This window comes from Arthrobacter sp. AD-310 (assembly GCF_054656615.1).
Genome location: NZ_BAAHNO010000022.1, coordinates 1 through 113,105, shown reverse-complemented (window position 1 = coordinate 113,105; position 113,105 = coordinate 1). Strand labels below are relative to the sequence as shown.

110 protein-coding genes, 1 tRNA gene and 2 pseudogenes (1 of these 113 running past the window's edge) are annotated in these 113,105 nt (G+C 61.3%); 48 read left to right on the top strand and 65 right to left on the bottom strand.

Translation table 11 applies throughout. From position 1 onward, the window contains the following. The 16 genes from ACYQ1Z_RS14225 to ACYQ1Z_RS14150 all read right to left on the bottom strand — a co-directional run. On the bottom strand, positions 1-1,821 hold the 5' portion of the coding sequence (locus tag ACYQ1Z_RS14225; RefSeq protein ID WP_459793182.1) for a hypothetical protein. Its footprint begins 321 nt before the window's first position; 1,821 of the gene's 2,142 nt are visible here — the first part of the coding sequence; its start codon is at positions 1,819-1,821; its stop codon lies beyond the left edge, outside the window. Between the two features lie 114 nt (positions 1,822-1,935). Next, positions 1,936-3,702: an AAA family ATPase gene (locus ACYQ1Z_RS14220; RefSeq protein WP_459793181.1), complete on the bottom strand. Its 1,767-nt coding sequence runs from the start codon at positions 3,700-3,702 to the stop codon at positions 1,936-1,938. A gap of 140 nt (positions 3,703-3,842) precedes the next feature. Beyond that, positions 3,843-4,334, bottom strand: coding sequence for a hypothetical protein (locus ACYQ1Z_RS14215; protein ID WP_459793180.1), 492 nt, complete (start codon positions 4,332-4,334; stop codon positions 3,843-3,845). Positions 4,335-4,436: 102 nt separating this feature from the next. Beyond that, positions 4,437-4,979, bottom strand: coding sequence for a hypothetical protein (locus ACYQ1Z_RS14210; protein ID WP_459793179.1), 543 nt, complete (start codon positions 4,977-4,979; stop codon positions 4,437-4,439). Between the two features lie 168 nt (positions 4,980-5,147). Beyond that, positions 5,148-7,388: a relaxase MobL gene (mobL, locus tag ACYQ1Z_RS14205; protein ID WP_459793178.1), complete on the bottom strand. Its 2,241-nt coding sequence runs from the start codon at positions 7,386-7,388 to the stop codon at positions 5,148-5,150. A 120-nt stretch (positions 7,389-7,508) separates the two neighbouring features. After that, positions 7,509-8,660 carry a hypothetical protein gene (locus ACYQ1Z_RS14200; protein WP_459793177.1) on the bottom strand — a complete coding sequence of 384 codons (1,152 nt, stop codon included), beginning with the start codon at positions 8,658-8,660 and terminating at the stop codon, positions 7,509-7,511. Between the two features lie 39 nt (positions 8,661-8,699). Next, positions 8,700-9,194: a hypothetical protein gene (locus tag ACYQ1Z_RS14195; RefSeq protein ID WP_459793176.1), complete on the bottom strand. Its 495-nt coding sequence runs from the start codon at positions 9,192-9,194 to the stop codon at positions 8,700-8,702. Positions 9,195-9,365: 171 nt separating this feature from the next. Further along, complete coding sequence (locus ACYQ1Z_RS14190) at positions 9,366-10,013, bottom strand: hypothetical protein (protein WP_459793174.1); 648 nt, start codon at positions 10,011-10,013, stop codon at positions 9,366-9,368. Continuing rightward, positions 10,013-11,026, bottom strand: a complete 1,014-nt coding sequence (locus ACYQ1Z_RS14185) for a hypothetical protein (protein ID WP_459793173.1) — start codon at positions 11,024-11,026, stop codon at positions 10,013-10,015. The genes ACYQ1Z_RS14190 and ACYQ1Z_RS14185 overlap by 1 nt, the downstream gene beginning before the upstream one ends. A 48-nt stretch (positions 11,027-11,074) precedes the next feature. After that, on the bottom strand, positions 11,075-13,009 hold the full coding sequence (locus tag ACYQ1Z_RS14180) for a phage tail tip lysozyme (RefSeq protein WP_459793171.1): 1,935 nt from the start codon (positions 13,007-13,009) through the stop codon (positions 11,075-11,077). 92 nt (positions 13,010-13,101) lie between these two features. After that, on the bottom strand, positions 13,102-14,397 hold the full coding sequence (locus ACYQ1Z_RS14175; RefSeq protein WP_459793170.1) for a hypothetical protein: 1,296 nt from the start codon (positions 14,395-14,397) through the stop codon (positions 13,102-13,104). Positions 14,398-14,595: 198 nt separating this feature from the next. Beyond that, positions 14,596-14,988: a hypothetical protein gene (locus ACYQ1Z_RS14170; protein WP_459793169.1), complete on the bottom strand. Its 393-nt coding sequence runs from the start codon at positions 14,986-14,988 to the stop codon at positions 14,596-14,598. Positions 14,989-15,217: 229 nt separating this feature from the next. Beyond that, on the bottom strand, positions 15,218-18,631 hold the full coding sequence (locus ACYQ1Z_RS14165; protein WP_459793168.1) for a hypothetical protein: 3,414 nt from the start codon (positions 18,629-18,631) through the stop codon (positions 15,218-15,220). 35 nt (positions 18,632-18,666) lie between these two features. Beyond that, positions 18,667-20,943, bottom strand: a complete 2,277-nt coding sequence (locus ACYQ1Z_RS14160; RefSeq protein ID WP_459793167.1) for a hypothetical protein — start codon at positions 20,941-20,943, stop codon at positions 18,667-18,669. Between the two features lie 277 nt (positions 20,944-21,220). Beyond that, complete coding sequence (locus ACYQ1Z_RS14155; protein ID WP_459793166.1) at positions 21,221-22,090, bottom strand: hypothetical protein; 870 nt, start codon at positions 22,088-22,090, stop codon at positions 21,221-21,223. 109 nt (positions 22,091-22,199) lie between these two features. Next, complete coding sequence (locus ACYQ1Z_RS14150; protein ID WP_459793165.1) at positions 22,200-24,431, bottom strand: DNA topoisomerase; 2,232 nt, start codon at positions 24,429-24,431, stop codon at positions 22,200-22,202. Between the two features lie 163 nt (positions 24,432-24,594). On the opposite strand from ACYQ1Z_RS14150, the gene ACYQ1Z_RS14145 reads away from it, so the two are divergent. Further along, entirely contained in the window at positions 24,595-24,780 is a 186-nt protein-coding gene (locus ACYQ1Z_RS14145) for a hypothetical protein (RefSeq protein WP_459793164.1), read from the top strand. Next, a complete protein-coding gene (locus tag ACYQ1Z_RS14140) occupies positions 24,777-24,947 on the top strand; it encodes a hypothetical protein (protein ID WP_459793163.1) in 171 nt (56 codons plus the stop codon). Before ACYQ1Z_RS14145 ends, ACYQ1Z_RS14140 begins: the two co-directional genes overlap by 4 nt. Before the next feature lie 13 nt (positions 24,948-24,960). Here the strand turns inward: ACYQ1Z_RS14140 and ACYQ1Z_RS14135 are convergent, their stop codons facing one another. From ACYQ1Z_RS14135 to ACYQ1Z_RS14110, 6 genes are all read right to left on the bottom strand, one after another. Continuing rightward, positions 24,961-25,518: a hypothetical protein gene (locus tag ACYQ1Z_RS14135; protein ID WP_459793162.1), complete on the bottom strand. Its 558-nt coding sequence runs from the start codon at positions 25,516-25,518 to the stop codon at positions 24,961-24,963. Then, positions 25,509-25,769: a hypothetical protein gene (locus tag ACYQ1Z_RS14130; protein WP_459793161.1), complete on the bottom strand. Its 261-nt coding sequence runs from the start codon at positions 25,767-25,769 to the stop codon at positions 25,509-25,511. The genes ACYQ1Z_RS14135 and ACYQ1Z_RS14130 overlap by 10 nt, the downstream gene beginning before the upstream one ends. A gap of 113 nt (positions 25,770-25,882) precedes the next feature. Continuing rightward, entirely contained in the window at positions 25,883-27,181 is a 1,299-nt protein-coding gene (locus ACYQ1Z_RS14125) for a Y-family DNA polymerase (RefSeq protein WP_459793160.1), read from the bottom strand. A 9-nt stretch (positions 27,182-27,190) separates the two neighbouring features. Then, entirely contained in the window at positions 27,191-27,622 is a 432-nt protein-coding gene (locus ACYQ1Z_RS14120; protein ID WP_459793159.1) for a LexA family protein, read from the bottom strand. A 433-nt stretch (positions 27,623-28,055) separates the two neighbouring features. Next, positions 28,056-28,484, bottom strand: a complete 429-nt coding sequence (locus ACYQ1Z_RS14115; protein ID WP_459793158.1) for a hypothetical protein — start codon at positions 28,482-28,484, stop codon at positions 28,056-28,058. Further along, the gene (locus ACYQ1Z_RS14110; RefSeq protein ID WP_459793157.1) at positions 28,456-28,755 is read right to left on the bottom strand and encodes a DUF4193 domain-containing protein; all 300 of its coding nucleotides are present in this window, start codon (positions 28,753-28,755) and stop codon (positions 28,456-28,458) included. Before ACYQ1Z_RS14110 ends, ACYQ1Z_RS14115 begins: the two co-directional genes overlap by 29 nt. A gap of 206 nt (positions 28,756-28,961) precedes the next feature. On the opposite strand from ACYQ1Z_RS14110, the gene ACYQ1Z_RS14105 reads away from it, so the two are divergent. Then, positions 28,962-29,354: a DUF6994 family protein gene (locus ACYQ1Z_RS14105; protein WP_459793156.1), complete on the top strand. Its 393-nt coding sequence runs from the start codon at positions 28,962-28,964 to the stop codon at positions 29,352-29,354. A 92-nt stretch (positions 29,355-29,446) separates the two neighbouring features. Here ACYQ1Z_RS14105 and ACYQ1Z_RS14100 read toward each other — a convergent pair whose 3' ends face one another. The 3 genes from ACYQ1Z_RS14100 to ACYQ1Z_RS14090 all read right to left on the bottom strand — a co-directional run bounded on the left by ACYQ1Z_RS14100 (position 29,447) and on the right by ACYQ1Z_RS14090 (position 31,793). Beyond that, positions 29,447-30,166 carry a hypothetical protein gene (locus ACYQ1Z_RS14100; RefSeq protein ID WP_459793155.1) on the bottom strand — a complete coding sequence of 240 codons (720 nt, stop codon included), beginning with the start codon at positions 30,164-30,166 and terminating at the stop codon, positions 29,447-29,449. 213 nt (positions 30,167-30,379) lie between these two features. Then, positions 30,380-31,063, bottom strand: a complete 684-nt coding sequence (locus tag ACYQ1Z_RS14095) for a DUF4352 domain-containing protein (protein WP_459793154.1) — start codon at positions 31,061-31,063, stop codon at positions 30,380-30,382. A 55-nt stretch (positions 31,064-31,118) separates the two neighbouring features. Beyond that, on the bottom strand, positions 31,119-31,793 hold the full coding sequence (locus tag ACYQ1Z_RS14090; RefSeq protein ID WP_459793153.1) for a coiled-coil domain-containing protein: 675 nt from the start codon (positions 31,791-31,793) through the stop codon (positions 31,119-31,121). Between the two features lie 270 nt (positions 31,794-32,063). Here ACYQ1Z_RS14090 and ACYQ1Z_RS14085 point away from each other — a divergent pair, with 270 nt between their 5' ends. The 6 genes from ACYQ1Z_RS14085 (at position 32,064) to ACYQ1Z_RS14060 (ending at position 41,852) form a co-directional block, all read left to right on the top strand. Further along, a complete protein-coding gene (locus ACYQ1Z_RS14085) occupies positions 32,064-34,103 on the top strand; it encodes a hypothetical protein (RefSeq protein WP_459793152.1) in 2,040 nt (679 codons plus the stop codon). Next, the gene (locus ACYQ1Z_RS14080) at positions 34,103-35,731 is read left to right on the top strand and encodes a class I SAM-dependent DNA methyltransferase (RefSeq protein ID WP_459793151.1); all 1,629 of its coding nucleotides are present in this window, start codon (positions 34,103-34,105) and stop codon (positions 35,729-35,731) included. Before ACYQ1Z_RS14085 ends, ACYQ1Z_RS14080 begins: the two co-directional genes overlap by 1 nt. 119 nt (positions 35,732-35,850) lie before the next feature. Continuing rightward, the gene (locus ACYQ1Z_RS14075; RefSeq protein WP_459793245.1) at positions 35,851-36,945 is read left to right on the top strand and encodes a restriction endonuclease subunit S; all 1,095 of its coding nucleotides are present in this window, start codon (positions 35,851-35,853) and stop codon (positions 36,943-36,945) included. Beyond that, positions 36,942-38,048, top strand: a complete 1,107-nt coding sequence (locus ACYQ1Z_RS14070) for a PDDEXK nuclease domain-containing protein (protein ID WP_459793150.1) — start codon at positions 36,942-36,944, stop codon at positions 38,046-38,048. Before ACYQ1Z_RS14075 ends, ACYQ1Z_RS14070 begins: the two co-directional genes overlap by 4 nt. After that, complete coding sequence (locus ACYQ1Z_RS14065) at positions 38,045-41,269, top strand: type I restriction endonuclease subunit R (RefSeq protein WP_459793149.1); 3,225 nt, start codon at positions 38,045-38,047, stop codon at positions 41,267-41,269. Before ACYQ1Z_RS14070 ends, ACYQ1Z_RS14065 begins: the two co-directional genes overlap by 4 nt. A 160-nt stretch (positions 41,270-41,429) precedes the next feature. Further along, positions 41,430-41,852, top strand: a complete 423-nt coding sequence (locus ACYQ1Z_RS14060) for a GNAT family acetyltransferase (RefSeq protein WP_459793148.1) — start codon at positions 41,430-41,432, stop codon at positions 41,850-41,852. 262 nt (positions 41,853-42,114) lie between these two features. Here ACYQ1Z_RS14060 and ACYQ1Z_RS14055 read toward each other — a convergent pair whose 3' ends face one another. Beyond that, positions 42,115-43,464 carry an MFS transporter gene (locus tag ACYQ1Z_RS14055; RefSeq protein WP_459793147.1) on the bottom strand — a complete coding sequence of 450 codons (1,350 nt, stop codon included), beginning with the start codon at positions 43,462-43,464 and terminating at the stop codon, positions 42,115-42,117. A gap of 220 nt (positions 43,465-43,684) precedes the next feature. After that, positions 43,685-43,990 (bottom strand): heavy-metal-associated domain-containing protein, encoded by a 306-nt coding sequence (locus ACYQ1Z_RS14050; RefSeq protein ID WP_459793146.1) that lies wholly within the window; start codon positions 43,988-43,990, stop codon positions 43,685-43,687. A 281-nt stretch (positions 43,991-44,271) separates the two neighbouring features. On the opposite strand from ACYQ1Z_RS14050, the gene ACYQ1Z_RS14045 reads away from it, so the two are divergent. Continuing rightward, entirely contained in the window at positions 44,272-44,664 is a 393-nt protein-coding gene (locus ACYQ1Z_RS14045) for a cupin domain-containing protein (RefSeq protein ID WP_459793145.1), read from the top strand. A 241-nt stretch (positions 44,665-44,905) separates the two neighbouring features. On the opposite strand, the gene ACYQ1Z_RS14040 is transcribed toward ACYQ1Z_RS14045, so the two are convergent. The 5 genes from ACYQ1Z_RS14040 to ACYQ1Z_RS14020 form a co-directional block, all read right to left on the bottom strand. Continuing rightward, positions 44,906-47,062 (bottom strand): amylo-alpha-1,6-glucosidase, encoded by a 2,157-nt coding sequence (locus ACYQ1Z_RS14040; protein WP_459793144.1) that lies wholly within the window; start codon positions 47,060-47,062, stop codon positions 44,906-44,908. A gap of 233 nt (positions 47,063-47,295) precedes the next feature. Continuing rightward, complete coding sequence (locus ACYQ1Z_RS14035; protein ID WP_459793143.1) at positions 47,296-48,021, bottom strand: winged helix-turn-helix transcriptional regulator; 726 nt, start codon at positions 48,019-48,021, stop codon at positions 47,296-47,298. A gap of 189 nt (positions 48,022-48,210) precedes the next feature. Then, the gene (locus ACYQ1Z_RS14030; protein ID WP_459793142.1) at positions 48,211-48,990 is read right to left on the bottom strand and encodes an MBL fold metallo-hydrolase; all 780 of its coding nucleotides are present in this window, start codon (positions 48,988-48,990) and stop codon (positions 48,211-48,213) included. A gap of 44 nt (positions 48,991-49,034) precedes the next feature. Then, positions 49,035-49,457, bottom strand: coding sequence for a PAS domain-containing protein (locus tag ACYQ1Z_RS14025; protein ID WP_021470771.1), 423 nt, complete (start codon positions 49,455-49,457; stop codon positions 49,035-49,037). Between the two features lie 204 nt (positions 49,458-49,661). Next, a complete protein-coding gene (locus ACYQ1Z_RS14020) occupies positions 49,662-50,144 on the bottom strand; it encodes an Lrp/AsnC family transcriptional regulator (protein WP_459793141.1) in 483 nt (160 codons plus the stop codon). A gap of 137 nt (positions 50,145-50,281) precedes the next feature. Here ACYQ1Z_RS14020 and ald point away from each other — a divergent pair, with 137 nt between their 5' ends. From ald to ACYQ1Z_RS14005, 3 genes are all read left to right on the top strand, one after another. After that, positions 50,282-51,397, top strand: coding sequence for an alanine dehydrogenase (gene ald, locus ACYQ1Z_RS14015; RefSeq protein ID WP_459793140.1), 1,116 nt, complete (start codon positions 50,282-50,284; stop codon positions 51,395-51,397). Between the two features lie 66 nt (positions 51,398-51,463). Next, positions 51,464-51,721 carry a hypothetical protein gene (locus ACYQ1Z_RS14010; RefSeq protein WP_459793139.1) on the top strand — a complete coding sequence of 86 codons (258 nt, stop codon included), beginning with the start codon at positions 51,464-51,466 and terminating at the stop codon, positions 51,719-51,721. A 490-nt stretch (positions 51,722-52,211) separates the two neighbouring features. After that, a complete protein-coding gene (locus ACYQ1Z_RS14005) occupies positions 52,212-52,706 on the top strand; it encodes an HtaA domain-containing protein (RefSeq protein WP_459793138.1) in 495 nt (164 codons plus the stop codon). Positions 52,707-52,949: 243 nt separating this feature from the next. Here the strand turns inward: ACYQ1Z_RS14005 and ACYQ1Z_RS14000 are convergent, their stop codons facing one another. From ACYQ1Z_RS14000 to ACYQ1Z_RS13955, 10 genes are all read right to left on the bottom strand, one after another. Continuing rightward, positions 52,950-53,714, bottom strand: coding sequence for a type 1 glutamine amidotransferase (locus ACYQ1Z_RS14000; protein WP_459793137.1), 765 nt, complete (start codon positions 53,712-53,714; stop codon positions 52,950-52,952). A gap of 207 nt (positions 53,715-53,921) precedes the next feature. Further along, entirely contained in the window at positions 53,922-55,706 is a 1,785-nt protein-coding gene (locus ACYQ1Z_RS13995) for a helix-turn-helix domain-containing protein (RefSeq protein WP_459793136.1), read from the bottom strand. Positions 55,707-55,710: 4 nt separating this feature from the next. Then, entirely contained in the window at positions 55,711-56,871 is a 1,161-nt protein-coding gene (locus ACYQ1Z_RS13990) for an NAD(P)/FAD-dependent oxidoreductase (protein WP_459793135.1), read from the bottom strand. Further along, positions 56,868-57,104, bottom strand: coding sequence for a ferredoxin (locus ACYQ1Z_RS13985; RefSeq protein ID WP_243542971.1), 237 nt, complete (start codon positions 57,102-57,104; stop codon positions 56,868-56,870). The genes ACYQ1Z_RS13990 and ACYQ1Z_RS13985 overlap by 4 nt, the downstream gene beginning before the upstream one ends. Positions 57,105-57,109: 5 nt before the next feature. Further along, positions 57,110-58,303, bottom strand: a complete 1,194-nt coding sequence (locus ACYQ1Z_RS13980; protein ID WP_459793134.1) for a cytochrome P450 — start codon at positions 58,301-58,303, stop codon at positions 57,110-57,112. Then, a complete protein-coding gene (locus ACYQ1Z_RS13975) occupies positions 58,300-59,040 on the bottom strand; it encodes a gamma-glutamyl-gamma-aminobutyrate hydrolase family protein (protein WP_459793133.1) in 741 nt (246 codons plus the stop codon). Before ACYQ1Z_RS13975 ends, ACYQ1Z_RS13980 begins: the two co-directional genes overlap by 4 nt. Before the next feature lies 1 nt (position 59,041). Further along, a complete protein-coding gene (locus ACYQ1Z_RS13970; protein ID WP_459793132.1) occupies positions 59,042-59,815 on the bottom strand; it encodes an SDR family NAD(P)-dependent oxidoreductase in 774 nt (257 codons plus the stop codon). 66 nt (positions 59,816-59,881) lie between these two features. Then, positions 59,882-61,327, bottom strand: coding sequence for a glutamine synthetase family protein (locus tag ACYQ1Z_RS13965; protein WP_459793131.1), 1,446 nt, complete (start codon positions 61,325-61,327; stop codon positions 59,882-59,884). A gap of 220 nt (positions 61,328-61,547) precedes the next feature. Then, the gene (locus tag ACYQ1Z_RS13960) at positions 61,548-63,254 is read right to left on the bottom strand and encodes a diflavin oxidoreductase (RefSeq protein ID WP_459793130.1); all 1,707 of its coding nucleotides are present in this window, start codon (positions 63,252-63,254) and stop codon (positions 61,548-61,550) included. Beyond that, on the bottom strand, positions 63,244-64,617 hold the full coding sequence (locus ACYQ1Z_RS13955; RefSeq protein WP_459793129.1) for an aldehyde dehydrogenase family protein: 1,374 nt from the start codon (positions 64,615-64,617) through the stop codon (positions 63,244-63,246). The genes ACYQ1Z_RS13960 and ACYQ1Z_RS13955 overlap by 11 nt, the downstream gene beginning before the upstream one ends. Positions 64,618-64,999: 382 nt before the next feature. On the opposite strand from ACYQ1Z_RS13955, the gene ACYQ1Z_RS13950 reads away from it, so the two are divergent. The 5 genes from ACYQ1Z_RS13950 to ACYQ1Z_RS13930 all read left to right on the top strand — a co-directional run bounded on the left by ACYQ1Z_RS13950 (position 65,000) and on the right by ACYQ1Z_RS13930 (position 72,396). Then, positions 65,000-66,514: an APC family permease gene (locus ACYQ1Z_RS13950; RefSeq protein ID WP_459793128.1), complete on the top strand. Its 1,515-nt coding sequence runs from the start codon at positions 65,000-65,002 to the stop codon at positions 66,512-66,514. A 150-nt stretch (positions 66,515-66,664) separates the two neighbouring features. Further along, positions 66,665-68,041 carry an aminotransferase family protein gene (locus ACYQ1Z_RS13945; RefSeq protein ID WP_459793127.1) on the top strand — a complete coding sequence of 459 codons (1,377 nt, stop codon included), beginning with the start codon at positions 66,665-66,667 and terminating at the stop codon, positions 68,039-68,041. Positions 68,042-68,201: 160 nt separating this feature from the next. After that, entirely contained in the window at positions 68,202-69,308 is a 1,107-nt protein-coding gene (locus ACYQ1Z_RS13940) for a Zn-dependent alcohol dehydrogenase (RefSeq protein ID WP_459793126.1), read from the top strand. Positions 69,309-69,482: 174 nt separating this feature from the next. Next, positions 69,483-70,976 (top strand): aldehyde dehydrogenase family protein, encoded by a 1,494-nt coding sequence (locus ACYQ1Z_RS13935; protein WP_459793125.1) that lies wholly within the window; start codon positions 69,483-69,485, stop codon positions 70,974-70,976. Positions 70,977-71,124: 148 nt separating this feature from the next. After that, positions 71,125-72,396: a M20 metallopeptidase family protein gene (locus tag ACYQ1Z_RS13930; RefSeq protein WP_459793124.1), complete on the top strand. Its 1,272-nt coding sequence runs from the start codon at positions 71,125-71,127 to the stop codon at positions 72,394-72,396. A gap of 322 nt (positions 72,397-72,718) precedes the next feature. Here the strand turns inward: ACYQ1Z_RS13930 and ACYQ1Z_RS13925 are convergent, their stop codons facing one another. Further along, complete coding sequence (locus ACYQ1Z_RS13925) at positions 72,719-73,633, bottom strand: tyrosine-type recombinase/integrase (protein ID WP_459793123.1); 915 nt, start codon at positions 73,631-73,633, stop codon at positions 72,719-72,721. Positions 73,634-73,858: 225 nt separating this feature from the next. On the opposite strand from ACYQ1Z_RS13925, the gene ACYQ1Z_RS13920 reads away from it, so the two are divergent. Next, positions 73,859-74,878: an ATP-dependent DNA ligase gene (locus ACYQ1Z_RS13920; protein WP_459793122.1), complete on the top strand. Its 1,020-nt coding sequence runs from the start codon at positions 73,859-73,861 to the stop codon at positions 74,876-74,878. On the opposite strand, the gene ACYQ1Z_RS13915 is transcribed toward ACYQ1Z_RS13920, so the two are convergent. Both ACYQ1Z_RS13915 and ACYQ1Z_RS13910 read right to left on the bottom strand, forming a co-directional pair. Further along, complete coding sequence (locus ACYQ1Z_RS13915) at positions 74,864-75,247, bottom strand: hypothetical protein (RefSeq protein ID WP_459793121.1); 384 nt, start codon at positions 75,245-75,247, stop codon at positions 74,864-74,866. The two genes, ACYQ1Z_RS13920 and ACYQ1Z_RS13915, sit on opposite strands and share 15 nt — an antisense overlap. Positions 75,248-75,439: 192 nt before the next feature. Continuing rightward, positions 75,440-75,772, bottom strand: coding sequence for a histone-like nucleoid-structuring protein Lsr2 (locus tag ACYQ1Z_RS13910; protein WP_459793120.1), 333 nt, complete (start codon positions 75,770-75,772; stop codon positions 75,440-75,442). 278 nt (positions 75,773-76,050) lie between these two features. On the opposite strand from ACYQ1Z_RS13910, the gene ACYQ1Z_RS13905 reads away from it, so the two are divergent. Further along, positions 76,051-76,182, top strand: coding sequence for a hypothetical protein (locus tag ACYQ1Z_RS13905; RefSeq protein ID WP_459793119.1), 132 nt, complete (start codon positions 76,051-76,053; stop codon positions 76,180-76,182). Between the two features lie 104 nt (positions 76,183-76,286). Here the strand turns inward: ACYQ1Z_RS13905 and ACYQ1Z_RS13900 are convergent, their stop codons facing one another. From ACYQ1Z_RS13900 to ACYQ1Z_RS13890, 3 genes are all read right to left on the bottom strand, one after another. Next, positions 76,287-76,571 carry a hypothetical protein gene (locus tag ACYQ1Z_RS13900; protein WP_459793118.1) on the bottom strand — a complete coding sequence of 95 codons (285 nt, stop codon included), beginning with the start codon at positions 76,569-76,571 and terminating at the stop codon, positions 76,287-76,289. Positions 76,572-76,774: 203 nt separating this feature from the next. Beyond that, positions 76,775-77,722, bottom strand: coding sequence for a hypothetical protein (locus ACYQ1Z_RS13895; protein WP_459793117.1), 948 nt, complete (start codon positions 77,720-77,722; stop codon positions 76,775-76,777). A gap of 3 nt (positions 77,723-77,725) precedes the next feature. Next, on the bottom strand, positions 77,726-78,046 hold the full coding sequence (locus tag ACYQ1Z_RS13890; RefSeq protein ID WP_459793116.1) for a hypothetical protein: 321 nt from the start codon (positions 78,044-78,046) through the stop codon (positions 77,726-77,728). A gap of 295 nt (positions 78,047-78,341) precedes the next feature. Between ACYQ1Z_RS13890 and ACYQ1Z_RS13885 the strand changes: the two genes are divergently transcribed. The 18 genes from ACYQ1Z_RS13885 (at position 78,342) to ACYQ1Z_RS13800 (ending at position 88,772) form a co-directional block, all read left to right on the top strand. After that, positions 78,342-78,860, top strand: coding sequence for a hypothetical protein (locus tag ACYQ1Z_RS13885; RefSeq protein ID WP_459793115.1), 519 nt, complete (start codon positions 78,342-78,344; stop codon positions 78,858-78,860). A gap of 104 nt (positions 78,861-78,964) precedes the next feature. Then, positions 78,965-79,522 (top strand): SLOG family protein, encoded by a 558-nt coding sequence (locus tag ACYQ1Z_RS13880; protein ID WP_459793114.1) that lies wholly within the window; start codon positions 78,965-78,967, stop codon positions 79,520-79,522. A 142-nt stretch (positions 79,523-79,664) separates the two neighbouring features. Further along, on the top strand, positions 79,665-80,078 hold the full coding sequence (locus ACYQ1Z_RS13875) for a hypothetical protein (protein WP_459793113.1): 414 nt from the start codon (positions 79,665-79,667) through the stop codon (positions 80,076-80,078). 177 nt (positions 80,079-80,255) lie between these two features. After that, the gene (locus ACYQ1Z_RS13870; RefSeq protein ID WP_459793112.1) at positions 80,256-80,621 is read left to right on the top strand and encodes a hypothetical protein; all 366 of its coding nucleotides are present in this window, start codon (positions 80,256-80,258) and stop codon (positions 80,619-80,621) included. Between the two features lie 213 nt (positions 80,622-80,834). Further along, the gene (locus ACYQ1Z_RS13865) at positions 80,835-81,104 is read left to right on the top strand and encodes a hypothetical protein (protein ID WP_459793111.1); all 270 of its coding nucleotides are present in this window, start codon (positions 80,835-80,837) and stop codon (positions 81,102-81,104) included. Positions 81,105-81,143: 39 nt separating this feature from the next. Beyond that, positions 81,144-81,521, top strand: coding sequence for a hypothetical protein (locus tag ACYQ1Z_RS13860; RefSeq protein ID WP_459793110.1), 378 nt, complete (start codon positions 81,144-81,146; stop codon positions 81,519-81,521). A 169-nt stretch (positions 81,522-81,690) separates the two neighbouring features. Further along, positions 81,691-81,918 carry a hypothetical protein gene (locus ACYQ1Z_RS13855; RefSeq protein ID WP_459793109.1) on the top strand — a complete coding sequence of 76 codons (228 nt, stop codon included), beginning with the start codon at positions 81,691-81,693 and terminating at the stop codon, positions 81,916-81,918. A gap of 62 nt (positions 81,919-81,980) precedes the next feature. After that, the gene (dprA, locus tag ACYQ1Z_RS13850; RefSeq protein WP_459793108.1) at positions 81,981-83,129 is read left to right on the top strand and encodes a DNA-processing protein DprA; all 1,149 of its coding nucleotides are present in this window, start codon (positions 81,981-81,983) and stop codon (positions 83,127-83,129) included. 86 nt (positions 83,130-83,215) lie between these two features. Further along, positions 83,216-84,109 carry a hypothetical protein gene (locus tag ACYQ1Z_RS13845; protein WP_459793107.1) on the top strand — a complete coding sequence of 298 codons (894 nt, stop codon included), beginning with the start codon at positions 83,216-83,218 and terminating at the stop codon, positions 84,107-84,109. A gap of 25 nt (positions 84,110-84,134) precedes the next feature. Continuing rightward, positions 84,135-84,395: a hypothetical protein gene (locus tag ACYQ1Z_RS13840; RefSeq protein WP_459793106.1), complete on the top strand. Its 261-nt coding sequence runs from the start codon at positions 84,135-84,137 to the stop codon at positions 84,393-84,395. A 15-nt stretch (positions 84,396-84,410) separates the two neighbouring features. Further along, entirely contained in the window at positions 84,411-85,052 is a 642-nt protein-coding gene (locus tag ACYQ1Z_RS13835; protein WP_459793105.1) for a hypothetical protein, read from the top strand. Positions 85,053-85,205: 153 nt separating this feature from the next. After that, positions 85,206-85,520 (top strand): hypothetical protein, encoded by a 315-nt coding sequence (locus ACYQ1Z_RS13830; RefSeq protein ID WP_459793104.1) that lies wholly within the window; start codon positions 85,206-85,208, stop codon positions 85,518-85,520. Positions 85,521-85,680: 160 nt separating this feature from the next. Beyond that, positions 85,681-85,820 (top strand) — tRNA-OTHER (locus ACYQ1Z_RS13825). 52 nt (positions 85,821-85,872) lie between these two features. Next, positions 85,873-86,223 carry a hypothetical protein gene (locus tag ACYQ1Z_RS13820; RefSeq protein ID WP_459793103.1) on the top strand — a complete coding sequence of 117 codons (351 nt, stop codon included), beginning with the start codon at positions 85,873-85,875 and terminating at the stop codon, positions 86,221-86,223. Between the two features lie 214 nt (positions 86,224-86,437). Continuing rightward, the gene (locus ACYQ1Z_RS13815) at positions 86,438-86,920 is read left to right on the top strand and encodes a single-stranded DNA-binding protein (RefSeq protein ID WP_459793102.1); all 483 of its coding nucleotides are present in this window, start codon (positions 86,438-86,440) and stop codon (positions 86,918-86,920) included. A gap of 142 nt (positions 86,921-87,062) precedes the next feature. Next, positions 87,063-87,407, top strand: coding sequence for a hypothetical protein (locus ACYQ1Z_RS13810; protein ID WP_459793101.1), 345 nt, complete (start codon positions 87,063-87,065; stop codon positions 87,405-87,407). A gap of 34 nt (positions 87,408-87,441) precedes the next feature. Further along, on the top strand, positions 87,442-87,690 hold the full coding sequence (locus ACYQ1Z_RS13805) for a hypothetical protein (RefSeq protein WP_459793100.1): 249 nt from the start codon (positions 87,442-87,444) through the stop codon (positions 87,688-87,690). 284 nt (positions 87,691-87,974) lie between these two features. Next, complete coding sequence (locus ACYQ1Z_RS13800) at positions 87,975-88,772, top strand: hypothetical protein (RefSeq protein ID WP_459793099.1); 798 nt, start codon at positions 87,975-87,977, stop codon at positions 88,770-88,772. 59 nt (positions 88,773-88,831) lie between these two features. On the opposite strand, the gene ACYQ1Z_RS13795 is transcribed toward ACYQ1Z_RS13800, so the two are convergent. Then, positions 88,832-90,145, bottom strand: coding sequence for a ParM/StbA family protein (locus tag ACYQ1Z_RS13795; RefSeq protein WP_459793098.1), 1,314 nt, complete (start codon positions 90,143-90,145; stop codon positions 88,832-88,834). Positions 90,146-90,205: 60 nt separating this feature from the next. Then, the gene (locus tag ACYQ1Z_RS13790) at positions 90,206-90,703 is read right to left on the bottom strand and encodes a hypothetical protein (protein ID WP_459793097.1); all 498 of its coding nucleotides are present in this window, start codon (positions 90,701-90,703) and stop codon (positions 90,206-90,208) included. Positions 90,704-91,127: 424 nt separating this feature from the next. On the opposite strand from ACYQ1Z_RS13790, the gene ACYQ1Z_RS13785 reads away from it, so the two are divergent. From ACYQ1Z_RS13785 to ACYQ1Z_RS13765, 5 genes and pseudogenes are all read left to right on the top strand, one after another. Continuing rightward, positions 91,128-92,291 carry a hypothetical protein gene (locus ACYQ1Z_RS13785; RefSeq protein WP_459793096.1) on the top strand — a complete coding sequence of 388 codons (1,164 nt, stop codon included), beginning with the start codon at positions 91,128-91,130 and terminating at the stop codon, positions 92,289-92,291. 178 nt (positions 92,292-92,469) lie between these two features. Continuing rightward, a pseudogene (locus ACYQ1Z_RS13780) lies at positions 92,470-93,207 on the top strand (hypothetical protein); the annotation flags it as partial. Positions 93,208-93,415: 208 nt separating this feature from the next. Then, positions 93,416-93,805, top strand: a pseudogene (locus ACYQ1Z_RS13775) (zinc-ribbon domain-containing protein); the annotation flags it as partial. A 180-nt stretch (positions 93,806-93,985) separates the two neighbouring features. Next, entirely contained in the window at positions 93,986-94,288 is a 303-nt protein-coding gene (locus tag ACYQ1Z_RS13770) for a hypothetical protein (protein ID WP_459793246.1), read from the top strand. A gap of 408 nt (positions 94,289-94,696) precedes the next feature. Then, complete coding sequence (locus ACYQ1Z_RS13765; protein WP_459793095.1) at positions 94,697-95,554, top strand: hypothetical protein; 858 nt, start codon at positions 94,697-94,699, stop codon at positions 95,552-95,554. Here the strand turns inward: ACYQ1Z_RS13765 and ACYQ1Z_RS13760 are convergent. The 3 genes from ACYQ1Z_RS13760 to ACYQ1Z_RS13750 all read right to left on the bottom strand — a co-directional run bounded on the left by ACYQ1Z_RS13760 (position 95,534) and on the right by ACYQ1Z_RS13750 (position 97,586). Then, positions 95,534-95,656, bottom strand: coding sequence for a hypothetical protein (locus ACYQ1Z_RS13760; RefSeq protein WP_459793094.1), 123 nt, complete (start codon positions 95,654-95,656; stop codon positions 95,534-95,536). The two genes, ACYQ1Z_RS13765 and ACYQ1Z_RS13760, sit on opposite strands and share 21 nt — an antisense overlap. Positions 95,657-95,874: 218 nt before the next feature. Beyond that, positions 95,875-96,618 (bottom strand): hypothetical protein, encoded by a 744-nt coding sequence (locus ACYQ1Z_RS13755; protein ID WP_459793093.1) that lies wholly within the window; start codon positions 96,616-96,618, stop codon positions 95,875-95,877. Further along, positions 96,615-97,586, bottom strand: coding sequence for a ParA family protein (locus tag ACYQ1Z_RS13750; RefSeq protein WP_459793092.1), 972 nt, complete (start codon positions 97,584-97,586; stop codon positions 96,615-96,617). Before ACYQ1Z_RS13750 ends, ACYQ1Z_RS13755 begins: the two co-directional genes overlap by 4 nt. A 766-nt stretch (positions 97,587-98,352) precedes the next feature. Here ACYQ1Z_RS13750 and ACYQ1Z_RS13745 point away from each other — a divergent pair. Continuing rightward, entirely contained in the window at positions 98,353-98,859 is a 507-nt protein-coding gene (locus ACYQ1Z_RS13745) for a hypothetical protein (protein ID WP_459793091.1), read from the top strand. A 295-nt stretch (positions 98,860-99,154) separates the two neighbouring features. On the opposite strand, the gene ACYQ1Z_RS13740 is transcribed toward ACYQ1Z_RS13745, so the two are convergent. The 7 genes from ACYQ1Z_RS13740 to ACYQ1Z_RS13710 form a co-directional block, all read right to left on the bottom strand. After that, the gene (locus tag ACYQ1Z_RS13740; RefSeq protein WP_459793090.1) at positions 99,155-99,373 is read right to left on the bottom strand and encodes a hypothetical protein; all 219 of its coding nucleotides are present in this window, start codon (positions 99,371-99,373) and stop codon (positions 99,155-99,157) included. Beyond that, positions 99,366-99,875 (bottom strand): hypothetical protein, encoded by a 510-nt coding sequence (locus tag ACYQ1Z_RS13735; protein WP_459793089.1) that lies wholly within the window; start codon positions 99,873-99,875, stop codon positions 99,366-99,368. The genes ACYQ1Z_RS13740 and ACYQ1Z_RS13735 overlap by 8 nt, the downstream gene beginning before the upstream one ends. Positions 99,876-99,879: 4 nt before the next feature. Then, positions 99,880-100,317 carry a hypothetical protein gene (locus tag ACYQ1Z_RS13730; RefSeq protein WP_459793088.1) on the bottom strand — a complete coding sequence of 146 codons (438 nt, stop codon included), beginning with the start codon at positions 100,315-100,317 and terminating at the stop codon, positions 99,880-99,882. Continuing rightward, a complete protein-coding gene (locus tag ACYQ1Z_RS13725; RefSeq protein ID WP_459793087.1) occupies positions 100,314-100,901 on the bottom strand; it encodes a hypothetical protein in 588 nt (195 codons plus the stop codon). Before ACYQ1Z_RS13725 ends, ACYQ1Z_RS13730 begins: the two co-directional genes overlap by 4 nt. After that, positions 100,846-101,850 carry a hypothetical protein gene (locus ACYQ1Z_RS13720; protein ID WP_459793086.1) on the bottom strand — a complete coding sequence of 335 codons (1,005 nt, stop codon included), beginning with the start codon at positions 101,848-101,850 and terminating at the stop codon, positions 100,846-100,848. Before ACYQ1Z_RS13720 ends, ACYQ1Z_RS13725 begins: the two co-directional genes overlap by 56 nt. Further along, on the bottom strand, positions 101,847-102,290 hold the full coding sequence (locus ACYQ1Z_RS13715) for a hypothetical protein (protein WP_459793085.1): 444 nt from the start codon (positions 102,288-102,290) through the stop codon (positions 101,847-101,849). The genes ACYQ1Z_RS13720 and ACYQ1Z_RS13715 overlap by 4 nt, the downstream gene beginning before the upstream one ends. A 291-nt stretch (positions 102,291-102,581) precedes the next feature. Further along, positions 102,582-102,872 carry a DUF6504 family protein gene (locus ACYQ1Z_RS13710; RefSeq protein WP_459793084.1) on the bottom strand — a complete coding sequence of 97 codons (291 nt, stop codon included), beginning with the start codon at positions 102,870-102,872 and terminating at the stop codon, positions 102,582-102,584. A 115-nt stretch (positions 102,873-102,987) separates the two neighbouring features. Between ACYQ1Z_RS13710 and ACYQ1Z_RS13705 the strand changes: the two genes are divergently transcribed. Then, the gene (locus ACYQ1Z_RS13705; protein WP_459793083.1) at positions 102,988-103,152 is read left to right on the top strand and encodes a hypothetical protein; all 165 of its coding nucleotides are present in this window, start codon (positions 102,988-102,990) and stop codon (positions 103,150-103,152) included. A gap of 269 nt (positions 103,153-103,421) precedes the next feature. Next, on the top strand, positions 103,422-104,090 hold the full coding sequence (locus tag ACYQ1Z_RS13700) for an 8-oxoguanine DNA glycosylase OGG fold protein (protein ID WP_459793082.1): 669 nt from the start codon (positions 103,422-103,424) through the stop codon (positions 104,088-104,090). A 32-nt stretch (positions 104,091-104,122) separates the two neighbouring features. Here ACYQ1Z_RS13700 and ACYQ1Z_RS13695 read toward each other — a convergent pair whose 3' ends face one another. Both ACYQ1Z_RS13695 and ACYQ1Z_RS13690 read right to left on the bottom strand, forming a co-directional pair. Further along, positions 104,123-104,674 (bottom strand): DUF7255 family protein, encoded by a 552-nt coding sequence (locus tag ACYQ1Z_RS13695; protein WP_459793081.1) that lies wholly within the window; start codon positions 104,672-104,674, stop codon positions 104,123-104,125. Between the two features lie 165 nt (positions 104,675-104,839). Next, entirely contained in the window at positions 104,840-106,351 is a 1,512-nt protein-coding gene (locus tag ACYQ1Z_RS13690; RefSeq protein ID WP_459793080.1) for a competence protein CoiA, read from the bottom strand. Between the two features lie 100 nt (positions 106,352-106,451). Here ACYQ1Z_RS13690 and ACYQ1Z_RS13685 point away from each other — a divergent pair, with 100 nt between their 5' ends. Next, complete coding sequence (locus ACYQ1Z_RS13685; protein ID WP_459793079.1) at positions 106,452-107,528, top strand: hypothetical protein; 1,077 nt, start codon at positions 106,452-106,454, stop codon at positions 107,526-107,528. 55 nt (positions 107,529-107,583) lie between these two features. Here the strand turns inward: ACYQ1Z_RS13685 and ACYQ1Z_RS13680 are convergent, their stop codons facing one another. The 3 genes from ACYQ1Z_RS13680 to ACYQ1Z_RS13670 all read right to left on the bottom strand — a co-directional run bounded on the left by ACYQ1Z_RS13680 (position 107,584) and on the right by ACYQ1Z_RS13670 (position 110,366). Further along, positions 107,584-108,369 carry a GIY-YIG nuclease family protein gene (locus ACYQ1Z_RS13680; protein ID WP_459793078.1) on the bottom strand — a complete coding sequence of 262 codons (786 nt, stop codon included), beginning with the start codon at positions 108,367-108,369 and terminating at the stop codon, positions 107,584-107,586. Between the two features lie 19 nt (positions 108,370-108,388). Further along, positions 108,389-109,186 (bottom strand): hypothetical protein, encoded by a 798-nt coding sequence (locus tag ACYQ1Z_RS13675; protein WP_459793077.1) that lies wholly within the window; start codon positions 109,184-109,186, stop codon positions 108,389-108,391. A gap of 121 nt (positions 109,187-109,307) precedes the next feature. Beyond that, a complete protein-coding gene (locus ACYQ1Z_RS13670) occupies positions 109,308-110,366 on the bottom strand; it encodes a hypothetical protein (protein ID WP_459793076.1) in 1,059 nt (352 codons plus the stop codon). 2,191 nt (positions 110,367-112,557) lie between these two features. Here ACYQ1Z_RS13670 and ACYQ1Z_RS13665 point away from each other — a divergent pair. After that, positions 112,558-113,079: a hypothetical protein gene (locus ACYQ1Z_RS13665; RefSeq protein ID WP_459793075.1), complete on the top strand. Its 522-nt coding sequence runs from the start codon at positions 112,558-112,560 to the stop codon at positions 113,077-113,079. Positions 113,080-113,105 lie beyond the last annotated feature (26 nt).

Genomic DNA, 113,105 nt, shown 5'->3' with positions numbered 1-113,105 from the left:
CTGCTGTTCCAGGGACAGCGAGTGGTTCCAGGTCGACTCCCGCGCATTGAGCTCGGCCACGGCATCCTCGCGGAACTTCTGCATCTCGGCGTTGAGCTCCCGGACCCGGGCTTCCTGCTCGGCCTTGAGTTCCTGCACCCGGGCCGCGTGTTCGGCCCTGAGCGCCTCGACCTGGTTCTCGCGGGAAAGCTGCTCAGCCAGAGCCTCGCTGCGGGCGAGGTCGCCCTTGCGGTTCTCGTCGAGGAAGGTCATCATCTGGGCGCTCCAGGTGCGCAGCAGTTCCTCTTCAGCCTCACGGTGCTCCTGCTGGCGCTCCATGAGCACGTCCAGGATCTTGGTCTTGCCCAAGTCCAGGCGTGCCTGCGCGTCCTTACGGCGCGTATCCAGGATGATCTGCTGGGCGCCGTCGAAGAACTCCTCCGAAGCTCGCTCAGCCGTCAATCCAATCTCGGCCAGTTCACGCTCGTGGCGGGGACGGTTCTGCTCCTTGTAGCGCAGAATGGCCTGCTCCGCGGCCTGGCGGCCGCGTGCCTGAGCCTCGTTCTCGTACCGCTCGTTCAGTTCGCGGCGCAGCGCGGAAACTTCTTCAGGAGTCGACCTCTGCCGTTCGGCCAGATCGTCCTTGGCTGCCTTCATCAGCCGGTGGTAATAGGAACCCTCACGGTCCGGGGAGACATCAACGATGACCCGTTCGATGTGCTGGGACATCAGGGAGACGTACAGCTCACGCAGCGCGTTCTGGTTGTCTACGTGCAGCTGCTCCAGCTCAGTGTTGGCCTGGCGTGCCAGCTGGTTGATCTGGCGGCCCAGCCAGTCGGAGGCGTCCTCTTCGAGGGGGAAGGAAACGATCGGCGATCCCGTATTGAAGTTGGTCTCAAAAGTCTCAAAATCAACTTCAAGGTCAAGGTCGGAGCTGAGGAACCGGCGGGCGATCGAGGAACGGACCTCCGCCTCGTCGATCACCCGGTCGTCGCGGTAATCCTGCTTGTCAGCCGCTTGGTCTGCTTCGTCCCCGGAGTCGGCGAATTCATGCTCGTACTCACTGAGATCCGGCGCAATGTCCGGGACCTCGTCGGAACCGGCCAGCTCGTTGTAGTCGATGGGCTCGTCGTCACCAATGGAAGCGTCCCCGAACGGGCTGTCGTCTTCGGGAAAGTCCGGGCTGTCACCGACCAACGGCTCATCCGTGGGGATGCCGTCGGGGACGGCGGCGACGGCGGCCGTGGGGGTGTTGTCCGTGGAAGCAGCGGCTTCTCCCATCTTGCCCCCGCCCCAGTTCCAGACATCGGGAAGGATCTGCTCCAGGGTCGAATGACCTTCCGAAACAGCAACGGCCTGGGCATAGGATGCCTGCGCCACTGGGTCGGCCAGAAGCGCTCCGGCAGCGTTCTGGGTCAGAACCACCCACAGGTACTCAGCGTTCTTGAGGAGGCTGAACTCGTCCATGCGGCCGAGTGTCTTCGCGGAGGGAATGATCCCGAAGATCTCCGACTCCAGCATGTCGGCGGTGGCGACGGTGGCAATCTCGTCGGCCGTGATCAGTTCGATGAGCGAGCCCTTGGCCTCGTCATTCTTCTGCTTCATGCTTAGGCCGCCGATGTTTTTCACCGGCAGCGCGAGCACTACCCAGGACTTTCCGCTGGGAAGGGCAAAGCGCTCGTTCTCCCGCAGCAGGGCAACGGCTGCCCCGACGGTGGACTCCTTTACGACGCTCGACAGCAGCTCCTGTGGCTTGCGCTTCTTGGTTGCGACGGCAACGCCGCCGCCTTCAGGCTCGGTCCCGCCGGCCTCCGCGTCCCGGGTTTTCTTCCTAAGCAACATGGTCGTCCCTTCCCTCTTTTTTGGCTGGTAGTCCGCTGGACCGGCTATGTGAATAATATGTGGCCCGACTCGGTCCAAAGGACTACGTTTCGGCTCGTTTATCAGACTAACGCATCACCGATAGGCTGTCACTTCAATATTGGCATCGGTTTTGAGTATTTGCTTGTTGTCACTAACCAGGTCACCCCGGACGTCGACGCGGATTGACCGCTCCCCGGGATGCGCATTGATGAACGCGGCAACCTCGGTGAAAACCTCGTCGGTCAGCTTGCCGATCGCCGCACGCGCGCCGCCGGCATCAGACTCGGTGTCCCCCTTGTCGTCGATGAGGTACTGGAGCACCTTGTCGTCGATCTGGACCTTCACGCTGTGCTTGGTGAGAACCTCTTTGGCCAGCTGGCGCATCTTGCTCAACACAATCGCGCGCTGAGTCTCACGGGAAAGCGGCTGGAACGGCACAATGGCGTCGATACGCCCCAGCAGTTCGGGCGGGAACCGGTTCTCGCCCTGGGTGCTGGTGATCGAACGGCGGATCTGCTTCGTGTAGTCCTTGAGCTTCTCGCCTGATCCGGTGTCATCCTCCTCGTACTGCGCGATGGTCTTGTAGATCTCCGCGCCGGCGTTGGTGGTCAGAATGATGTAGGTGTTCAGGAAGGAAACCTCGCGGCTGTTGTCGTCGGTGAGACGGCCGTCGTCAAGGACTTGCAACAGCAGCCTGATCACGGTCGGGGCTGCCTTCTCGACCTCGTCGAACAGGATCACCGCGTGACCGAGCTGCCACACCCGGGATGAAAGTTCGGACTTGAATGCTGCCAGGGATGAATCCGCGGCGTACTCAGTCATGTCGAAGCGGATCAGACGGCGGTGGTCATCGCCGAACAACAGGCGGCCAAGCTGTTTGCTCAGCTCGGACTTGCCGACACCGGTGGAACCTGTGAACAGGAATGACGCCATCGGCTTGGTCTTGTCATGGAGGTCCGCCACGCACAGCTGGAGCCTGCGTGCCACCGCGCTGGTGGCGTACTGCTGGCTGAAGACCTTGGAATCCAGCTGTGCCTTGATGTTGACCGCGTCTACCCGGAAGGCGACGTTGACATTGATCGACTCCAGAAGCACATCGGCCAGCAGCGAGCGGTCCATTGGGCGCATGGTGTGCCGGTGCCAGCCCACCATTGAATCCAGGACCAGAATCGACTTGCGAGGCTGGGAGGAGGCCGGAACAAACCGCTCCGTGTAGTCGTAAATCTGCTCAAAAAGGTGGTCATCGTAAAACTGTTCGGCTACTCCGTACCGTTCAGCCATGCCGCGCAGAATTTTGATCGTCGTCGCCTTATCGGTCGGCGTGAGGTTGATGCGTTGGAGACGCTCCACCAAAGGCTGGTTGGGCGCAATGTGGGTTTTGAACTCGTCGTACGTCGTAGCGGCAATAATCCTGATGCCCCGCGCGCCGGAGGCAGCCAGAATTGGCTTCAGGGCCTCCACGGCAGCCGGTGACAGCTGAACAACTTGGTGGAACTCATCCATGAAGAGGACCAGTTCCTGATCCTCGTTCTGCGCGTAGCGCTCGGCCTCGTCGAAGAAGCGCTTGAGAAGGCCGGCCAGCTCTTCCAGGTTGGTCAGTCCAGACACCATGCTGGCCACATCGACCTCCCGGTACACCCGATGAGTGTCAGTGGACATGGTGGCCTGCACCAGGGCCGACTTACCCGCGCCGGCTGGTGCCAGCAGCAGCGCGTTGCACAGCTCAGGGCGGCTCATCGACGCCATGAGCTGGGAAATCTCCTGGTCACGGCCCACGATGGGCCGTTCTGCCGCCTTCAAGCGGTGTGAGTACGCCATCAGGATCGTGTACTGGGTCGTGAGCGTATCGTTGTCGATCATGGCACCTGCTTAGTCTCGGTTATAAAAACTAGAATATGCTTGATTATCAGCATACTCGCAGTAATACGGTTATGCTCAAAGTCGCCAGGGCGGCTGCTCCAATTTCGTTGAGCAGCCGCCCGTGGACTGACGCAGATAGATCAGCGGCCGTAGTCGCGACCGGATCCGGAAAGCCCCTCTTCTGAGCGGGCATCGAGGGCAGCCAGGGACGCAACGTGCGCAGGATTCATGACCACCTTGGGCCGTCCGGGCACGGCGGGTGTCTTCTTCTGGACGATGTCAAGGGCGTCAACAACAGGTCCTGCCACCCCCGGCAGCGGGCCATCGAGAACTGCTTCGAAACCCCGTCCCGCTTGGTCCAATGCCTGCCCCTGGACCCCGGCGGCTACGCCTCTACCAAAGCCCTTGGCCGCAACCTCGGTCACGCCGGGGCCGTCCCCGTGCTGATCCTGTCCGCCGGGATTGAGGATCTCCGGGGGAACGCTCTGGATCGGGGCTGGCACTCCGACGTCGAGGGACTTCCTCGGAACGATCCTCGCCGGTGCTCTCCGGGCCCCAATAAAGGAACCCAGGCCCGCCTGTGAGGAAAAGCCGCGCTTTTTTTGACCGTTGTTCTGTTCGTTAGCCTCCATGGCCGGTGTCTCCCTGCTCTGTTGTGGATGTTCTGGTTCTGAAAGCACGAAAGCCCGCGCTGAGAAATGACTCCCAGCACGGGCTTCCGGTGTTGTTGACGGTTAGGCGAGGGCCGGCTCATCAACCTTTGCCTCGGCGGCGACAGCTTGAGGAGCCTCCGCCTGCGCTTCGGCCGCCTGCGGGGCTTCGGTGGCCTTTGCTTCCTTGGCTGCTTCCTTTGCGGACTTCACCGACGCGAACTGGGTGTCCAGCACTTTTGCGTCGATAGCGAATTCGGATGGCTCGATCGTCTTGGTGTTGAGTACCAGGCCCGACTTGCGGCTGGACGGCATGAGGTCCGCCTTCACCGCGTAGACTTCCGCGCCGTTGGGGAGCGTGACGACGTTGCTGCCGGCTGCTTCCTTGATGGCGTCGAACTGGGCGGTCGAGTAAGGAGCGCCGTTGTTGATGCGGTCCTTGCCTTCCTTGTCCTTCACCCGTTCTGTGACCAGGTGGAGGTTTGTCTGGGCGGGACCACGCTGATCCTGGGCGTTGATCTGGACATCCAGGTAACGAGACTTCCCGTCCTTGGTGACGCTGTTGGGGAAGGTTACTGCGATCAGGTTGACCGCCTTCATTGAACCCGGACCCTTGAGATTTGCCACGATATGTCTCCTTAGAATTCGATCCGCGCGTCTGGTCGCCCGGTGCCGTCGATGGCTGTCCGTGTCCGCAAAGAATGAAGCTTTTTGGACGGGACATTCACAGAGTAGTACACACATGTGTGAATGCACCAGTACCAAGCTGGGAACACTCGAAAACAAGTAGAAAATTCACTCTAAACCGTCATTTATACGTGACTGCCCCGGGTAGAGTGCAAGTAGCTGGCTTTCCTGCCGGTGGACCTCCGGCACCCCGGAAATAATGATCTGGTCCACTTGAGACTCCACCTGCTTCACCAAGTCCGACCCGAGCCGAACTGTGCGGGAGCGCCGCAGCAGCTCTCGTTCCCGGGAGATCGCAGCCACTTCAGATAGCAGCACCGCTCGAGGGTCCCGTTCCAGCCTGCTGGCCAGGGCGTTCATGGCGTCGATGTCGGCCATCGGCAGGTTCTCGATGGCCTCCGTCTGGCCGGTCGCCCGCAGGTACTCCGCAGCCCTGTCCCGATGGTCCCGGCGGGACTTGGCCCATTGCACGAATTGGGAACGGGCACGCCGGCCCACCTGCACATCCGAGGAGAAGTCGTACCGCATGTGATGCAGATCCAGACCTTTGACATCCTCGAAGTCGTACTCGGCGCCCGGGGAAATCTCAGCCGTGTCCGGGACTTTGCCCTCGGGGTCCGCGATGATCTTTAGTTGCAGGCCATGGGCGGCGAGCTCGGTGCGCAGCTCGTCCACCCGGCTGGTGTAGTTTGCCCGCATCCTTGCGATCCGGTCATCGAGCACGGCTGTGCCTGCGGTGCCTTTGAGGGTGAGCAGATGGGCGCCGGGCTGACCGTATATGTCCCGCCCCAGTTTCTCGGCCTCGTTGCCATCCCGCATCTTGCGCAACGAAGCATCCCTGCGCATGGATTCCAGTGACAGAAGGCGTTCCCCGTATTCCGCGACTTTCTCCCACTGCTGGTACCAGTCCTCCGCCGGCGAGGCGAAGGCCAGGAACTTCTGGTACTTGGCCGCACACCGGGCGTGGTACTCCTCCTCCTCCAGGTAGAAGTCGTACAACACCCGTGACGACACGGAGGCAATGCCCGCGTCATCAGCCTTTTCCCAGATCCTGGCGTTCTCGTGATAGGCGGTGCGCTCCTCCCGGTGGTGCTCCAACCGGGAGGAATAACTACGCAGCCTGAATCCGAAGCCGAGCAGGTCGTCCTGTTGCCCCTGTTTGGAGTTCTCACCTGCCCGTGCGGCCAGTTCCTCGTAGTCCAGACCCATGGCGTCCAGCATTGGAGTACGGACGCGCAGGGCATCATCTGGCAGTGACCTCAGCAGACCGTAGACCCCGTTGACGCCGCGTTCGATGATCTTCTCCCGGCCGTTCTCGATCAGCCGACGCCATTGGGGCTCGCTGAGACCCTCAGCCTTACGGCGGTGGTTGACATACTCGTGGACCTGCCCCATTGCATGGGGCAGCGGGGACTCGGGCCGGGCCAGGACTTCTTCGACCAGCTGGCGGACGATCCTGTTCGGCTTCTTCATCGACTCGTGGTTAGTGCTGGAGCGCCAGAGTCGCCGGTCCTCGGGCAGGCACGCGATCAGAAACTGCGGCAGCGATTCGCGCAACATCTGCTGGTGCGCCCAGCGCTTGACGAACGTGGCCACGTTGCGGCGTTCGTAGCCCACAGCCGAACTCATGTGCCTGACGGTCTGTTTTTCGTCCAGCCAGGCGTCCATGCTGCGCCGCAGCAGGCTCTTGGCCGGGGCATGGATCTTGCCGCGTTGAGTGCCGTCATCGGTCACCACGCCCTTTCCGGCGTCAACCATGGCCAGGTGGCAGTGGACGTGCTCGGTGTCGACCTGAATGACTCCGACGTAGCGCAGGTCGTCATAGAAGGACTTTTCCATCCGCTCCAAGCCGCGCATCACGGCCATCCGCAGCTTCATTTGGTCCAGGTGGCCGCGGTAGTCACCCTTCTTTGCGCACACGAAGTCTTCCGGGATGATCTTGTGCCTGCGCAGATACTCCTGGTCAAAGCTCAAGACCGTTTTCATGACGGTATGGCCCTTGTCGAACCAGTCCTGGATGTCGCTGCTGGCGGCCTTGAGTTGGTCATCGGAGAGGCTGACCTGTCCGTATCCGAAGGCAACCCCGCCGGCGCCCTGGGACCGTTTCATCCGGGCCTTCACCTCCGGCTTGCTGTCGGCTGCCTCAGTGGCGTTCTCGCGTGCCATGTAGCGCAGGATGAAGTCGTCGGTGCGCTGTCGCCTGATGGGCGCCAGCGGCTCGGTGGCCAGCTCCCGGGCCATATAGCGGGTGACATAGTCCCCAGGTGTGCCGCCCCGGCTGGCCTTACCCGACGTCCGTGACTTCACCGTGTATTCGTTGACGACAACGATCGACTGCTTCAGGTTCATGGCGTGCTCTTCCCGGGGGATCAGCCCCGTGCTGCTGTGTTGCTTCGGGAAAATGAAGAGGCTGTGCTGCCTGGGCAAACACAGCCTCTCCATCCGGGCGGAACATCTGTCCCTGCCGGGCTAACCCAGTTCGGGTCCGTCATCCACCTTGCCGTGGTCCAGTTCCAATGCCTTCTCGTGCCCCAGCGTCCGCTGCACGCGCCGGGTGCGCTGTTCGGTAGTGCTGGTTCCGGTGTCGGTCTCGGGGGTGATGGCAACGGGAAGCACATCCAGTTCCTCGTCCGGTTCCTCCAGGTTCAAATCCAGCAGGCCCTCGTCCTTTTCAGGAGCCTTCAGCTCTGCTTCCACGGCGTCTGCGACCTGGACGAAACCCTCCGGCGCGTCGAAGGCAACCGCGTCCTCGCTGGGCATGGTGAGTGCCTTGGTCACGCCCGGAGCGATGCGGTGGTGGTAAACGCCCTCGACGGTGTCCGGATCGTACTCGACGGGACGGGCCGCAAGGGCCGCCGCTTCGGCATTGCGCTGTTCCTCAAACTCGGCCATCAGTTCCTCGAAGATGCTGGCGCGTACTACCGGGAATTCTCCTGACTGTTTTGCCAGGCCCTGGAACCGCTGGGCGCCGCCCTTGGCCAGGACAGCATGGGGAAGGATGAACTCGTCAACTGCCAGGAGGTCATTGATCTCCCCGGACCTGGTGGGCACGCCCTGCTGTGGACGGCTCAGGGCCCGCTCCTCCTCGGCTTCGGGAGTGAGCCTGTTCTCGAAGTACTCCGCCAGGTCGTAGCCGCTATTCGCTACATCCAGGGCCAGTTCGGTCTGTCCATGGATGGTCACGAACACCACCGGAGCGTCGTCCTCGTGATCCGGTGCCAGGATCAGCGCGTCGATGGTGGTCGGAAGCTCCCAGGGGATTCCTGCCATGTTGGCCGGAGGCTCGAACCCTTCGGTGAAGTAACCCTTGCTGACCAGCTCGGTGAGCTGGGCATCGTCGAACTCGTAGAAGGCATCCACGATCGGACCCAGGCCGGAACGGAATGTCACCTCCTCAATGCCAAAGGGCAGCGACTCATTGGGCAGGATTGAGCGCAGCTCACCGGTGAGGTGCAGCAGCGGGCGGTAGTTCCGCTCGGGCCCGTGGTGTTCAAAGGAAACCTGTTCCATCTGCACCACGGTCTCCACGGGGGCACTGGCAACCCTTTCGGTCCGGACTCCCCTGCTGCGCAGTATCCGCGATGCCCACGGGTCTGTCATCTTGATCCCTGCAACCTTCATGGCCGTACTTCCTTGTCTGTTGTCGCTGACTTGTTGGGTTTAGGAGGCCGCTGCGGCCTTGGGCTCACGGGTCCTCAGCTTCGTGTTGCCGGCGGCCGGTGACGCCTGCTTCTGAACGTCGGCCAGGCGGAACAGCGACCGCCGCAGACGACGGCTCACATCAGTGGCGGAGCGCCAGAGCTTACGCATCAGGAAGATCTCCGCGACGAGTACCGCCGCGGCAATGAACAGCACCGGAATCAGCCAGCCTGCGATGACGGCGTCCATTCGGGCCTCCAGCGTCACCCCAGTGCCGTGCTGGATCAGCACTGCAATGTTGGGCAGCACGTTGACGGCCGTGAACAGCACAATCAGGTAGTCCGCGAAGAGCACCAAACCCAGTAGAGCCGCCGATACAAGGCGATGAATCACCGTCGTTCCGAGCTTTCCGAACCTGAGGTAGATCCGGTCACCGAACGTAGAGGGTGCGGCCGATGAGGCAAGTGCGAGGGTCCTGTCCGGGACGGTTCCAGTCTTACCGGTCGTGCGGCTCATGAGTGCAATCCTTTCGGAAGGGCAAAACGATAATTTGTGCGGGAGCGTTCTGCACGTAATCTACTGGTTTATGTGCATAACCATACCGTAAGAACAAAGTAACCGCACCCCGTTTGAACAGGATGCGGCTGCTTATTGGCGGTGTTCCGATGGCCGGCGCGGTGTCGGAACCTAGCGCGACATCCGCTCCCCTGACACGGAGGCGAATCCCGAGACGTTGGTCATGGCACCCTCCCCGTCGATGGTCAGGTAGATCACCGAGGTCTTGTCGGCGCTGGCTTTGCCGTCATTCGATGAGGAACCGAGGTCGGCCAGGACCATGTACCGGTACTCGGTGCCCGAAACACCGAGCGGGACCACCTCCATCGAGGTGAGCGAAGAGTTCAGGCCTTGGGTGTCCACGTAGTAGATCCGGTTCCCGGAAGAGTCGGTGTTGAACACCGGTTCCTGGAAGTACGTCTTCAGGAACTGTGAGTCCTCCTTCAGCTTGTACTTGCGGATCACCGACTCGCGGGCCGCGGCGTACTCCTCCCCCGTCCGCCAGGTTGCCACCGTCTTGACGAAGTCCCGGATTACCGCGGTGTCGCTGTTGATCCTCTGGGCGCTCGTGCCCAAGGCGGCGTCCACCACGGCCTGCTGTTCGTCCCTGGCGCTTTTCAGGCGTGCCTGCATCTGCTGGTCGAGCTCGGTGATCTGCTTGTCCTGTGCTGCCACCTGTTCCTGCTGGGAACCGGTCACGACGAAGTACGAGACGCCCGCGATGATAAAGACTCCTGCCAGGAGGATGAGCAGTGCGTTGCGATAGAAAAAGGTGCGCATTACGCATTCCCTCCTGTGGCCGTGCCTGATCCGGTCCCAGGGCTGGTACTGCCAACCTTCAGCCCGAAGCTGTCGCCCCGCGTGGTCGTTCCCACACTCAGGCCCCGGAAGGTGTTGGTTTTCACCGAATACCGCGCGGTGGCCCATGCCAGAAGATCACCGGTGGTGGTGTCGCTGTTTGTCCAGACCACACTCATGACCCCGGGGGTGCCGGACAGGGTGACCGACGCCGTTCTCCAGGTGTATCCGGCAGGATCCATGGCCTTCCGGGCTGTGCCGGCGGCCGTCTGGCTGTCGGTACCGCTCGAATTGTCAGTCACTGGCTCGTATCTGGTGAACCATGGCTGGCGCGGATCAATCCGACCGGGTCCGAGAAGGTCCTCGGTCCGGAAGGTGTACGCCTGGTCATCGCTGAGGATCAGGGACCCCGGGTCAAAGAACGGGGTGATCGCCTTGCGATGATCGAGCGACTTGAGTACAGCCGGCTTCGGCCGTCCGTCGTTGGAACCGGGATCGTCATTGCCTGCGTAGGCGATCGAGGCGAACTGCTGCTGCGCGGCCGCGAGCTCATCGCTGCGCTTCTGCGCAGCTGCGAGACCATCCACCAGCTCCTGCCTGGTGTTTTTGCCGTTGGCCGGGGTCAGTTCCTCCAGCGCCCCTGTGATGGCCGCTTCCTTGTCCTCGTTGGCCTTGACCGCCACAGTGTGTTGTTCGCCGGCATTGTTGATGCCCAGGCTGAAGCCGACGATGCCGACACCCAGGGCGGAGGCGAGTACGATGCGGGCCACTTTGCCCATGTCCCGCGGCGTCTTGCCGGCTTTCTGCGCCTTACGGCTGGCGAGGGCTGCTGTGAACCTGGCTTCGAGCTCTTCAGGAGTGACCTTTGTGCGCGGTACCGCCTTCGGTTTTGCTGCCAAGACCCGCGATGCAGGCTTCTCGGCGGCCCCGGTATCAGCGGGCTTCACCCGCCGCACCACCGGCTCACTGCCGGGGGTTCCGTTCTTCTCAACCATGCTGTTCCTCTTCGTTTTTACTCGTAGGCCGGGAAGTATGGTCACTTTTCACGATGACATTGCTTCATCGGTCAACAGATCAGATACGTCCGTGAACACCCAGTCCTGCACTTCGCTGATCGGACGGGCATATGCTCTCGTGCCTGCATGATTGGTGCCGCAGCTCGCCTCGCCGATGATCACCTGATCACCCTGGATGCCCAGGATGACGCCGGTGTGTCCCTCGGGCTGGTCGGTCTGCATCGAGAACACTGAGTACGGGGTCGGGGTGTGGCTGGTCTCTTTGTCGGTCATCTTCGCCAGTGAAGCCGCGGTGTCGATGCCGTTGCCCCGGGCGTACTCCTTGAAGGAGGTGAACTTCCACAGGAAGTACGAGGAGAACCCGACACAGTTATCGGCCTTTCCATAACCGCAGTCACCGGGGCCGCCGCCGCCGAAGGCCTCGGCCAGGACAGCCTCACCCTCGGACTTGTACGTCTCCATGAAATCCTGGGCCTCTTCGAGCGTCAGACCACCTTCTTTCAGGCCGGCCGTGCGCATCTTGTTGTCCGTCTTGCAGTTCGCCTGGGCGGTGCTCACGCGGTTGTTGTTGGCATCGCCCAGAGTCGAACCGGACTGGGCGAGGATCGAGTCAGCCAGCGACTGGTTCTTTTCCCAGGCGCCCATCTGCGCGAACCATTTGTTGGCGGCTGCCTCGCGCTTGTCCATCGAACTGTCGGCCGACTTCTCCCACTTGTGGTGGAAGTACACAGCCGCTTCCTTGGCCGAACCGATGGGCGTGGAGATCATGTGCTTGATCACCGGGGCGCCGGAGTCCTTGGAAATCATGAACCCCAGCTGGGTCTCCAGCGTCGACCAGGGCTGGCCGGCGCCCGCGGCGTAGTTACGCAGCAGGGTGTTGCGGCCATTGGACCACTGGCCCAGCCCAATACCGAGCAGATCCACACCGGGGAACTTCGCGCCATACGCCGGATCAACCTGGTCCACGTCGAAGTTCTTGGACTCGGCATCCTTCTTCTTCGGGCCCAGGGTGAACGGCTCACCGGTAACCGTTTCCACGCCTGTCGGGTCGATTCCGGACTCCGCGTCCCAGTTGCCCAGGATGCCTGCCACGTTCTCGTCGGACATGCCCCAGGCGCTCAGCACACCAAAGACAAGTTTGGCGTTGGCGAGGGTCTTCGCGGGGCTGGAATCCACCGGATCCTTGTCCGCAGAGTCAACAGCTGCCACAACGTCGATCGAGCAGTCAAAGAGCCGGCCGTCACGCTGTGCGACCTCGTTGCCCATGCCGACGGCAGCGATCGAGGCCACCCCGATGCCGGCGACCAGGGATCCGGTGACAGCGACAGAGACCGCGGCGGTTGCAGCCGACACCGCTCCGCCCAGAAAGCTGGAGACGGCGGCCCCGGCTGCCATCGCACCACCGAAGATCGCCTTTCCGACCGTGACGGCCACCGCGATAATCGTGTTGAGCAGATTCACCGCCAGGGCCAGTGCGGAGAAGAACATGCTCTTGAGCCAGTTGAGCAGCATCATGGCAAACATCAGCTGCCCGGCAGTGCTGGCAGCTGGGACAGCCGCCCCGGCCGCCGCTGCCCGGCTCAGGCCACTGCCGCTGGCTTTGTCCACGGTCCCGTCGTGCTCATTTGGTTCGCGTGCCTCCGAGGTGCCGCCGGCGCCTCTTTTGACCGTGTCCACGACTGCATCCTTTGCGAGCGAACCTGCCGCACCTGCCGGTGACGTTGCTGCGGCAGGAAGCTTGTTCAGGCCATCGGCCGCTGCGCGGTCCGTGCTGCCCCCGGGGTTGATACCGGCCTTCTTTGCCATGTCGTTTCCCGCCGCAGCGGCGGTGCTTGCCTCCCCTGCTGCATTGCCCTTGGCCGCCCCTGCTGCGGCAGCCCCGGCCTTTGCAACCCCTGCATTGGACGCACTGGAGCCAGCCCCCTTGGCAAGGCCACCAGCCCCGCCTGTCGGAATAGACATGTGCTACTTCCCTCTCTTATGTGTGCCGAATCAGCTGCGGCCCTCTGTATGTACCGGTGCTGGTGATTCAGTGCGGACGATGCCCGTGCGGCCTAGTAGGACCGGACGACGTCCTTGCCCTGGTTGACCGTGAAGTTGGATTCGACGTTGCGCAGGCTCACCTCAAGGTCGAGGAGCTTGGTGTGCAGGTCCACCTGGTAGGTCTTCTTGTCGTTGTAGTAGTCCTGGTAGGCCTGGCTGAGACGGTTCACGATGTCGAACAGGGGCTTCACCGTGATATTGCTGCTTTGGTAGTCGCGCTTGAGATTCGTACCGTCGTTCAGCATCCAGGTCAGCTCGTTGACCCGGAACTCCGCCGGTGTTTCCTTGGAGCGGCCGGCCAGGTAGCTCACGTAGTTCGAGCCCTCGGGTATCAGACCCTTGAGGTAGCCGGCCTTCACGTTGCCGCTGCGCCAGTCGAAGTCGTAACCCATCGGCATGACGTAGTCCGTCTTCAGATCCAGCGTCGAGGGGCTCTGTCCGACCTGGGCTTTGCCGGTGACCTCATCCCCTGCAATCTGCTTCGGAACTGCCGGGGGTACCAGGCGCAGCGTCCCGCCGTCCGCCGTTGTGCGCTCCAGCTCCGCCGTTGCGTCCTTGATGCGGTTCAAGTCCGTCTGCATCAAGGCGAGCTGGGCGTCGAGGGAATCCCGGATCTTCTGTTCCTCGGCAGAGGTCACGACCTCGTTGAAGATTGCCCCCACGTCGATCTTGTCGCCGTCGAGTGCCGTGCTGACGGTGGCTTCGGAACCGCCCGGATTGAAGAAAACGCGCCACTGGTCGTACTTCCGGAAGGAAGCGTCCGTTGCCCCCTCGTCATCCCTGGACGTGGTGGTGTCGTCCTTCTTGTAGACCAGCTCTGAGTTCGAGCGCATGGTGAGATTGATGACCTGCGGGGTGAACGGCTGGTCGCTGTCGAGCATCACACCCATGTAGCCGGTTGAGCCGAACACGTACACGGATCCTTCGACCTTTGTTTTCAAGCTCTCCCGGTTCAGGTCCATCGTCGAACCGGTCAGGAACGCCTGGTAGTCCTGTGCGCTTACGCTGACCTGGCTCGGGTCTTTGAACTGCATGAGGACCATGGCACGGGTCCGGTCCCCACTGACGAAGAGGCCCGGTACGCTCCCGCTGATGTTGGTCTTCGACGTGAGGAAGGTTGGTGTGTACAGCGCCGTGCTGCTGAGTGCAGTCTGGCTGTTGGAGTAGGCGGAGGTGGCCGCCGCGCCGAAGATGAACACAAAGCTCAGGACGATCACGCCGAAGAACACTCCAAAGCGTTCAATCGCGTGATGTGAATCGAGCTTGAACCGGCTGCCGAGTGCCTTTACTGAGTCTTTGATGGCCATGGGATGAGGGCCTTTCGTAAGAGGGGCTGGCGCTCACAGGCCGGGCTGCCGGGCCGTGCGCCGAAATCAAGTGGGTGTGTGTGGTGGGGCTGCTCACAGGCCCGGCACCGAGACGAAAAACGGGCCGGCGGTCTTATGGCCGCCGACCCGTCAATCCTTCACCGATGATGTACTGGACGAAGGTGCTGCTTTGTGGACTTATGCCAAGCCCAGCAGCGAACCGGCACTCCAGAAGATGGTGGCTCCACCCAGATCCTCAATGGTGGTCTTACCGCCGGAACCGATGGTGAAGACGAGGCCGAAACCACCAACGGCGACGGCGCCGCCGACGATGATCAGGGCGATGATCTTCATCCAGTTGTCCTGATTCTGCTGGCCACTCATCAGCTTTCTGAGGCCCAGGAAGGCGCCCCACACCAGCGCAGCAATGCCCACCGCAATCAGGAAGCCGCCACCGGCGGTCTTGATGAATTCTGCGGCGTTCTCGAAGAACGAAACGACGTCCCAGGCTGCTGTCGGAAGTGCGGGGACCGGGGCTGTGCTGGCGGCTGGTGCCACGGCGTTGGCGGCCAGACTGATGAAGGTGTTCATGGATGTCCTCACTATCGGTTTGAATACGAGCAGTTTTGTCGGGCTGAAGACACCCTCCACGAAAGATACTATCTGGAGTGCCATTTATCAGCAACCTGCTTCCTGCCCTTATCTTCTCGAATACGTGCATAAAACGCAACCGTTGAACATAACAGCAAAGGCCGGATGGGCGTTTTCGCCCATCCGGCCTTTGCATCTCTATCGCGACCTCACAACATCAGTCCTGTGATTAGGCATCACCGTCCTTCCCGGGCCGGCGGAGCTTGGGTTTCGGGATTGAAGCTGCGGGCTGGTTGCCCCGCGGCCGCTGTGAAGGGGCCGACTTGGAAACCGGAGTGACCGTGGCAGGTGCCTGACGGGGAGCTGCCTGCTGTGGTCTGGAAGCGACCCGTGATGCTCCGGGCGCCTGCTGGCGTACCGGAACCTGGGCCGGTCGCGAGACGGGAGCGGCAGGGGTGCCCTGCCTTGCCTGAGCAGCGGCGCGGCGACCGGAGGAAGGCGCGGGAGCAGCCTTGCCGGGTGCTGCGTGGGACGGGCGGGGAGCCTGTGTGCCCGTTGCCGCTGCGCGGCGTCCTGCGGCGGCAGGGGCTGCCTTGCTTGCACCGGCTCGGAGGGTCTTACCCGCACCCTTAGCGCTGGTCGAGGTTGCGGGGGCGTTGATCTCCTTCTGGATCGCCTGTGCCTGCTGGGCGCTGCCTTGGACCTTTTTGGCATGGCCGAGCGCGTCCGTACCGGCAGCTGCGGCACCAACGGCATCTCCGGCCATCCCGCGTCCGGCTGCTTCGGCGCCCTTGGCAACGGCCTTGCCGCCGGCCACGGCACCCTCTGCAAGAGCCTTGTCCTTTGCGCCGTATTGGGACTGAGTCTTGTTGATGGAACCTGCCATCGTGTCGAGAACGTCGCCGCTGCCCTTGCTGCCCGGTTCAGACAATCCACCTTGGGCCTGGACGGCCTTCGCCACGGACTGGTCATCGGCCGCGGCACCGCGCATCCCGAGTGCACCGCTGGTTGAGGAACCGGCGCCCAGCGCCAAGGGTCCGCCGGACTGCCCGTTTCGGCCAGGATCTCCGCCGGAACCGTCAGGTCCACCGGATCCGGGGCCGCCGGCCTCACCGGAGATGTCCATGTCTGTGCCGCCGCCGACAGTAAGGGAACCAGCCGGAGCGCCGTCTGCACCAGGCCCGCTGCCGGGACCTCCCACCGTGGGGATCCCGCCTGCCTGGATACCCCCGGGACCCGCACCGGGACCACCGGGCTTGCGCGCACCGCCACCGATGCCACCACCACCCATGGCCTTGCTCGCCGCCGCCATGCCGGCACCAGAGGCCAGGCCGCCGGCCAGCGCCGGCATCATGCCACCCTTGCCACCGGGAGGAGCGATATTGGTATCCATGAACTTGTCGATCAGCTTGGTCACGACCTCGTTGATCGACTTGACGAGAGTCTTGCGGACCCGCAGCGCGAGCACGGTGAAAGCGATCAAGGCGATGATCGAGAGCACCGTCATCACCATCGAAACCGTTCCACCGCTGAGCAGGTTGATGGCTGCCGTGTCGCCGGGAGCAACACCATTGAGTACAGCCGAGAACGGCATCTCCACGATCTGCGGGATCGAGATCAGGAACACCTGGATGAACCGGTAGATAAACAGGGTCACGATTACTTCCAGAATCATCGCCGTGGCGTAGATGATGACCTTCGCGATGCCGGGCACTGCCCCGACCGTTGCGAACGGGATCGCCGTGATCAGCTGGAAGCCGCGCCGAATGTTGGAGAACAGCATCGCCAGGGCATAACCCAGGCCGATGATGACGAAGCTGCCCAGCAGCACCATCGCGTTCAACCAGTACAGGCCGCTCATGACTCCGGTGCCGACCTGTGTCACCGAGTTATGCATCTCGCGGGTAGCCCCGGACGTGGACTTGTTCGAGGAGTACATCGTCATGGAATCCTCGCCAAACGACGTGTTCAGGTAGTTGTACATCGACAGCGTGGACATGTTGCAGTTCAGCGGCCCGCCGTCGCCCGTGGAAACCCACGACTGGCATCCCCACTGGCTCGGGCTGGTGAACTTCTTGGTGCCAAAGGTTGCCCCGGGATTGCTCGACTGAAGGCCCGTGCCGGCGGCGACGGACATGACCGGGTTCCCGGAGACCTTGCCGGGGTCCTCGATCTCGGGAAGACCCTTTTTGGGATCGCTGAAGTCGATGAACCACTCACTGACCTGTTGCTTGCCGTCAGATCCGTTCGTGTAGGGGCGTGAGGTGGAAATGTCGCCCTTGATCGCGGTCTCGTACGAAGCAGCGTCGATCTTGGAGCCGCTCATGTACCGGCCAAGCAGGTCGATGGTGCTCATATAGCCATTCAGGCCGCCGGAGTTGCTTTCGCTGTCGTTGAGGGCGGCGTCCGTCCAGCTCTTGTCCTGGCCCACGTTGAGGCTGGAGGCAATGGTGGCCCAGCTTGGGTTGGTCGCCTTGTTGATCTCCAGTGCCGTGTTGCGCACATTGGCGAGAGCGGCCGCCGTGGGCTTGTTCTTGCCTGCCTCCCATTCGATAACTGCACCCTCGGGCACGTAGAGCCGGTTCTTGAAGGCCCAGCTCTGGAAGTCGACGTAGGTGCTCAGCACAACCTGCGTGGAACCGGCGGAGCCGGACTCGGAGGCGTCCCCCATGGAGTTCAGAACTCCGGTGTACATCGAACCGATCAGGGGCAGGCCCAGGCCGATGAACGTCACCCGGATCACCATCTTCTTGATGGCCGAGCCGCGGTTCATGTTCTTGAACAGCAGCAGGCTCAGCAGCAGGACGCCGATGAACAGCGGGACGAGCACCGTCCAGGCCATGTTGTTCAGTACCTGGTACCACTGGCCGATCCATGCTGACAGGCCTCCGAGGAATCCTGGAGGCGCCTGACCTCCGGTCATCCCTTCGGCGAAGGTGGGGCTAACCAGTTTCACGCCCTCGTAGAACAGCGTGAACGGATTCAAGGCCTTCAAGGTCGAGATGATGCCGACGAAAAGCAGGTCCACGACACCGGTGAAGATGTACAGCAGCAGCATCAGCCCACCGGCGACGGGCTCGACGAATCCGAGGGACAGGCCGGTGCCCATAGAGTCCAGCCCCATGGCGTTGAGCGTGGCGCCGAAGTGGGCGTAGTCGAGCATGCCGGGGGTTGCCGTATCGCCGCCTCCGCCGCCGTTGGTGCTCGACGTCAGCGTGTCGTAGCCCACTGCCGAGGAAGAGCCGGAAATCTGCGAGTTCAGGAACTCCATGGAGAAGCTGAAATCGGGATCCACATAGCCCAGCATCGATCCGGCGCTGCCGGGTTCATTGAGCACCGAGCCCCAGACGGCAGGATCAATCGGTGCGGCATTCTCGTCCGGTGACTGCGCATTGGAGAAGAACGCCGCCAGTGAGCTGGAGAGCTTATAAAAGGAGTAGTTGGCTGTGTCTTCGGCCGATTGGGCGGGAGTGCTGAGCACCAGTGCGGCAACGCCGCTCAGCAGAGCCATCACCACCAAAGCGATGATCCGCCGGATGAGCGTCGGGCGCCCCGTGCGAACACCGGATGTCCCGTCCGTGACAGTGCTGCGGGTCGAACCGATGCTTCGGTGTGAACGCATATGCGAGATCACGGTCTTCATGATTCGTTGTCCTTTCTTCGTCGTTTGATCTCGCATTACCTGGAAGGTCCGGTTCCCAGGACCTTTTTGGACCCCGCCGGCTGTCGGACCGGAAGTCCAGATCGGGCCTGGGCGCCCTGTTTGTTGATGCGTTTTTCGCGCTCCTCGGTCTGGCGTTCTTTGACCAGGGATGCCTTGCCTCCCGGCTTCGCCGTCCCTGGGAGCCTGACCCGCTTGCCGGTCCTTGCCGGGTTGATGCCCAGGGCCAGGTCCATGAAGAAGACCACGTTCGTCACGCCCCGGCGCAGGTAGCTGAGGTTCTCGCCCCGCTGCGTCACCAGGCCCTCAAGGTCCGGCGGGATGTCCTGGTGCAGCTTCTTCTGGTAGGCCGCGACCGTGGCGTCACGCATGGGCCCAAGGATCGTGTAATCGGCGGCGTCGAACCGGTTGAAGGCTGCGTCGGCGAGCATCTTGTCCACGTCGTTGTACAGGTACGCCACCCGGCCTCCCCTGCTGTGCAGGTGTTCAAGCTGGCTTTCGATGTACGGCTTCACGGCCTTGTCGACGTGCTCGACACCGTGGATGACCAGGGTGTCGTTCAGTCCCAGGTTGCCCACCGCGAAACTGACGATGTTCACCAGCTGGGCCATGGCGATGCCCTTGCCGCGCCGCATCAGCTTGGAGAAGTCGTAAATGACCCGGCGTGAGTCCCGCACTCCGTCGATAGCTGAGCTCGTATGCGTATTGAAGAGGTCCCCGTTGTTGTTGAGGAGATTCTGGAACACCGACGAGAGGATCGAGTACGCCTGGATCATGCCCTGATCGCTGGTCGAGCCGTTGGCAAGGGCCTTGTACTGGGTGTCCAGGTACGTTACGAAGAGCTGTAGCCGGGGCACTTGGGCGTGCGGAATGTCCACGATGCGCAGCCGACCCCGATTGTGCTTGGCGTTGAACGCCCACATGCCCTGGTCGACGTAGAACCGGGTGGCGGTCTTCTCCAGCTCGCCCCGGATGATCGAGCGATCATTCTCAGTGGGCTCGTAGGCTTGCTCGGCCATGAGAACCAGCTTCTGCATGTGCGCGGAGAAGATGCTCAGTTCATCCTCACGGTCACCGAACATCTCGAACATGTTCACGTCACCCTGGCTCATATCCACCCGCGAGGTGAGCCCATTGAATTCAGGGCCGAGCTTGTCCAGGTTGGCACCGTTGAGCACCAGATGGACGGTCTTGCCGTTGTTCAGCATCGCTGACTGGGAAATCTTGGAGCCCCACATATCTGCGACGTAGGAGCGCTCCAGGAAGTCATTCATCGCCGCGTCAGCCACCACCACATGGTGCTTGTATTGGTTCACGTCGAACAGCACGGCGCTGTTGTTCACATCGCCCACCATGTACCCCACGTACTCCCCTGAGGCATCATTCAGCCCGTTGGTGACCAGGGAGTGCGAACCGGCGAACTCGATTGAGGTGAAGTGGAAACCGTTGCCGCGCTTCTTCTCGTTCTTGGCAAACAGCTTGCTGAGCTCCTGGCGCTGCTCACCGGGATAGGCGGCAACCGTCAGGGTTCCGAAGCGGTCGATGAACAGCCGGCTGATCTTGTCGATGCTGGCGTCGAGCGTCTCCAGGTTCGGGGCCTTGATCAACAGGCGGTTATGGACGTGCAGGTAGCTCGCACCATCCTGGACCTCACCGGCGATGATCTCCATGTCGTCGGCCACCTTTGCAGCCTTGCGCCGGGAGCGCATGGTGCCCGACTGGGCCTGCTCACCCTCTTCAAGCTTGTCCAGTTTCTCCGACACCTTCATGTGCTCGTCGATCCACTTTTCGCCCATGCGGCGGACCTGCTCCAGGACCACGACGGTGACGCCGTCCTCAAGTCCGTTGGGAATCCTGTTGATGCCCCAGAACGCCCCGAAGTCGTCGCGTGCTGCCTCGTCGTGGAAGAAGCCCATGATGCAGGCCACGTAGTTTTCGTCCACCTCGAAGTAGTCGGAACGGAAGACGTACTTTTCCTTTGGTTTGAGTGCCAGCAGGTGCGGATAGGTCTCAAAGGAGCCCTTCAGCTGGCGGGCATCCTTGCGGGCCCTACGCTCCGCACGCTTGTCAGCACGCGTCCTGGGTGCTTCTGCGGTTTCATCGGGCGCGGCGCTTTCCTCGGCTTTCAGTGCTGCCAGGGACGCCGCAAAGCCGCCCCGTGTGCTGTCAGCCGAGATCTCCGCGTCGTTGTCCTGCTGCCGGTCCATCAGGACAGCAAGATCCCCGGGCTGATTGGAGGCATCGTGGTCCACACTGCTGTCGTGCGGCGGTACGCCCGTGGTTTGCACGCTCATGCCCACCACGCTCCCTTCGTGTCATTCTGACTGGTTTATGAGGTGATAGAGGTCAAGCCTCATCCTACACGAGAGCAACACGGCTGTAAGTTGGTTTTGCCCATTTATGAGCATAAACGGAGCCGTTATACATGACTGAGTTGCATCTTATGTGCGTGTATGGCTTTGCTGTGGGAGCGCGCCCATGGGCGCCGGCGGCGTCGTTTTGCCTGTCTCCGGCACGCAGAAGCCCCGCCACACACAAGGTGCGACGGGGCTTTTGTACTGCGGGGGCCGGCTACGCCTGCTTGCCCTTGTAGATAACTGTGAGCATCTCTGTGACGTCGGCGCCGTTGAGCATCGTGCAGCCCTTGATCATCAGGGCCGAGCTTTCAACCTCAGACTGGAGGATAGTGTGTGCGCGCCGCAGGGCCTCCAGGTTGTCGGCCTTGAGCAGCAGGTACTGGTGGATGGACTTGAACTGGTTGCCGACATAGTCGTGGAGGATGTCGTACTGCTCATCCATCAGCTCCTTGAGCTCCGGATCCCGGACCTCCAGTGCCAGGTTGCGCCGCTCCAGGTTGGCGATCTGGTGGTAGACCCGCTGGGGTTCCTTTGTGGTCACAAAGGTGTACTCGCAGGTGGTGTCCACCTTGCGCCAGAACGAATCCACCCGGTTCAAGATGGCTTTCCGGTCCTCCTCGAACAGGAGGATTGAGGCTGAGCCAACGACCAGGTAGCCCTGACCGTAGGTGCCGTCGGCATATTTGATCAGGCCGGACTCGTCGATGTTGTCGATGCCAACCACCGAATAGAAAGCGCTGGGGTTGGTCGACTTGCGGGTCAGCACCCTCCGGGCCGCAGTAGGCACGTATGCCAGAAGGGCCGGCACAGACATGTACTTCATTTCCTTGGTCTTGGAGTACTGACCCAGGAATGCCGTAGCCACCAACCACCAGATGACTACCAGGGCGATGATCCACCAGTCGGCGGTTGCCACGAAGGTGCTGCTCACCACCCAGAACAGAGACAGGATCGACGCGGCCCAGAACAGCAGCACCTTCATTGGCAGTGGCTTTGACTGCATTCCGCCGCCGGACAGCGTGATCTCGTGGTTGAGGAAGGACCGGTTGAGGCTGGCCGGGACCTTGTAGACCGATTTCGGCACTTTGTGCTCCTACTTGCTCGTTGTCTTGCTCAAAATTGGAACTCCCGGCACTGTCGGCCGACCGGCGCTGCCCGTCATGGACAGCGCCGGCCAGCCCCTCAGTTGCCGGTTATTTGCCGAAATCGAAGATCAGGCTTTCGCGGGTTTCGCCGTCCTTGACGCCCACGTACAGGGTGGATCCGAAGATGTTCCCCTTTTTGGACTTCATTCCGTCGACGAAGACTTTCTCGCCGGCCTCCAGGCGCTTGCGTTCATCGGCGGTGAACGTGTGGCCCAGCAGCACCTTGGGTACCGGCGAGGCGGTGGCGTCCTTCTTGTCGAAGTCCGGCTTGAAGCCAACAAACTTCCTGCCGTTGAACTCCCCTTCCTCCAGGCTTCCCACCGCGGTGTAGTTCTTCTTCGCCTTCGAGACGGCATCAAAGGAAATAACGTCACCCTTGAGCAGCCTGGCGCACTCCTCGTCCGTGAAGCGGTGGCCCTTCCAATGCGGGTTGGTGCCCCACACACGGTTGAAGCTGACCTGCTGACCGGTCCTGGTCCAGGTGCCCTCGAACTTTTCCCTGGTCTGAACTGCGGTCACCCCGAGCTCCTGCTTCATCGTTACTGCGTTGGTCTGCATGGTCTTGATGTCGCTGGTCACCCATTGCGCGACGACGGACAGTGCCTCGTCGGCCGACTTCTTGCCGGCAGCGACAGCCTTCATCTCGGACTGCACATATTCGGTGACCGTGAGGTCCCCGATGTGGGTGCCGGGCAGCAGCAGGTAGCCCATATCGCCGTACTCGCTCATGGTGATCTTGCCCCGCTTCTCACTGAGCAGCGGGAACTTGGCCTTGTCGTTGGTGACCTCAGCGTAGGTGCTGGTACGGGTGGCGCCGGTGCCCACGTCGCGCTTCTCCAGCTGCTTCATGAGCCACTTCATGGACGGGTGCGCAGGGCGCTTCGGGAAGCCCTCGTGGACGAACGGATCAGCGCTGGTGCCCAGTCCTGTGGCGTTCTCGTCGTCGTCCATGTCGTCGGCGTCATCCTTGGAGGCATCCGCATCGAACACGGCCTTGTAGCCCAGAGACTTGGGCACATTCGCCGCGCCTTTGAATGCGGGGTACTTCTCCAGGTGCCCTTCCTGCCGCTCATAGAGGTAGTCCTCCGCGAGCATCGCCAGGTAGTTCTTCGCCAACAGCTCATAAATCAATGGGGCGACCGGCCCAAACTTGGTCTTGAGCTCATCCATCGACGCGGGTACCTCAGGTCCCGGACGGTTGGCACCGTGGGCAACGCCGGTGTCCTTGACGTGGGTCTTGCGGGGCGTCCGCTGGGTGAGCAGCTGCGTGTCCGTGCCAACTACCGCGGCGATCTTATCGATACGCGGCAGCAGTTCATTGAACTGCTCCGTCGTGATGCACTTGTCGTCAGTTCGCGGGTAGCTGACGATCTGGGATTCATAGAGTTTCTGGTAGACGGAGAGCACCGTCTCAGCCTTCACACCCTTGGCGGAAAGCACTGCTGACAAGCCCGCCAGGTCCATCAGCCTCGGGGGCGACTGGCGTTTATCTGCCTTGCCGTCCAAGACCACAGGGGAGGTCATGTACTGATTGGGGACGTCCTTCTTGTCAGGAAAACTGGGCTCGTCCTCGCTGGTGTAGACAACCCCGTTTTCGTCCTTGAAGCGGTTCTCGTAGAACGGGATCTTCTTGTAGTCGTTGTGCGCCTTCAGCTGATCCCCGACCAGCTTCACCATGGCCGACTTCAGCCGTCCCTGCCGCAGGACGGCGCGCTGGCCGGCGCTCTTGGAGGCAATGCGGGTCCACTGCATCGACAGCAGGTCGAACTTAGTGCGGTAGTTCGCCATCAGGTAGTCGCTGTCCTGAAGCGGGTCCGGGACCGGCACGCGGGCCGTGAACGCCTTCTGGAGCGAGGCAGGAGCTTCATCGGTGAAGTACATCCGGGTGGTCTTCTTGCCGGTCAGCTTCAACTCATCGAGGATGTTGACCGCGATCGCGGTGCCCTCCCCCGAAGGGTCCACATCGGTGGCGATGACGATCTCGTCGCAGGCGCTGAGGGCAGTTTTGATCTCCTTGAGCGTGGCCTGGGCTCCTGGCTTCATCACGCGTTCCCAGGTGAAATCGTCCGGGTTCCAAGGGAGATGCTCCAACTCCCAAGACTTGTACTGCTCCGACAGCCCGGCGGCAACCATCTGAGCCGGATCCGCGAACTCGTACAAGTGGCCCCGGGCCGCCGTGATCACGTACTTCTCACCCTTGTAGGTCCCCGTCATCCCACCCAGTGCAGCAGCAAAATGACGGGCGGCACTGGGCTTTTCCGTCAAGATTCCGATTGTCATGTTTACCAGCACTTCCTGTGTCTGTGGGGCGGTCTTAATTGTCGGGTTTGTGCTGCCCAGTATAGTCGCAGATTTACTCATCTACCAACAGAAAACAGACAAATAGACGTAACAGCAACTGAGGCAATGCCTGATTTACGTCGCCGTCCCTTAGGCTGGGACCGTGAACAACACCAGAAGAGCAACGCTCATTTGGTCGCTGGGGGCAGTTGTTTTCTCTCTCATCGGCATCTACATCGCACTGACCGCCAATGGAGCCTGGTACTCCACCGTCTCAGCCATCATTCTGTTTCTCGCCGGCGCCGCCTTCGCTGCAAGGGCCGTTCTGACTCTGCGGGCCAGCTCATGAACGCGCGACAGAAGAAGCTGACCGCCGAGGTCATGCTTGAGGTGCGGAACAAACCCGGCTTTATGCCGCTGAAGATCGCGGACGTTCTCTGGCCTAAGGCGGTAATGCGTGTTCAGGACAGTTGGACACAGCTGAAGGTCCGCTTTTTCAAGACGTTCTCGCGATAAGACCAGGCGCTCCTCAGGCTTTTTTGGACCAGGGCGGTGCCGCAGTCGCGTCCCGGTGCAGGACCCGCAACGTCTCAAGATTCTCGACACCCGTGATCAGAAAGGCGCCGAGCATGGTCATCCGCGACGTGAGGCGGAACATCTTGCCGTTTTCCACGTCGCCGGCAAACTTGCGTTCCAGGATGTGCGGGATTACCGCGCCGTTGGCGTGGGCCAGGCCGCTGCAAGATTTCCACACTTGGAGCCCTGAGAAGGTCTCCCTCTTGGGTACTGCCTTGTCAGCATTCGAGATGACATCGGTTGTCGTTGGATGCGCTGAAAGATCATGGTTCCTGTAGGCAGGGATGGCTTGCTGAAGCTCCCGGAGTCGTTTCCGGACGCTGTCGTCGCCAGATTCCTGCCCGGGTACGAAGACCTTTCCCAGGTTGGCGAGATCTTCATTGTTCTCGTAGGAGATCCGCAGGGACAGGAAGGCTTGCTTATTCACCTTCCCGGCGTGCAGCAGCCAGAGCCCATAGGACGTTGCTTCCACTGCCGACCGAATCATCGAATATAAGGCGATCATGGGCACGTCGTTGGCCTTCTGTACTTCACCGCTGCGCGCAGGTTATCGACCGCAACCATGTCGAAGATGGACAGCTGATTGGACATGGGCTGGTAGGGCGTCAACGCATCCACAGCAGCAAGCCGGCTGCCCTTTTCCGGATCCCGCAGTCCCGGTTCCTCCAGCAGCACTTCGATACGATGGCCGGCCTTCCGGATCAGCCATAATCCAGCCTGTACTTCCTTTTCGGATTCGGTTGTATCCAGCGAATAGACCATGGTCAGAACGCTACAACCCGGTGTGAGCACAGGACCTCCATGGGGAACCTTCGTGGGAAAGTGTCACTCCTTGGCGTAGAAGTCCAACAGCTTGTTGGACTGTCCAGTGCAGATCACGCTGCCTTAACGACCAGCAGCTCATCCCATTCCGTGGTGTAGCGCGGCGACAAAGCCTGGCGCTTCATTCCCCAGTCCGGCGGTTCGACCATCCCAGCGCGACCCAAACCGATGGACCCTGTCCCAAACCGGTCCATGATGTCCCCGAGCAGGGAGCCGATGTGTTTCTCCTCGTGGGCTGTAGCAAACGCTGGCAATTGTGGGGCGGCTCCGGCCGGCGACAGTTCCATCAGCATCACCCCTGCCCTGGCATAGGGGACGCCATCCAGAATGCGTCCCTCCAGGGCTGAGACTGCCGCCTTGGTCAGGATCACCGGATCGGCCGTCGGAGCAGGCAGTTTCACCGTCGCTGACGGAAACGCGGATACCTTTTCGTTGAAGTGCGATGTCCCGGCGAAGCAGGACATCAGCTTGGCCTGCTGCCCGTCCTTGGCCAGGCGTATGGCTGCCTGCTGTGCGTAAATGGCCATCACTTCGTGCATCCTCGCGGTGGTGGTTACAGGCTTGGAAAATGACCTGGAAAAGATCAGCTGCTTCTTGCTGGCAATCTCAGTCTCCAAAGGAATGCACGGAATCTCATTGAGCTCCATGATCGTTCGCTGCATCAGCACCGAGAACTTCTTCCGCATGGCGACCGGGTCCGCTGCCTTCAAATCGGCGATGGTGAAGATGCCCAGGGCGTTGAGCCGCTTGCCGAGCCGGCTAGCGATTCCCCAGATTCCTGTCACCGGGACCCGGGACATGATGTGATCGCGATGCGCCGCGGGAAGGATGTCGTAGCTGCAAACTCCTTCCATCGCAGGGTTCTGTTTGGCGACCCTGTTGGAGAACTTAGCCAGGGTTTTTGTCGGTGCGATGCCCACGCAGACGGGCAGGCCCACATGCTTCGCCACGGCGGCTTTCATGTCTCTGCCGACTTTCACGAGCTCCTCTGGGGTGCCCCGGAGGGTGACGAAGGCTTCGTCAATCGAGTAGACCTCTTCGAGGAAACTAAACCTGCCGAGGAGTTCCATGACGCGGCTTGAAAGGTCGCCGTAGAGCTCGTAATTGGAACTCCTGGCGATGAGGCCGGTCCGTTTGGCGTCGGCCTTCAGCTTGAACCAAGGGTCACCGTTTTCAATGCCCAGCGCCTTGGCCTCGTTGGACCGGGCGACGACGCAGCCATCATTGTTGGACAGCACAACGACGGGTTTTGCCTCCAACTTTGGGTCAAACGCCCTTTCGCAGGAGACGTAGAACGAGTTCACGTCAATAAGGGCGGTTCGCTCCACGCGTCCTCCCGGCAACTCACGCATGACGGCCTGCTAAAGCCGGTGCAGGCAACGGGTAACTACGCCCCAGATGGTCAGCTCCGCCAGTTCCGGCACAACCACGTCGGGATAGTCCGGGTTCTCAGCGGCGAGCCGAACCCTGCCGTGCTCAAGACGGAGCCGCTTGATGGTCAGCTCGTCGTCAATGATGGCCACGACAACGCTCCCGTCCACAGGCGTAATGGATCTGTCCACCACCAGCTCGTCGCCATCGGCGATACCCGCGCCGGCCATCGAGTGGCCTGAGACCCGCACGAGGAAGGTGCTGGTGATGTCCTTGATCAGATGCTTGTTCAGGTCGATGCGGCCCGTGAAATAGTCCTGGGCGGGAGAGGGAAACCCTGCCGGCACAGACACTGGAGACAACAGTGGCCCTGGTATCGGGGAGCTGTGCACATCGAGGACGGCGACAACAACAGCGCTCATCGGCCAGTACCTCCTGGGGCAATCGAAACTATGTTCTCCACAGAGTTATGAACATGTGAATATGTCTTCGAACCTTAACTATACGGCGCCTCGCTGTACGTAGCGCCCCCGCTTCCATTGGTTTCTGAGCTACAAGACGAAAGCTACTGCTTCGCTACTGCATCCCTAACGCGCCTCGACTGCTCATCTCAAAACAACAGGATTGAGGGGTTAACGGAACCTCTGCATCGGTGTACCCTGCCGATGAGAAGGGGCCGCCGTGGACACACGGTCGATGGAGAGGATTCAGTTCCGACCGCATCGTATGGGCTCCTTCTCTTCATGTGAGGACCTACCGTTCCTGGCCTGTTGGCGTGTTTCCTGCTGGAGCTGATAGTCCGCGAGCAGAAATTGCTACTAGAACCCTGCTGCCTGTTCGACTCCGGCCGAGCCTCTAGCGCCGCTTCTCGACCGGCCGGTACCGGTTAGCAAAAACAGCCAGCGCATCTCGAAGTTGTGGCAGGTTGTTCAGCCGGTCCACGGGCCGGATACCAGAGCCAGCACCTGCTGCCCCAGGAAGTGCAGAGACCATCCAGGCGGCGAAGACGTTATGCGGGACCTTCAACGTCAGGGCATCCTCAAAGAGCCACAGCACCGGTTCGTGGAGAAGCCCGTCCCTCAGCTGGAAGCCCGGGCAGAAAGTACCCTCGTCGATAAACACCCGCACTGCCCGCCGCATTGCCTCGGGATCTCCTGCAACCTGGAAGTGGCTCTCCAGCTCTGTAGCTGTCGGCAGGGTGAATTCCTCCCGGATGCTGTCCCAGATGTGATCCGGGACAGCCGGCCAGAAGCGCTCAGCCAACACACTCGACGCAGTAGGCATGGCCGTCCTTCTCGCTGGCTTTCTGCGAACGGTGACGAACCAGGAAGCAGGAGTAGCAGGTGAACTCGTCCTCGGCCTGGGGAATGACCTGCACAACGAGCTCTTCGGCAATGAACTCCCCGCCGGGAGTCAGGCCGTCCAGTGTGTCAGCCTCATCGAGCTCCAGCACAACAGCCTTGGCGTCGGGCGCTTTGGCTGACTTCAAGGCCTCCAGCGAGTTCTCCTGGGATTCCTTGACGTCGGTGCGCAGTTCATCGTAATCAGTTGCCACGAAGGTTGCATCTCAATTCTGTTGATGGGTTTGTCGGCGACTGCAACGTACAGGACATAGGAAGAATTCCCTAAAAGAGCCGCGCTGCATGGGCACACAATCTGAACCACAGGGAACATGGACATTGCCGAGAGTCAGTCGGCCACTTGGGGTTTCAATATCAGGAAGTGACACCTAGTCTGGGACACAGCCGATGGCCGCGACATTTGCGGCTGACCCTCGAGTGCATCCGGCGTCATTACGCAGGAGAACCGGAGAGCCCTCTGGCCGATGTCATCAACGCGTACGCGGACTTCTTTGCGCTCTTCGACGGGTTCAAGGAGTTTGTGGAGTTCTTCCACTTTCAAGACCTCGTGACACCCGACTACGAAGAGGTTCGGTTCTACCTGCCCTTCGACAACTTCAAGCGTTCCGGGATGCCGGCCACAAAAGACGAGTACGTAACGTACCGGGAGGCAACGCTGGAGTTCATCGCAGGACGGGGGCGGCGGATGGCCGAGTGGGTCACGGAGCACCACCCCGAAATTGAAGTTCGTAACCCTTGTTGGCAGCCCACGCCAACGACAATGACACCTGATCTGATAACTGTGTTTGAATGACCCGGACCAGACACACCGCCCCGACCCGGAGTGTTGACATAGGCACCCCACGCCGAGAATCGCAACGGGCGTGGATACTATCGCCACCGAGCTCAGACCATCTCGGGCAAGGTATTGCTCCAGTGGTCCCGCCAATTGCCGTGGAGCTCAATCGCCGGCACTGCCGTTGACGGTTTAGCCAATCGGACACTCCTGCCGTCCCGGGCCATAGCACTTCGTCCTGACCTGGAGGCGGTTGGCTTTTTAATGTCCACTCGTTTCCCCACAACTGAGGTACAAGTTGGCCTGGGACGCGGTTCATACAGCTTCAACAGATCCAGGAGCACGCCCACGTACTTGAAATTATGCAGGCCGGGCCGGAGCTTTGTGAGGTCCAGGCGGCGGCGTTCGGCCCCATAAGCCGCCACCATTCCGGGCAGTCCCGGGAACCCGCTGTACCGCAATGCTTCGATGGCTTCAGCCCAGTCGGTCAGCATCTTCAGCCGGTCCATCTCCCGGTTCCCGAAATCCGCTGCTCCGTACACGTGAGCAAGCCCTCGCCATGTATCGATAAGGACGCGGCGGACATCTCCTGCTGGAAACCGTCCGTAAGAAGACTGCGCCAGCCCCAGAATCTCGTGAACCAGGGAAGCCGGCAGTGGCTCGGCCCTGAGGTGCCCGGATTCCAGGTAGTTGTGGACCTGGCCGGCAACCTTGCCGAAGGACCACACCCAACTTGCCGCGATCGTGGATGCGCCGCCGTTGAGTTTTGCGCTCCTGAGGAAACGCTGGTGTGCCCACTGAATGCAGGTGTATGAGTGCTGATCTTTCATGGTTCTTCCTTCCTAAAGGGTTGCAATGGGTGCGGGTGCAGGCTTCCAACCGGTAGTTGCGCCAAAAAAGGAAGACCCCGCACGGCCGTTGCCGTGCGGGGGTCTTCCTTTGCCTTAATTCTGGCTGCTCTTGCGTGACACATTCAAACTCGCCCGCTAAACAGCTTTATGAGCCCAACTTCCGTTACATGCGCAAGCTGAGGTCCGGCGCGGCTACCCCGCGATCTGGATGCGCGCGGCTTCCTGCATCAGCGGATCGGAAATCATCACCGTCACCGGTCCGAGTGCCACGTCGAAGGCGATGAAGCCGCGGGACTTGTCGCCGGGCAGGATCTTGCCGGACCCGAGCTGGTCGTCTACGAACAGGTTCTGGTCGGCCTTCCGGCCATTGGCATCTTTGGCCGAGAAATAGAACGGGTTCGAGCTGGTCTCCCCCGACGTCGTCTCCCAGAGGACGTCCAGGAGCAGGTACGTGCCGTTCTTGGCGGGCGACGAAAACTGCGTATTCACAGATGTCTTGCGGACGGCCGACAGAATCGTAATCCTGGCGACGTCGCCGTTGCCGAGATCCATTGTGAAGGGCTTGCCCACGGTGGGAGCGGCGGGTGCCTTTGGTGCCTCTGCGGCGGGCGCAGGACTGGCAGCTGCTGCCTCCGCAGGAGCGGCACCGGTGGACTCCGGCCCGGCGGCAGTCGGAGATGACGAGCTGGTGGCAGCAGGCGCCGGCGCCGGAGCATCACTGTCTGACTTGCCTCCACCGCCGCAGGAGCCAAGAACGATGCTCAGCAGGAGAAGCCCTCCAGGAATCACAAAGCGCTTCTTCTTGTAGAAGGGGCGCTTTGCCGCAGCGGGTGCTGCCGCGGCCGGCGAGATGGGATCGAAGCTCTGGTGTGTCATGGGATGCCTTTCGTAGGTGATGAATCAAGAGGTTGGTGAGGCCCGGCAGTGCGGGTTATTGCTTTGTCCAGGTGCCGCATCGGCTGGACTTGAAATCCTGGCCGGCGGAGAGAGCCACGGAAGGTCGGCCCCCGCCCGGGAGATCGTTTTCGATGATGTTGCCGCCGTTGCTTCCGGTCTCGTAGATGCCCCAGTAACAGCTGGATCCCACGTCGGCTGTGGCCCGGTAGGTTCCGGCGGCGACGTCCTTGCCGACGGTCCATGTCCCGTCGGATACCGTGTTGGCGGCTTTCTGCTTTTCTGCAGCTGTCACTGCTTCTTCGCGTTTCTTGACGGCTGCCTCGGCGGACTTCACCGCGGACTCTGCCTTGCCGACTTCGGTCTCGCGGGCCTGGACCTTCGCTTCCTTGTCGGCGATACCGGCCTGAAGGGTAACGTAGTCGGATTTGAGCGAGTCATAGTCGGACCGGAGTGAGTCCCGCTCGGATTCGGCCCCCGCCTTGGCGTCTGCCACGCTACGGTACGCCTCACTGGTCGTGGGATCCGGAAGCGTCGTGCCAAATGCGGTTCCGCCAGCCAGCAGGACGCCGACAAGGAGTCCGCCCAAAGCCCGCTTCCCGCGGCGCCGACTGCGAGGCACTGCGTTCGATTCGGCCGGCTCAGCCTCAGGAGCCGGGACTGTTCCGGCCAGATTGGTGCCGGGCGCCGGCGTGGTGTTTTCGGTCTTCATGGTTTTTCCCCAAGGTCGCAATCGAAAAAGGACCGGCGGCGGGATACCGATCCCCCAATGCGTGGTTCCCCGCCGCCGCCACAGCTCCGAAAGGTTGCTTCCTGGGCTGCAGGAATGAACTTAGGGCGACATGGTGTGCAACATGCTCATAAAGGCTGATAACCCCTCTTATCAGCAGTTCGATTGCACTGGGTGATAAGCCAACTAAGCTGGGCAAACGACCACGACCGATTGGGGGCAGGCATGGAAACATCCACGGGATCATTGCGTATGACGCTGGCTGATGTTGCCGCCCTGGCGCGGGTCCAGCGGCCCGTGGTTTCCATGTGGCGAAAGCGGAGCAGCGACAGCCACCTGCCGTTCCCGGTACCATCCGGCCAGCTGAACGGCAGCGAGCTGTTCGACGCCGGCGACATCACAGCCTGGCTCGAGGCAACAGGCCGGGGCAACAACCCCGAGGCGCGTAACGACGTCGCGGCCTTCGCCAGGATGTTGGTTCCTGCTAATGCGGAGGTCCAGGATGGCCGCCGGATGTTCAACGGTCTGACCTCGCTGCTTGCGCTGAAAGTCATCACCGGCCAGGACCTCAGCCCGCGCACCACGGACGAACTGCTTGACGCCGCCGATGAAGCGGACCCGGATGACCTCTTCCTCTATGCCGAGCTTGAAGCCCTGGGCCCTGAGCTGTCCGCACTGGCCGGCTTCGCCGAGAGGCTCGCGGACAGCTCGTTCAGTGCACCGGCTGCTTTCGAAAAATTGCTGTCCCGGCGGTTCCGGGAGGGCCTTCGCGAACAATCCGACACAGCCCTGACGCACCCGGCACTGGATCTCGTGGCATCGACTGCCATGGAACTGGCACAAACGCTGGATGCGCCACCGTTCGTCGATGCGACTCCGGGCGGCAGTGATGTGATGCTCCGGATCGTCCAGAAATTTGGGGAGTCCCGGCCGCTGTCTGTGCTTATTGGGGACCATCGCGGTGGCCCGTCACGCCTTGCCCGACGGCGCCTTATGGTGCATGGCGCCGACAGTGAACACGTGGAAATCGACGCCGAGGGAGCTTTCTCGGTCAACGGGCCAGCCGTCCTTGTGGCTCAGTATCCCTCCCCCGGCGAACCAGGACTTGATGCCACGGAAATTCTTGCGGCTATCGAAAACACGGTCCTTCAGATGGACGACAGCCAACGCGCTGTGGTGATAGCACCGGCCCGGCTGCTGTGCGACCCAATCAGCGACGACCAGGCGGGCCAGCTCCGCTCGGACCTTCTTCGCTTTGGCAGGATCCGAGCCGTGGTCAGGCTCCAGGCCGGCCTCCTGCCAGCCAAGCCACGGGAGCCGCAGGCCCTCTGGGTGCTGGGACCGTCCCACGCCGAGGTGCCGATTGCCGAACGCTGGACCATGGTGGCGGACCTGAGCTCGACATCGCTGACCCCGGATGTACGGCAGGACCTGATCAGCGACATCGTCGCCTCGATTGGCACCCGCGCCACAATCCGTGCGCACTCCTTCAGGTTTGCCAAGCTGCTGCAGACCCGCGTCCTTCTCGCCAGCAAGGGCTCGCTCGTTGAAGCCCCGCCGGCCAACAAGCGTCCGACGGCAGCCGACGGAGCAGAGATAGCGCTCCGGATCGAGGAACTCATCCGTCTCCTGTCGCAGGAGCAGCCTGGGCTGCCGGCAATTCCCGACGTTCAGGCGGACGTACAGGGCAACCGGCCAGGCACCGCTCCTGTCCACGAACTGATCACCGCAGGAAACCTTCGCTACGTCCAGGGCAACCGGCTCGCCGAGAGCAGGTTCAACTCCAGGGAAGGCAAAAAGGTCCTTGGACGGCGGGAGCTGCAGGAGCCCCACACCGCGGAACCACGGTTTATCAGCCTCCTGGACTTCGCCGCCGCCTGCCCCAACGGACGACTCACCGAGCCCGGTGACGTCGTCTTCTGCACCAGTCCGCGGCCCGCCGCGAGGGTCGACCATGAGGGCGGCAACATCGTCGTCTTCCCCGCCCGGATCCTGAGGATCGATGACGGCGATCCCGGTGGCCTGGTACCCGACGTCGTGGCTGCGGACATTATCAGTCTGCCTGCGGCCGATAAAACCTGGAGCAGTTGGCGCCTGCGCAGAACACCGGACGCCCAACGGCGGCCGCTCGTGCAGGTCCTTGCCGGTTTTCAACACGAGCAGCGCGAGGGCCGGCGGCGCCTCGAACGGCTGGAAGAACTCGCTACCCTGTTTACGGACGGCGTAGCGGGCGGAAGCCTCACCCTGACACACCTATCCCCAAACGCCGCACCAACAGAAGGAACTGCATAATGCCCCCGAAATTGAAGGTGGACCTCGCCCCGTCCACCATGAAGGAACTCAAGGACACGCTCTGGAAGGCCGCGGATAAGCTGCGCGGCTCCATGGATGCCTCCCAGTACAAGGACGTGATCCTCGGGCTGGTGTTCCTAAAGTACGTCTCGGATGCTTTCGACGAACGCCGGGAGCAGATCCAAGCAGAGCTGGAGGCTGACGGGCTCAACGAGGAGCAGATCGCCCAGCTGATCGACGACGTCGACGAATACACCGGCCGCGGTGTCTTCTGGGTTTCCGAGAAGGCCAGGTGGAGCTACCTGGCGGAGAACGCCAAGGGCCTGCCTGCGATGGACGGCGCCGCCCCCAAATCGATCGGACTGCTCATTGATGAGGCCATGGACCACATCATGACGGACAACAAGTCACTGGCCGCGACGCTCCCCCGCATCTACAACCGGGACAATGTGGACCAGCGCCGCCTCGGCGAACTGCTGGACCTGTTCAACTCTGCGCGGTTCACGGGCCAGGGCGCCAGCAAGGCCCGCGACCTGCTCGGCGAGGTTTACGAGTACTTCCTGGAGAAGTTCGCCAAGGCCGAAGGCAAGCGCGGCGGCGAGTTCTACACCCCCGCCGGCGTGGTTCGCGTCCTCGTGGAGGTCCTGGAACCGCACCGCGGCCGCGTCTACGACCCCTGCTGCGGCTCCGGCGGCATGTTCGTCCAGGCGGAGAAGTTCCTGGAGGCCCACAACATGGAGGGCTCGGACATCTCCGTATACGGCCAGGAGCTCAACGAGCGCACCTGGCGGATGGCCAAGATGAACCTCGCCATCCATGGCCTCAACGCCAACCTCGCCTCCCGTTGGGGGGACACCTTCGCCCGGGACCAGCACCCCGAGCTGACCGGGAACAACGGCGCGGACTTCATCATGGCCAACCCGCCCTTCAACATCAAAGACTGGACCCGCTCGGAATCCGACCCCCGCTGGAAGTACGGGGTGCCGCCGGCCGGCAACGCCAACTACGCCTGGATCCAGCACATTATCTCCAAGCTCGCACCGGGCGGCAGCGCCGGCGTGGTCATGGCCAACGGCTCCATGTCCTCCAACTCCGGCGGCGAAGGTGAGATCCGCGCCCAGCTCGTCGAGGCTGATCTCGTCTCCTGCATGGTGGCGCTGCCCACGCAGCTGTTCCGCAGCACCGGCATCCCGGTGTGCACCTGGTTCTTCGCCAAAGACAAGACGGCCGGCAATAAGGGTTCAGTGGACCGGACCGGACAGGTGCTCTTCATCGACGCCCGGAACCTTGGCCACATGGTGGACCGTGCTGAGCGTGCGCTGTCCGATGAGGACATCGCCAAGATCGCCAACACTTATCACGCGTGGCGCGGCACTGCGTCGGCGGCCGAGGCAGGCCTGACGTACGAGGACGAGGCCGGCTTCTGCTATTCGGCGAGCCTCGCGGAGATCAAGGCAGCAGACTACGTGCTGACTCCGGGTCGGTTCGTCGGAGCAGCGGAAGTCGAGGATGACGGAGAGCCGATCGAGGAGAAGATCAACCGTCTCTCAAAGGAACTGCTGGAGCAGTTCGACGAATCCGAGCGGTTCGCGGCTGTTGTGCGCGAGCAGTTGGGGCGAGTTCTGTGACGTGGCGCGAGACGACCCTTGGAGCCCTCTGCCTCGAAGGTGGCGGAAGCATCCAGACAGGCCCATTCGGGAGCCAACTTCACGCTTCAGACTACGTTCTTGAAGGCGTTCCCAGCGTGATGCCGCAGAACATTGGCGACAACGTCATCCACTCCGACGGCATCGCGCGGATCCAAGAGTCAGACGCTCAAAGGCTTAGTAAATACCGTATGAGGAAAGGCGACATCGTCTATTCTCGTCGCGGCGACGTTGAGAAGCGCGCTCTTGTCCGTGATGCCAATGAGGGATGGCTATGTGGCACTGGGTGCCTTCGAGTACGACTTGGTGACACCTCCACACATGACCCGGCGTTCATTTCGTATCTTCTTGGGACCGAGGAATCCCGGGCTTGGATCGTTCGCCATGCTGTCGGTGCAACCATGCCGAACCTCAACACGTCGATTCTTTCGGCGGTCCCACTGGAAGTGCCAGAACCGGCCGTACAGCGCGCGATTGCCGAAGTGCTGGGGGCGTTCGATGACAAGATCGCCGTCAACACCAAAGTCACTGCCTCGACAGCAGAACTAGCGACGTCACTCTTCTCTCACGCATATCAGAATGCGGATCGGACCTTCTCGCTGTCCGATTTGGTTTCAACACAGTACGGGGTCACGACGTCGGCTCATGGTGAACCAGGTCCGAAGTTTCTGCGAGTCACCGACATCAATAAGAAGCCATGGATCGAGTGGGATACTACTCCTAACTGCACCGTTAGCGACTTGGAGCTGAGCAAGTACAGGGTTTCCGCAGGGGATATTCTGGTGGCTCGCATGGCGGATCCGGGCAAGGCTGCCTTCATCGATCCCGGTGACCCTGAAGCGGTCTTCGCGTCTTACCTCGTCCGCCTCAAGCCGCACGATCCCGCTCAAGCACTTTATCTCTACTACTTTCTTCGGTCGCCGCAGTATCTGGAGTATGCCGAAGGCGCAATGAGCGGATCCGTCCAGAAGAACATGAATGCAAAAGTCATCGTTGCGGCCGACATCGCGCTTCCGGGATCAGCCCTCATCAACCGATTCAGTGAAGCCGTCCGCCCGCTGCGTAGCCTGATCCAGTCTTACCTCAATGAAAATCGAACACTGGTCGCCACGCGTGATGCCCTGCTGCCGCAGCTTATGTCCGGCAAGCTGCGTGTCAAGGACGCCGAGAAAGTCCTGGAGGAGGCCGGGGTATGAGCCGGGTCGGAGGTGAGATCCAGCCCGGAGCGCGGAAGCACGCCGCGGACGCATCGTTTCCGGCCACGCCGGCGGTCAGCTCGATGCCGAAGTGGTACCCCGAGCTGCTTGCCTCCGTCACCCGGCAGGTCAGCACCGGCCGGTCCAAGGCCATCAGCGCTGCGAACCGCGAGCTGCTGGCATCGTACTGGGCCATCGGCCGTGAGCTTGCCCAGCGCGAAACACAGGAAGGTTGGGGCGCCAAGGTCGTCACCAGGTTGTCCGCGGACGTCCGCTCCGCCTTTCCTGATGCGACGGGTTTCTCCCCGCGGAACCTCCGCTACATGAAGTCCTTCGCCCAGTCATGGCCTGACCCCGCAATGTTGCAACAGGCTGTTGCAACATTGCCTTGGAGCCATCAGATCATGCTGATGGAGAAGCTCAACGACCCGGCCACACGTCTGTGGTACGCAGCTGCCGCCGTCGAACACGGCTGGTCGCGCAATGTCCTGGCCCACCAGATCGGGACCAAGCTCCACGAGCGCTCAGGCCAGGCAGTCACCAACTTCTCGTCGACCATGCCGGCGACGGAATCCGACCTTGCGCAGCAGTCCCTCAAAGACCCGTACGTCTTTGATTTCCTGGCACTGACGGACCGCCGCAACGAGCGTGAACTCGAACACCAGCTGATCCAGCATGTCGAGAAGTTCCTGCTGGAGCTGGGTCAGGGTTTCGCCTTTGTCGGCGAACAGGTCCGGCTTGAAATCAATGGCGAGGAGTTCTTCGCTGATCTCCTGTTTTACCACCTTAGGCTTCGCTGCTACGTGGTCATTGAACTCAAAGCGACCAAGTTTGAACCCGGCTTCCTCGGGCAGCTGGGCATGTACATGGCAGCCGTTGACGACCTCTTGGCCCACGCCGACGACAAGCCCACCATCGGTCTTCTGCTCTGCAAGGAGAAGAACAACGTGGTCGCCGAGTACGCGCTCCGTGGGTACAAAACACCGATCGGCGTTGCCGAATGGACAGACACCGTGGTCAAGTCGCTGCCCGAGGAATTCAGCGCCAGCCTGCCCAGCATCCGCGAACTCGAAGCCGAACTTTCGCAGGACATTCCAGAATGACATCCGGTCCAATAGGGGGAACCGCCGTGACATCAGCACCAGCCGTAGCCTTTTCCGAAGCCGAATGGGAGGGCATGGCCGTTGAGCTCCTGGCCGAGCCGCTCGGGTGGCGGCCCATGTCGGGGCAGGCCATCGCCCCCGGCACAGACGAACGCGACACCTGGGATGAGCTGCTGATCCGGTCGCGCCTGCTTGTCGCGCTGCAGAAGTTCAACCCGACGGTTCCCGCCGAGTACCTGCAGCAGGCCCTGGCTGAAATCAGCTCGCCCAAGTCCAATGACGCCATTGCCGAGAACCACCGCATCCACGACTACCTTGTGGACGGCTACAGGCTCAGCTACATCGACTCGGACGGCAACGAGGCCAACCCCACAATTCACCTGCTGAGCCAGGATCCCGACCAGAACGACTGGCTCGCCGTCAATCAGGTGACCCTGGTGCAGGGCGACTACAAGCGCCGCTTCGACGTCGTGCTGTACTGCAACGGCATGCCGGTGAGCGTCATCGAGCTGAAGAAGGCCGGCAGTGCCACCGCCGATGTAGCGTCAGCGCATGCCCAGCTGCAGACGTACCTGCGGGAGTTCCCCATGGCCTTCAGATTCTGTGTGTTCACGCTGGCTTCCGACGGGATCCAAGCCAAGTACGGTACGCCGTTCACTCCCCTTAACCACTTCTCGCCCTGGAACGTGGATGATGACGGTGTGCCGGTCGCTCCCGGGTTCATGGAGGACGGCGTGGCCGTCACGGCGCTGGAAACAGCCCTCAGCGGCCTGTACAACCAGGAGCGCTTCCTGCAGCTGACGCGCAACTTCACGGCGTTCGACGGAGGCTCCGACGGGCTCGTGAAGCGCATCGCCAAGCCGCACCAGTACTTCGCCGTAACCAAGGCCGTGGGCAGCACCGTCCAGGCGGTGGAAAGTAACGGCAAGGCCGGCGTCGTCTGGCATACCCAGGGCTCGGGCAAGTCCATGGAGATGGAGCTCTATGCCAACCTGGTTGCCCGGCACCGCAAGCTGAAGAACCCGACGATCGTCGTGATCACGGACCGCAACGAGCTCGACGGCCAGCTGTTCGAGGGCTTTGACCGGAGCCTGCTCCTGGCGGAGTCGCCCAAACAGATCCGCAAGCGCTCCGAGCTGCGGGAGGAACTGAGCAACCGCACCACCGGCGGCATCTACTTCACCACGCTGCAGAAGTTCGGACGCAGCAAGGCGGAGAAAGATGCCGGCTCGGAGCACCCGCTGCTGTCAGACCGGCGGAACATCATCGTGGTCGTGGACGAAGCACACAGGTCCCACTACGACGACCTTGACGGGTATGCCCGGCACCTGCGGGACGCCCTGCCGAACGCGACCTTGATCGCGTTCACCGGCACGCCCATCTCGTTCGATGACCGGAACACGCGGGAGGTGTTCGGCGACTACATCGACGTGTACGACCTCACGCGAGCGGTCGCGGACGGCGCCACGGTGCCCGTGTACTTCGAGCCGCGGCTGATCAAAGTCGGCCTGGCGTCCGAGGTCACAGAGGAGATCCTGGACCAGGCGGCCGACGAGGCCACCCTGGGCCTGGACGACACCGAGCGGGCACGCCTCGAGGCGAGCGTCGCAGTGGTGAACGCCGTGTACGGCGCCCCGCAGCGCATCGCCGCGCTGGCCGAAGACCTGGTCGCGCACTGGGAGAGCCGGCGCGCCCAAATGGGCAAGTTCATCGAATCGCCGGGCAAGGCGATGATCGTCGGCGGCACGCGGGAGATCTGCGCGAAGCTGTACACGGCGATCGTCGAGCTGCGGCCCGACTGGCATTCGGACGACCTCGCAAAGGGCAGGATCAAGGTGGTCTACTCGGGCGACGCCACCGACGTTCCGCCGGTAATCCAGCATGTGCGCCGGGATTCGTTGAACGCACAGGTGAAAGAACGCCTGAAGGATGCCGACGATGAGCTGGAGCTCGTGATCGTCAAAGACATGATGCTTACTGGCTACGACTCGCCCCCGCTGCACACCCTGTACCTGGACCGGCCGCTGAAGGGCGCGCTGCTGATGCAGACCCTTGCCCGAGTGAACCGCACTTTCCGCGGCAAGAAGGACGGGTTGCTGGTGGCCTACGCCCCGCTGGCGGAGAACCTGGCAAAGGCCTTGGGCGAGTACACGAAGGACGACCAGGCAAACAAGCCCGTCGGCCGGAACGTGGATGAGGCCATCGGGCTGACCGTGTCTTTGGTGGAAACGCTCCGCGGGCTGCTCGCCGGGTACGACTGGAAAGCGGTGCTGATGCGGGGCGGCCCCAAGGCCTTCGTCAGCGCGGCCACCGGCGCAGCCAACTATCTGCGGAGCCCTGAAACACCCGGTAACCGGCCTGCTGAGGGCGAGGAGACGCTGGCGTCCAAATACCGCCGGCACTCAGGCCAGCTGGCGCGGGCCTGGGCGCTGTGTTCCGGCTCCGAGACACTGGCGGAACTGCGGCCGGATATCCAGGTCTACGAGGAGACCCGGGTGTACATGGCCAAGTTCGACGCCGCAGACCGCCAGGCAAGCGGCGAGCCGGTGCCGGAGGAGATCCAGCGGTTGCTCGGCAACCTGATCGCATCAGCAACGTCTTCCGGCGAGGTGCTGGACATCTACGAGGCAGCCGGCATGCCGAAGCCTTCGCTGGATGATCTGACGCCGGAGTTCATTGCCAAGACCCAGAAGGCCAGCAATCCTCAACTGGCGATCGAGGCGCTGCGGAAGCTCATCGCTGATGAGTCTGCTGCTTCGACACGGAACAACGTGATCCGCCAGCGGGCGTTCTCCGAGCGCATCACAGAGTTGATGAGGAAGTACACCAACCAGCAGCTGACGTCGGCCGAAGTCATTGCCGAGCTGGTGGAGCTGGCGCGCGAAGTGGCTGCCGAAGGCAACCGCGGGGCACACTTCACTCCCCCGCTGAACTCTGACGAGCTGGCGTTCTACGATGCTGTGGCTTCGAATGAGTCCGCCGTGGAGATCCAAGGGGAGGGCATACTCGCTGACATTGCCCGTGAGCTGGTGTCCGTCATGCGCCGGGACATCCGGACAGACTGGACGGTGCGCGACGACGTTCGGGCCAAGCTGCGGTCCTCGATCAAGCGGCTCCTGGTCCGGTTCGGTTACCCGCCGGACAAGCAGCCTGAGGCGATCAAGCTGGTCATGGAGCAGATGGAGTCCATGGCACCCAGGTTCGCAGAGGCGCGACTGTAAGGAACGCGTAACCCACTTCTATAGCTATGTCCTGAAACCCTCAACGGCGGCCCGGCGTGTAGCGGAAAATACGCTTGCCCGGAGCCTGGACGGACCTCTCGCCCCTTGGAAGTCCAGTTGTCCACCATGTATTGCCCACAGCAGTCCCGAGGACGGAATAGTGCCTGTTACTTTTCGGAGCTTTATCGCTCAAGACGCGGATTCGGTGGTGGATCTTTGGAATGTTTGTGGACTTGTGCGTCCTTGGAATAACCCTCGAAAGGATATCGAGCGGAAGCTCCTGGTGCAGCCGGAGCTTTTCGTGGTGGCACATGACGACAAGCGTTTGGTCGGAACGGCCATGGCCGGATATGACGGTCATCGAGGTTGGATCCATTACTTCGCGATCCATCCTGAATTCCAAGGGCGCGGGCTGGGACGCGGCCTTGTACAGGATGTTGAGCGGCGACTCAGCGCCCTAGGTTGTCCCAAGATCCATCTCAACGTTCGCAGCACAAATGCAGCTGCTGCGGATTTTTGGCGTGCCGTCGGATTCGAACCCAGCGATTCCCTGACGTTCGCCAGACGTCTCATTACCGATTGATCGCCCACCAGACGTCCTCGAGGTTCTGGTGTGGGAGAGCAGCCTCGGGCAGGCGCCCCGATGGGTAACTTAGCACCACTTAATCCTGAAGGCCTTGGGGGCGTCGTGCACAAATAGCATGCGCGCCCGGTACCGGGCGCGCATGCTGTACCTTTTCATCCATAGCCCACGGGATCCGGCTAAAGTGCCCCAGCAGCGGCGGGGGCTTCTGCTTCCGCAGTAGTTCGGGAAGGCAAGGTAGCTGCAGCCAGTATTCCTGCAGTCACCAGAAGCCCAGCCGCGACGGCAAGTGCGCTGCCGTAACCGGTGACCAATTGGCCTGCCTCGGTGGCGGCCGAATGCTGGCTGCTGTTGCTGACGTTGCAGCAATGCCCGCCAAAACGGCCAGTCCGAGGGCAACGCCGATTTGCTGGGCTGAGTTCAGCAGGGCGGAGGCAATTCCAGCCTCAGTTTCCTTCGTGTGATAGACCGCTGCCTGGGTCAGGGCAATAATTCCGAGGCCGAACCCAAGGGCGAGGATGAACATGGCCGGTGCCAGGTGCAGCCAGTAGTTCGTGTCTACCTGGATGAAGGAGAACCAGAAGGCAGCCCCGGCACTGAGCAGTGCCCCCGCTGCTGCGATGAGGCGCGTGGCCATCTTCAGCAGCAGCTTAGGCGCGGCCCCTGCCCCGAGCACCAGCCCTGCGGCGAACGGCAGCCAGCTGGCACCGGTCTGCAGTGGGCTGTAATGCTGAACCTGCTGGAGATAAAGGGTGATTACGTAGAAGCTGCCCATGGGACCAATGGCCAGCAGCAGCATGGAGGCGTATGCGCCGGCGCGGCCCCGGTCCCGGAACAGCCCCAGTGGGACCAGTGGCATGCTGCTGCGGGATTGCAGGGCGATAAAGGCAGCCAGCAGCAGGGCTGCAGCGGCTACCAGGCCAAGGCCCAGAGAGTCAGCGAAGCCCTCCTCGCCAAAGCGGGTAATTGCGTACACCAGGGCGACCATGCCGCTGGTTCCCAACATGGCGCCTCTGACATCGAGGTTCCCGGCGTGCCGTCCTGCGCTCACCAAGGTCCGGCTGCCCAGGAGCACGAGGACGCCGATAGGTACGTTGATGAAGAAGACCCACCGCCAGCCGAGGGTGTCGGTCAGGACGCCGCCAAGAAGCAATCCCACCACAATTCCGAGTGCGGACATCGCGCCGTACAGCGACAGGGCTGCATCACGGGTCTTGCGTTCGGAGAAGGTTGTGGCAATAAGGGCCAAGGCGTTGGGCGCAACCAGTGCTGCTCCCAGCCCTTGCACCGCTCGGGCTGCGATGAGCGTCTCGCTGTTGGGGCCAAGACCCCCGGCCAGCGATGCGATGACGAAGAGCGCGAGACCGGCCTGCAACGCATGCCGCCGTCCGTAGAGATCTCCAAGCCGACCGCCCAGGAGCAGCAGAGACCCGAACGTGAGGATATAGGCATTCACAATCCAGGGCAGATGCACGGCGCTCACCCCGAGTTCCTGCTGGATGCTCGGCAACGCGATGTTCACGATGGAGTCATCGAGCACCAGAATCAGCTGTGCAGTCGCGATCACCAGCAACGGCACCAATCCGCGCCGCTGTCCTGTTTTTCCGGTCATAGCATGTCCTCTACAAATTGGCGGGCAGCAGAGCCCGCAGAAAGTTCAGGGGTTCCCGGGTCGGGTGTTTTTTTGGGTTGCACGGCCTGCTGGGGTTCGGGTGTACCCCGCTGGCCAGTTGTGGAGGGATTCATTCGCCCGCGGGCGCGCTTCGACGCCTCCTGTTTCGGGAGGGGCGCCAACTTCTCGGCCGTTTTGCCGCGCGTGAAGTTCCAGGGAATTACTTGCCGACAACCGCGTAACCGGCGGCAAGGACGGCCTGGCGCACAGCGGCCGCGGCGGCTTTACCGCCCACCAGGACGCGGGAAAGGCCACCAGGAACGAGCTCAATAGCCACAGAATCCACTCCCTCAAGGGCCAGGACGGCCTTCTCGACTGTCCGGGCACAATGCCGGCAGGTTAGGCCCTCGAGAGTGAACTCAGCAGCGGAGGAGGTGGGCTGCGGTAAGACGTTGGCTGTGCAGCAACTGCATCCCGCACTCGACGGGGCGAGGGAAAGCTCAGTGCGATTTCCAGATTCAAACATGTCAGTTTCCATTCCTTGATGGAGCATCAATGGGCGCTGGGGTTGACGGGCTGTGAAAGCGGGTGCGGGCACCGGCCGGGACAAACCTTGTCACTGACAACGCAACTAATATACCCCCCAGGGGTATATGGCACAAAGTCGGTAGGTGTGAGCGCCTTTCCGGCGTGCCCGGGTGGGGTCAGTACAGATTTCGTACTTGTCCTGAATAGAGAGCAGGTCGCTGAATTGAAACAAGGCGTCAATGCGGACGCTTTACACGACGAAGGAGCAGAGGAAGAACTATGGCTGTAGACCTCACACGTATGCAGAAGGCCAATTTTGTCGACGAGGACAAGTACGAACTCATTACTATCGGGCGGATTACGAAGAGGATGGTGACCCTTGACGCCAGCGCCCTTCTCGTCCGTTTCCCGGTGGGAGCATCAGTGACGGAGGACGCGGTTAGGACCGGAATTCTCGACACGGATATGTGTCCTATGCCGCATGTCGCCTACATCCTGGAAGGCAGTTTGGGTGTGCGCCAGCGCACCGGATCAGAGGAGGAATTCTCAGCCGGAGATCTTATGATGCTTCCTCCTGAGCATGAAGCATGGACCGTCGGGGACGAGGACTGCGTGTTTATCGAATTCATGCGCGGGACCAGTGACGTCTACAACTACTGGCCGGAGCACTGAGACTGGCCAGCAGCACGATGTGATCTGCGGACACGGTGAGCGCGGGAGATAGGCATCATGGCATGCTTCCCGTTGGGCAAGTCGCTGCACCTGACGGGAGGCATGCCGGGCATCAGACCTCGAATGGCATCCGACGTTCTTGCTGGCGCATGCCCGAAGTCATCATCTAACTGCTTGGCGGCTTCGGCCCAGAAGGGGATGAGGGCCCTGCGAGCTCGATGCGTGACGACAGCCTAGTTAATTACTTCTGTCGCCGGCGGTCTGCCATTTCGACCAGTTCCGTAATCCAAGGCCGATGTCCGCGTCGAAATTCTATCCACTCAGGCAGGCCCTGAATGGCGGGGCCCGACTTGTTGATGTCGATGGTGATTCGGCCGCCGCCCACAGGTGCGTTGGTGATGTGCAGATCCCCATAGGCTTCCGGGAGTACAGGATCCATCCATAGTCCCCGACGGGAGACGTGAACGTCGTATCGCATCAGATTCGTCAGCAGGAGGATCGGTGCGGTCGCTGACCAGGCTTGGGGCGAGCACGCCGTTGGATAGGGTACGGGTTCGGCGAACTGGTCACGGCTGAAGCCGCAGAAGAGCTCGGGCAAGCGCCCACCCGACCATTCGGCGGCCTCCAATATTGCAGTCGTAATCCGCTGTGCTTCCGCTACGAAGCCATACCGCAACAGACCGGCAGCGATGATTGCATTGTCATGCGGCCATACTGAACCGTTGTGATAGCTGGCCGGGTTGTAGGCACCCATATCGCTGGCCAAGGTCCGTACGCCCCAGCCGCTGAACATCTCTGGAGACATCAGGCGCTCGGCGACCAGGGGAGACTTGTCCTGGTCTACGAGGCCGTAGACCAGACAGTGGCCCATGTTGGACGCACACGCGTCCACCTGTCGCTTTCTGCCGTCGAGTGCGATTGCATAGTACCCCCGGTCCGGCATCCAGAATTGCTCGTTAAATTTTCGCTTCAGCTCCGCCGCCCGATCGGCGAGTTCATCTCCGCGTGCTGTGTCCCCTGCGTCGTATGCCATCCAGGCGCGGGCAGTATAAGCGGCATAGACGTACGCTTGGACTTCACAGAGCGCGATTGGTGGCTCGGCAAGCGTTCCATCGGCAAAATTGATGCCGTCCCAGGAGTCCTTCCAGCCCTGGTTTATGAGGCCCTGGTCGTTGAGACGTTCATATTCGACGAAACCGTCGCCGTCCTTGTCCCCGTAATGACTTATCCATTCCAGGGCGCGGTCCGCGTGGGGCAGCAGATTGGCGATAATATCTGCTCCGAATCCCCACCGGCTGACGGCGCCGAGCACATCAACAAACAGCGGAGTCGCGTCCACGCTTCCGTAGTACGCCGTTTTGCCCCCAAGGGCCAAACCGGCATTGAGGCTAAGCCTTACTTCGTGCAGGATCTTGCCGGGCTCCTCCTCGGTCACCGGGTCCACTACGCTTCCTTGCCGGTCCGCCAGCGTCTGCAGCGTCCCCAGAGCCAGCGAGGGATCCACCGGTAACGCCATTTCCGAGGCCCACAAGGAATCCCGGCCAAAGAGCGTCATGAACCAGGGTGCACCTGCCGCGACCACAACGCGTTCGGGATGATTTGGGTCCTCGATCCGGAGGGCACCCAGGTCGTCGTAGCTCCGCCGTAGCGTCCGTTCGATGGATCGGTTACTCATTCGGACGACCGGGATCCTGGTAACCCATTCTTTGCGGCGCCGCTCACTGGGGGACAAGCCTTCCCCATCAATGTGGACAAATGCCGCGCTCCGGGCGGAACCTTCGACATCAGCCATGGCGCTGACAACGGTGCTCCAGTGCCCGCGCGGCGGGACAGACACCAGATAGGTGACTCCCTCCGGCTTCACGTCTGCCCCCGGAGCCTGAATGACGACCCGTTTTCGCAGGCCTTGCCAAACGCCGGCAATGGTCAGCTGGTCCCCATCGACGTACCTGGTTGCGTCCCACGCACGCTGGATCCGGGCTTCCTTCACTTCGAAAAGGTCCGCGAAGTCCGCTTCAACCTCGAGGAAAATCACGCATTCGACAGGCTTTGTTGAGTAATTGCGGACCGTAAGTTGCTCTTGAATACCCGCGCCGACGTCCCGCAGGCGCTCCACGATCAGCGGGCTGTCGGCATATCCGTCGGAACGGGGAACGCGACCTGCAAACAGGGCCCGAAATGGCTCGCGCGTCTCGGCAGCCAGGGACTCAAGCGCGTGACTGTTGACAGTCAGGTTCCAGCGGGACAGGAAACGGGTGTCCTGCACGAACAGGCCATGCGGATGCCCGGAATGGATGTCCCCGTTTGACAAGGAGATACAGAACGAAGTTTCCTCGACCAGCGTAACTGTCCCTGCCCCCACTGGGCCGGCAGCCGTGTCAGCATTCCATCCAGCCATCCTGCTTCCTCCAAGAAAGCAGCGCCGGCACCGTGGTCTCTTAATCACCCCTGCGCGACGGCACCTTTGTTTGATTTACCCTACTCTTCCCGGGCGAAGGGGTGTAGTCCTGGTTGCCGTCCTCTCAGTTGTCTCCAGAAACAGGACCCAGTGCAACGTACCTCTGTAGCAGGAAACCGGGAAAAGGCGGGCCTGACAACGCGCGGGGCACTGTATGGCGGTCGCGCTGATTGTTAGGAAGCTGCCCGAGGGGCGAACCAGCCTGAAAAGTCCGCAGCCCACTCCTGCGGGCCAACAAACCCGATGGATCCCAGCTGCCGCGCCTCCTCGCAGCGGCGCAGACCCCACCAGAGGTCGTAGAGGACCCGCGGGGCGACATGAACCTGAAGGTCCGGGACACGCTCCGAGCGGCCGATGCTTGCGGTTGTCTTGCTGTTCTCTGTGCAGATCCAGCCTTGAAAAGGAGCTCCCCTGACGTTGTCGAACTCGAAGCCCAAGACAATCGACTTCCGGGGCAGGGAATCTGGCACAAGGCTGCGGCCCATATGTTCGAGCAGCGTGCCAAGCCCTATCCGCAAGTCATTCTCAAAGGGCGCCTGCCATTGACTCGCCCAGAGGCCCAGCGACTCCAAGGTCTGCCGCAGTGCGTAGCCGACCGGCGTCAGTCTGTAGCGGCGTGAGCCGCGGGGGCCGGCTTCATCGTTGCGAATGACAAGCTCCAGCTGGACCAGGCGCTTGAGCCGCTGGGAAAGCAGCGTCCGGGAAAGATCAGGAAGCGCCCGGGAGATATCGTTGAACCCCATTTCGCCGCCGAGGAGTTCACGCACGATCAATAGGGACCAGCGGTCGCCCAGCAGCCGCAGCCCTTGTGATATCGACCAATAATCGGCACTAGGGCACCCTGCTGTCTTCGCCGGGTTGTCCTGTTCCCGGGTGAACTGCTCCGCAGTGGTCGTCATCGTCCCTGAGCTCCAAGCGATCCGTGAGTTGTTCTGCCGCCATTCTTCCCGACCCTTGGAGGTGCTGTGTGTGCGCCACGCACATAAGTTATTGTCGCCCTGTCCGTGGCAGGCCTTCACCGTTTCTGCCTTTAAAGCAAGAATCGAAGGTTGGCCGATAACCGTCCAACCTTCGATTCCGTCCCTTTGTTAGAGCCGGATGTCCGCAGACTCCCCCGGTTTCAAAGCAATGAGGAGGTCGTTGAGCCCCGCATCGGCGAAGAGCTTGCTGATCTGGTCTGCATCCTGGCTGAAATGTGCCCACGAATCCTCGTGCACCGGAACGACCTTCTTGACGCCCATGATCTTGGCCGCCTCCAGGGCCCGGTCGTTGCTGAGCGTGATGTATGCGCCGTCTGCAATCACATCGAATTTGGCACCGCCGACGAAGAGCACAGCGATGTCAATTGCTGGAAAACGATCCGCGATTTCACGGACAATATCCAGCTCGGAGTTGTCGCCGCTGATATAGACGGTCGGCATGCCCTCTGCCTCGAGGACAAAGCCGATAACGGGCCCGAGCGCGTCCCACACGCCCTCCGGGCCATGATGCGCCGGCACAGCCGTGATCTTCATCTGCCTTCCATCGGGAAGTACAACGGTACGAGTCTCGTAGTCGCTGATACCCAGGACGTTGGGACCGAAGCTCTCCGCCGCCTCCGTCGTGGTGAGGGCAAGTGGCACCATCGTCAGGAAACCGCGGCCAGCCACGTCCAGGTTGTCGATGTGCTCGTGGGAGGCGAGAGCCAGGTCAACCTGGCCAAGCTCCTCAGGGGTGGAGCTGGGGACGAGTTCCTTGGTGACGGGACCAGCGATGGGGTGGTGATAGACCTGGGGGGAATCGAAGGTGGGGTCAGTGATCATCCGGTAGCCCGCGATCTCGAGGAGCAGGGTCGGCCCTCCGATGAGGGTCACTTTGACGTCGTCCATGATTTCAGTCCTTTATCGGGTTGGTGTCGGCTGATTCCGAGAGCTCAGCTTTTGCTTGTCATTTGAGCCGTGATGTCTTCCGCTCCGTGCAGGACATAGACGAGCTTCCCGTCATCGTCGAAAGCCGGAGCGTTCAGGGGCTGGAACCACCGGGGCTCGAAAATTCCGTCAGCGTTCTCAATGTCATAGCGAACAGGCGGAAGAATATCGATCTTGCCCGTCTCGACAACACGCTCGATGGAGCCGCGCAGGATCTCTGTCCCCTTGGCATCCGGGTTGTCGGGGTTGTCTGGAAACGCGTCAAGGATGTCCATGCCGACGATAGCCTCACGGCTCTTCCCTGTAGATGCAAGGAAGGTGTCCGTAGCAGCAACAATCGTTCTGTCCGGGGTGACGATGATGTACTGGTTCGGCAGACTTTCAAAGATTTTCTGGAAGTCGGGGTTACGTGCATCTGAGGATGACACTTTTGCGTTCCTTTCCCTGATAAGCGGCGCTTTCGCGCCTCGTAATGTCATTGGAGCACTTGGCGGCGTGCCTCACTAGTGCAAGACATGGACCGGAGCGAGTCAGCGTCACTGCCGTGTCGATGACTGGGCCCGGCCCCAGATGCGGGAAAAACGGGGGATGCCCATTGGCTTGGGCCATCGGTGGCAGTTTGTCCCAGGTTCCTAGAGCCCGAAGGCGCTTCCGTGGCCATGTTCGAACACGAGGTTGGTCTGGGTACCTGCGACGGCGGGATTCGATGACAGATGGTCCAGTACGAATTGACGGATGTGCTCGGTGTTCCTGGCCGTGATGTGGATCAGGAAATCGTCTGCACCGCCAAGAACGAAGAACTGCTTGATCTCGGGCAGGTCCCGCAACTCGCTTCCGAAGGCATTCATCAGGTGCCGGGCACCGGGCCTGAGCCGCACGCTGACCAGGGCCTGGAGTGCCAGGCCCATCGCTTCGGGTGCGACTTCGACGGTGAACCGCTTGATTACCCCCGACTCTTTGAGCGCCTTGAGGCGGGCAAGACAGGTTGACGGCGCAAGTCCGAGAGCTTCCGACAATGACTGGTTGGTACGCCTTGAATTGTTGGAAAGCAGGCGCAGAAGCTTCTGGTCGACTTCGTCCAATGTCACCTGTTGCAGTTTCTGCGAGTCCGACACTCTGTAACGCTCCTCACATTGTGTGAATTGTGCAGTTTCTTCTATTTTGCCGCAGATCCTGCGAGTTGGACTCCCGTTTCCGCATTTTCTGTCATTCTTTTGCCCACAAGCCTCAATCCCCTCAGAAAGCATCAGCCATGATCATCTCCGTCCCCAAGGAAATCAAGAACAACGAGTTCCGCGTCGCCATCACTGCCGCCGGCGTGCACGAATTCAAAGCAAACGGCCACGACGTGCTCGTGGAAACCGGCGCCGGCGCCGGTTCCGGCATCAGTGATCAGGAATACGCCCTTGCCGGAGCCGAGATCGTCCAGACCGCAGATGAGGCCTGGGCGCGGGCCGACATGGTGATGAAGGTCAAGGAACCCGTAGCATCCGAATACCGGCACTTCCGCGAGGGCCTGCTGCTTTTCACCTACCTGCACCTTGCAGCGGAACCCGCACTGACCCAGGCGCTTGTCGACTCCGGTGTCACAGCCATCGCCTACGAGACCGTCCAGGAGGGCCGGGCACTGCCGCTGCTCGCCCCGATGTCCGAGGTGGCCGGCCGGCTCTCCGTTCAGGTCGGTGCGACCTCGCTCATGGCGCCGGCAGGCGGCAAGGGTGTGCTGCTCGGTGGCGTTCCGGGCGTCCGTCCCGCCAAGGTTGTCGTCCTCGGTGCAGGCGTCGCCGGCACCAATGCCGCGGCCATGGCGCTCGGCCTCGGCGCCGACGTCACCATCCTGGACATCAACATCAACCGGCTGCGCGAGCTGGACGCCCAGTACCAGGGCCGCCTGAAGACCATAGCGTCCAACTCATACGAGATCGAAAAGTCCGTTATCGATGCTGATCTCGTCATCGGCTCCGTCCTGATCCCGGGAGCGAAGGCACCCAAGCTTGTCACCAACGACCTCGTGGCTCGGATGAAGCCCGGCTCGGTGCTCGTTGACATCGCCGTGGACCAGGGTGGCTGCTTTGAAGATACCCACCCCACCACGCACCAGGAACCCACGTACAAGGTCCACGACACCATTTTCTACTGCGTGGCAAACATGCCGGGCGCCGTCCCGAACACGTCCACTTACGCGCTGACCAACGTCACGCTCCGCTACGCGGTAGCCCTTGCAAACCACGGCGTCAAAGGCGCTTTCGACCGTCTTCCAGCCCTCGCCGGCGGTCTGAACGTGGCGGCAGGCAAGGTCACCCACAAGTCTGTCAGCGACGCCCACGGGCATGACCTCGCCGACTGGCAGGACCTGGTAACGGTTTAAGGCATCGGCCGTGTCTGCCCGATAGAAGGCAGACACGGCCCGCTTCACAGGAAGGGAAAGCATCGAATGGCATTTCACCTGCAACCCAAGTGGCAGCCGCTGATTGGCCAGCTGGTCATTATTAAACTTCAGGATGAGGAGATCCGGCGCGGAGTTGTCGATGCAGTCACCGATGATGATCAAATCCTGTGGCTCGACAGTGACGGCGCTGAGCCCCGCCGGCTCTTTCACCGGGCAGACGGTTTCAACGTGTGGGTCGACTACAAATGGGAAACCGATGGGCTCAGCCGTTGCCCTGATGCCCAGTGGGAGACCGCATCATGAGGGGCGGGCAGTCCAAGGCAGCTGGATACGTACAGCATCGGGAAAGGGTTCACAGTGATAATGAATTGTCAGCAGCCATCACCGTGTTGCGTTCCCAACGGGGCCATACTGTAGCGTCAGGTGTTCTTGTCACCTGGCACGGCCCCTGGTCCTACACCCTGGAGCTCTGCCACCAGATTCCTCCCGGGATCGTCTACGAGTGCATCGCGTCTGAACGACTGAACATGGCCCTCTAATTCCCGCCAGGGCCTGATCGGCCGCGCCCATCAGCGCTCCCCCCGTCATGCTCTTAACCTCTACGACCGTCCTTTCCGATGGGCGCCAGGCACACGGTCTCCGCGAATGATGTGCCCGCAGTACATGTCGATCATCTGAGCCGCCACGAAAATGGTCGAAGATGAACAGCCGGCAAGGCCCTCCCCTACCTGGTGTGTCAGAGAGCGGGGAGCGCCGCCGGCCTGTGCAACCTGGCAACGACGAAGGAATCCTGATGTCCGAACTCACTGTTGAAAGAGCAGATCTCGGCATGGCATGGGCGGTCAAAGACAGCTTTGTCCGCTACGTGCAGTCCATGCATGACGGACGCATACTCCTGCGTGAGGGTGCTGCCGTGACCAATACCCGGCAGTTCTATTTCCCGTTCAAGAGCCTGGATCGGTCTGACGGTGATCATTTTGTGCTCCAGTTCGGTGGGGAGGCGCGCTTCCTTGCCCATCACGGGCTCATGTCGGTCGCAATTTGCAACCCCAAAATTGAGGTCGGGCCGGACGGGGCACGCCTGTCCATCGAGCAAGGAAGCGAGACGGTGCAGCTCGCAGATCTCCGTTTGCCACCGGTGTCGGTGGAAGACGGCGTAACCATGTGGGCGGATGTCCAGGTAGCGTTGACCAGCGCAGGAGCGGCTGTCTTCGCAGACAGCTACTCAGCCGGAGAGACCCTGGCTCCGCTGACCATGAGAGCACCGTCCTTCGTGAAAGTACCGTGACGTCGTCTCCTGAGGGAAGCTGTTCGGCACCGCTTGGGCCGGTGCTCTAAGCACCTGAAGAAACGGGTGCCTCTGTCTACTGCGAGGAGCCCAAGACACTTAGGCGCTTCAACATACCTGGCGCATCCGATCACGACGGACATGGGGTGTTCCCGCCCCCGTGAATAACCGGTGCCGGGGGCGCGGCGCTGGGTGTCCAGGACACTTCCAAGCCGCAACGTCAGCGCCGCCACACCGCTTGGTCTACTGGGAAGCCACTGTGGCGGTCGCTCGGACCAGGTGGGCGAAGCGTCGTGCCATTGCCTCAGTATGCTCCCTCACAATCTGGTCTTGAGTCTCGAACGCCTGCATTCCGCGCCCTGCCCGCTCCATGGCAACGGCGTCATTCTCGTCGACCAGGGACAGCCACTGACGGTAGACCGTCGGCGACAGCTCAGGGTGAAACTGAACTCCCCACGACATCTCGCCTACCCGGAAAGCCTGATGCGGATACTGGGCGGTCATTCCGAGCCAGACCGCCGAAGGTGGCAGGTGATCGATCATGTCCCCATGCATGGCCCCGGCGTGGAAAGGGCCCGGTAACCCTGCCATCAGGGGATCCTCGGCGGCCTCGGCCCGTAATGCTACCTCTACGACTCCCGCTTCGAGGCCCTGGTCGCCTCTGGTCACCGTTCCGCCGAAAGTCTGTGCCATCAGCTGAGCTCCGAGGCAAATCCCAAGTGTGGGCTTCCTGTGACCGGCAGCAGCTGCCATAAGGCTGCGGATGTGGGCAAGCCAGTGATAGACATGGTCGTCCAGCGAACTCATGTCACCGCCCAGGACCACCAGGGCGTCCTCCTGAAGTATTTCCGGGATCACGTCGTCATTAAAGGGTTGGACAATTCGGGTGGTTATACCCTCGTCGTGCAGCCATAGCCCGAGACGGTCGATCGGGCAATAGGGATCCGGCTGTATGACGAGAGCCTGCAAAGTGCCGGCGCCTCGGGAAAGATCTGGCTGGTAGGTCATGCTCGAATTCCTTATCGGGCGATCTGAGTTTCCAATACTTCAAGGTAGCGAACAGCATCGCCGCGGCCGCAGTGCCATTTGCACATTGAGATCCGAATGTGTGTGCTTGCAGAGCCGAGGCTTTGGCGCTTCGGATGGCTGGGGTCGACTCTATTCACACCAGGTGACGGTCCTTGAACAGGAACTTAGTTTGGGCGGCCGTTGCCGTCACTGAAGAACCGCGCGCTGGCCTTCCCGCACCGCCAATCGTGCGGCAATGCCCGTGGGGAGCCAGTCACCGGCTTCTTCGAAGGAATGACCGATAAGCTGCTCCACGCGCTGGAGGCGTTGCCGGAGCGTGTTGCGGTGGATGTGCAACTTGGAAACCGTGTCAGCAATGGATCCCTTGTTGGATAGCAGCATGGCAACTGTTTCGGCCAACTGGGTTCCATTTTCTGCGTCGTAGCGCATAAGGGACCTTAGTTCAGCGAGCACGTCCTTGATCTCCGCAGACATCCCTTCCCCTACGAGCGGCATGTCCTGCAGATGTTCTATTTCACTGAAAGAGGTGACCCGTCTCCCGGACGTCCTGGCAACCAGTTCTGTCCATGCCAGTGCGGTCTCGGCGTCGGAAAGTGCAGGTTGCAGGGAAGCGACGTCACGGGCCACCGGACCGAGGCCAGCGAAGGCTGAGACGCCGCGGTGTTCGTCGAGCTCAGAAAGAGTTGTCTCCAGCTTCGCTTTGATCTCCTCTCCGGTACCGGAGGGGGCATCGATAAAGAGCAGGCTAAGGGGTCCCTCCGTGAAGACGAGGGACCGTGGACCGGCCAGTTCCTGCAGGTAGGGGGCGATGCGCCTGGATACCGCATCCGAGTCGAATTTCAGCCGTTTCACCCGTACCAGGACAGGCAATGTGCGGCCTTTTGACCAGCCTGACTCCTCGAGAATGCGGGCGAATGTGCTCGTGCCGACGCTTCGGAGCAGGCGTGAAGCATGGGAGGAACCTACCGATTCCAGTTCTACTGCTTCAAACAGGGCGGCCAGTTGCGAGCAGATGGCGCTGAGCCGGTCAAGTTCCCTGGCGGAATAGCGGCGTGGACGGTAGCAGGTGACGATGCCGCGGGTGCTCGTCAGGCCAAAGGAAACAGATATCCGCTCATGCCCGGCGAAGTTGGATTCGATAAATTCGGAGGTTGCTGTCCGTGAGTGAGTAGTTCGGACCACTGTTCCGCTTCGCTCGCCCTTGTCCATTGCGATGGCAGTGGGCGGGGATGTGGCTGGACCACGGCCGAAATATTCGATGACACAACCGTCGGAGCTCATGTGCTTGAGGATCGACTGGGCGGCCACTTGAGCGCATTGCAGAACGGAAGTGGCGGAGTTGATCGGGAAATCTACAAGGAAATGCGCTGCTGCAGACTGACGCCGCAAATCATCGACAGTCTCGGCCTGCAGCAGGCCGCTGGCAAGCAGCATGCCCACCTCGTCAGCAATCAGCTTTGACTCCCAGGTGAAGGTTTCCTCGGCATACGACCAGAGGCTGAATACACCCAGGAGCGTCCCGGTCGCAGCGACGATCGGGACTACCAGCATCGAGTTGAAATCTTCTTCCTGGAGTTCGCTGATGCTGACGAACCGCGGATCCTGCTGAATGTTTTTGTTAAGGACAACTGACTGCCGGGTAAGCCCCACCCAGCCGGTTACCCCCTCGCCGAGGCGAAGGGTGACCCTTCCAACTTGCTGGCTCTGCACTCCAGCGGTACCTGCACGCATAACAAGAACTTGTTCCTGTTCATCCCACAGGTAGACGAAAACCCCTGCTGAGTTTGTTGCCCTGGCAACCAGGTCCACCGCCCGTTGGGCAAGCGCGAGCGGATCGGGTCCTTCCATCATTAGCTGCGTGAGCTCGGACAGGGTATCTGCCCGGAGCTCTGCTATTTGGAGTTTCTGGCGATAGTCAGCCGGCATGACCTCATTCGGTTGCGGGGCCGCGGGCTCAGCAGGGGTATTCATCTTGTCAGCTTAGGAGGCTCATGCCCATGGAGGCCCGGCTGAACTGCCTTGGCGCGTTGACGCCGATCCAGGCCGCCTCCTCCTCCGCGGATCCGATCCGGTACAAGGCGGCGTTGCGTTCCTCGGCAGCGTAGACCTGCACAAGTTCGCCTGCCGGCGGAAGCATGCCGTGTACCTGGACCTTTCGACCGAACTGTTCCGTCCATCCGTACGGAGCCTGTTCCAGTTCCGTGGATTCGAAGCCGGCGAAGTATTCAGCCAGGGCTGCACCGTGCCGTTGGGCCTGGGTCCAACTCTCGAACCGCCGAAACGTTCCGTCCTCGGCCTGCCGTGCCGAAACGTCTCCGATAGCGAAGATCCCGTTAGCGATTTCACCGCTGGTTAGCAGTGCCTTCCCGTCGGCAGTGCAACGGACTCCGTTGGAAATGTCGAGGTCGCTGTAGGTCAGCCATTCGGTATTGGGCCGGGCGCCGACAGCGCTGATAACAAGGTCGGCGTGCAGGTCCAGGCCACTGACCTGGAGTGTCCATTCGGCATCCGTTTTCTCAATGGACTCCACAGCCACCCCAAAGTGGGTTACAACGCCTGCCTGGTGCATCCATGCCTTTGCTTCTTCCCCCAGATGTCCTGAAAAAAAGCGCTGCATTGGCTGCGGAGCCAGATCCACCACGGTGACGGCAAGCCCACGCTGGGCCAGTGTAGATGCGAGTTCCGCACCAATGGTTCCGGCGCCAATGATGATCGCACTGGCGGCTCCTGCATCCACGGCGTTGCGCAGGGCCAGGGCGTCCTCGGCGGTTCTAAGGCTGAGAACGCCTGCGGGCTCATTCGGCAGCCTGATGGAACCGGCTCCGGTTGCGATGACGACCGCATCAGCCGCAACTTCTCCCAGCCTGTCCAGCAGCACAGTCCGCTTGTCAGGGAGCAGCCCGATCGCCTTTGCGTTGAGGATCGGCGTAGCCTCCGGCCACCACTCGGCCGGTTCAACGGAACCAGTGCCCAGAAGAAACTGCTTGGACAGCGGAGGCCGGTCGTAAGGCGCGTTCGGGTCTGAATCCATGACGATAAATTCGCCTGCGAAGCCGAGCTCACGGCTGCGTTCAATCAGCCTCGCCGATGCAACCGAAGCGCCAATGATCGCGACCCGGTCTGGCAGGTGTGTCACGACGCCGAAACCTCTGAGGCTTTCTCGCCGGCCTCGGTCGATTCCCGTTCAAGGATTGCCCGTTCAGGGCAATTCCGGATGGCTTTGCGCACGTTCGGTTCGTCGCCGCTGTTTTCGCGGCCAGGAATGACGTGGGCGTAGCCTTCCTCGTCGATCTCAAATGTTTCGGGTGCCAGCGCCCAGCACCGGGCGTGGCCCTGGCAACGACCTCCGTCGACCCAAAGTTCTCCCATAGTGATCAAGCTCCAATCTTGAGGGTAAGCGGGCCGACACCGTGCCACGGCTCGTTGTCATTCGCCCGTTCAAAGTGAGGGACAGCCTTCAGGAATTCCTCCATGGCAATAACCATCTCGGCGCGGCCAAGGTTCGATCCAAGGCACCGGTGGATACCTCCGCCGAAGGCCAGATGGCGGTTGTCTTCACGGTCAATCTTGATTTCATTCGGTTCTTCGTAGACCTCAGGGTCACGGTTGCCCGCACCGAAGACAAGCACAACGCGTTCGCCGGCCTTGATCTCCTGGCCACGGACAACTGTGTCTGCTTTTGCCGTGCGGGCCATGGCCTGAACCGGAGAAAGCGTCCGCAGAAACTCCTCTGCAGCCGTGGGAATCAGGTCCGGGTCTTCACGCAACTGCTGCTGGGCCTGCTGGTTGCCCGCAAGGTACCAAAGGGCGGAACGAATCGCCCAGGCGGTCGTGTCCAGCCCGGCCAGGAAGAGCAGGTAGCAGTACGACAGGAGCTCTTCACGCGTGAGCTTCCGTCCCTTCACCTCCGCCTTTAGAAGCTGAGTGATCAGATCATTGCTGGCCTCTGCTTCCGGTCCGGCCTTTTCCCGTTCGTCGAGAAGGCGGTCGAAGTAGTCGTTGAGCTCGCGTCCGGCCGCGTACGCCGTTTCCGGATGGGCCGTGCGCTCATAGATGATCTCATCGATCCACCGGTCGAAAATCGGCCAGTCCTGCTCCGGATATCCGGCCAGGCGGCTGAAGATGATTGTCGGCATCGGACGGGCGAGCTTGGCCGAAACGTCCACGACGTCGCCTGCCTCAAGGACCTCCTGGCACAGCTGCCTGGCGGTCTCCCGCATTCCCGGGCCAAGCTTTGAAACATTCATGGGAGTGAACATCGGCAGCAGGATCTTGCGGAAATCAGCGTGGGTCGGCGGATCGATGTCGATCGGAATCAGGGGGACGTCGGTGCCGAAGGCAGGAAGGAGCATGGAGGGACCGACAGCGAAAGTGTCAGGATCCTGCTCTGCATTGAAGATGTCTTCGCTCTTGGTGATGTACCAAAAGCCCCCGTACTTGTCGCTGTGACCGACGGGACCGTTGGCGAGCATGTCCTGGTAGTCGTCGAAAATGTTGTCGAGTGCCCGTCCATGGAAGTCAAAGTCTGACTTGTTGTGGCTGAGCCCGCGCTCGGTTTCTGTGCTCATGAGAATTGCTCCTGAAGTAGTTGCTCTGACTGTGTGTGCGCCGCGGCCTTCTCCACGAGATCCACGAAGAGAGCCTTCTGGGCTTCGTCATAATCGACCATGTGTTCGGGATGCCACTGCACCCCGATCAGGCTGGCATCATCGGCTTCGATTGCCTCGATGACGTCGCCTTCCCGTCCCACAATGCGAAGGCCCTTTCCGAGCCTTCCCAGGCCCTGGTGGTGGTAGCTGTTCACCGGGATGCTCAGGCCTTTGGCGATCCGGGCAAGCTCGGAACCCGGTTCCAGCTGCACCCTGTGCCATGGTTGGTGTGAAGGGTTGTCCTGCCAGTGGCCTCGGTCCGGGCTTACTTCCTGCACCAGGGTGCCGCCGCGAATGACGTTGATCAGCTGCATTCCCCGGCAGGTTGCCAGGACGGGTATGCCACGGAGCATGGCTTCGTTGTAAAGCTCGATCTCGAAATCGTCCCGGATATCGCACACGTCATAGACCGTGTCGATCGGGTCCTCGCCATACAGCCGGGGGCTGATGTCGCCGCCGCCGGTGAGGATAAGCCCGTCGAACCCTTCAAGCAGCGCATCGGGGATTGTTGCCGTGGACGGAAGAATGGCAGGACGGCCGCCCGCGGCAAGGACGCCGTTGGCGTAGGCCATGTTCTGGACCGTTGAAGGCATCGGGCCAAAGGCGGTATCGACGGTTTGCCGAGCCGCTGAAATGGCAATAAGGGGCGCCCGCATGTCAGTAAACCAGCCAACCACCGTCGACGTGGATGGTGGTACCGGTCACCCAGCTGGCCTCGTCGCTGGCCAGGAACGCGACGGCGTTGGCAACGTCGGACGGGCGGCCGATACGTCCGAGCGGCGTACGGTCGAGGAGGAACTTTACGGCCTCCTGATTCTCCAGCACGGACTTGGTGAACGGGGTCTCGATGAAGCCTGGGGCAACAGCATTGACGCGGATCTTGGAAGCCGCAGTTTCGATGGCCAAAGCCTTCGTGAACATCAGGAGTGCACCCTTGGAAGCGTTGTAGTGCACCTGGGGGTGCCCGCTGCTGGCGATGACGATGTGGGCCTCAACTGAGGTGATGTTGACGATGGCGCTGGTTGAATCTTCGCCTCGGGCGGCGGCGCCCTTCTCCAGCAGCGGACGTGCAGCCTGGCTGACCAGGAACGGGCCTGTGGAGTTCACCGCGAAGACCTGGTCCCATTCGGCAACGCCGAGGTCATCGAAGTTGCTGCCCTTGACGATGCCTGCGTTGTTGACGAGGGTGTCGAGCCGGCCGAACTTGGCGTCGATCTCGGCCATGCCGCTGCGGACCGAGGCTTCGTCGGCGACGTCCATAACAACAGGAACCATTTCCGGGTGCTGGCCAACCAGGCGCTCGAGCGCGGCTTCGTCACGGTCGAGGGCTACGACGGTGGCGCCCTCCTTGAGCAGCTTTTCTGCGATGGCAAGGCCGTTTCCGGATGCGGCTCCGGTGACTGCAGCGATCTTTCCGGGGTGAGTAGTCATTGGGTGTTTCTTCTTTCTTGGTAAGGAAAACGGTGGATTGAACGCTTCTCAGCGCTGAACTGGGCGCTAGATCCGTTCCAGGTAACGTGCGATTTCGAAGTCGGTGACACTGGTCTGAAGCTTGCGGAGCTCCCAGCGCCTCGTCTGGACGTAGTGCGTGACGAAGGTTTCACCGAAGTACTCCTTGGCGACCTCGCTCTTCTCGAACTGTTCGATGGCCTGGCCGAGTGTTGCGGGGAGCTCCTTTACCTGGTGTCCCTCCTCCAGGGCGTAAGCGTTGCCTACCACCCGCTTGGGAGCGGTCATCTTTGTGTCCACGCCGTGCAGGCCGGCGGCGATGCTGGCGGCGATGACCAGGTAAGGATTGGCGTCAGCGCCAGGTACCCGGTTTTCGATGCGCGCAGCACTGCCCGTTGACGGGATGGACCTGATGGCCACGGTACGGTTGTCCAGGCCCCAGGTGGCGCTGGATCCGGCCCATTGCCCGCCTTCGGTCCGCTTATAGGAATTGATGGTGGGAAGGTAGAGGGCGGTGAGCTCCGGCGCCGTCTCGACGACGCCCGCCAGGTAGTTGTACCCGATGGCGCTCAGCTCATCGGGATCCTCGGCATTGGCGAAGGCTGACTTGCCGGATTCCGGATCCCAGAGACTCTGGTGCATGTGCCCGGAGGAGCCGGCCCAGTCGGGGTTGATCTTGGCCATGAACGATGCCGTATAGCCGGCTTCGGCTGCGACCTCCTTGACGGTGGCCTTAAGCCGGAGGGCGTTGTCCGCGGCTGCGAGAGCATCCGAGTAATGGATGTTCATCTCGAACTGGCCCGGACCGTTTTCACTGTTGCTGGCCTCGATGAAAATTCCCTGCTCTGACAGGCGGCGGCGGATCTCGCCGATGAGGAACTCGGTGCCTGTGTCCCTGACGAGGCTGTAGGTGTGGCTGCCTGCCGTGATCGGGGTCAGGTCGCGCCAGCCGTTGGCAGCCAGCTCGGTTGGAGTCCCCTTGAACAGGTAAAACTCGAACTCGTAGGCGCAGACCGGCGAGTAACCGAGGTCTTCGGCCTTCTTCACGACCCGCTTGAGAATACTCCGGGGACAGATCGCCGCCGGCTCGCCTGACATTTCGTAGGTATCGCAAATGACGGACGCGACCCCAGGTTCCCCCGGAACGACCTTCAGTGTGTTGAGATCCGGCAGCAGGGTCACGTCAGGGTAGCCCGAGTCCCACCCCGTGTAGCTGAGATCAGAAATGATCTCATCCTGGATGTCCCAGCCGAAAATGATGTTGCAGATGTTTGTGCCGCGCTCAGCGACACTTTCCAGGAAATACCGGGCGGGGATGCGCTTACCGCGCCACACACCGTCCAGGTCCACGACGCCCACTTTGAAGGTTTTGATGTCGTTTTCGGAGACGAACTTCTGCAGTTCGTCGTGGGCTGACGCTGCGGCGGTTTTATCCTGCATGTCGATTGCCTCGAGTTCTTGGAGGTCCTCCGGGACCTGTGTGATGGGATTCACTGTGTACCTCTTTATCCTCATTGATATCGGTTACTAAAGACACTAAATGCGGGGCCTCGCGGGCGTATGTGCAAGGTGCACATCATGGTTGCCAGTTACATGCATCAGGTAAGCCGGGTCACATTCGAGACCGCGTTCCCGCACTTAGGCCAAGGCTTTGCTGTGTTCCTGCCCGGTTCCAGGGACGCGAAAATCCACGGAACCGGGCAGGGCGGGCAGCTTAGTAGACGTCCTTGACGTAACGTCCTTGGCTTTTCATGGACTGCAAGTAGTCGTGCGCTCTTTCGGACGTCATTGCACCGTGGCTGATGAGCACCGCCAACAGGGCTTCGTCGATGTCAGGTGCTATCTGTTTGCCACCGCACACGTAGACCGAAGCTCCGCCCGACAGCCAGGCAAAGACGTCTTTACCTTCTTCGCGGATCCGGTCCTGGACGTAGACCTTGCCCTGTTGATCCCGGGAGAAGGCCAAGCTGAGGCGGTCCAGCACTCCATTGGTCTGCAGTTCTTCCATTTCATCCTGATAGAGCCAGGACGGCTTCTCATGGCGGTCCCCGAAGAGCAGCCAGTTTCGTCCCCGGGCCTGTGAGACTTCACGCTCACGAAGGAAGCCTCGGAACGGGGCAATTCCGACGCCCGGGCCGATCATGATCACATCAGCTGAGCTGTCGTCGGGCAGGTGGAACTCGTGAGCCGGCAGTGGGAACACTTTCATGGCCGTCTTGGTCTCCGCGGCGGACTGGAGGAAACCGCTGCACGCGCCCGAATGCCGGCGACCGGCAGCCTCGTACCGTACGGAAGAGACCGTCAAGTGGACACGGTCACCGTCAGCAAGGGGACTTGATGCGATGGAGTAAGACCGGTGCTGCAAAGGCCGCAGCATTGAGATGAACTCGTGCGGATCAACATCTGTTGATCTCGTTTCCTGCAGGACGTCCAGCATGTCCCGTCCCCACAGCCAATTCTCCAACGCCAGGCGATCACCGGACTCGACGAGGTTCCGCACGGGATGATCGGGCGCGAGGTCTTCAACCAGCCAGGCCACGATGCCCAGATGGGGCAGCCGAAGCTCATAGTCGTTTTGAAGGGACTCGCGTACCGTCTTGCCGTCGTCACCGAACACCTCGCTTCCCTCGAGGCCCAGGAATGCGAGGAGGTCATCGACGAGCTCGCCGGAGTTGGCCGGGATTACGGCGAGTGAGTCACCCGGCCGGTAGTTGCGGCTGTCGCCGCTAACCTCCAGCTCATAGTGCCAGACCTCTTTTTCGGACTCCGGAGCGCTCAGGAGGCGGGCCTCAACCACAGTGGCCGTATCAGGTTCCCTGCGGGTGGTTTTCGGCTGCTCAGCGGGCCTTGTCTCCGGGGCGGAGGAGCCTTCCGGGGTTTTGCCTGGCTTCCTGGGAACAATTGTCTTGAAGGTCTCAAGCATGCCCTTGACCCACTTGCCCGACGTCAGGTCATAGTCGACATCGCAGTCAAGGCGGTCAAGGATCCGCTTGCCGCCGAGTTCACCAAGACGTGTGTCAAGGTCGATACCGGCCTTGCAGAAGTCTTCGTACATCGAGTCGCCAATGGCAAGGACCGCGAAGGGAACATCCTCAAAGAGGTCTGGGCCGACGCTTTGAAGCTGGTCCCAAAACGGTTGCGCGTTGTCCGGCATGTGGCCGTTGTCGTGTGTGGCTGTAACGATCAGCAGCCGGTCCTTGCGTGCTGCTTCTTCAGGGGTGAGCATGTCGAGGCTCATCAGTTCGGCTGCATAGCCCTGGCCGTTTGCCTTGTCCACGATCTTGGATGCCAGGAATTCTGCGTTCCCGGTCTGGCTGCCGTAAAGCACGCTGAGGGTCTGCACAGCACTGTCTGTTGCACCCGAAACTTCGGAAGAGATGCCCTGGTCGGTGCGGACCAGTTCCCCTGTCTCAGTTGTCACGATCAGTCCTTACAAAGACGGTTTTGAGTTCGGTGTAGGCCTCGATGGCTGCCTGGCCCAGTCCGCGCCCGATGCCGGACTGCTTGAAGCCGCCGAAGGGCGTTTGCATCCGGATCGAAGAGTTGGAGTTGACGGACAGAGCTCCGGACTCCACGCCCCGTGCTGTCCTGAGTGCCTGGCCTACATCGTTTGTCCAGATGGAACCGCTGAGTCCGTAGATGGAGCTGTTCGCCAGGGCGATGGCTTCTTCCTCGGTGTCAAAGGGGATGACGGAGGCGATGGGGCCGAAGATCTCATCAGTTGCCACCCGGCTCTTGGGGTCCGGCGCAATGACGATCCGCGGTGCCATCCAGAAGCCGGGACCCTCCGGTGCCTCGCCCGCGGTGACAACGTTCAGTCCGTCACCGAGGAAGCTGGACACGGATTCGCGGTGGCTGGCCGATACCAGGGGGCCGAGATTTGTTGTGGCATCGAGCGGGTTACCGATCTTCAGGGCGCGGGTCGATTCGATGAACCCTTCAACGAACTCGTCGAAGACTCCCCGCTGCACGAGAAAACGGCTGCGGGCGCAGCAGTCCTGACCGGTGTTGTCGAAGACGGACATAGGCGCCGCCTGGATGCACTTGGCAAGGTCAACGTCGTTGTACACGATGCTGGCGGACTTGCCGCCGAGTTCCAGGGTGACCCGTTTCATCGTCTTCGACGCTGCCTGGATAATCGACCGGCCGGTTTCGGTGGAACCGGTGAAACTGACCTTGTTAACGCCGGGGTGTTCTGCAAGGGCGTTACCGACGCGTGCCCCCGAGCCGGTGAGGATCTGCAACGCGTCGCCGACAACACCCAGTTCGTTCACGATTTGGCCGAGACGGACTGTGGACAGCGGGGTGAGGGCAGCCGGCTTGACGATCACGGCGTTGCCGCAGGCGAGGGCAGGGGCGATCCCCCATGACGCGATCGGCAGAGGGAAGTTCCACGGGGAGATCACCGCTACGACGCCCATCGGCTCGCGGAAGGTCATGCTGATGCCACCGTCGACGGGAATGGTATCGCCGAGGATCTTGTCGATAATGCCCGCGTAGTACTTGAAGCACTCGGCTACTCCGAGCACTTCCTGCCGGGCGGCGGCCAGCGGTTTGCCGACGTCGGTTGACTCGAGCAAAGCCAGCTCATCGCTGTGGGCGATGACAGCGTCCGCGATGGCCCAGAGGGCATCACGGCGTTCGGCGATAGGCTTCCGCGCCCAGATGCTTTGTGCCCTCCGGGCACGTTCGACGGCGACGTCGACTTCTGCCAGGTCGTGCGAGGGTACTTCGCCGATCAGTTCCTCTGTGGCGGGGTTGTAAACGGAAATGGTGCTGCTCATACTCGGGTGCTCCTTCAGGAGAGTGGTCTTCGTCGGAAGATTCCTAGTTCCTATGTGAAGTCTGGGAAGCTCCGTTATTACCGAGCATGCCCGGCACTCGGTCAGATGAGCGAGTGCGACGGGCACCACATCAAGGAGAGGCATGTGCAATCTGCACACCGTCAGGCTCCGCAGGGGAACTGTGCATTGCGACCATTTGTAGTGGAGATAGTGTGCAGGGCCGACACAATGGCGGATCATGCGGCACTCTAGGCTGTAACGCAGTTCACAGAAGGTGTGGCAAGGGGGCCACGCCTGAGAGTGGATCTCAGTGATGCTGTGCGTTTCATGCCCTGTCGAAAGCATCGCGGGTAACTAGCTTCTAACGTCCGGGAGGGACGAATTGGCAACTAAGAATGTTGAATTTGAGCCGGTGGATGCGGGACCCAATGGAATCCTGAGCCCGGATAAGCTATTGGGCCGCGGGCTCGGCGTCGGATCCATCGTATTCATGGTCATCGCGGGTGCCGCGCCGATGACAGCTGTCGTGGCGGGCTGGCCTGTGGTGGTCTCTGCTTCGGAAGGTACCGGCGGCCCGCTGTTTTTCCTGATCGCCACAGCGATCCTGTTTCTGTTCGCCGTGGGTTTCACGCGAATGACACCCTACGTGAAGAACGCGGGGGCCTTCTACTCGTACATTCAGACAGGCCTCGGCCGCGGCATGGGGCTGGGTGCATCAACCTTTGCCCTGGGCACGTACCTGCTGCTGTTTCTCGCGCTGTGTTCGTACCTGGGATCGGCGGCCCAGACCACTGTCCATGATCTGGGTGGTCCGGATCTTCCCTGGTGGCTGTGCAGTTTGGTGCTGATGGCAACCTGCGGTGCCCTTGCTTACCGGGACGTGGAGCTCTCCGCCAAGGTGCTGGGCGTGGTCCTGGTCATCGAAACGGCCGTTCTGTTGACAGTAAATATTGGGGTGGTGGTGCATGGCGGCGCAGAGGGCTTGAGCGCCGACTCACTGTCGCCCGCGCGCCTGGGTGAAGGTGTACCCCCACTGGGCGTAATGTTCGCCTTCTTCTCATTTATCGGCTTTGAAGCGACCGCTGTATTCCGTAACGAAGCGCGGGACCCCGACCGGACCATTCCCCGTGCAACATACATCGCTGTTCTCGGTGTCGGCATCTTTTACACCTTCACTGCATGGGCCATGCAGGCGGGCGTTGGCGACAGCCAGATCGTCGAAGTGGCAACGGACGATCCCACGAGCATCGTGGTCGGTCTGGCTGGCAAGTACGTCTCCCCTATCCTTGCCACGCTTCTTCAGGTTTTCCTGATCAGCAGCCTCTTCGCGTGCATTCTGACATTCCAGAACGTACTCACCCGCTACCTGTTCACCTTGGGATCGCAGGGTGTGCTGCCCGCAACGCTTGGCACCGTCCATCCCCGCCACCGCGCTCCGTCAAAGGCTTCCCTAACTGTTTCGATTGTGGCGATTGCCCTGCTTGGGATCGAGGCGCTCATTGGCCTTGACCCGGTGACGGAGGCCTACACCTGGTTCTCGGGTTCAGCAACACTTGGTGTGGTGGTTTTGATGGCTCTTACGTCATTTTCCGTGCTGGTGTTCTTCAGGAGGAAGGCGAGGGGAAAGCTTTGGGCCACGCTGTTCGCCCCGGCGCTTGCGGTGACCGGTCTCGGTGGGATCGTCTTCCTGGTCCTGCAGAACTTCGGTCTGCTTGTCGGCGGTGACCTCGCTGCAGGCATCCTGCTGTCGGTGATGGGAGCCCTGTTCGTCGGAGGTTTGGTGACCGCCCTGCTTATGCGTTCGAGGCGGCCTGATGCCTACGCCGCGCTTGTGCCGGCCGTCGCCGACCACGAGCACGAACCGGCAGAAAGTCCGAACTCCGCCACCGCGGAATAGGAGCTGAACATATCCCGCCTCCGGTGCGTGTGTTGTCGCCAATGACGACGACGCTCGCACCGGAGGCTCTGCCGCGGTGAGCCCGTTCAGGCCATCGCGGCAGCGCCACAAAAAGATCCCGCCGCCACGCCTGAGGAGTTTTCCATTCCCATGAGCGCTCTGTTGAAGCAGACGATTGACCGGAAGTACCCCGTGGCCGCGCATGGCCGGGGAGTTTATTTGTATGACTCAGACGGCCGGCAGTACCTGGACGGTTGCAGCGGAGCCATGACTGCGAATATCGGTCACGGGGTGGAAGACGTCGCAGAGGCAATGGAAGAGCAGTGCCGCCGAGTGGCCTTTACGTACCGGACCCAGTTCACTAATCTGCCCGCCGAGGCCTTGGCGCGGCGTCTCACCGACCTCGCCCCCGGCGACCTTGACTGGGCCTTCTTCGTCAACTCTGGATCAGAGGCGTCCGAGTTCGCCATCCGGACAGCGGTCAGCTACTGGCGGGACCGAGGCATGCCGGGCAAAGTCAAAGTCCTCGGCAGGAACATCAGCTACCACGGCATGACCATGGGGGCCCTCTCCATGTCCGGACACGCAGCACGCCGCCCCGACTACGGGCCCTTGTTGCATGCGCTCTCCTTCGCCCCGCCCGCCTACGCGTATCGCTTCGGGCAGCCGGGCGAAAACGAAGAAGCGTACGCGCAGCGGGCTGCGACAGCCTTCGAAGATGCCATTCGGGATGAGGATCCGGACACAGTCGCAGCAGTCATCGTCGAACCAATCGTAGGAGCCGCAGGCGGAGTGCTGATGCCTCCGGCCGGCTATCTCGCCCGGCTGCGCGAAATCTGTGACCGGTTGAACGTGCTGCTGATCATTGATGAGGTCATCACGGGAATCGGGCGGACGGGAGACTGGTTCGCGAGTTCCTACGAGAACGTCGTGCCGGACCTTCTCCTCATCGGCAAAGGACTGAGTGCCGGTTATTACCCTGTTGCCGGTGTCCTGCTGCGAAGCCATATCGTCGCGGCGCTCAGGGAGGGCAGCGGCGTCGCTCCTTTCGGGCACACCTTTTCAGGGAACCCACTGGGGGCAGCCACATGTCTGGCGGTTCTGGACTTTATGGAACGCAGGGACGTCCTCGCGAACGTACGGCGGCGTGGGAAGCAGCTGGAAGCCGGGCTGCTATCCCTGGCAGCAAGGCACCCCTGTATGGGAGATGTCCGGGGCCGCGGCCTGCTGTGGGGCTTCGAGTTCGTGATGGACCGGGAAAGCAGGCGGGCACCCGATCCTGCCCTCGAAGCGGCCACCACCTTTGTGCAGGAATGCCTGGCCCAAGGACTCATTGTCTATCCTGCCGGGATCGCTCCGCTGAACAACGCCGCAATACTGTCGCCGCCCTTGGTGATCACCGAAGAAGAGACCCGGATACTGCTAACAAAGCTGGAAGAAGCCCTCCGCGCCATGGAACGTCACCTTCGGCAGTGGTCGGCTGTGGCGGAGAACCGGAGCGGATCCCGGGTCGGAATCGGACACTGACCTTTTTCCCGGCCAGCCTGCTGGTCATCATGGGCCGGGGCTGGTCACCTTGCACATAGTGGTCGTAAAGGCTGTTCCCTCCACACACTGTTGAAACTCAGCCAGGGCTGAAGATGGTCGAAGCGACCGTCTGCAAGGGCCTCACCATCAAGGAAGCCAAATGACTACACCGATTCTTGCCGCCGTGCTGGAAAAGCCCGGAACCCCTCTCCGGATCCGCGAGCTCCTGCTGGATGATCCGGAGGACCATGAGGTCCTCATCCGGACGGAGCGCGTGGGCCTTTGCCATAGCGATCTGCACTACCTGAAGGGGTCATTGGATATCTCGCTGCCGGCTGTCCTCGGGCATGAAGTCGCAGGCATTGTCGAGCGCGTCGGCTCCGCCGTCACGAGAGTTAAGATCGGTGATCGGGTCGTCGCAACGGTCACGCCATCCTGTGGGGTATGCCGCAGCTGCATCAGCGGCCGGCCGACCCAGTGCGAACGAGTCGACTCGATGCGCGAGCGGCGCCGGCCCAGGCTCCTCTCACCTGATGGATCAAGCGTTGAGTCGCTTGGTGGTATCGGGGCATTTGCACAGGCCTTCCTCGTGAAAGAGGCATCGGTCGCGGTTGTCGGCTCGGATCTGCCTGCCCACGTTGCGTGTCTTCTCGGTTGCTGCGTCAGCACAGGAGTTGGCGCGGTCATTCACGGGGCAAAGTTAGGCCCAGAGGACACTGTTGCCGTGATCGGTTGCGGCGGTGTAGGAATAGCGGCCATTCAAGGTGCCCGACTGGCCGGCGCACGACGAATCATTGCCATCGACGCCGTGCCGGCGAAGCTGGAACTCGCCCGCAAATTCGGTGCCACGGACGCCGTTGCCTCGTCAACTGATTCGACGGAAACTCTCAGCCAGGTCCGGTCGCTTCTTCCCCAGGGTGTTAGCCATGCGATCGAAGCCGTGGGCCGCAGCCAGACAGCGGAACTTGCCTTTTCGCTCCTGAGCCCGGGCGGAACCGCCACCATCCTCGGTCTCATGCCCACGGGGTCGGAACTAAAGATCCCCGCGGATGCTCTTGTCTACGGTGACCGGCACCTGCAAGGCGCCTATATGGGGGCGAACCGGTTCCTCAGTGATGTCGACATGTTCACGGACCACTACCTAAACAACCGGCTGGACCTCGATGCAATGGTTACAAAGCAACTCCCCTTCGAACAAATCAATGAGGGATTCGAAGCTATGGCGGAAGCGTCGACCATCCGCGTTGTGCTGACCATGCCGGATTAAATCCTTGACCCGGACAACTCGTGGATCGTCGCGGCGGCAGCCCGGTCCGGCAACCATTTCATGACCTTGCGCCCCGCGAGGACCGGAACGAAAGCTGTGCAGTGTGGCGCTGTAGATACTCCCGGACATCAACCGCGAATACCGCAAAAACGAAAACCAGAGGAACCAGCCAAAATGACTGCTGAAGGACTAGCACAACTGACCGATATTGCCCCCGACCTTGTCGAGCAACGCGCCTTTGTTGATGGCACTTGGCAGCAGCTCGAGGAGAGCGGCCGCTACCTCACAAACCCGAATACCGGCGAAGCCCGGCAGCCGATGCGCAAGACCGCCAAAGTTGATGTTGAGCGCGCCCTCGCGGCAGCGGCGACACTGCACTGGTCCGGGAAGCTTGAAGACATCAAACTCCGGGAACGTCTTGAGATCCTGACGAAGGTAGCTGCAGCTCTCGATGCCCAGAGCGAAGAAATTGCGCTCCAGGACAGCATCAATACTGGAGTCCCTATCCGGACCACCCGCCTGATTGCTGGTGCACTGGGAGACAGAGTCCGTGGAACTATTGCTGAAGCGGAACAGCTTGGGGAATCGGAGACGCTTGACCAAGAAAGGTCTGTGGTCATCCTGCGCAAGCCCCTCGGCCCGGCCCTCATCGTAGGTCCCTGGAATGCCCCAACGTTTACCGTGGTGGGCAAGGTGGCGGCAGCCATGGCGGCTGGGTGCCCCGTCATCCTTAAACCCTCCGAAAACGCCCCCAGCGGTTGCCAGCTCTTCGCCGAGGCGATCGTGTCTGCCATGACCGAACTGAACTACCCGAGCGCCGCGTTTCAGCTGGTGCACGGAAATTCGGAGACGGGGTCACTGCTGACGTCGGACCCCAGGATCGAGGCTCTGTCGTTCACTGGCGGCGATTCCGCAGGCCGGACGGTCGCGCAGGCTGCGGCGTCCAATCTGGCGGTCATGCAGATGGAGCTCGGATCCAACAATCCCGTGATCATACTGGACGATGCCGATGTCAGCTCAGCGGCACAGTCCATCGTGCAAGGCATGACCCGTCTCAATGGCCAGTGGTGTGAGGCGCCCGGCAAGATACTGGTTGACCAATCGATTCATGATCGTTTCGTCGAAGCTATGAAGCTTGAGCTTAGTAAGCTTCGGGTCGGAAATGCCTTGGACGAGGCAACGCAGGTGGGTCCCCTGGCGTTTGAACGGCAGCGTGACGGCTTGAAATCCTCCGTGAATCGACTCCTCGGGCTGGGGGGAAAGCTCGTCACGGGCGGCGACCTTCCTGATCTTGACGGATGGTTCATGGTGCCGGGGGTGATCGTCGGGTGCGCCGCCGAGGCTGCAACGGAGGAGCTATTCGGGCCCCTGGTCACGGTACATGCCGTGCACTCGGTGGAGGAGGCCCTTAGCCACGCAAACGGTCCCGCAACCGGTCTGGATGCCTATGTATTCGGTGGCAACGAATCTAGGGCGGTGGAAGTGGCCTCCCGTATTCGTGCCGGTGAGGTCCGCATCAACGGCACCTTCATGAGCGACTTGGCCAGCAATTCCCGCCAAAGCTTCTGGGGTACGAGCGGTATTGGAGGCCACGGTCCCCAGTACGGTGTGCGCTTCTTCACCGGCGACCGGGTCGTTGGCGTGGACAAAGCAGACCTCCCGCTCTAAAGGCTTCCGACTACAGCAAACAAAAGCCAGCCCCGGCGGGGCTTCCAGCAAAAGAATCCGGAACCGTGACCCGCAGCCAAGAAGCGGGTCTTCCCAGACTCCAGGAATGTGAGCGAGTCGGGGACGGTCGACACGAGAGAGTCCTTTAATGACAGATACTTCAACGACAGATGCGGGGCGTTTTTCATCGCTGAGTTCCCTTGAGGGCGCTTCAGCAGCGATCCCATCCTTCGGAAGCGACCTGGTTGATTTCCGCAGGGAAATGCATGCAGACCCTGAGGTTGGCCTGCACTTGCCCCGCACCCAGGCCCGGGTCCTTGAAGCGCTCAAGGCTCTCGACCTCGAAGTAACCCTCGGAGAAGCAGCCTCCTCCGTGGTTGCGGTACTGCGCGGTGGTGCCACCGAGGCCCCCCTCGGGGCCCGCCCAGCTGTACTGCTCAGAGGTGACATGGACGCACTTCCCGTCGCAGAAAAGACAGGATTATCCTTTGCCTCGACCAATGGAGCGATGCATGCCTGCGGCCATGACCTGCATACAGCCGGTCTGGTTGGCGCTGCCCGCTTGCTCTCGTCCGTACGTGAGAGCCTGACGGGTGACGTCATTTTCATGTTCCAACCGGGGGAAGAAGGGCATGACGGGGCGCGCATTATGCTAGAGGAAGGCGTTCTTGGCGCAGCAGGCAGGCGACCGGATGCGGCCTACGCCCTGCATGTCGTTTCGGACGTCCCGTCAGGCGTGTTCACAACCCGTGCCGGCTCCTACATGGCTGCCTTTGGAGATCTGACTGTCAAAGTTATCGGGCGTGGTGGGCACGGTTCTCGTCCTTTCCAGGCTCTGGATCCCATCCAGGTTGCTGCCGAAATGCTGGGCGCGCTACAGACCTACATCACGCGGCGATTCAACGTTTTTGATCCCGTTGTACTGTCCGTGGGTCAATTCCATGGCGGTTCCGCCTCTAATGTCATACCTGAATCGGCCGAATTCAGAGCCAGCGTCCGGTCTTTCAGCCAAAGTGTGGAAGCGCGACTCGCACAGGAGTTGCCGGATCTTATCCGGCAACTTGCGGCAGCTCATCGACTGACAGCCGAGGCAACGTTCACTCCAATAATGCCGGCGACCGTTAATCACGACAGTGACGCGGAACTCTGGGGCAAGATTGCACGCACGTTCTTTGGAGAGCAGCGGTTTGTACAGAGTCCGTCCCCTAGGACCGGCTCTGACGATTTCTCCCGAGTCCTTGCGGAGGTCCCCGGAGCATACGGGCACCTCGGAGCAGGGTCTCCGGATATTGACCCCACAGAGTGGGCTCCCATGCATTCGCCCCGGGCAGTGTTTGACGACGGTGTCCTGGTCGACCACGCACAATTCCTTGCCGGCGTGGCGCTTGCAAAGCTCAAGGAGCTCGAGGTCATGGGGTAGCGTCGGGCGCAGCTTCAGGGAAGGGTACGGGACGTGCCCGGCGAGCATCAAAGAAGGCATAGGTCTGCTTGCACTGCCAACGCACAGGCGACATCGTCGTCAACTTGTGCCCTGATTTCTCGTGCATTTGCTCTACACCCCAATCTGACGTCGACTCCCGTGCTGAATCCCGTCAGGATAGAGTCCGATTTCGAGGTAGACGCCGCAGATCACGCTGCTCACAGACCTCAACCGGACACTTCCTCGCTGCTGTGGTGGTCTCGCAGACATCAGCCCGGCTACGGCTTGCCAAACTCCTGTATATAGGGAGCGAAAACCAGCTCTAAGCCAGTGCCCTAGCGACGTCGTAGCCAGCTGATTTCAGTAGGTTGTTCCGGGCCCGGTCGTACCTTCTGGTGGTCCGGGGATCGGCGTGGCCCATGCTGTCCTGCAACGCATGCAGCGAGGTACCGCTGTCCAGGGCAATCGTGGCGAACGTATGCCGCAAACTATGCGGGCTGATCTGGCCTTCCACGCCGGCCGTGCGTGCCAGGCGCTGAATTGTCCTGAACGCCTCCGAGCGGTGCCAGGGCCTGCCCGTGGATGTCGTGAAGAGTGGAAGGCTCTGTGGTTGGCCAAAGACCAGATCAGCACCATTGGTGCCCAGATAGCTGTTCAGCGCCACCACCGCCGGCGCCGGCACCGCGACTTTGGCGCTCCTGCCTCCCTTGCGCCGGATGTTCAGTGTCCGGTGCCCGGCGTCGTGGCCGTAGTCGGCAGTGCTCGCCTGGAGCGCTTCGCTGATCCGGATGCCGGTGAACATCAGCAGGCTCACCAGGGCGTAGGAGCGCAGGCTGTCTCGCATGGCGACAGCCAGCAGCGCCTTCGCCTGCTCCCGGTTCAGCCCCTGCGTCGAAGAATGATCAGCATCGACAGCGGGCCGGTTCACCGTGCTTACCGGATTGCGGTCAGCCACTCCCTCGGCGATCGCGTACCGGTAGAAGCTCGATAGCGCGGCAAGAGTCCTCGCTACCGTCGAGGGCGCCCCCGCCAGGGTGTGCCGGAAACCATCAACATGCACCCGGCGGACGGTCAGCAGATCAAGCCCCAGCCCATCGAGCCAGGTGCAGTAAGCCTTCAGATTTCGAGTGTAAGCGGCGAGCGTGTGACGCGAATTCTGCGCCAATTGCCAGGCGGCAATAATACTGGCGTGTCGTTCTGCATTTCCGGTAGGAGCAGTGTTATAAGCAAGGTCCATTACCCAAGCCTCTCACGCCACCCACAACATAACCGACATTATGATGTGCTTTCTGAGCGTGTCCTGTGAATTCTGAAAAGTCGCTGTTTTCACTGCTCTACCTATTGACGCAACGCGTTCGTCTTTAGTAGGAACTTTTACGAACAGAAAAAAGTAGTCGGTAAGTGTGGACTACTTCACGACTACTTGTTAATATCCAGCGGCACTGACGCCTATGCTGATGGCATGGCCGAGCCAGAGATATTTCCTCCTGAGCTCCGTCCACCTCTGGACGTTGTGCTCGCGCAGCCGGTAACTTCGCTGCCGGGGAGCGGCGCACTCCCCGGCGGCAGCTGGTATGAACCAAAGTTCGATGGCTTCCGCTGCCTCATCATCGTGGGCGACACCGTCTCGGTGTGGTCTCGCCAGCGCAAGGACCTCACGCGCATGTTCCCCGACCTCGAAGCTGCTGCGAGGAACCAGGTGCCTGGGGGCTGCATCATCGACGGTGAAGTGGTCATCTGGAACAACGGCCGGCTGGACTTCGACGCGCTGCAACAGAGAATGGTCACCGCCAGGGCAGCCCTGCCAGCCCTGGTACGGGAGATGCCTGCGTCCTTTGCCGCGTTCGATGTGCTCGCCGTTGCCGGCCAGGACACCAGACGCGTGCCCTTGACCGGCCGGCGTGCTCTGCTGGAGGAACTCGCCAGGGACTGGGCGCCGCCGCTAAACCTCTCCCCCGGCACCACGGATCCTGACGTCGCCGCCCAATGGCTGGAGGACCTGCCGGCCACCGGAGTGGAAGGGCTGGTCATCAAAGGAAAAGCGCAGCTATACGACGGCGGAACCAGGGCTTGGTGGAAGCTCAAGCATTATGACGTTGTGGACGTGGTGTGTGCCGCAGTGATCGGCCCGGTGTCTCAGCCACAGGCTGTCGTGGTGGGGCTTCCCGTCAACGGCAGGCTGCGCATTGTCGGCAGGTCGACCACTCTCCCCGCACGGACAGGACGATTGCTGGGGAGCCAGATTGAGCCAGCCCGGACCGGGCACCCGTGGCCTGAAGAGATCACCGAGACCACGCTGAACAGGTTCAGCAAGGAACGGGGTCGAATAAGGCTGACGCTGATCGAATCGGTCGTGGTCGAGATCTCGGCCGATGTCGCCTGGTCAGGAACATCGTTCCGCCACCCGGTTCGTTTCCTGCGGACCCGTCCGGAGTTTGATCCCTCCGACGTTGAAGTTCCGGAACTCCTACAGGGCCGATGATCGGCGGCTATCAGTATGTTCCCCGGCAAACCGATTCCTCAGCGGCGGCACGGTGAAAGCACCGACGCTAAGCAGCGCAAAGCCGACGATTGCAGGGTTCATCCAAAAGGGAACCATGTCGTAGCTGGCATTGCACTTATTGCTCAACGGGAAAAGGTTCCTATTCGCATATTCGGCGTGCGCCATTCTGTATTCCTGGTCATAGACCTGATGATGATTAAGCTCGCAGGACTCCGCATCATCAAGACCCCCGACAAAGATTCCGAAAAACAAAAGGACAGAAACCATGAACGCGGAAAAGATCCCGAGCGCAATCCAGCCGGGAGTGATCCGATGCCCCGCAGACGACTTCGCGGTTCTTTTCCCCATAACGCCCTTTTGTGATTTCTCTACGGCCGACGGACCGAGAGCAGCTGGTCATCTTCGCTAAGCAGCTCCCGGACTTTAGCGAAGGCAGCATCGTAATCAGGGGCTTCGACAGTGACGGCTCGATACTCAGCCTTAGGGTCGCTCTTTGAGTTGATCAGTGCGATAAGTTCCACCCGTCAACCCTAAACCCTGCTACTTCTGCGCCTCGTTATAGGCATCGACGATGGCCTGGTTGAGCCTGCCCCGCGCGTTGGGCTTGTACCCATTCTCCTGTGCCCAGTGGCGGATCAAGGAAGTCTGGCCGCCGCGGGACGCCGGTGCTGACTGCCGAGCACCCTGACTGCGGCGGGCGCTGACCTTGCGCCCCTTGGCTATGTAGTCGGAAAGACATGACCGCAACTTCCCGGCATTCTCCGTGGTCAAATCAATTTCATAATCTGTGCCATCGACACTGAAGTGCATGGTTTCCTGGGCCGTTTCGCCAGTAATGTCATCAACCAGTTCAATTTGGACTCGCTGCGCCATATGGTGTTACCCCGTGATATTCGAATAGGAATCAATCAGTCTGAGGGATCAACTATATCGGATTCGTGGCACTTCCCCAGCCGTGGGCAACACAGTACAAATGCAGTATCTGGGTGGCTGGTTTTGTCTGTGCGGCTGGGCTTTTGCAATTGCTGGCAGTGTTCCCGATGTTTGCAGTGGTGCTGCGAGGCAGCACCGGGAACACTGCTGAAACAAACTATCTCAACGAAATGGAGTGAATCCCTATGTTCTCAAATTACAGACTTCAGCAGTTATTGGTGCTTGTCGGTTTGTACGCCACCATCGGCATCGTGGTCTCGAACGCGGTCGGTGATGTGTTCCTCGGCTTCGGCCTGGCGACCATCGGCTGCATCATGCTGTACGCCGCTGCCGTCGAGCTCACTAAGTGATGCCCAACAAGCCCGGAGAGCCCGAGGTGCCCTAAAAGCACTTCGGGCTCTTTCGTTTTTCTCAGGAGAATCAATCCTGGAGAACTCCGGCCCCCAATAAACCACTAACCCAGGGCTGGAATCCACGCTCCCAGTGGCGGCTTGAGGAAGATCAGCAGCGCCACGAGTAGTGCCAGCACACAGACCACCGCAAGGAACAGGATTGAGATCGGCGCCATATGCTGGCGCGGAGACACGGGCAATCCGAGCGGAGAAAGACCCATCGCTGCGCGACGGGCATTGAGATCCACCATGCTCTCCCCTGCGGCAAACCGGGTGTGCGCCCGGTCCTGTTCCGTTTCACTGACCCGGAATTCGCTGGACTCGGCATCTATCACTGCATCACCCACAGCCGCCGCCGCCGGCCACGCTCCCCTGTTGAACTGGCTGGGCGGAGGGACATGGCCTCCCGCCGCGGACACGGCGGCTTCCGCCAGGCGCAGCTGTTTGCGCCTAACCCTCGGGGCCTGATCTGTCTCAGATGCCGCCATCACTGATTCGTTTCCCTCATTGCTGTCTCTACGTTCCGCCGCATCGTGCCTGGGCTGTACCGCTAGCGGATCGGCCGGCCGGACCTGATCTTCTCTTCGGCCTGGTGCTTCTTTACCCGTGCCCGGATGTTGTCCCGGGAGGCAACAGCGCGCTTCTGCGTCACGTCGATCGTCTCGGGCAGAACACCGTCGGTGTCCAGGAGCGCGGTGCGTTCGGCAAGCGCGTACGCCTGCCCCATCTCCAGTACGGTGGCAGTCTCAGCCACAGCACCGAGCTTGTCGGCAATCTTTTTCAGCGAGCCTTCGAGCCTGGCCTGCTGTTCGAGCAGGGCCGCGGTCCGCTTCTCGATCACATCAGCCTTGGGATCGTTGGCCCGGAATGCCTTCACAGCGTGTGCGGTGTACTCGTCGGTGGCGAGCTCCGTACCCAGCGCCGCAATGGCAAAGGCTGTCACCAGGCTGAACTGTGAGAGGTCCCTGGCGAAGTCTTCCCCAAGATGAGGCTTGAGCATCTCGCGCATCTGCTCGATCAGGACACGGGGGAAATATTTGAGATTGACGCTCGGACCTTCGAACGTCAGGCCGCCACCCTTGCGCGGAATTACCGGGTGCGCAGCTGCCTGGTGAACAGGAGCGCGGTCCGGCTCTGCAAAAGCCTCTGCATCGTCGAACTCTTCGACCTCGTCTGCATCATTATCAGCATCAGCGGCTGCGGCCTCTGCTTCTGGCCGATGCGCTGCCTTTTGTGAGTCCTGCTCCACCTGGGACTGTTCATCGGTAACTGCATCATTGTCGTCGCTGCCCTCGGGGAGCTGGGGTGCGGGCTCCGGTGCGGTCCCGGCAGGATGTGAATCCGCCGGAGTGCCGGGCGATGTCACCGGCGCCGGCGCGGCCGCAGCGTTGCTGCCGCCCTTGTTTCCGGCAGCACCCACCCTCCCGGGTAACACAATGTCGTAGTCGGTAGTAGGTGCCTCGTACTGGTCCAGCAGATCGTCGAATGAGCTTCCCATGATTTAGGCCCTGGCCTCTCCAAGTTCGCCGTCTTCGGGATCGAGCAGGTAGTTGTCACCGCGGGTCAGGCCCATCAGCGAATCAAAGCCGGTGACAGTCACCCGTTCCAGATTCGCGACGTTGGTGGAAAGTGATGCCACATGGTCAATCAGCTGGGCGAGCCTGGCGATCTCCAGTGTGGGCAGATCGTAGTCACCATTTTCACGGCGGATCTTCTCCTCGACGGCCTGTTCGATATACGCGTTCTCCGAGATGCCGTGCTTATCAGCCCAGTACTGAGCGCGCTGGTCCGTGTCCGGATGAAGCCTGACAGGACGCCTCACCCGCGAGACCTTGTCTTTTGCGGGCTCTTTGACCGCGCTGGGTTTCTGCCTCGAACCTGGGCCGCCTCTGTCTCGCTCTGGACCGCCGGCATCTCCGAGACCAAACGGAACAGCGGGCAGCGCATCGATCCCAGTAAGGCTGGAAATATCAGTCACGGTCACACCCACTTTTCTAGTTTGTACTCATTTCTAAGCAAATTCTAACAGAGGCAAAAACGCCATGGGCAAGCCATGGCCGGGGGAACCACTAGCACTCATGCAAGCCATCCCTTCTCCCTGGAAAAGAGCTGTCACCATGTCCCTGACCCTCAACATCACCAATGCCGATACCTTCCGCAGCCGCGTGGCTGCTGTCCTGGAGGCACTGTCCAAGCAGGGCGTCAGCGCCGATGCCATCCACGCTGAGTTCGTCGGCGCCTGCGCTGACACCGCCAGCGCTGAAGCTGCCTGGAACCGGCTGCACGAGCTGGACAACCCCACGGCGGCCGAGCTGGGGCTTTACGCCAAGGTTTTGCGGGTGAACACCACATGGCTGCTGACCGGCGACGTACGCTTCATCAACCCGGCACTTATGGCCGGCACCTGCCTGTGCCCGATGGTGCCCGAGAAGTACCACTTCGTGCACTACGGAGCTACCGAGCCGGGATCCATGTACGAGTACAACCCGGACTGCCTGGTGCACGGAACAGCAGTGTCTCCTGAGCTCCTTGAGCGCAGTGCCCTGTTGGATCTGATCCTTGGTCGAAAGTTGCCCAAGCCGGCCATCGACCTGTCGGTGCCGGCTCCCCGCGGCAGCGGGCTCTCGGTGCTTTAAAACAGCGGGCCCTCGAAGAGCAGAGTATCGCAGTGAACGCCCTTACAACTCCGGCACCTGCACCCGCTTCTGAGACGCAGCAACATGTGTACCCGGAGCGCAGGGTGCTGGTCACCGGATCACGAGACTGGGCCGGGAAAAGACAGATTGATCAAGCCTTGGACACCGCACTGGCCCTGTTGCAGGTGCCCCTGACGCTGGAGAACACAGTGCGGCTGGTTCATGGGGATGCCAAGGGCCTGGATACTCTGGCAGCGCAGGTCGCGGCCGCCCGCGGCTGGGCAATCGAAAATCACCCTGCGCAGTGGGATCAGCACACGGATGCCTGTCCAGCCTGGCATGTCACTCCGGTTCCCCAGCCGACCTGCAAGATGGCGGGCCACCGCCGGAACCACGAGATGATTTCGCTCGGCGCCGACCTGGTGATTGCCTTCCCGACCGGGGACGAAGCATCGGGCCGGTCACGGGGAACCTGGGGCTGTGCCCGCGCTGCCATGAATGCCCAGCTGTCGACGGTCGTCCTGTGGAAGGAAAGCCTCCACCCCTGGGGACCAAAGGCAACTCAGCTGCTCCTCGCCGAACGCGTTGCCGCATTCATTGATCCAGCACTTCACACCACGGACCCGGTGAGGCTCGGAACCCTGTCACCAATTCCGTTCTAACGACCCGTCCTGGGCACAAAACACCCCGTGGGCTCCCGTGAGCCTACGGGGTGTTCTTTTTCCGGTGCAAAGGCCGCAGCACAGCTGCGGCCGGGAATTGGCGTGATCAAGCAAGCCAACCACACCCGAAATGAGACCAGTCATGACTACCGGATCTGCACCAGTTCCCGGGCAGCAGAACACCACAGGTGGAACGCGGTATGCGGAACCCACGACACAGCAGGCCGAGGAAGCTGCTGCCTTGGTGTTCCTGGCGGCAACCAAGAAGGCACTGCGCACCCATGAGCACATCTGGGATGTCCAGCTGGAGCTGGAGGTCTCCTACACAGTTCACAACCAGCGCCTGTACCGCGTGCACGCCACCACCAGGACCGGCGAGAACATCACCGGCAGCGCCGGACACTATGTCCACCCGGCCAACGGCACACCCGAGACAGCCGCATGGAGCATCGCCCGCGACGCCCGCAGTGCAGCCGCCAAACGCCGGGAAACACCAGCGGCCCTGGTGCCCGCCATCGGGACAAATACGACGGAGCATTCCCAGAAATCCGCCTAACCAAAGGGCAAACACCGACGTCCAAGACCAGTCCTCGAACCCCGTGGCGCTCATCTGAGCTCCACGGGGTTCGTTTTTGCGGCCAAGGGTCACAGCACAGCTGCGACCGGGTGTCGGACTAAGGAACACCGCCCGTTGCGCTATCCCCATTCATTTCCCAAGAAGGAGATCCCGATCATGTTCAAGACCCTGATTGAAGCCCCCGAAGCTGAAGTAGCCCGCCTGGCGCAGGCGCCTGTCGGCTCTACCAGTCATGCGCTGAGCCTGATGCCCGTGAACATCCGCGGCAATGTCCAGGACCTGCTGATCGAGCTTCCGTCGCTGCCTGGCGATCCGCAGCACACCATCGTCGTAGTCCCCACAGAGAGCCACCGCTACGCCAGAGGTGCAGAGTCCGAGACGATGCCCAGGCGCCGCTACGACTGCACCTGGACGTGCATCGTGGTCGCTTCCGACCACCCCAGCTACCCCGTGCAGGGCTACCGGATCTCGGTACCCGAGCACCAGCTGGTGCGCGGCACGCTGCGTACCCTCGCGCCCTAAGGGCATGCCCGCCTCACCACGACCATCAACAGAAAGCGAGCACCTCCCCATGAGCATCCAAAGCGAAGGCCGGCAGCTCGTGATCGGGATTCTCGGCAGGAGGCGTGCAAGGTGCGTCAGCGCCGGAGTCCACACGGCCGCTCACTGCAAGGCATGCGGAATTCACGACAACACAACCCCACAAAACACGGCGCCCAAAGGAGACCCGAAACCATGACCACCACCAGCAAAAGCGAAAATGCGACTCAGGAAGCTTCCGCCAGGACTGCCTCCGTGACGCTGTTCAGGAAGAGCGGCAAGTACTACACGATCGAAGACTGGCGGGTGCCGGAGGGTGCCATAGGGCCCGAGGACATGCGTCGAAGCCCTGATTTCCGTCGGATCGACGGTGGGCTGGTGCTCGTGGATGCCGACGCCGCCAACGAGTTCCCGGATGCCGAGAACTGGGGCTTCCCGCACCTGTTTCCGGCCGAAGGGGAGTGACGGACCATGAGCGCAAGTTCAATCAGAAGATGCAATGAAATGCTCGCCCTGGCCAGGGCCGGCGCGATCATCTGGTGGCGTCGTGATGGCTTCCACGAGGAGCCTTTCCGGGACGTCGAACCCAAGTGGCATGTGCTCACCGGAAGGCTCTCGCACCACAACACCCCCGAAATGCTGCCCATCGAGGATCCGGTCTGGCTGGCCCTGTGCGGCTACAAGAAGGGTTTCGACGAGCGGATTTTCGAGGAATTCCCGAGGCTGACCAAGAGAGCCCCAAAGAAAGACACCAGATGCCGCAGGTGCGCTGGCGATCTGCCCGCCCACCGCGAGCAGATCGCTGCAAACAGGCTGAAGCAGGATGAGGATCAGGACCCACAATCCGGAACAAGGGAGGCGGCCGATGGACTACCCGGTTGAGCCTTCATCCCCTCCTTTCCATCCCTATGATGCCCTGCTGGTTCGCCGGTGGGGCATCTTTTTCTAAGAACGTGCGGCTGAGCGCCCCAGCCGTCCCAGCAAAGCTGGGATCGGGATTTTCGGTGACAAGGAAAACTACCCGCCTTCACCGGAAAGCCGAGGATCCGCCATGAGCACTGCCACCCTCTCCCCCGACACCATGACCGCTGCGCTGCCGTTTGATTTTGATGGATTCAGCGCCGCCATGGCGGAAGAACAAGCCCGGGACGCCGACCGGAAGCTGTGCCAGGAATACCTGGGCAACTGGGCGAACAACTTCGGCAAGTCGGACGGACAAAAATCCGTCAAATTCGAGGCCTTCACGAAGGCCGCGGCACGCCTCGCCAGTACGAACTGACACAAACGCCACCCAGCCGCACACCCAATCCCTGAACACGACTACAGAACAGGAACACAACCATGAACGTCACCGAAGACCGCCTGGCCCGGGCAGCACTTACCCGCCTTTTCGAGCCCAATGACCGCACCGGCCGTGCCCTGGTTGGCCACCATGGCGCTCCTGTAGCGCTCAGTATTGCCACCGGCGCAACCCCAGCGCTTCCGTTCATCGGGGTTACAGCCGAGGAACTAGCTGACGGCCTGAAGCGCTGGGCCTCCCGCATACCCGACCTGCGGCCTGAGCAAGACCTGGCCAACATCCAGCGGCTGGACGGAGGATTCCTCACCCCTGATGACGAGCAATGGCCCGCCGCCCTCAACGACCTTGCAGACGCACCTCTGGGGCTCTGGTACCGCGGCCAGATCGAGCCGGGAATCCCGGACATCGACAAGTCTGTGGCGCTGACCGGGTCCAGGGACAGCACGAGCTATGGAGCATCCGTCGCCGGCGACATGGCCTACAGCCTGGCCCAGCGTGAAATCTGCATAATTTCCGGTCTTGCCTACGGCATCGACGCAAATTCTCACCGAGCCGCGCTTGCTGGAAGCACTGGAAAGCTCCCGGCTACCATCGCGGTTCTGGCCGGCGGTCTGGATCGGGACTACCCGGCCGGCAATACTGACCTCGCGGCGGCGATCCGTTCCAAGGGCGGACTGACGGTCTCGGAATTGCCTCCCGGATCGGCTCCAACCCGGTATCGCTTTTTGCAGAGAAATCGCATCATCGCTGCCTTGGCCGGAGTGACCTGCGTCGTGGAGGCCCGGTGGCGTTCGGGCGCGTTGAACACAGCCCATCACGCCAAGACTCTCGGAAGGGCCGTGGCCGCAATACCGGGTTCCATTCACAGCGCTAATTCCGCAGGCTGCCACCGTCTTATAAGAGAAGATGCCGCAGTGCTGGTCACCGGAGCAGAAGAAGTGGTGGAGCTGCTTACGTCCCGCAGCACCACAAAGCCCGAACCAGTGCAGGAAGGGCTGACTTTGGAAGACCTGATCCTCCTTGACGCCCTGCCCCATCGCTCCACCGCCACGGTGGAGAAGCTTTCGGCCGTTGCCGGCCTAAGCCATGAATCAGTCCGCGGCGGACTGGGCAGGCTCGCGTTGCTGGGACTCGCAGCAGCGGAGCGGGACGGCTGGAAGCGGAGGAAGCATGACGTGCTGAGCAGCTAAAACGCACCTGCGGTGGCCTCTTCCCTATGACAAGAGGCCACCGCAGGCAGCAAGTATCGTGACAGACATCTAGAAAGCGAGAACCAATGGACCCCCTCGAAAGCACATGCCGTGCAATCCAGGCCCGTGACGGACATACCCGAAGCCTTGAAAAGGCAGAAAAATTCATCAGGGCGCTGCCCTGGTACCGCTTCCTGGAACACAACCGCCGACGGGACGAAATAGCGTCATTGCGCAGCTTGATTGCGGACTGTGAAGCTCAAATCAGTTCTGACGGTCTGCTGGCCCTGGCGAACAAAGCCGGGTCTCTGCTGTGGCATGAAGCGGCCGGGAAGGTCATTCCTAACAAGAACCCTTACGGACCCGCCAGTGAGCAGCATTTCGAGGAAATCCTCCGGCTCGTCCTGGAAAACCGCGAGGACTACGACCTGCGGGTCGGCGGACGTACCTTTAGGCTTGCCACCTTGAACGATGTTCTGGCCAAACTGGATGAATCATTCATCAGGTCGAACGTACGGGCAATGATCGCCGAGCGCGCCGCAATTGCTGCCTCCACAGACTTCCTCCATAAGCGCTTCACCGACTTCGAGGGCAACCCGGCAGTGCTCGTCCAGCATGTCGCATCAGGGCTACGGGCCCAGTTCGTGATCACACAACCCGGCTTCGGCAGCGTGAACTCCAAGCCATACGCCATCCAGTCCATCGACCCCAACAGGCCCGGCGAATCCTCTGACTGGATGGAGTATGTGGGGCTGGGCATTGGTGTGAAGCTCTACCAGGAAGGCCACCGCCTGATGCCCGGCGTGCGCTGGATGTCTTCGGCCTACAGCGCCTACTCGCCACCGCTTCGGAAGAAGCTCCACGCCTCCGATCCCTACACCTGGAGCGGCTCCTGCACCTGGTGCGACCAAAAACTCAAGGCGCTGGGCATCTACTCCTGGCAGGACACGAACCAGCAGTTCTTCACCAACCATCCATGAACTTCGGACAGAAATAAGAGCAATCATGACTACCCAGAACACTGCCCAAGCCATCGTCTTCCTCGAAGCCCTTGCCAACATCGTTGAGAAGTCCCCGGCAACCTACAGCACCGACGCCGCCAAGGAGCTCGCCAAGAGCATCCGCAGCATGGCCCAGGAAGTGACCATGGACGCCCGCGTCGATCCTGCATTGCTGGATGTCACCCGCCAGTACGCCACCCTGGACTGGCACAACGAGATCGCCGCGGTACTGATCGACGCCAAGTATCGCGACCAGGTCCATTAGGAAGATCGCAGCAGCATGGACACGACCTGGGAAATGAAGAAGGTCACTCTGGCTGATACATGGGCGCTTGCCTGGACCGGTGCGCTGGCCTTTGCCGACGAATCTAAAAAGCCCTATCTGAAGTTCCGTGCCGCTCTCAGCTATCCGCGTCATTTTGCGTACATTCTTCCCGCGGCTTTGGAGGGCAGCCTCTGGCACAGCAACCGGCGCGTGATGGTCGGCATCTCGGGGACGGGGGAACCGCGCAACGGATACAGCCAATGGATTCTGGCCGGCATGCTCGGAATACTCATGGGACCACTGGGGATCGACCTCAGGTTCCTGATAGCCGTGTTTGTGATCCTCTTCGTGGCCCTCGTGCGCGGGCGGCCGCTCCGGAGATTTAGGGCCTGGTCAGCCATTCGCGCCTGGAAGAAAGAGCTGCATCCTGAGCAGGTGTACGAGATCGTGTATCTGGCCAAGCACCCTGATGAGCCGATCGGTGATGGATTTCGTTTCGCCAAGGCGGCTATATCGAAACTGGTTCCTCCTGGCAGCCCGATCTGCACCATTGCCAGGTCGGAGAATCACGTCGATTTCTACAGGCTCAGTAAGTTCCGTCAACTCCCCTACCGAGGGAAACAAACAGCCGGAATGGCGGCAGTAGCGCCTGCCTAAAGACACACCACCACTACCCCAATGAAGCCCCGCCGGTACGCCGGCGGGGCTTCCCTTTTTTGCACTGCGGAACCGCAAGAACAGATCCCAGCGGAGCTGTGATCGGGGAAACCCCTGAATCGAACATTTTTCGACTACGGAAACGAGAGTGTCATGAATTCCACCATTGTCCGCAAGGATGCGTCCGTCGCTTTCTCCGCACTGACCGTCCACGGCGACGTTGTCTACTTCGAGGACCAGAACGCGCTGGTGATCGTCGACCGGGAAACCGGCCTGCCTGAGCGCCTCAGCGTGAATCTCGCCGCTTATGACCTCACTCCCCGCCCTGGCCATGTGTTCATCAAGGACTGGAGTGAAGGCTCCGGAGTGGCTTCATCGCTGGAGAACGAAGGTGTCATCGAGGTCATCGGCGCCTACCTGGTGGGTCCGCACGCCTCCACCGCCTACGAGGCACGGGTGATCGTCTAAAAACTTCCTGATTCCAGCACAGCTGGGAATCGGGAGGAAATCTGCGAGGGATCTCAGGGAGATTCCGCTCGATGGGTCATTGGCCTTCGGGGTGTTTGGTTTGGTCAGTCATCACGCGACCATAAACGCCCCGCCGTAGCCGGCTTCCCACCGACGCACTGCCGTCATAGCTCAACTGGTAGAGCCCCCCGTGCCTGCTCCTCTGTCTGCCTGGTTCCGGGAATGTCCCAGAACCCGCGGTCTCAGCCGGCAGGAACAACACGGGATGCGTATGGGTGGTTCGAGTCCCCCCTGACGGTTCTGTTTCGGTACCAAACCCCTCCCCTAATCGGCCTGTCGAAAGGAACCCACCATGTCCAGCACCGCACTGAACGAACTTCAGCCCGGCGACAAGGTCACCATCAAGCGCAACCTGGATCATCCTGCGTGGATGATTCAGGGGCCTTACGACCCCTACGAGGGCGCGCACCGTCTGGTGCGCAACCCGGCGATCGCCGAAGAGATCGGCGTCGGCACTGTCACCGAACGCCGCACCCGGACCCAGCACGGCTGGATCACGTCCCGTGACGAGGACGGGCGAATCGTGAGCCACCCCACCAGCTGCGAAAAGACTCTCGTCCGCGTGAGCAACAGCTTCTGGTACGACTGCGCCAACGGATCCCAGGAAGGCTCGGGATCCACTCTCATCGAACCGGTCCGGTAAAGCCACAGCAAAAGATCAAAAGCCTCGAGCAGCACAGCTGCTTCGGAAGAAGAACTGAGAGGACAAGCGGGCACTACACCGCCGCTCCGCTCACACAGATCCAAAAAACTCCCAGCCAGCACAGCTGTCCCGGGACAAATTCTGAAGAACACCAAATCACTGGCCGCCTGGACCCCCAGGACAGCCGACGTCACTCACCTCAAGGAGAAACATCATGTCGAACGCAGCCAACAACGGTACCCTCATCGGCCGCCTCGCAGCAGACCCCAAGATCTTCGGCAACAGCGACGGTTCCAAGAAGGTCCTGTTCACCCTCTACGTGGACCGCGCCTACCGCACCGCCGATGGCAAGACCATCTCCGACCAGATCTCCACGGAAGCCTTCGTGAGCTCCAAAGTCGACGGCATCGGCCCGTTCTCCTACGCACACCAGGGTGACCTCGTGGCACTGGGAACCCACATCGAGCAGCTGCCGTACACGGCCAAGAACGGCGAGATCGCCTACCCGGCGGCCAAGGTCGTCGTGGACAGCATCACGTTCCTCGAGTCCCGGGGAGCAACCCAGGCACGCCTGGCCAAGCGCGCCGTCGCTGCCCAGGGGACCACCACACAGCCTGCTGAGACCCAGACCCAGGCTGTTGAAGAAGGCGCCAACGCCTACGACAACGAATCCCCGTTCGCCGGCGCTGCCAACTAAGCCATCCGGCTCAGCACAGGGCTGCCCTAGACAACCCCGAAGACGGCATTCCCCCGCCGTCTTCGGGGTTTTCCTTTTCCCGCCACAGCACCACTTCCACCAACAAACCCGACAGGGGTCGGAAACACAGAAAGGCAACACCATGGCCCGCTACAGCGAACCGACGAACCGACAGGTTGAGATGGCCCGTGCCCTCCTGTTCCTGTCTGAAACGAAAAAGGCACTGCACAGCCTCAACATCCGAGATGCCGTCCTGAAGCTGGACGTCGACAGCAATATCCGCAACCAGGATCCGGGCCGGTCCGTTTATCACGTCCACGCCACGCGAGGGCTGCTGAGAATCACCGCCCCGGAAGGACGGGCAGTCCACCCCATCACAGACACGCCGTACACCCTCGCCCGCCTGCTGGCATCCGACGCACGAAAGGCCGCGCAGCAGCAACAGGAGACAGAAGCCGCAGCTACCCAGAAACCTGCCGCTGCATAAACAGAACCCAACCACCGCACCTCAAGGAAGAGAAATGACCATCACCCCAGCCCCTTTCCCAGATGACCTCACCACCCGCCTTGAACCGGCCGGCGACCAAACCCAGGCCAGTACCCCGCAACTTTCTGCTGAAGGAGTGGCGCTGACGTGGGAATCGCTGCACAGCGCCATCGCCGCCGCCCTGCGTCGAGTGGACCTTGGAGCACCGCTGTATGTGGCGGCCGACGTGCTCACCGACGAACTCCTCCCATCACTCAAGGGTGTCGGGCGTCCCGCGGCATAAACGCACGAATGAACTGAGAGAGCCAATGCCATGTGTACTCACGCAGCCCCATCACTCCGCCTCGAAATCGAGGCGGAGTGGGGAACAAGAGACAAGAGCCCCTGGGACAACAGACCGAGCTACAGGTTCACACTGCAACAGGAAACCTCGTGGGGATGGACATCGCTGCAATCAGCCGGCGACTTCGACAGCACATTTCATGCCGTCATCGCAGCAGCAGATGCCCTTCGCCAGCTGACAACAGGCTCAGGACCTGAAGCGGCCCCGACGAAAGCGAAACCCTCATGACAACGACCATGGAAGGTGAGGTCCGTTGGCGTAAGCAATGGACAATCGAGCGAAGTCGGGGGCTCAAGCGCACGACGTCCCCACAGCGCGCCCAGGTCCATGTGCAGGCGCTGACTGCCCAGCACGGTTTCAGCGTGCGGGCCATCGCGGATGCCTCCGGTGTAGCTGCCGGGACCATCAGCGAGCTGAATCGCGGCGTCTGTTCAGGCCTAAAAGTATCAACGGAACAGCTGATCCTGGCAGTAACTGCCGACCAGATTCTCAACCGTCCCAACCGTGAAGGATTCGTCCCCAATATCGGAGCTCGTCGCCGCCTCCAGGCTCTCATGGTCATCGGGTACAGACACCGGGACCTCAGCCCGAAGCTGGGCTTCAATAGTGCGCTCGTTCTCAGCCAAGCCGGGAGTTGGATTTCCCAGCGCAAGCACCACAAGGTCAAGGAGGTCTACGAGCTGCTGTGGGCCACGCCTGGTCCAGCACCCCTAACCTCCCGGGTACGAGTAGCCAATCGCGGGTACCTTCCACCCCTGGCCTGGGACGACGAGAGCATCGACGACCCTTCTGCTGAACCGGAAACCGGTGATACTACGAAGAAGGGTGAGGCGCTGGTTGAGGACGTTGATTTCCTTGTCAGGACGGGCGCGACCGCAGAAGAGATCGAGCAGCGTACCGGCACGGAGTGGCCATCCATAGAACGTCAGCTGTACCGCTATGGCCGCAATGACCTCGTCGCAGCAGCCAAGAACGACCAGCGGGACAACGCCCGTCATGGCCGTAAAGGAACCACAGCGTGAGCCGCACACCAAGAAGCCCTTCCCGGTGAACCCGGGAAGGGCTTCTTTTTTGGATTGGCCTACACTGCCGCCAGCGCCGCGTCTTGGCTCGAAGTCCTGCGGTTGCTGCGCTTGCCGGCGGTCGAAGCTCCGGCTTTGCGTTCCACCGTCTCGGCCGCGATGTAGAGGCCCTCCCGGTTCAGATGCCTGGAATAGCTGGAATCCAGGTACAGCGTCGGGAACGAGTCTTCCGAGTTCATCTCGGTAGCCTTGGCCAGCAGCGCCGGGTACAAGGCATCCTTCACAGGGCCCGCTCCCCCGCCGTAGACGTACGCCACTTCAGTGGTGGCACCGACAACCGCCAGAACGCGGCCGAACTGTTCGGCGACCTCCTTGGCGAAGAACGACACCTCTTCCTCCACGAATGAGGCGACCTTGTTGTAGAAATTGCGCTTGAGCGGCGAGGGTCCGGCCTGCAAGTACTCGGCGAGCTGCTTGCGGGAGGTGAAACCGGAGGAGAAACCCCTGTCCTCCATTGCCTTCAGCGCATCGGTGAGGACACTGCCGTAGCCCTTGTTGTAAGTCGTTGAGGCATCAGCGTTGAACTGGGCGGCAGTGAAGACCGGAAAGTTCACCGTGCCTTCCCCGATGTCGATGCCGATGGTGTGCTGGGCTGCCAGGACGTCCTGGGAAGTGATGCCCTCCAGGGCCAAGCCGCGGCGCCGCACGTCGGCCAGCATGGCATCCATCAGTGGCTCACCCTTGGCAGTGATGGCGTACTGGGCCGATGCGCCCTCGGGGATGACCTGCACGTCCACGAAGCGCAGCTTCACCGTGACCGGAGACTCGAAGTTATGCACCGTGACGGTGTGCGTGCCGTTCATGAACTCCGCCGCATAGCTGGTGCGGTGCGACATGTACTCGTTGATGGGCAGAGCCAGGGCCACCCGCACCTGGGCACTGAGAACCTCGTCGGCCGGAGGTAATGCGTTGTTGACGCGAACATAGTCCCGCAGTGCTTTGGCGGCGAACGCGCCCATGACCAGAACCTTGCTGAGCTCCTGGTGGGCCTTGCTGCGGCGTCCCACGACGTCGAACTCGTCGAAGGCGCCCTGGGCGGTCAGTGCGCGCGTGCCGAACAGCCGGCGGTACTGGTCCCCGATGAGGGCTGACGCGAAGCTTACATCGAGCTCGTTGTAGAAGTTGCCCTGCATCCGGGCAGGAGCCTCGGTGTCCGCCAGCGGCAGGGAGTTGGAGCGCGTAATGAGCGCCACGCCGCTGGGCAGGTCGATCTCGTCAACGGTTGCACCGGACTCGCCGGCACCCCGGATCAGGCCTTTGACATAGCCGTTGCCAACGTCGATGCCACCAGTGAGGTTGATGGAGATGGTCATGTGGGTGATCCCTTCGTGGAACGTGAGTGTGGTGCCGCTGCTGAGGTGTTGCTGCGGGAGCTACCGCAAGGTCGAGAAGATGTCGTTAACTTCCATCGGTCCGGACGAAGGCTGCTCCGGATTGGAAGGTGCAGGGAATGAGTCTTCGGCTGGAGCCTGTCGGGAACCATGATCCGGAACGGGTGCCGGTGCTGCCTGCGCAATGCCTGGTTGAACCGGCTTCGGTTCGTCCTGTGGGGCCCGTGCTGCTGGCACTGATGCGGTGACCGGTTGTGCCTGACGCGGTGCAGGAACCGGAACGGGAGCAGCAGCCGGCGGCAACCCCTCCCCCGGGTCGTCGGCCCCGGCCGGCCTTCCCCGCTTGGGAAGCTGTGTCACCGGCTTGTTCATCACGTCGACGAAACCGTTGCGCTCGATGCTCTCGCGGATCAACAGACGGACGGACAGCGACGCATTGTCCTGCAACTCCATCCAGGCCACCACTGCCTCGTCGGCGGCCGGGACACTCACGCGAAATCGGTGGGGCTGCGGCTTTGCTGTGCCCTGAGTACCGGTCATGACACTCCTTTCATCACTGCTTTATGTATATGCGCGTTTTCTGCTCGTTTTCCAGCATAGAGCGCTGTTAGCACTCAGGCAACCCAAGAAAAGGCACGCTACGCCCAAATGTGGACCCGACATGGGTTGAAAACGACCAGCAGCGACAGTTGACCCTGAGCCTGCCCACTTTCGGTCGAGACGCGGGCTGAGAATGGCCCGGGAATGCCCAGGGATGGGCAGGTCACATGCAAGACGTTGGACGAGCGGGGATATTCGTGGTTATGCTTTTGGCGGGCAGTCTGGTCTGCCCTTCTCCAAGTCTGAGTTCCCACGCAACGAAGACGCCGAGGACAACGGTGGCCGATCCAGAAAGCAGTGCCTCTGATCTCTCTCATGAGGGCTTGAACGCGTGGGGTACAAGACCCCGGAAACTGAGATTGAGATGTCCCTCGACAACCACACCAACAACCGTGCGCTCCAGCAGGATGCCAAAGCATGGGCAGCATTCACCGGATGCAATTACACGGCCGCTCTGCGGCAGATGAAGGACCCCCGTGCCCAGGGATACCTGGGAGAACGGATGAGCGCCCGGCAGCTGATCACGACGCTCAAGGATCACATCCTGATCGGTGACGACGGGGACGAGCACGTTCTCGGGGAATGGGGCTTCTACGCTGATGACCCGTTCCAGTTCAACCAGAAAACCGACTATGTCGAGCTGGCACTCACCGCCGACATGCTCCGCATGTTCACTCCCCTTGCAGAATCTGCGACTCCGGAAGTGGGCAGCTATTCACTGAAGCACACAGTGGAGAACTTCCTTCGCCCCCATTTCTCGTACATCACCAATGGCCGGCTTATCTGGGCAGCAGCAGCGTTGGGATTGCCGATCGCAGAGTACGAAAGTGACGGCGGCCCAAACCTACTGGTCGGAATCCCGGAACGCGAGCACGACTATGTACGCAGGGTGGTCCGCAGCGGACAAAATCAGCCACAGGGGCACCATCACCGTCCTCCCGGGTACAAGCACCTGCACGAAGCACTCCAGCGGCTTGATAGTGGAGAGCCCGTCGGGGAACGCTGGGTGCGGTCTTCGCCCAAGGTCGAGTCAGCACCATTCCACGACTGGCTGGTTCTGCAAGCAGACCGGGACGATCCCATCGGTGACATTTCAAAGGATTATGCAGCCGGCGTGCGGGACAGCGATCACCGCATCGCGCGAACTCCTGACGAGCTGATGGAGATTCTCGAAGAGACGGGATACTCCTACGATGCGTACCGGGCCGCCGAGGAGGCTGTCGCGGAATGGAATAAGGTGATAAGCCCACCGACACCCCTCCGGACGCAGCAAATCAGCTCAAGCTCAGCGGACACTGAAGGGTACGGCGCCGGTTCAGGAACCATGGAGCGTTACGAATTCTTCTGCCCCTGTGGCGACGGGAAGGTCGTCGAGGAACATGACAACGCCCCGGGATTCCGCGAACACGATGTGTGGATCGAGTGCGACAAGTGCCGCACTGAATGGCGCTTCCTCAGCGACCGCTCTGTACGTGACTGGGCGCTGGAGCCAGTGCCCCAGCTCCCCGAACAGGACAGTGCCAACTGACCGAAAACCTTTGTTGATCGAGCCTTCAAGCCCGACACCGCGATAGGAACACCCCGCCGGGATCAACCGGCGGGGTGTTTCTTTGTTGCCCAGGGAAGCAGCAAAAGATTCCAGACAAACAGCAAAGTCAGCAGACACGATGGGCTGTTGGACTGCGACCCGACGGTGAGCATGGAGAATGTGTGGGCGGGGAAAGGTTCAGAGAAAAGTGGCTCAAAAAGTTCAGCTGTGTTCTACCGAAGGTTGCGATCGACCATCGGCGTTCACGACACGGAAGAAAGATGCGTGGTGTGAGGAGTGCCTGGCTGGAATCCTCGCCAATGTCGGGCTGGAACCGATTGAAGCTTTCCCCGGCGGTCCCAAAGACTGGTGGCTGACCCGTTGCCTCACCTGCGAAGCTGAGTGCCACTACCGTCTGGACACGCTGTTGGAAAAGCTCGCGTACAAAGACACCGGATGCGCACGGTGTCACTGGGCGGAATGGGCAAAGATCCACGGCGGTGGTTCCGGTCCTGTGAGCGTTGGCACCCAGCAGCAGCTGCTGAATGAGTACGGTTTCGACCCGCTCGGTGAGCTCTCCCCCCTGGCGCCGGGCCATGCTTTGTTGACGAAGTGCCAGGCCTGCGGAATCCAGGCGGCCAGGCGGGTCGTCGATCTCTCATGGGGTTGCCACTGCACCCGCGTCACCCGAACCGGCGGAGTCGGCACCCGTAAAGAGGAAGGGGCGAAGCGGGGTGCCAAGAACCTGTTCATAAATTCCGACAGTCCCGCGCTCAGCTGGTGGAACCACGAAGCCAACCCGGAGGCTGAACTCAAGACAGCCACGGTGAAGGCCACGCGCGAAGCACACTGGGTCTGCCCTGATTGCGATCACCCGTTCCGGGAAAAGATCTTCATCATGGCCCATTCCCCCAGCTGCCCCGCATGTCTGGAGATCGACAGAGCGGAGCTCGACCGGCTTCGTACTGTTCCAGTCAGCGACGTCCCTGCGCTGTTGATCGCCTGGGATGACGAAGATGCTGACCCACGGGACGTCATGGTGGCCGGTAACGGCAGCAACCTGCGTCGCTTCATCTGCAATGCCGGACACCACCCGCGGATGAATCCTTATCGGTTCCTGAGGGATGGATGCTCAATCTGTCGGGGTCTTGCGACACGGAAGCAGAATGGCCGACCAACACTGGAGAGTACCCTTCCGGAGATTGCGGCCCAATGGCATCCCACGTGCAACGGCCACAAAAGTCACTCCCGGAACTGTCGGCCCCAACTCCACGAAACGCTTCTGGTGGAAGGCGGCCTGCTGCGGCCACGAGTGGGAGGAGTCCGTCAGGATCCGCGACAAATACCAGCGATGGCTTTGTCCAAGGTGCAAGACCATACTGCACTCCTTTGGCTGGCAGGACCCGGGCCTTGCTGCTGAATGGAGCCCGGAGAACCCCACTACGCCCTGGCATCTGCGCCCGTTCGCCCAGACGTCGTTCCTCCCCGAATGGATCTGCTCCGTCAACAATGAGCACCGGTGGGAGGCGTCGCTTGCGTCGCGGTCATCCGGCTCAGACTGCCCGGAGTGCCAAATTGCCGGCAAGTCCCGAATCGAACTGGACCACTTCGCGGCCGCCAAAAAGGTATTCGCCAAAGTCCGCTCAGGTGCCGCTGTCCGGGACAAGGCCTTTGTCACCAAGACACGATGGAGCGTGGACATTCTGGCCGAGGATGACGGGACAAAAATCGCCATCGAATACGACGGGGCGTACTGGCACAGGCCCGAAGCAAAGATCTTGACCGACCGATACAAGAGCCTGGACCTCCTCGCGGCCGGCTACCTCGTAGTCAGGCTCCGTGAGGACGACCTGCCCTCCCTGAACGTCATTGATCCGCGGTATATGGAGATGCGGGTCTACTCCGTTGCCCCGCAGGCGGAAAAGATAATCGCCGAGGTGGACCAGTGGCGCCGAGGCGTCGTGGTCAGTAATGCAGCGGGGATTGTCCCGGCCTAGCCCTCAGCCAGGGATTCGGTGGTTCTTCGCCGTCGGCTGGTTCAACACCTTTTGAAAGCCTCTACACCCATAGACGCAAGACCAATCGGTGGGCGCAGGTTTCGTGTTCGATTTCGTCTTTAGTTACGTTGCGTTTCGTTACTTGACGAAAGACGCTAAGATAAAAAGATGAGTGAAAACTTCGTCGAAGCACGCATTTGCCGCTTCCCGGGATGCAAGCGTCCCGCTATGGCCTCTGAGGCCGGCACCGGCCGCCCGCCTGAGTACTGTGACGATCCCGCACACACCAGGGCCTCAGCCTGGCGTGCCCGACAGGGGCTACGTGAGGACACCAGCCGGGCCACCGAGACACGCCCCGTGGATTCCGCACGCCAGCGGGCGAGCGAGATAACCGGCCAGGTGACGGGGATGATCGAGCACCTCGGACAGCAGCTGACAATGCTGGTTGAGGAACTGCGAACGGTGGCGGACCCCGAAGCTGCAGAGGCGCAGATCGAGTCAGTAGCAAGCGAGGCCGCCGAGCAGGTCGCTGCCGCGAACGCTCGGACCGCCCGTGCCGAGCAGGCTCAACGCCGGGCCGCCGCCGAGAAGGATGAAGCTGACGCTGCGGCCGAGGAAGCAACGCGAAAGTGTGAGGAACTGACCGGGGAACTGGCCGCCGTCAACGCCGAGCTGGCCACCGAGCGCAAGGGGAACAGTCAGCTTACTGCTGAACTATCCCAGATCCAGGCGGCTGCTGCAGCCGAGAGAGAGCAGGCACAGGCCCAAGCTACGGAGCTGAGGGCCGATATTGAGTCCGCACAGGTACAGCTAAGGCAGCTCCAGCAGGAGCGTGACGCAGCGATCAAACGGGCCGAGAGTGAGGAGAAGGCCCGGGCCGAGGCAGAACGGCGTGCTGGCGCCGCCGAGAACCACGCCCAGGCAGAGACGGAGCGCGCTGATCGTGGTGAAGCCGCCACGGAAGACGCGCGGGGTCAGCTTGAGAACACCCGGAGCGACCTTGAGCGCACCCGTGAGGCTATGGCTGACCTGCGCGGGAACCTAGCAACGTTGACCGCCGAACGGGATGCAGCCAGAGCCGACATTGAGCGTGAACGCGCTCATGGAGAGCAGCGTGTTCAGGACCTTCACATCACGTACGGCCGCCAGGTTGACCAACTGCACGAAGAACTGAACCGGACACGTGAGGCAACGGCCAAGGAACGTCGCCGCCAGCGAACAGCAGGAGACGGACAACCCGGGCCGTCACCTGAGCAGCAGCCATAGATCGACGACTGCTCTGGCGGCAGCGATCAGCAGGGCAGCGGCGGAGATCCAGACGCCGGCGATCTGCCAGCTGTTGGCGCGCGGCCGCGGTTGTTCGTCCATGGTTCTCCTGCCTTCCGCTCGGTGAGGGAGAACCATCCTAGGGGCACGGGTCGGACAACGGAGGAGGGTCTGGAAGTCCAGAGTTTGGCCGTGCACAGGATCCCCACAGAGGCCGTGGCGCAGCAGCTGCTCGCTGTGGATGCTGTGGATTGCAGCCGTCCACAGAAAAGTCACGGCGTGCCGTCAGCGCCCGGGCGCGCCGCCCGGCCGGCAAATCGTCACTCTTTGTGCTGTTGGTTTCTGTAGGCGGTGAGGACCCCGACGAAGAACGCGTTCCTGTTGTCGGCTGTCCAAGTGCGGGCCAGCCCGATAATGACCTTCATGTGGTCCTTGCGGAACCGCACCGGCCTGGTCTCCGGCTCGACTGATCCGCGGGCGGGCTTGGTGATGGCCGGCGCCCGGCCGAAGATATCGTTGGCCGGGATCGGGCTGTCAGCGGGTGCGAAGATCTCCGCAAACCTGTTCTCGGCCGCGGCCCAACTGATCGCATTCAGAACAATCCCCGGATACGAGATGTCTGTGCTGTCGTGGTGCTCAGCCATCCATTGATTCAGGTCCTTGGGCAGGTAGAGCGTGACGTGACCTGAGTGTTCTTCTTCGACGGGCTCGATCTTCGCGGCCGCGGTTGGCTTGTTAGCCCGCTCCCCCACCGGTTCGGCGACAGACTGTGCTGCCTTCGGCGCTGCCTCCGCCTGCATTTCGGGCTCCTGTGCAGCCTCTGGAGCCATCTGGCCGGACTGCTGGGCTGTCTCCTCCGGCGCCGTCTCCTGCTTGGTCTCCGGTGCAGCTGCGGGCGCCGCTTCAGGTGCAGGGGTCAGCTGTTCGGGCTGCGTGGGTTGTTCCGGCTGTACTGTCACCGCAGGTTCATCAGCAACGACATCAGGCACGGGTTGCAGCACACGGCGCTTCAGGCCACCAAGGGCACTGAGATCCATCTTTCCGGGGCTGGAGGGCAGGCTCACTTGGCAGCCGCCTCAAGGGTCTCGTCGAGAGCTTCCTCCTGGGCCTGGAGCTCGTGGACAATCTGCTCCGTCAGGCGCATGTAGTCCTCAGCAAGGTTTCCTGCCGACTGCGCGATCCGGGGTTCATCCGAGCTCTTGCCCTTGTTGCGCAGCCGCTCCCAGAACGGTGACTGCGTCGCTGCACGGGCTGCCAGCTCGTGTGCTGCCAGACCACGGAAGCTGGCGTCTGCGTCGGCTGCCACAACGTCGCGGATACTGCCCTCGAATACCGGCGCGATGCCGTCGAGGGACTCCTGGAGCAGTGAACGTGCCTGCTTGTCCACGTTCCTGGCATTGGTGGGGATGCCGAAGAGGATGACCCCGAGCAGCGCCACTGCGGGGTTGTCGTTCTGGACACTGATGATGCGCCTGGCCAAAGACTCCAGGCCGCGGATGGATTTCGGCTCAGGCTTCACGGGAGCGATGATCCAGCGGGAGGCCAGCATCGCTTCCTCGATAGCAGTCCAACCGGCTTCCGACGGAGGCGTGTCGATCAGGACGATGTCGTAGTTGGGAGCAATCTTGGCCAGGGTCCGTGCCACTCCCCCGCGCATCTTGCCCTGACGGGCTGCGTCGCCTTGGAAGGTGTCCATGAGCTGTGCGGTGTGGTTGCCGCCGGCGAGGACATCCAGGCCCGGGCGCACATCCTTGATGGGTGTGGGGACTTTGTCGTAGCGGACGGCGATGTCGAGTGCTTCGCCGCGGTCGTAGCGGTCATCGTTGATGATGCCGAGATTGGTCGAGGTGTCGCCCTGGGAGTCCAGGTCTACGACAAGAACCTTGTAGCCGGCTTCGGCGAGGAGGGCGGCCAGGTTGGTCGTCACGGTCGTCTTGCCGACGCCGCCTTTACCGTTGGAGATGCAGATGGTGCGTCGCGAAGCCAGTTGAACGGCGGGCGACAACGTGTGGGAGGAAGTTGCCGTACTCATAGTGCACATCCTAAATGGGGCCAATGTGACACAGGAGTACATTCAGCGCGTGTTGGAACCATAGTCGACGTAGTTCTGCTCTCTGTTTGATCTGCATTAGGTCTGCATCAGCGTCCACACCAGCGCTGCACCAAGTGCACAGCCATAGATGACTTGCTTTAGTGCGGTGATGGAGTAGCGATGCAGTAGAAGCAAAGTAGGGAGCAACCTGATGTTCACCACATGTGAAGTTACCAAGGGGGTAAGGCGCAGTAGCTGGTCACCAGCATCACGCACTTGATGAACTTTTAGTCGCGCCCATTGCCTAAACAGTTGATGCGGATTAGCTACGCGTTACAGACCCACTAGCAACAACAGTTATCAAACAGTTAGTAGGGGGAGGGGCTACACAGTTGTCATGCAGTAGAAATGCTCCGAAAAGAACTCGCACGGCGCTGCGTTTTGGGCCTCGCGGCCAGCCGGAAGCCTACCGGCTCCCTGAAGTGGCGCAGCCCGCCGGAAGACCCCGGCCGTCTGGGACCCGACAAAGCCGGGTCCGGGTGAAAGACCGGAGAGGTACCGGGCTGCACAGCAGCTTCCCCCATTCCTGCTCTCAGCGCGGATTACCTCCCGTACAACTGAATAGCTCTCAAACAGCGGGAGAAACCCCCAGTGCCCAGCGCACTGGGGGTTTCTTTTTTGCCGCTCAAAAGGCCGGCAGAGCCGGTCCGGGAGTATCCGGGCCCTACGCCCACACCAATGACACTGCGACCTGAGGAGATCCTCCGTGAACACAACAGCAACACCGGCACTGACCCCCTACGACACCGGCGACCGACTCGAACCACATCCCTGGACTGCCGCCGGGGACCAGGCAAAGATCAACCCCGAGAACTACGGCAAGGTGGACTTCGACACCGATGAAGGAACTACCGCACTGACCGTCCACGCCTCCCGCAACGAGGACGGGAAAGATGGAGGGGGATACACCCTCCACATCAGGAATGTTGGAGTGGATCTGGCAGTGGAATGCGATGAAACCGTACCTGTGATCCTGGTGCCGTCGGCGGCACTGCGAGAGAAGGTGCAGAAGATTATCAGCGATCTCCGCACTCCGATCGAACAGGAGGAGGCTGAGGTCTACTGGGCGAACGGTCACGAGGCGCTGATCCTGGTTCCCGGAGAAAAGCATGTCCGAAAACAGCAGATCATCATTGTCAGCGAGGGCGGGGGAGTGATCTCCGCCAAGGCCGGCAGCTGGGGCCACGGTGTTCGCGATACAAGGATCGATTGATGGCCGGGGGAGATGGTGCCGGCGGCTGAGCTGAAGGCCTTCCACTATGACCTGGTGATCTTCGCCAAGGATCACCGACAGGCCGACCGGGTGATGATCGAGCGAGTCGGCTACGACGAAGACCTGCGCGAATACGGTGTCGAGGAGTACACCATCGACGCAGATCCAGCCGATGGCAGGGACGCCGGAGCCCATTGAAGTCGAAACCGGACCCTAGTAGACAAACTCATCAAAGACAGCAAGAAGCCCCATCCGGGTCATCCCGGATGGGGCTTCTTTTTTGCCAAGGCAAAGTCTATTGGGAGGTCAGGTGCCGTGCTTTGGTCATGGGGACCTTCACCACACCCGTGGGGACCTCCGGGAGCTTCAGGTTCGAGAGACGGATCACAGCTTCCGGAGTTTCACGGCCGCGCTCTTTGTCCAGGGCTACGCGCAGTTGAGCAGCACGGATACCGCGGCGAATCTTCATCGCCTGCGCCTCACGGGCAGCTTTAGAGCGAGTGGCTTTAGCCATTTTCGACCTCCTTTGTCTCCTCATTGTCACTTGATTCGAGAGTGTCGTCCAGATCTGCTTCATTGACGAACGCCTCGGCCTCTGCCAGAAGTTCCTCGGCGGTCTCTTGGTTGGTGGCAGCTGTACCCGCACGCCATGATGTGTCGAGCAGGTCTTTGTCGGCGTCCGAAGCCATTTCGCTCTTGACCAGCAGCTTGAGCATCTCGGTACCCGCTGCACTGAGCTTATCGTTGTCCGTCGCTTCGGCCTCCAGCGCCCACTGGGCGCGCTTCCACCATTCACTCCGGTCGTCATTCTGCATGCTGACCTTTAGGGCCTTCTGCTGGTGCTTCAGATTGCGCCAGCCGATGAATGTCACCAAGCCAGCTGCGAGCAGCGCGGCAACCGGCGCCAGCGACGCAACGATCACGTACCAGGCAGGTTCCCCGGGTGCCAGGGGTTTCAACTGTTCAAGAGCCGCGATGACTCTGTTAGCGATGTCTTGTATCTGCTGTTCGTCCAAAACGCTACGAGTGCTCGTCGAGGATCTTGGCTATCGCCCGAAGTGCTTCCGGATCCACTGGGCCCAAGGCGCGGGCAGCGAAGTTCCGTACCTCGGCGCGGCGCATGCTGCGCAGCAGCTCCAGCTCAGCCTCAACCTGTTCGGGCAGCTTGCCATCCTCCTGGAGCAAATACTCAGGATCGACATCAAAAACCGTGGCAAGGGCGCGCAGGCATTCCTCCGGGACGACTTGTTCCTTGCCAGCTTTCAGCAGCGACCATCGCGTGCGGGAGATGTAGTAGCCGGCTTCCTGCGCACCATCGCGGATCGCCGGGTAGTCGAATGGCTTACCTGAAGGCGAAGGGATTACGTCCAGGAGAAGGTTGATCTTCCTTGCAAGCGTCTCGGCACGACGTATGCTCGCGGCACGTTCCCGCGATAGCTCCAATTCATCCAATTTCATCTCCAAGTCATTGCCAAGAGATAACAGCTGAACGCCCCCAGGCCTAAGGCTGCACCTGACAGCGCCTCCCGCCAGGTATGTTCACCCAGAGTTACCCGGCTGACCATCATCAACGGTGATAGTACCAAGCCCAGACAGGCGAAACCGCCAACAACGGCCGCCACCCAGGTGACAAATAAAGTCATGACTGACACATGCGCGGAGACGTTCAGCCAGCGGCGAAAAAATAGCAGGCCCATGTTCCCGACCAAAAGCGCCGTAACAGTCGCGGGAACAGGCTGGGGGAGAGGGATGAGGTAACAGACCACGGTGCCCACAAACAGCAGCGCTGTCACCAGTGCGTTCCGCCAGTGATCGGCAAGCCCCAAGCGCCTGAAAAGCCCTTTGGAGCGTTTGTAGATAAGGCCCGGCACAACGGCGATGCCGACCAGGAGGGCGATGACACTGAGCCAATTCAGTCCGGCTTTGATGCCTGAAAGCACCACCAGCACAGCCAGCATCAGAGCCGGCGTGAAAATCCTTGAGTAGTTACGTGCCAGACGCTGTCTGACGGGATGCTGGTGCTCGACCGTTGCCGTGCTCAAATTTCCTGCCCATTTCGTCGATCATGTGTGTTTCCTCCTCGGAGAGCAGCTCCGGGTCCAGAAGCCTAATGTCGCTGATGAGGATGAATGCCCGGTAAAGCTCCGCGTGGGAGGAACTGCCTTTGAAGGAGGTGCTCGCTGCGTCCAGGGAACGCTTGCCCTCCGGTGTTTCTGCAAGACGCTGAACGATCGGCCGGAGAACCTCCAGGTCTTTCAGGCGCTGCTTGCGGGCCGCAAAAGAAGCCTTGATCCGCCCGAAGGACGGAATCAGGAAGCCGACCGCGAAGCCGACGATGGTCAACGCGATAAGGATGCGGTAGCCGAGGTACAGGACGGGTTCTATTGCCACGTCCAGCCCCGATGCCTCCAGGAAGACCAGCAGCAGCTTCACTGCGACGGCCGTAACGCCTGCCAGGCACCCCGCGCTGACGACGTCGAAACCGGTTCCGAACGACCTGGACTCACCATGCCGGTCCCGGCGCAGGCATTCCACTCCGGTGTAACCAAGAACCGTTCCGATCCAGGCGAAGAAGCTTGCCTGGTACAGGGCGATCGCAGGATCCGAGCCGAATGTGTCGGTGAAGTTGGTGGCAGAACCATCCGTGTCTGCATCGAAGAGCAGGTACGCCTGTACAAGGAACAGCGCAACGCCGATCCCGATCAGGATCTTCACATGCCGGCTGGGACGACCGGTGGCACGCAGCAGCAGGCGGCTCAGTTCAAGCATGCCAGCGCCCATCAGCACATGAACGACCAGGTTGAGAAGGTTCCATCCACCCATCAGAGGGTCCACCGCCAGGTAGACCTCGTCGATGTTCAAGGTAGCGCCCAGGGCGACCATCGACACAGCCGGGAGGATACCGAACCGCCAACCAAAGCGCAGGCCGATCAGCCTGACCACGACGACGGTCCACAGAACCAGAGCCGGAAGGGCCTGGAGGGAGATCAAATGAAGGTCCGCTCGAAGCTGTTGCTGCTCTCCGGTTCACCCGGGAGGAGTGCCAGGGAGAGCAGATACGCGATACGTTCCGCTGCGATCTCCTGCTCATTCCAGTCGAGCGATCTGGCCAGTATTTTCTTGATGCCCCGGCGGCCGCCGACGTGTTTGAACATGGAGGGCATGAACGGCGCGCTGGCGCCGCCACATCCTTCATGTCCCAGGAGCATGTGGCCGAACTCGTGGCAGGCTGCATGCTGCCGGTGCGCCTGGGTGTCCCCAGCCGGCAGCAGGATAAGCGACACCTGCTCCTTTTCCATCCAGAGACCCGTGACGGTGGGCATCAGGGAACTGTCGATTTCCGTCAACCTGATGGGTTTGCCATGGGCTTTTGTGACGGCCTCCAGAAGCTCGTCGAACGTGACGCGTTCAGCAAGATTCAGTGAAGCCACGACAGCCTCGGGAGTTACTTCCTTCGCGCGCGTCGCCAGACCAAAAGGCTTCCTGAAGTGCACAGACACCATTCCTGTCCCTGTTCTACGCACTGCCACTGCGTGTCTATGAGCGGAGCCGCTTGATCTAATCCTGCGGCTATCTTGATCGGATCTTGATCCTTGCCGGACCGCCGGAATTCTACCCCAAGACACAGCTGCCACACGAGTCACACATGCATGTACCCCTGCATCAGTTCCGGCATAGGGGGCTGAGGTCAGTTGGGGTAGTGCCTGCTGGATCGCTGGCGATCAGGCGGCGGTAGGAGCAGCGTAAGGACGCAGCAACCAGGCAACCCGGTCCTGGTCCCGAATTAGGTCGAAGGTCACCAGCTCGGAGTTCCGGCCGAGCTGTGCCTGGACCCGCCATACTTCGAGATCGATATGGGGAGCATTCTCGCGGGGGTAGCGCTTGAATTCAGCCCACCAATTGATGCGCTCGTACCAGCGCATAGGCTCAGCGGCCACCGTCCAGGTGCGGCCGTGGTACTCGAAACGCAGCGGCACGCCTGCCGCTGTCGTTTCCACCAGAACCTTTTCCACCCATCAATTTTACGGCGCGGGAGTGACAGGAGGCTCTCGGTAAACCCATGGTCGATCCGGCTTGGGTGTGCTCTGTGCCGTCCCGGTACGGCAACAAAACCCTGAGCAGGCTGTCGTGCTCGGCTACGAAAGCAGCAGCCAGTTCCTCGGCGGTGTCGGCCTGATCCTCACGGCGAATTTCACCACGCTTGGTCTCATCCTCAGCGTTTCAGGGCTGAGGAGGGGACGACGGGACAAAGTCAGCAGCTCGAACGTGCATAGTGGCAAGGCGGAATTTTGAATGTCCTGGCCCGGCTTTCACTGTTCCCCATGCTGCATCCTATTCACGGTCTGGAAGGGAAACACGTTAGAAGGAAGGGGGGCATTGGGACCGACGACGGAGCTGGGGGCCGCTGGCATGGGGGACACCAGACGGCTGTCCGCCGCCGGCCGCCTACAAGTTTACTCTTCGGTTCCGCGTCACTCGCGGACCCGATCTAAGTAGAACCCGGTCCGGCATGTGCGAGAGTAAGTGGACCATCACCTGGGGGAGATACCAACATGTCAGCTGTGCCCGATGACCTGCAAAGAAGATTCAAGAACTGGGATGCAGAGGGGCGCCCGTCGCAGGTGCCCTTTGAATGGACAAAGAAGAACTGGGCGAAGTACCTCGGCGACTACGGCGTTCTCGAATCACTGCCGAATCCTATAGACCGGGAAGGCGTCCTGGACTCGTTCAAGCTCATAAGGGACCCCGACTCTGCTCTGGATGCTTACATCGCCAGCTACGTCTGGGGTTATGCGGGGACCGGTTTTGGCCCGTACCGCGCTGCCAGGGTTATCAGGGTCAACACAGACCGTGAGAAGGAGAGAGACTTCGCTTCCGATCTGCACACGCTGGCCGAAGTCGCTACGACAAGCGGCGGAAATGCCGCCTTCGAGCACGTCGTGCACCGGCGACAGAGCGACAGAAAGTTCTTCGCGTGGTGGGGTCCGGCCTTCGCCACGAAGTACATCAGTTTCGCCACCAAGGCTTCCAGCCAGGTGGCGACCACACCGATCATGGACAGCATCGTCGCGCGCTGGTTCTCCAAGCACTCCAGGGACGTAGGCCCGCTCTGGCTCAACTGGCACAGCGCCGACAGTTACCGCAGGTACACCGAGCGCATGGCTGAATGGGCGGATGAGCTGGACATTGAGCCCGAGCAGGTTGAGCAGCTCATCTTCAGACGGAACTGAAAGTCCTGACATAGAACTCCTGCAGTTGGCCGTTAGCGGCTCCACGGGTGAGCGTCAGCGCCTATGGTCCGTTCCTCGATCAAGTTCCGAATTGCAGGGACATCGACAGGCGTCGAGCCCAGTAGGAGCTCGCCGAGGGTAAGGCCGCCGATTGTGTCGTAGATGGATACTCTGGCGAGCCGGACGCTTCCGTCCATGGCGCACAAATCCTTGGCGGCATCGTATAGGGCCCTGATTTTCCATCGTGGAGAGCCGTTTCCCTCAAAACTCCGCCGGTCGGCGGCCATTCCGAAGATGCGCTCGGCCTTTTGTGGGCTTCCATCTACCCGGGTCTTGGGTTTCCAGAATCGCCCGTCGGTTCGAGCCAGATGTTCGAACTTGTCCGCGTACTCTCTGTACGCATCCGCCCATGGCAAAGAGCGAGACCATTCCGGATCAAGGGTTTGTTTCCGGTATCGCGTGAAATGGTTTTCCTCGTCCAGCTCCACGTAAGTCGAGTCACCGAGCAGAACCAGATCCCATACGTCAGGAGTCAAAGCCTCGGACTTGTCCTGCGCCCCCAATATGTCGAGCAGATCGTCCATTCGATCCCAGGAGTGAGAAGTTAGCAAGGATGACAGCACCGGCTTTGAGGTCCCGGCTGTAGCGTCAGGAGACAAAAGCTCCCGAAGCTGCGTCTCGCGGCTGCGTGTGTCTTTTCTACCCTTCCGGGGTATAGCTGCGGGTGGTGTCACGGGACAGTTGACTCCTCATCTCCCGCGTGGGATTGCTACACACCGATCAAGCAGTCGCTTCATTATCGCGGTGCCCTCATCTTCAGGGGTCCTTCCCCTGGAAATGCCCTCATAAAATTTATCCGAATAATGCCGGTAGCCAAGGCTTACGTTTGCTTTCGCCCTGAGCTGGCGCCAAAGGCACTCGTATTGAGGGTGGGGTTGTCTGCCGCACCAGTCGCAAAAGGTTGTCTCGGCTGGTTGTGATTTTTTCTTCCCGCGCGTTGACGACCAAGTGCTGGACGTTGATCCCCCATTGTCTGGGTCCGGATTCCGATGGCCGGTCATGATGGCCACGGCATCTCTGGCCGAGACCTCAGAGCCCACCAGGGCAACGTCAGCGATGTCTGCGCGTGATGGCCGGCGACGCTGATACTGGCCAGGAATGTACCCGTCGAACGTTGCCTGCTGGCTCCCTGACGGCTCCTGGCTGCATGGTCCGAAGCCCTTGTCGGCACACAGATGGACCTGCGTAAGAATCCCGTCGGCCAGGGAGATTCGGGCAGTCACCGGTATGGTCACGGGTTGCCAGCGGGTCTCCAACTCCAGGAAGCCGTCCCCGAAGAAGCCGGCCCGGCAGTGAGCGCACCCGTAGGCCAGGTAAGTCTTCTCTGCCTGCTTCGAACGGTGCATCCGCAGTGGAGCCAGAGGCGGCAGGCCGCCTTTGCCCAGAACCGCTGCAACATCGCCAGCGATCAGGGCTTCGATGCGCTGGGTTGGCCATAAAGGAAAGTCTGTCCGGGCGGCCTCGGTCGTCTCCTGGCAGCGGGACTGGACGGATGCCGCACTGATCCGCCAGACGGTGGATGGCCGCTTGCAGGCCCAGCAGTTGTCCACCAGATGCTGAACTGTCACGGAGGTGACCCGTGCCTGGATCCGGTCACGGTACAGCCCCAGCAGCAGGGCAGTAACGTGCGCATGAAGACCGACCGCTGTGGCTTCCTGGAACGCCTTCGCCACTAGGACATCAAACGGCGCGTCGTCGCCTGTAAACACCACGTGAGGCACCCCAGACCGCCTGGCCTCGTCTTTGTTTCGCCGATGGACGTACCAGAAGCATTCGACCCCAACAGCGGCATAGCGCTCTTGCCTGCGCCTGAACTCTCCGGCGTCCTGGCGTGACCACTGAACCTCCAGCGCCAGGCGCCTGCCGTCATGCTCTGCCAGGACGTCCGCCGTCCACGCCCGGTCTTCTGCGCTGCACTCGACGCTGACCCGCCAGCCGGCGTCTGCTGCGGCCTGGGCAATCACAGTTTTGAGAATGCGATGTTGGGAGGATTCACTCCAGCAATCAATGAGGCCGCACTGCACTCCGGCCTTGTGGGCAAAGTGCTTGAGACCGCGTCTGGATGTGCGGGGGATTCCCGGAACCCCGCAGCGCATCAGCAGGGACCGGCTCTTGTACACGCTCTTCACCCGATCCCAGCGTTCGTCCGTGGCTAAGTAGGACTCGATCCGTTCGCCGTCGAGAAACGCCACCAGCGGCATTGCCCCGCCCCTCCTTACTGCCCGCAGGAATATGGGATCACCCTAGCCACGGGCACTGACAATCCCGCACCAGGAAACCCAAGTCAGATAGTTTTGCCAGATGGCGCTGAACGACCCCCTGAGTATTCACCAGATCGACACGGATGCAGCTTCGGCGACACCGGCTGCAGTTGAAGAGGTTTTGAAGGAGCACTACTACAGAGTTGACCCCGGAGAGTACTTCGAGCGCCGGCTTTGGGGAATAGTTGCACTTGCTGACATGCAGCCCGGTTCCCTGAAGTGGGACCGCACCGACCGGACCTCCCTATTCGGACAGTTCCAGTCTGTGCTCAAGGACAAGAAGTTTGCGCTGGATGTCCCACCCGGGGACACACTGAGCAGCCGAACCATGGCCGCAGTCGAGTCTTACGCCTTGATGCAGCACGTCATCGAGACGGCCTTACGACTGTTTGTGGCAGGTCAGGAAAGAACTACCGGCAGCAGTCCGATGACCAGGCTGCTGAACATCCGGCATGCCCCGGATCTCCGGGATCCCATCAAACCCTTGCTGGGAGCGAGAGCCAGACATGCAGTGTCCGAGGTGATGTTCCCTCCGGAGCTTCAACGCGAGAACATCAAAGAGTCCAAAGAGGAGATGCGGCGGCATCTGGATTTCCTGACGGCCTGGCTCACTTTCTTCGCCCGGTTTTATTCAGACAGCGACTTCAGCGGCGCCCAGGGAAACAATCAGCTCAAACACGGCGCCACAGTTGTCCCCCGGGATGATCTGAACGCCGTGCTTCATCTCGCCGAGCAGCCACCCACAACGCTCACGCCGGAGCAGTGGGACAATGCAGCAGCCGTGATCAACGCCGAATCGGTTACGTACGTCCTCCAAGAGCGGGGAGGCAAGGGAATGACTCCCGGACTCACCTTGCGGACTGATAATTCCGATCCGGCTACTAACTTGGCCATCAGCCAAGTTGGAATCAGTATTGTGCGTTCACTGTGGCAGATGTCGGAGGTCGTGGCCTATCCGTACACTCCAGCTGACTACGACTACGACTACTCACCCCTGCCGGCTGAGCTCTTCGCCAGCACGGATCGGCCTCCGCGTTCTATCACCCAGACGCTGCTTCACCCCGCACCAAAACCCGCAACGCAGAATTCCACTGCTCAACGAAGAAGGAAGCGGTAACCCCCTGCCTCCTGAGCGTCCTGGACGCGGGGCACTTCAAGCAGCACGAGCTGGGCTAAGACCGTTTGGGCGACATTGGCCGCAAGGCCAAAATGGCGGCGGTGTGTCTTCTTGTGAGCTTGTACCCTTTGGCCCTTTCTGTCTGGAGGCCTTTCCGGAAGACCCAAACGTTCCGAAGCCTCATCAGGGTGTGCTGCAAGTGCTTAGCACTGTGTTTTCCTTTGAACGCAGTCACGATGTCGAGCGTGGAGCCCTGAAACCCCGGGTCGAAGGCCTTGGCGATCATCAAGGAGACCTCTCTGGCATCCGGCGTATTGTGTTCCAGGCTCTCGATGTACGCCAGGACTTCCTCAGGGAGCAGCTCATCTCCTGAAACTGGCCGCTGGGTTCCGCCGGCGGGTATGAACTGGGCCTGCCAGGCAAGGAACACAGAGTCCCGCGGGGCCGGTGCGTTCAGGTGGTGGAGAGTGGCTTCCCGAGGCTCCGTGAGAAACGGGGTTGGGCGTCGGACAATTTTTCCGGCCCGCACGACCATCGTGTTGGTCAGTCTGTACCCGGCGCGCGCCAGCCGGGCTATCAGGTTCTGCTCGGCAAGGTCGGCAGCGTCGAACGGCACCTGACCGGCGACGAAGATGCGCGGCGGGGCGCCGAACCGTGCGACGTGCCAAGTGATCATCTGGTGGTTGCCAAACCGCTGTGTCAGTCCTCGGGCCTGTCCCACGTAGAAGGGTTTAGAGGGGTAGCCCGAGATGTTGAACATCAGAACGTAGATGAACGTCCGGCCTGCAGGAGCATTCATGCCCGACGCCGGCGGGTTGATGAGCTCGTAGGCGAAAGGCATAGGTCTCCTGGTCCACTCGCTAAAGCTCGACCACCGAGCTATCGGATGCTTCGCTCCGCCAAGTCTCAACAATGTCGGAACGGAAGCGTTCTGTGAATCGCTTCGCCTTACCTGCGTTGATTTCACGAGCGAAGTCTCTAATTTGGGCAGCTGCGTCTCCGCGCCAATTCCTTGCCAGGGCCCCCGCGAGGAGATCCTCTGGGTCAAAGCAATGGCCGGCATGCCGAAGTCTTGTGAGCCCGTCGAGCACCGTTGAGCGGTCCCGGCTGTCCGAGAGGCCGGTCGAGGAGTTGATGAGATCAGTGAATGTGTCCATGGCGGCAGCAACGACAGGATCAGGCAGGATAGGTTCTTTGCGTGTGATTTCAGGCCCACCCAAATGAATCGGCTTGAAGGCGCTGATCCAAGGTTGGCAGCCGACCATGCCTTCCGTACCGACGCTGCGCCGGTAGTGGTCGGGGCCGACAATCTCGAAGGCGGCAACGGCCGAAGAAGACCTTTGTGTCTCCACGGCCAACAGGTGCGTTTCAAGGGGCCGGTACATCAACACAGGGCCGGATGGCAGCGCAGGGAGTTTCCCTCGGAAGTCCGGGTAGACCTTAGCCCCTGCAGCGACGAAATCAAGCAGGAGAGGTTCCTCGTCGAGATCATGCCTGTGGCCCGTCTGTATCCCGACCGACCGGGCGTCACCGCCGGCTTGTTCGAGGCACCATGCGATAGTGGCCGCAAGATCCTTTTCGCGGTCCTCGTAGAGGTGGTCGTGCGGAAGCGCCACGTAGGCCCGGGGGAGTGTGGTGCGGTCATCTTCAAACATCATGAGGGCAGGCTTTCACGCACCACTGACATTTTCGTCCTATCGCTGATCTGGCTCCGAACCGATCGCAAGAACTGGGCGTCCTGCCGCGCGGCCCGCATCAGGAGCATCACGTGCTTCCTGATCAGAAGGGTGTGTTCCCGAGCTTCCTGTTTACGTCCAACAGATACACCAGGTCGTGCTGCCGAACTTCAGCCCGGGCCAGAAAGACTTCCTGCGCGCCTGCAGCCGCTACACGGCCAGCAAGAGCCGTCACCGAAGACGCGCTGGGCAGGGTTGCTGCCAATTCACCGAGCCCAACGACGGCCACCAGTATTGAGGGCAGGCCGCCCAAATCAGTGACCAGCCGCTTGCCCGCCTTCCACGCGATACGCGATGTGCTCACCGTCTTCCGCAGATCCTTCAGCGCCGGCTGAACTGTGTCGTGCCACAGCTCATCGATCTCGCTGGGAAGAGTCGGCTCCAGCGCTGATGACTGGAGCTTTGCTGCCAGTTCTTTCACGGACACCCTGTAGGCCGCCCGTCCTTCGGCGAGTTCCTCGCGGGCTTCGAGAACATCCTGCATCCGGGCCTCGGGGAAAGTCGGAAGCCGTTCCACAAGGCCGGCGCCTACAGCTGCTCGGCTTGTCCGGCTTTCCGCGACAGGGGAGAGCCCATCGACATAGCGTTCTGACTGCCGCAGGAATTCACTCGTGACATCATCCAGCAGAACTGAGGAGCCCGGGGCATCCATGGCCTGGCTAAGGCGGCTTCGGAACCACTCGACCTGTTGGTCGATGCTGTCCTCCAAACGGGTTCCGTCACTGATCAACGTGACCGCGCCGCTCTCCAGCACCATCTCCAGTTCCAGCGCTTCTGGGCTGCGGCAGACCTCGGTGGCCTGCTGCTTGCCGATGATGATCATTTCCCGAAACTGCTGCTCAGCTTCGAGGCGTTTCGGATCATGATCGGTTGCCCTGGCGAATTTCAGCATCTGGGCCTTGAACTGCGCCGGCGTGATGTCTGTGACGCCGAGCCGCTCCAGTGTCTCCGGCGGCAAAGCAGCAATACTCCGCCAGGGATCGTCGACGTCCGTGGTCAGCAAGGGAACAAAGGTCTGCATCCACCCCACAGTGGGAGCGACAAGATCCACATGATCTGCGTAGAGCAGAGAACTGCGGACGAGCCGCAGCTCGTTCTGCAACGAGGGCTGGCTGTTGCTCTTTGTGGTCGGGCTGGCGCCCACAGTGAGGGTGAGGCCGTGAGGCCGGAGCTGGCTGGTTGATTTTGGAGCGTGACGGTTCCGGCGGTTCTGCCTGCGCGATGGTTTCCCCATGGATTCATCATCGCCCACGCAGCAGACATCGAGTTCAGCGCAGTTAGAGCGTGCTGTCCCGTTCGGCCCCTATGTGGGCTGAACGCGGCCACTTTATGGTCACGAATCGCCCCTGCTTCACAGCCAAGCCCACTTTTGGCCCAAAGCCGGGCGGCTACTGACCAAGACGCGGGCTGGTTGTGACCTGCTATTCGAGCTTGGGCAGCTTCTGGGCTGACCGTGGGCAGTCAACGGGCCCGTTGTGACCATAAACCAGCCAGCAGCAGTATCAGGGCCCCGGCGTGCCCTGAATCCAGCAGTTTTGCTGCTGTACTGGATCATCCTGTGCCCAACGATGCCCAAAGCTGGGCGATGCTGGTCAAAATCTGGTCACACATGGGCGCAAGCTTGCAGCTTTCGGGCTGCATTTTTCTTGCCCGCCGGCGCTCTTCGAGCGCCACGCTGGAGCGGATGCACGGTGCCTGGAAACAGCGGGGGCGGGGGTGGGTGGCGATGCACTGGCCCATTGCCCCATGGCCTGCCAGGTGGTTCCACAGTCCGGTTACCTCGAGCTGGCAAAGACCCGCCAAGGCGGATGCAGAGCTCTTTGCCAGCTCGTGGTAACCGTGTGTGCGAGGGGCGCTGCACCACCTGGCAGGCCAAGGATGAAGGGGTGTAGGGCGGGGCGAAACAGGATGGAAGGCCAGTCAGATGACAGCCGCCACCCACCCCCTTGAAGGACTCTCGCTTGGGAAGCAAACCTCCCTGGCTAAACCCCGCGATGCAGCGGAGGAGAGCACGCTGAAAAGCTGTGCAGCCGGGCCCTGGGAGAGGTTCCAGGGCCCGATGGGGGAGCAGCCGGGGCAGAGTCAGCCACGGCCGTAGCCGGCTATCCAGCAGCTGCTGTGATGAAGCGTGAGGAAGCCGCTGTGGAAGATTGCGCCACAGGCTGTGGCACTAAATCAGCAGCACCGCCGGCGGCTTCCTGACGAGCTGTGCATTGGTGCCACCAACGACACTGGAGCAACCAGCGGGGGAGCAGCGCGGTGTCTGTGGAGCGACAACCAGGACAGCGACTCCTGTCTCCCTGTGGACCCTCTGTAGCTGTGTGGAGCAAGGGTGCCACATCTGTTGAACCAGGACACGCAGCGTCCTCCGATGCGGTGCCATGAGGACGTGTGGAGCAGATCCCTGCGGGGCTTTCATACCCATCCATGGTGGTGCCAGGGCACCACGTCAGCAGCTGCTGCGCAGCACCTCGGCAGCGACTCCAGGGACGGCTTCGTTCCTCAGCAGTCCCCTCCGCCGCCACCTCGTATGGAACCGCTGCTCCTGCGTCACAGCGGCCTGTTGCCACACGAGAAGAACGGGCCGGAACGGTGTCCACTCCTTCGTCGCAGACCCCTTGACGCTGCTCCGCAGCACGCTTTCCACCGGGTGCCACGCACTAGAGATCCCGGTGGAAAGCCAATAGCCCAAAAACGCCGGAAAATAGCCACCGTTCAACCCGACCTTCCACCAGTGGAAACCGAAAACGGTCGGGGTGAACGGAAGCAGTGGAAGCTATTTTCCCGCGCCACGGCAACAGAAACCCCCTCGATCTTCCGCTAAAGCTCCAGATGCGAGGGAAACAGTCAAAAGGGCATAAGGGGGGATGGCACCTCGCTTCGCTCGGTGGTCGGCACAGCCGACATCCCTTCGGTCGCTTCGCTCCCTCACCCTCCGCTGCGCTCCGGGCCCCTACTGCACTCGCTCTGCTCCCTTGCCCCACCAACGCTGGCGCGTCGTTGGGGTGCCCCTGGAGCCATCGCTGGCGCGAGTGGCTCCAGCCTCCCGCCGGCCTGCCGGCCGTCGGATCAGAGACTCCTTCGACGATGTCTTTGGTGTCTCTGAAGACATGCAGCGACAAAGCCTCGCGGCCTCTGGCGAAGGTGTTGCAGAGGTGCCGTGAGGCACCGGTCGGCTGTCGCCGACCCGGGGGCTGTCGCAGAGTCGTTGAGAGCTCCGCGGCCAACATCGACGACGACCAGCCAATAGTCCAGACACCGTCTGGACTATTCACAGAGGAGGTGCTTCACCAATGAGCAGCAACCGAAGTTTCAGCCGGCGCGAGCAGCGCAAGACGCCGACAAAGCTCCCGCCCGTTCCAGATCTCGGAGTCAAGATCACGATGCCCCGCAGGACGAACCGCAGGGCGGCCAAGAGGGTCGCTTCCGGTGACGTGTTCTGGGACAAGCGCAAGGTAGCAAGCAAAGCCCGCAAGCGGGCCCTGGAGGCCCAGGGTGCGCAACCAAAGCCGCATAGCCTCAGCCAGCGCCAGAAGCAGTGGATCTCAAACCACCTGGCCGGGTGGTCCTGGGATCCGGTAACCGGAGCTTTGCAGGCACCCGCCAGGGCCACTCAAGCGCAGCTCGACGAACTCGCCGTGGTGACCGGGATGCCCTACGTTCAGCGCGCTGTCATGAAGATTCAGGGACTGTGCCTGGAGCAGGTCCGGTACGTCGCAGCGCGGGCCCCCAAGACCATGCGGATCGTCCTCGTCGACCGACAGGGATCCACTCAGCAGACGGTCCGCGTACCCCACCCCGGCGAAGCCATCTAGCAGCGGACCCATCAAGTCGTGAGTGA

What these genes read in the sequence shown, in the direction of transcription:
- ACYQ1Z_RS13790 (WP_459793097.1), bottom strand. Translation starts at nt 90,703, where the DNA reads ATGACCGGTACTCAGGGCACAGCAAAGCCGCAGCCCCACCGATTTCGC.
- ACYQ1Z_RS13685 (WP_459793079.1), top strand. Translation starts at nt 106,452, where the DNA reads ATGGCGCTGAACGACCCCCTGAGTATTCACCAGATCGACACGGATGCA.
- ACYQ1Z_RS13665 (WP_459793075.1), top strand. Translation starts at nt 112,558, where the DNA reads ATGAGCAGCAACCGAAGTTTCAGCCGGCGCGAGCAGCGCAAGACGCCG.
- ACYQ1Z_RS13810 (WP_459793101.1), top strand. Translation starts at nt 87,063, where the DNA reads ATGGCCCGCTACAGCGAACCGACGAACCGACAGGTTGAGATGGCCCGT.
- ACYQ1Z_RS13760 (WP_459793094.1), bottom strand. Translation starts at nt 95,656, where the DNA reads ATGGACGAACAACCGCGGCCGCGCGCCAACAGCTGGCAGATCGCCGGC.
- ACYQ1Z_RS14090 (WP_459793153.1), bottom strand. Translation starts at nt 31,793, where the DNA reads ATGAAGACCGAAAACACCACGCCGGCGCCCGGCACCAATCTGGCCGGA.
- ACYQ1Z_RS13920 (WP_459793122.1), top strand. Translation starts at nt 73,859, where the DNA reads ATGGCCGAGCCAGAGATATTTCCTCCTGAGCTCCGTCCACCTCTGGAC.
- ACYQ1Z_RS14220 (WP_459793181.1), bottom strand. Translation starts at nt 3,702, where the DNA reads ATGATCGACAACGATACGCTCACGACCCAGTACACGATCCTGATGGCG.
- ACYQ1Z_RS14085 (WP_459793152.1), top strand. Translation starts at nt 32,064, where the DNA reads ATGACGCTGGCTGATGTTGCCGCCCTGGCGCGGGTCCAGCGGCCCGTG.
- ACYQ1Z_RS14130 (WP_459793161.1), bottom strand. Translation starts at nt 25,769, where the DNA reads ATGGTCTATTCGCTGGATACAACCGAATCCGAAAAGGAAGTACAGGCT.
- ACYQ1Z_RS13740 (WP_459793090.1), bottom strand. Translation starts at nt 99,373, where the DNA reads ATGGCTAAAGCCACTCGCTCTAAAGCTGCCCGTGAGGCGCAGGCGATG.
- ACYQ1Z_RS13945 (WP_459793127.1), top strand. Translation starts at nt 66,665, where the DNA reads ATGAGCGCTCTGTTGAAGCAGACGATTGACCGGAAGTACCCCGTGGCC.
- ACYQ1Z_RS13855 (WP_459793109.1), top strand. Translation starts at nt 81,691, where the DNA reads ATGAGCACTGCCACCCTCTCCCCCGACACCATGACCGCTGCGCTGCCG.
- ACYQ1Z_RS13910 (WP_459793120.1), bottom strand. Translation starts at nt 75,772, where the DNA reads ATGGCGCAGCGAGTCCAAATTGAACTGGTTGATGACATTACTGGCGAA.
- dprA (WP_459793108.1), top strand. Translation starts at nt 81,981, where the DNA reads ATGAACGTCACCGAAGACCGCCTGGCCCGGGCAGCACTTACCCGCCTT.
- ACYQ1Z_RS14080 (WP_459793151.1), top strand. Translation starts at nt 34,103, where the DNA reads ATGCCCCCGAAATTGAAGGTGGACCTCGCCCCGTCCACCATGAAGGAA.
- ACYQ1Z_RS14065 (WP_459793149.1), top strand. Translation starts at nt 38,045, where the DNA reads ATGACATCCGGTCCAATAGGGGGAACCGCCGTGACATCAGCACCAGCC.
- ACYQ1Z_RS14040 (WP_459793144.1), bottom strand. Translation starts at nt 47,062, where the DNA reads ATGGCTGGATGGAATGCTGACACGGCTGCCGGCCCAGTGGGGGCAGGG.
- mobL (WP_459793178.1), bottom strand. Translation starts at nt 7,388, where the DNA reads ATGAACCTGAAGCAGTCGATCGTTGTCGTCAACGAATACACGGTGAAG.
- ACYQ1Z_RS14100 (WP_459793155.1), bottom strand. Translation starts at nt 30,166, where the DNA reads ATGAAAGATCAGCACTCATACACCTGCATTCAGTGGGCACACCAGCGT.
- ACYQ1Z_RS14185 (WP_459793173.1), bottom strand. Translation starts at nt 11,026, where the DNA reads ATGGTTGAGAAGAACGGAACCCCCGGCAGTGAGCCGGTGGTGCGGCGG.
- ACYQ1Z_RS13930 (WP_459793124.1), top strand. Translation starts at nt 71,125, where the DNA reads ATGACAGATACTTCAACGACAGATGCGGGGCGTTTTTCATCGCTGAGT.
- ACYQ1Z_RS13970 (WP_459793132.1), bottom strand. Translation starts at nt 59,815, where the DNA reads ATGACTACTCACCCCGGAAAGATCGCTGCAGTCACCGGAGCCGCATCC.
- ACYQ1Z_RS13795 (WP_459793098.1), bottom strand. Translation starts at nt 90,145, where the DNA reads ATGACCATCTCCATCAACCTCACTGGTGGCATCGACGTTGGCAACGGC.
- ACYQ1Z_RS14120 (WP_459793159.1), bottom strand. Translation starts at nt 27,622, where the DNA reads ATGAGCGCTGTTGTTGTCGCCGTCCTCGATGTGCACAGCTCCCCGATA.
- ACYQ1Z_RS13830 (WP_459793104.1), top strand. Translation starts at nt 85,206, where the DNA reads ATGAATTCCACCATTGTCCGCAAGGATGCGTCCGTCGCTTTCTCCGCA.
- ACYQ1Z_RS14160 (WP_459793167.1), bottom strand. Translation starts at nt 20,943, where the DNA reads ATGAGCGTGCAAACCACGGGCGTACCGCCGCACGACAGCAGTGTGGAC.
- ACYQ1Z_RS13975 (WP_459793133.1), bottom strand. Translation starts at nt 59,040, where the DNA reads ATGCGGGCGCCCCTTATTGCCATTTCAGCGGCTCGGCAAACCGTCGAT.
- ACYQ1Z_RS14115 (WP_459793158.1), bottom strand. Translation starts at nt 28,484, where the DNA reads ATGCCTACTGCGTCGAGTGTGTTGGCTGAGCGCTTCTGGCCGGCTGTC.
- ACYQ1Z_RS14190 (WP_459793174.1), bottom strand. Translation starts at nt 10,013, where the DNA reads ATGCGCACCTTTTTCTATCGCAACGCACTGCTCATCCTCCTGGCAGGA.
- ACYQ1Z_RS13845 (WP_459793107.1), top strand. Translation starts at nt 83,216, where the DNA reads ATGGACCCCCTCGAAAGCACATGCCGTGCAATCCAGGCCCGTGACGGA.
- ACYQ1Z_RS13895 (WP_459793117.1), bottom strand. Translation starts at nt 77,722, where the DNA reads ATGGGAAGCTCATTCGACGATCTGCTGGACCAGTACGAGGCACCTACT.
- ACYQ1Z_RS13865 (WP_459793111.1), top strand. Translation starts at nt 80,835, where the DNA reads ATGACCACCACCAGCAAAAGCGAAAATGCGACTCAGGAAGCTTCCGCC.
- ACYQ1Z_RS13815 (WP_459793102.1), top strand. Translation starts at nt 86,438, where the DNA reads ATGTCGAACGCAGCCAACAACGGTACCCTCATCGGCCGCCTCGCAGCA.
- ACYQ1Z_RS14200 (WP_459793177.1), bottom strand. Translation starts at nt 8,660, where the DNA reads ATGAAGGTTGCAGGGATCAAGATGACAGACCCGTGGGCATCGCGGATA.
- ACYQ1Z_RS14000 (WP_459793137.1), bottom strand. Translation starts at nt 53,714, where the DNA reads ATGACCTACCAGCCAGATCTTTCCCGAGGCGCCGGCACTTTGCAGGCT.
- ACYQ1Z_RS13840 (WP_459793106.1), top strand. Translation starts at nt 84,135, where the DNA reads ATGACTACCCAGAACACTGCCCAAGCCATCGTCTTCCTCGAAGCCCTT.
- ACYQ1Z_RS13985 (WP_243542971.1), bottom strand. Translation starts at nt 57,104, where the DNA reads ATGGGAGAACTTTGGGTCGACGGAGGTCGTTGCCAGGGCCACGCCCGG.
- ACYQ1Z_RS13675 (WP_459793077.1), bottom strand. Translation starts at nt 109,186, where the DNA reads ATGATGTTTGAAGATGACCGCACCACACTCCCCCGGGCCTACGTGGCG.
- ACYQ1Z_RS14010 (WP_459793139.1), top strand. Translation starts at nt 51,464, where the DNA reads ATGGCATTTCACCTGCAACCCAAGTGGCAGCCGCTGATTGGCCAGCTG.
- ACYQ1Z_RS14195 (WP_459793176.1), bottom strand. Translation starts at nt 9,194, where the DNA reads ATGAGCCGCACGACCGGTAAGACTGGAACCGTCCCGGACAGGACCCTC.
- ACYQ1Z_RS13980 (WP_459793134.1), bottom strand. Translation starts at nt 58,303, where the DNA reads ATGAGCACAGAAACCGAGCGCGGGCTCAGCCACAACAAGTCAGACTTT.
- ACYQ1Z_RS13750 (WP_459793092.1), bottom strand. Translation starts at nt 97,586, where the DNA reads ATGAGTACGGCAACTTCCTCCCACACGTTGTCGCCCGCCGTTCAACTG.
- ACYQ1Z_RS13915 (WP_459793121.1), bottom strand. Translation starts at nt 75,247, where the DNA reads ATGGGGAAAAGAACCGCGAAGTCGTCTGCGGGGCATCGGATCACTCCC.
- ACYQ1Z_RS13870 (WP_459793112.1), top strand. Translation starts at nt 80,256, where the DNA reads ATGTTCAAGACCCTGATTGAAGCCCCCGAAGCTGAAGTAGCCCGCCTG.
- ACYQ1Z_RS14050 (WP_459793146.1), bottom strand. Translation starts at nt 43,990, where the DNA reads ATGTTTGAATCTGGAAATCGCACTGAGCTTTCCCTCGCCCCGTCGAGT.
- ACYQ1Z_RS13820 (WP_459793103.1), top strand. Translation starts at nt 85,873, where the DNA reads ATGTCCAGCACCGCACTGAACGAACTTCAGCCCGGCGACAAGGTCACC.
- ACYQ1Z_RS13800 (WP_459793099.1), top strand. Translation starts at nt 87,975, where the DNA reads ATGACAACGACCATGGAAGGTGAGGTCCGTTGGCGTAAGCAATGGACA.
- ACYQ1Z_RS13730 (WP_459793088.1), bottom strand. Translation starts at nt 100,317, where the DNA reads ATGAAATTGGATGAATTGGAGCTATCGCGGGAACGTGCCGCGAGCATA.
- ACYQ1Z_RS14150 (WP_459793165.1), bottom strand. Translation starts at nt 24,431, where the DNA reads ATGACAATCGGAATCTTGACGGAAAAGCCCAGTGCCGCCCGTCATTTT.
- ald (WP_459793140.1), top strand. Translation starts at nt 50,282, where the DNA reads ATGATCATCTCCGTCCCCAAGGAAATCAAGAACAACGAGTTCCGCGTC.
- ACYQ1Z_RS13805 (WP_459793100.1), top strand. Translation starts at nt 87,442, where the DNA reads ATGACCATCACCCCAGCCCCTTTCCCAGATGACCTCACCACCCGCCTT.
- ACYQ1Z_RS14070 (WP_459793150.1), top strand. Translation starts at nt 36,942, where the DNA reads ATGAGCCGGGTCGGAGGTGAGATCCAGCCCGGAGCGCGGAAGCACGCC.
- ACYQ1Z_RS14075 (WP_459793245.1), top strand. Translation starts at nt 35,851, where the DNA reads ATGCCGCAGAACATTGGCGACAACGTCATCCACTCCGACGGCATCGCG.
- ACYQ1Z_RS13885 (WP_459793115.1), top strand. Translation starts at nt 78,342, where the DNA reads ATGTCCCTGACCCTCAACATCACCAATGCCGATACCTTCCGCAGCCGC.
- ACYQ1Z_RS13835 (WP_459793105.1), top strand. Translation starts at nt 84,411, where the DNA reads ATGGACACGACCTGGGAAATGAAGAAGGTCACTCTGGCTGATACATGG.
- ACYQ1Z_RS13860 (WP_459793110.1), top strand. Translation starts at nt 81,144, where the DNA reads ATGCTCGCCCTGGCCAGGGCCGGCGCGATCATCTGGTGGCGTCGTGAT.
- ACYQ1Z_RS14175 (WP_459793170.1), bottom strand. Translation starts at nt 14,397, where the DNA reads ATGGCCATCAAAGACTCAGTAAAGGCACTCGGCAGCCGGTTCAAGCTC.
- ACYQ1Z_RS14165 (WP_459793168.1), bottom strand. Translation starts at nt 18,631, where the DNA reads ATGAAGACCGTGATCTCGCATATGCGTTCACACCGAAGCATCGGTTCG.
- ACYQ1Z_RS13955 (WP_459793129.1), bottom strand. Translation starts at nt 64,617, where the DNA reads ATGAGCAGCACCATTTCCGTTTACAACCCCGCCACAGAGGAACTGATC.
- ACYQ1Z_RS14045 (WP_459793145.1), top strand. Translation starts at nt 44,272, where the DNA reads ATGGCTGTAGACCTCACACGTATGCAGAAGGCCAATTTTGTCGACGAG.
- ACYQ1Z_RS13995 (WP_459793136.1), bottom strand. Translation starts at nt 55,706, where the DNA reads ATGAATACCCCTGCTGAGCCCGCGGCCCCGCAACCGAATGAGGTCATG.
- ACYQ1Z_RS13765 (WP_459793095.1), top strand. Translation starts at nt 94,697, where the DNA reads ATGATCGAGCACCTCGGACAGCAGCTGACAATGCTGGTTGAGGAACTG.
- ACYQ1Z_RS14180 (WP_459793171.1), bottom strand. Translation starts at nt 13,009, where the DNA reads ATGTCTATTCCGACAGGCGGGGCTGGTGGCCTTGCCAAGGGGGCTGGC.
- ACYQ1Z_RS13925 (WP_459793123.1), bottom strand. Translation starts at nt 73,633, where the DNA reads ATGGACCTTGCTTATAACACTGCTCCTACCGGAAATGCAGAACGACAC.
- ACYQ1Z_RS13935 (WP_459793125.1), top strand. Translation starts at nt 69,483, where the DNA reads ATGACTGCTGAAGGACTAGCACAACTGACCGATATTGCCCCCGACCTT.
- ACYQ1Z_RS14125 (WP_459793160.1), bottom strand. Translation starts at nt 27,181, where the DNA reads ATGCGTGAGTTGCCGGGAGGACGCGTGGAGCGAACCGCCCTTATTGAC.
- ACYQ1Z_RS13690 (WP_459793080.1), bottom strand. Translation starts at nt 106,351, where the DNA reads ATGCCGCTGGTGGCGTTTCTCGACGGCGAACGGATCGAGTCCTACTTA.
- ACYQ1Z_RS14035 (WP_459793143.1), bottom strand. Translation starts at nt 48,021, where the DNA reads ATGACGACCACTGCGGAGCAGTTCACCCGGGAACAGGACAACCCGGCG.
- ACYQ1Z_RS13695 (WP_459793081.1), bottom strand. Translation starts at nt 104,674, where the DNA reads ATGGACGATCTGCTCGACATATTGGGGGCGCAGGACAAGTCCGAGGCT.
- ACYQ1Z_RS14215 (WP_459793180.1), bottom strand. Translation starts at nt 4,334, where the DNA reads ATGGAGGCTAACGAACAGAACAACGGTCAAAAAAAGCGCGGCTTTTCC.
- ACYQ1Z_RS13680 (WP_459793078.1), bottom strand. Translation starts at nt 108,369, where the DNA reads ATGCCTTTCGCCTACGAGCTCATCAACCCGCCGGCGTCGGGCATGAAT.
- ACYQ1Z_RS14030 (WP_459793142.1), bottom strand. Translation starts at nt 48,990, where the DNA reads ATGGACGACGTCAAAGTGACCCTCATCGGAGGGCCGACCCTGCTCCTC.
- ACYQ1Z_RS14140 (WP_459793163.1), top strand. Translation starts at nt 24,777, where the DNA reads ATGAACGCGCGACAGAAGAAGCTGACCGCCGAGGTCATGCTTGAGGTG.
- ACYQ1Z_RS14095 (WP_459793154.1), bottom strand. Translation starts at nt 31,063, where the DNA reads ATGACACACCAGAGCTTCGATCCCATCTCGCCGGCCGCGGCAGCACCC.
- ACYQ1Z_RS13875 (WP_459793113.1), top strand. Translation starts at nt 79,665, where the DNA reads ATGACTACCGGATCTGCACCAGTTCCCGGGCAGCAGAACACCACAGGT.
- ACYQ1Z_RS13785 (WP_459793096.1), top strand. Translation starts at nt 91,128, where the DNA reads ATGTCCCTCGACAACCACACCAACAACCGTGCGCTCCAGCAGGATGCC.
- ACYQ1Z_RS14005 (WP_459793138.1), top strand. Translation starts at nt 52,212, where the DNA reads ATGTCCGAACTCACTGTTGAAAGAGCAGATCTCGGCATGGCATGGGCG.
- ACYQ1Z_RS14170 (WP_459793169.1), bottom strand. Translation starts at nt 14,988, where the DNA reads ATGAACACCTTCATCAGTCTGGCCGCCAACGCCGTGGCACCAGCCGCC.
- ACYQ1Z_RS14055 (WP_459793147.1), bottom strand. Translation starts at nt 43,464, where the DNA reads ATGACCGGAAAAACAGGACAGCGGCGCGGATTGGTGCCGTTGCTGGTG.
- ACYQ1Z_RS13940 (WP_459793126.1), top strand. Translation starts at nt 68,202, where the DNA reads ATGACTACACCGATTCTTGCCGCCGTGCTGGAAAAGCCCGGAACCCCT.